Genomic DNA, 115,343 nt, shown 5'->3' on the forward strand with positions numbered 1-115,343 from the left:
TAAAGATTGCCGTAAAAATTTATGGCAAAATGCGGAAGCAGGCATAGTGGCGATCTTATTTTTTGTTGGCGCAATAATTAGATCATTTTTCCACTGTGCCTGCTTCGTTTTTGTGGGGATTCATCAGCCCGTAGGGTTGCCATTCATGGCGACCTGGTTATCGCATTAACCCTGCTGTTCCGACTTCAGCCACGCAATCTCATCCTTCCAGATATCCGGATTGATGGTTTCCAGAATCATCGGAATGCCGTCAAAACGTTTATCCTTCATCAGCCAGCTAAACGCCGTTTTACCGATGTTGCCTTCACCCAGGCTGTGATGGCGGTCAACGCGGCTGCCCAGCGTGCTTTTGGCATCATTCAGGTGCATGCCGCGCAGATACTGGAAGCCAACAATGCGCTCAAACTCGCTAAAGGTCTCCGCGCAGGCTTCCTCGGTGCGCAGATCGTAACCACCGGCAAACGCATGGCAGGTATCGATGCACACGCCAACGCGCGATTTATCTTCCACATGCTCAATAATGGTGGCGAGATGCTCAAAGCGGAAACCAAGGTTGCTGCCCTGGCCCGCAGTGTTTTCAATCACCGCCACCACGCTGCTGGTTTTATCCAGCGCCATGTTGATCGATTCGGCGATGCGCTTCAGGCAGGCCTCTTCTTCAATCTGCTTGAGATGGCTGCCCGGATGGAAATTCAGCAGCGTTAAACCCAGCTGTTCGGCACGCTGCATCTCATCAAGAAAAGCATCACGCGATTTTTCCAGCGCTTCCATCACCGGATGGCCGAGGTTAATCAGATAGCTATCGTGTGGCAGAATCTGCGCGGAGGTGAAGTTGTACTGGTCGCAGGCGGTCTTGAAGGCATCAATGACTTCACCTGAGAGCGGCGCCGCGCGCCATTGGCGCTGGTTTTTGGTGAACAGCGCAAAGGCTGTGGCTTCGAGTTCGTGGGCACGGATCACTGCCTGGTCCACGCCGCCTGATGCACTGACGTGTGCGCCGATATATTTCATGCCGCTCTCCTGATTGGGCGATTGCTGCTGCAAAGCTGTCCATCATAGCGGATGCGGTTACGCCATGAAATGTTGCACCAGCACATTGAGTGCTCCGCCGCCCAGAATCAACCAGCCAAACATCACTAATCCCAGTAGCAATGGTTTAAAGCCAGCCTGCTTTAAGGCGCTAAAGCGGGTGGTTAAACCCAATGCGGCCATCGCCATCGCCAGCAGCAGATTCGCGAGCTGATTCAGCGTGCTGACCACATTTCCCGGCAGCAGATGCAGCGAGTTAAACAGCGCAACGACAATAAACAGTAGCGCGAACCACGGGAAGCTGACGGATTGTTGTGATGCCGCGCGCTGACTACGCTGACGTTTTAGCCAGCTGCCGAGAAGCAGTAAAAACGGCGCCAGCATCATCACGCGCAGCATTTTAGCGATCACCGCAGTGTTTTCCGCCTCGGCGCCCATCGCGTGTCCGGCTGCAACCACCTGCGCCACTTCATGCAGCGTAGAACCGGTGAAGATGCCGAAGTGTTCCGCGCTGACGCTGGGCAGCAGCGTCCACAGCAGCGGATAAATCACGATGCCTACCGTGCCAAACAGCACCACCGTCGCCACGGCCACCGCCACTTTTGACGGCGCCGCTTTAACGATAGGCTCGCTCGCCAGCACCGCCGCTGCGCCGCAAATGCTGCTGCCCGCGCCAATCAGCCATACGGTTTCGCGATCCATCTTCAGCAGACGAATGCCGATAAAACAGGTCAGCAGGAACGTTGAGCTGAGAACCAGCGCATCAATCAGCACGCCGCTGATGCCAACATCGGCGATTTGCTGCACGGTGATGCGAAAGCCGTAAAGGATGATGCCGAGACGCAGCAAACGCTGTTTCGCCAGCAGCACGCCGCTGTCGCATGCCCCCGCCAGCTGCGGATACAGCGTGTTACCCAGCACAATCCCTAATATGATTGCTAAGGTCAGGGCACCCAATCCGGCACTCGCCAGCCACGGCTGATTGGCTAACCACGCCGCACCGCCGGCAATGGCCGCGGTGAGTAGCAGGCCCGGCAGCCAGTGATGCAGATGAAACGGGGTTTTATTAACGCTTAGCTCAGCCATACTTTTCTCCTCGTAGGGGCGGCATGCATGCCGACCTTCTAACGTTCAATCTCTGGCTAAAGGGTGCGCTGCACTGGTTTAAAAGTAAAATTGATAATATATTTATAATTAACCAGAATAAGTGATAGATGAGAGGTGCGCATGCACATCACGCTGCGTCAGATTGAGGTGTTTACCGAAGTATTGAAGAGTGGTTCAACCACCCAAGCCTCGCAGGTGCTGGCGCTGTCGCAGTCGGCGGTGAGCGCGGCGCTCGCCGACCTGGAAAACCAACTTGGCGTACAGCTGTTTGATCGCGTCGGCAAGCGTTTGGTGGTGAACGAGCATGGACGTTTACTCTATCCGCGCGCGGTAGGCCTGATGGAGCAGGCGGGCGAGATCGAACAGCTGTTTACAGAGGATAACGGGGCGATCCGCCTGTTTGCCAGCAGCACCATCGGCAATTACATGCTGCCAGGCATGATCGCCGCCTATCGCCGTGATTTTCCTGCGTTGCCGCTGGAGTTGAGCGTGGGTAACAGTCAGGATGCCATCACTGCGGTAACCGATTTTCGTGTCGATATCGGCCTGATTGAGGGGCCGTGTCATGAGCTGGATATTATTAGCGAGCCGTGGCTGGAAGATGAACTGGTGGTATTTGCCGCGCCGGATGCCGCGATTCTGCAGCAGCCGATTACTCTGGCAACTCTCGCTGCCGCACCCTGGATTCTGCGTGAGCGTGGTTCAGGTACGCGTGAAATTGTCGATTATCTGCTGCTGTCGCATTTGCCGCAGTTTCAGCTTGGTATGGAATTAGGTAATTCAGAGGCGATTAAACACGCGGTGCGCCACGGCATGGGGATCAGCTGTTTATCGCGTCGCGTGATAGAAGATTTGCTGGAAGCGGGCACGCTGGTGGAAGTGGCGATACCGCTGCCACGCCTGACGCGGACGCTGTATCGCATCCATCATCGCCAGAAACATGTGTCGAAAGCATTAAGCCGTTTCCTGTCGTATTGCCGCGAATAAATACGGCTTTGATTGTGCTGCGGCTAATAATTTCTGGCCGATCATGAAGGTAACTAATAACCCGACGTGAATGCTATACAGCTTGGGTCTGAGTGCTACAATCGCGCCCTATTTTTATCCAGCATAGCGTTTACACATGCATAATGACTCAAAAACAATACAACAACCTGGATTGCGCCGTGAATTAAAATCGCGTCATCTCACCATGATCGCCATTGGCGGTTCCATCGGTACCGGCCTGTTTGTCGCCTCGGGTGCTACCATTTCTCAGGCCGGACCTGGCGGCGCGCTGCTCTCCTATGCGCTGATTGGCCTGATGGTTTACTTCCTGATGACCAGTCTCGGGGAACTCGCGGCATTTATGCCGGTTTCCGGCTCCTTCTCGACTTACGGCTCTAAATATGTAGAAGAAGGCTTCGGCTTCGCGCTGGGCTGGAACTACTGGTACAACTGGGCGGTGACCATCGCCGTTGACCTCGTCGCCTCGCAGCTCGTCATGAACTACTGGTTCCCGGACACGCCCGGCTGGATCTGGAGCGCGCTGTTCCTGGGCCTGATGTTCCTGCTCAACTACATTTCGGTTAAAGGCTTCGGCGAAGCGGAATACTGGTTCTCGCTGATCAAAGTGACCACCGTCATCATCTTTATCGTGGTTGGCGTATTAATGATCACCGGCATCATGCGCGGTGCTGAAAACGCCGGCTGGCACAACTGGACCGTGGGCGAAGCGCCGTTTGCCGGTGGTTTTGCCGCGATGATTGGCGTAGCGATGATCGTCGGCTTCTCTTTCCAGGGCACCGAGCTGATTGGCATCGCGGCCGGTGAATCGCAAGATCCAGCGAAAAACATCCCGCGCGCGGTGCGTCAGGTGTTCTGGCGCATCCTGCTGTTCTATATCTTCGCGATTCTGATCATCAGCCTGATTCTGCCGTATACCGATCCGCAGCTGCTGCATAACGATGTGACGGATATCGCCGTGAGCCCGTTCACCCTGGTGTTCCAGAATGCCGGTCTGCTGTCTGCGGCGGCGGTGATGAACGCGGTGATTCTGACGGCAGTGTTGTCGGCGGGTAACTCAGGTATGTACGCCTCAACGCGTATGCTGTTCAACCTGGCACGTGAAGGCAAAGCGCCGCGCATTTTTGGCAAGCTGTCGAAGGGCGGCGTGCCGCGTAATGCGCTGATTGCCACCACCGTGGTCGCCGGATTGTGCTTCCTGAGTTCGAAATTTGGTAACCAGGAAGTCTATCTATGGCTGCTGAACACGTCTGGTATGACCGGCTTTATCGCCTGGTTGGGCATTGCCATCAGCCATTATCGTTTCCGTCGCGGTTATGTGGCGCAGGGGCACAGCCTGGCCGATTTGCCATACCGTTCCGGCTTCTTCCCGCTAGGACCGATTTTTGCCTTCATTCTGTGTCTGATCATTACGTTAGGGCAGAACTATCAGGCCTTCCTCGCCGATCGTATTGACTGGTATGGCGTCGCCGCCACCTATATCGGTATTCCGCTGTTCCTGATTATCTGGTTGGGCTACAAGCTGACGCGCGGCTCACGCTTCGTGAAGTACAGCGAAATGGAATTCCCAACGTTTAAAGAGTGAATCACCCGTGGTCGCCATGAATGGCGACCCCACGACACAGGGCGCGCATTATGCGCGCTTTTTTTTAACATTTGTTACCTGGATATAATTGATAATTATTATCACCTGCACTATTGTGGCTGCCGTTATGATTTCGACACGAAACAGGTAGAACAATGCGTACCACGGACGCCACGCTGGTGGCGGAAAACGGCCTCGAAACCGATACCATGACGCGTTATCGTCAGGTGCTGCGCCAGCGACTGCTGTTGATTGGCGTGCTGGTGCTGGCGATACTGGCATCGGTCATTCTTGATTTCACTCTCGGCCCGGCTGGCCTCTCTCTCGAAACCTTATGGCAAACGCTGACACATCCCGATGCGGTTGATGCCGGCACGCGCGTGATTGTCTGGGACATCCGCTTGCCCTATGCGTTGATGGCGGTGGTGGTGGGCTTCTCGCTTGGCCTGGCCGGTGCTGAGATGCAAACCATCCTCAATAACCCGCTCGCCAGCCCGTTTACGCTTGGCGTCTCGTCAGCCGCCGCCTTTGGCGCCGCATTGGCCATCATCCTCGGCATTGGTATTCCTGGCGTCCCCGATCAGTGGTTTATCTCAGCTAACGCCTTTGTGTTCGCGCTGTTTGCCGCGCTGATGCTGGATGGCGTGACGCGCTGGACCAAAGTTTCAACTTCTGGCGTGGTGCTGTTTGGTATTGCGCTGGTATTCACCTTCAACGCGCTGGTATCGATGATGCAGTTCATCGCCAGTGAAGACACCTTGCAAGGCTTAGTGTTCTGGACCATGGGCAGCCTGGCGCGTGCCTCGTGGGAAAAGCTTGGCGTATTGACCGCCGCCTTTGCCATCCTGATTCCGTTCTCGATGCTCAGCAGCTGGAAGCTGACCGCGCTGCGCCTCGGCGAAGATCGCGCGGTGAGCTTTGGCATTGATGTGAAACGTCTGCGTCTGGCGACGCTGCTGCGCATCAGTATTCTCTCCGCGCTGGCGGTGGCGTTCGTTGGGCCGATTGGCTTTATCGGTCTGGTCGCGCCGCATATTGCGCGCATGATGTTTGGTGAAGATCACCGCTATTATCTGCCAGCCAGTGCGCTGGTCGGCGCGCTGGTGCTGTCCCTGGCGTCCGTTGCATCGAAAAACCTGATTCCAGGCGTGATCATTCCGGTGGGGATCGTCACATCGCTGGTTGGCGTGCCGTTCTTCCTCAGTATTATTCTGCGTCATCGGGGGATGGTATAATGGAGCAGGGATTACGTCTTAGCCATTTCTATGCCGGTTACCCAAAGCGTAAGGTGATTGAAGATCTCAACGTGCCGGAACTGCCGCGCGGTAAAATTACGGTGCTGCTCGGACCCAACGGCTGCGGCAAATCAACGCTGCTGCGCGCGCTGGCCGGTTTGAGTAAAGGGCAGGGCGAGCTGTGGCTGAACGGTGAAGAGCTAATGAGCCAGCCGTTTGCCCGTCGGGCGCAGCGCGTGGTGTATCTGCCGCAAAGCTTGCCGGCTGGCGTGCATCTGCACGTGCTGGAGTCAATCATCGTGGCGCAGCGTGCGTCCGGGGGGTTGCATAGTGCCTCAAGCGAAGCGGAGATTATGCATCTGCTGGAGCAGCTCGGCATTGCTCATCTTGCCATGCGCTATCTTGATCAGCTATCGGGCGGGCAGAAGCAGTTAGTCGGCCTGGCGCAATCGTTGATTCGCCGTCCGGAGCTGCTGCTGTTGGATGAGCCGCTGAGTGCGCTCGATCTCAACTACCAATTCCACGTGATGGATTTGGTGCGCCGCGAAACCCGCTTACGCAATATTGTAACGGTGGTGGTGGTGCATGATATCAACATCGCACTGCGTCATGCTGACCATGCGCTGATGTTGAAAGATGGCAATCTGCTGGCTGACGGCGAACCGTCGCAGGTGATTACGCCGGAGACGCTGGCGCAGGTGTATGGCGTGCGGGGCCGTATTGAGCACTGTTCGCGCGGCATGCCGCAGGTGATGATTGATGGACTGGCGGAGACGCTGATTTAAGTAAGGTGCACGCTGTCCCCCTCACAAACTGCACGCTGTCCCCCTCCTCGGTCCTCCCCCATAAATGGGGAAGGAAGATGCTGCCATATGTGAGTTGTGAAGCTGCATGTGGCAGCGTCTCCTTCCCCCGCTTGCGGGGGAAGGCCGGGATGGGGGACAGCCAGCACAATCTAAAAACAGCCAGCACAATCACACCAACAAATGCTTCGCGTGAAAACGCAGATGATCCTCAACGAAGCTGGCGATAAAGAAGTAGCTGTGGTCATAACCCGGCTGAATACGTAACTCCAGCGGGAAACCTTGCTCATGCGCTACCGCTTCCAGCCGTTCCGGACGCAGCTGATCGGCGAGGAACTGATCGCTATCCCCTTGATCAATCAGAATCGGCAAGCGCTGCTCTGCCTCCCGCATCAACAGGCAGCTATCCCATTCACGCCACGTCTGACGGTCCTCGCCCAAATAAGCGCTAAAGGCTTTCTGTCCCCACGGCACTTCAGTGGGATTGACGATTGGCGCAAATGCCGAAGCCGAAGCAAAACGTCCGCCGAGACGCAGTGCCAGCACCAGCGCACCGTGTCCGCCCATCGAATGTCCCATCACCGATTGACGATCGCTCAGCTTAAAGTTATCCGCCATCAGCGCTGGCAACTCCGCGCTGAGGTAATCGAACATGCGGAAGTTCGCTGCCCAAGGCTGCTGCGTCGCATTGAGGTAAAAACCGGCACCCTGACCGAGATCGTAGCCGCTGTCGTTCGCTACATCGTCACCGCGCGGGCTGGTATCGGGCATGATCAGCACTAAACCCAACTCCGCGGCCACACGCTGCGCACCCGCTTTGGTAGTGAAGTTCTCATCACTGCAGGTCAGCCCGGCGAGGAACCACACCACCGGCGGCGGCGCGTCGCTCTGCGGCGGCGGCAGAAAAATGCTGAAAGTCATTGGGCAGTTCAACACATCCGACTGATGACGCCAGCGCTGCTGCCAGCCGCCAAAGATGCGATGCTCTTCTAACAGCTCCAAAGTGGAAGCCATAATGTCTCCTGATTACTTGCTAAAGTGCACTACCGTACGGATCGATTTCCCTTCATGCATCAGATCAAAGGCGTCGTTAATCTCTTCCAGCGGCAGGTTGTGGGTGATGAAATCGTTCAACGCAAACTTACCATCAAGGTAATCCTGCACGATACCCGGCAACTGCGAGCGGCCTTTTACGCCACCAAATGCGGAACCACGCCATACGCGACCGGTCACCAGCTGGAACGGACGGGTAGAGATCTCCTGGCCCGCGCCCGCTACGCCGATAATCACCGATTCGCCCCAACCTTTGTGGCAGCACTCCAGCGCCGAACGCATCACGTTGACGTTACCGATGCATTCGAAGGAGAAATCGACACCGCCGTCTGTCAGCTCAACGATCACATCCTGAATCGGCTTGTCGTGATCTTTCGGGTTGATCAGATCGGTTGCGCCCAGTTTGCGCGCCAGATCGAATTTGCTGGTGTTGAGATCGATACCGATGATGCGGCCCGCTTTTGCCATTTTCGCGCCAATGATGGCTGACAAACCGATGCCGCCGAGGCCGAAGATTGCTACGGTGTCGCCCTCTTTGACTTTAGCGGTGTTCATCACCGCGCCCATGCCGGTAGTGACGCCGCAGCCCAGCAGGCACACTTCTTCCAGCGGGGCTTCTTTGCTGATCACCGCCAGTGAGATTTCCGGAACGACGGTGTATTCAGAGAAGGTTGAGGTGCCCATGTAGTGGAAAATCGGCTTGCCATCTTTGAAGAAGCGGGTGGTACCGTCTGGCATTAAACCTTTGCCCTGAGTGGCGCGAATCGCCTGGCACAGGTTGGTTTTACCGGAGAGACAGAACTTACACTTGCCGCACTCTGGCGTGTAAAGCGGAATCACGTGATCGCCGACGGCCACGCTGGTGACGCCTTCGCCGACGGCTTCTACTACGCCGCCGCCTTCATGGCCGAGGATCGCCGGGAATACGCCTTCAGGATCTTGTCCAGACAAGGTGTAAGCATCGGTATGGCACACGCCGGTTGCCACAATGCGCACCAGCACTTCACCTTTCTGCGGCGGCATCAGATCCACTTCTTCGATTTTCAGCGGTTCGCCAGCTGCCCAGGCAACGGCGGCGCGAGTTTTAATCATGTTCATGCAATCCCTCTTCCTGTAGATACGGGGTAAGCGGCCCCGATGGTCGTGATGTCGATAATAAAGAAACTCACTCAGTAACGTGCAGCGGATGCCGCAGTTCGTCGTTAACCGGGCGGTCGTCAAATAACTCAATAATTAAATACTTCAGCGCTTCCACGTTGGGCGTAAACGCATCGCGTCGCCACATTAGCCAGGTGGCGGTGTCGCGGTAGGCGGGCGGTAACGCATGCTCCTGGACGCGCGCACGGGCTGGCATCTGCGCCAACACTGAGGCGGGAATCATCGCCACGCCGGCGCCACCCGCGACGCAGGCCACCATCGCGTGATAGGACTGAATCTCCATTACGCTGCTCGGCGCGGTTTGGCTCTCGCGATACCAGGCTTCCAGCTTGGTGCGGTAGGAGCAGCTGTTGCGGAACGCAAACAATGTATCGCCCTGCACATCGCGCGCGCTGGCAATCGGCGCATGTTCCGGACTGGTAATCAGCACCATCTGCTCATTAAAGGCAATGCAGCCGTTGAGATCGTCGTGCGCCACCGGGCCGTCCACCAATGCCGCAGCCAGCGTGCCTTCACGTACTTTATCGATGATCTCACCGGAGGTGTTGGTGATCAGCGAGAGCTCAACCGCCGGAAAGCGCTGGTGATACGCTGCCAGCAGCGCCGGCAAACGCGTCGCCGCGGTGCTCTCCATCGAACCGAGCGCGAAGTTGCCGCCGGGTTCTCCGGCGCGTGCCATATTCAGCGCTTCATCGCTCAGCGCCAGGATGCGCTGCGCATAGTTAAGAAAATTATGTCCCATCGGCGACAGGCGGATGCGTTGCTTCTCACGAATAAACAAATCCACGCCAATTTCATCTTCCAGCTGGCGTAGACGCGTGGTGAGATTGGAAGGTACGCGATGGAGCTGCTCGGCGGCACGGGCCAGCGAACCGGATTCGGCCACGGAGCAAAACATGCGGAGCTGTACTAAATCCATATTCTCTTCTCGTAAACAACTTGGTTAGTATTATTCACTTTCCGTGAGTTTAAACGTCATGCATGCTAGTGACAAGTGATAAAACATCCTGAGGTCGGTATGGCGTTTCGAGTTGCGCTCAGCGCGTTCTTAAGTTTAGTGGTTGCGATGGGGATTGGGCGATTTGCTTTCACGCCGCAGGTTCCATTGATGATTCATGACCATCAGCTGACGCTCACCAGCGCCAGCCTGGTAGCGGCACTCAACTATCTGGGTTATCTGTTTGGATCCTTTGATGCAATGCGTGCGCGTCATCGCGTGGAGTGGCGTTTGCAGGCGGGCGTGTGGGGCGCGGTGGTATTAACGCTGCTGTCGGCGTGCGTCAGCGGACCATGGCTGCATGGCCTGATTCGCTTCCTGATCGGCTGGGCCAGCGGCTGGGCAATGGTATTGCTGGCGGCCTGGGCCAGCGATCAACTGCACCATCACGGACGTCCGGGAATGCTGGCGGCGGTATTTGCCGGTCCGGGCACCGGGATTTTCATCAGCGGCATGCTGGCCGTGGTCCTGCACGCCAGCGGCGTCAGCGCGGCGTTTGCGTGGGCGGCTTATGGTGTGCTGGCGTTGTTATTAATTGCAGCCATTGCGCGCTTTCTGCCGCGCAGCGGTCAACTGCATCGGCCCGATCAAGCCGCTGCGCCGCTGGTGCTAAATGGCGATCTTAAGCGATTGGTGTTGAGCTACAGTCTGGCCGGCTTCGGTTACATTCTGCCCGCCACTTTTCTGTCGCAAATGGCGGCGGCGCGTTTCCCTGATAGCGCGTTTGCGCAATTTGTCTGGCCGGTGTTTGGCGGCGCGGCAGTCATCGGCATTGTGTTGGGCATCCTGACGCGCCATTGGGGCAGCAGTCATCGGCGTCTTGCCATCGTGTTATGGGCGCAGGCGCTGGGCGTTATCGCCGCGATTGTCCTGCCAGGCTTAAATGGCCTGATGCTTGGCGCTGCATTGATTGGTGGTGGCTTCCTGTGTGTGGTGCAGCTGGCGCTGCAATATGGCCGTGAACTGGCGCCGCAGCACGCGCGTTATTTAGCCGGATTGCTAACCACCGGTTATGCGGTAGGGCAGTTGGGTGGTCCGCTGCTGTCGTGGATCTCCAGCTTGCTGTGGCATCGACTGGAACCCGCGCTGTGGGTGGCTGGCGTCAGCTTGATCCTTGCCGGGATGCTGGTTTTACGTCGCCACGCGCGATGAAAAGCTTTCATCTTCTATCGGAATGATTGCTGGATTAAGGGCGCGGAGTATTTCACAATACGCGCTCAGAATTTCCCCCGTGGGCGAAGACCCGCGGGCGCATCACCTGCCGGAGAAGAGTTAAGATGAGTACCTTAAGTCAGGAAGCCGCCCTGGTTCACGAAGCGCTGTTGGCGCGTGGTCTGGAAACGCCATTACGCGCCCCGGTGCGTGAGATGGATGACGCCGCGCGTAAGCGTGAAATCGCCGGTCACATGACCCAAATTATGCAGCTGCTAAATCTGGACCTGGAAGATGACAGCCTGATGGAGACGCCGCATCGCATCGCCAAGATGTATGTCGATGAAATCTTCTCAGGTCTTGATTACGCCAACTTCCCAAAAATCACCGTCATCGAAAACAAGATGAAGGTTGATGAGATGGTAACCGTGCGCGATATCACGTTGACCAGCACCTGCGAACATCACTTTGTGATTATCGATGGCAAAGCGACCGTGGCTTATATCCCGAAAGAGAAAGTGATTGGCTTGTCGAAAATCAACCGCATCGTGCAGTTCTTTGCCCAACGCCCGCAGGTACAAGAGCGCCTGACGCAGCAAGTGCTGGTGGCGCTGCAAACGCTGCTCGGCACCAATAACGTCGCGGTATCAATTGATGCGGTGCATTACTGCGTGAAAGCGCGTGGCGTGAAAGATGCCACCAGCGCGACCACCACCACTTCGCTGGGTGGTTTGTTCAAATCCAGCCAGAACACGCGTCAGGAGTTCCTGCGCGCGGTTCGCCACAGCTAATCATTTTGGGCGACGGCTTGTCGCCCGCTCTCCTCACTGCTGCAGGGCACTCGATGCATCGCTATCTCGCGCTGGATTTCATTCGTGGTTGCGCCATTCTCGGCATCTTACTGCTGAACATTGTCGGCTTTGCGTTGCCGGCCGCGGCCTATCTTAATCCCGCGTGGCAAGGAGAGGTTTCGCTCGCCGATGCCTGGACATGGGCGATCATGGATGGCCTGGCGCAGCTCAAATTCCTCACGCTGTTTGCTTTATTGTTTGGTGCCGGGCTGTATATGCAAGTACCGCGCGGCAGCCGCTGGATGTCGGCGCGCCTCACGCTGCTGGTACTGCTCGGTTTCATTCACGGCCTATTTTTCTGGGAAGGCGACATCCTGCTGGATTATGGCCTGATTGGGCTAATTATCTGGCGCATGCTGCGCGATGTGCCGTCCGACCGCGCGTTGTTACAAACCGGCGCATTACTCTATTTGGTCGGCTGCGCGGTGCTGCTGGTATTTGGCGCGATTTCCAGCCCAAATCCGACGCGTTCCTGGCTGCCGGGCGCGGCGGATCTGCAATACGAAAGCTACTGGAAACTGCTTGGGGGCTGGGAAGCGGTGCAGAATCGGCTTGATCATTTGTCATCGGGCCTGATGGCGCTGGCGTCACAATATGGCTGGCAGCTGGCGGGCTTAATGCTGATTGGCGCGGCGTTGATGCGCAGCGGCTGGCTCAGCGGGCATTTTAGTGTGCAACACTATCGCCGCTCGGCGGCGCTGCTGCTGACCATTGGCTGGTTGATCGCCATTCCCGGCATTGCCGCGCAGTGGATGATTGGCTGGGAGTTCCGCTGGACCGGCTTCTTCCTGCAGGTGCCGCGCGATCTCGCCAGTCCATTTATCAGCCTGGGCTATGCCGCACTTTGTCTTGGTTTCTGGCCGCAAATTGCGGCAACGCGTATCAGCTACGCGATTCAATGCGTTGGGCGCATGGCATTGAGCAATTACCTGTTACAGACCCTGATTTGCACCACGCTTTTTTACCGCTTCAATCTGTTCCTCAAGTTTGACCGCCTGCAGCTGCTGGCCTTTGTTCCGGCTATCTGGCTGATCAATATCCTGTTTTCCGTGCTGTGGCTGCGCTACTTCCCGCAAGGCCCCATGGAGTGGGTGTGGCGCAAACTGACGCGTCTGGCTGCCGGCAAAGCAACCCCCTCATCTTCCATCAGATAATGATGTTCATCACAAAGGTTGCAGAATTGTATGTAACCGTTTTCATTGATGTGACGTGATTCACGCAGCCGTGCCACATGCCCTGACAAAATAGCGCCGTTACGCGCTCGTCGCGCATTTTCAGCCTCTGTGGAACAGCTGCATGATAACGATTCGTGATGTCGCCCGTCAGGCCGGTGTGTCAGTAGCCACCGTGTCGCGTGTGCTCAATAACAGCAGTGCAGTCACCGCCGATACCCGTGAAGCCGTGCTGGCAGCGGTTGACGCGTTAGGCTATCGCCCGAATGCCAATGCTCAGGCGCTGGCTACGCAAATCAGTGACACCATCGGTGTGGTGGTGATGGATGTCTCCGACCCCTTCTTTGGCGCGTTAGTAAAAGCGGTGGATACCGTGGCACAGCGCGTGCACAAACACGTGTTAATCAGCAACTCCTGGCACCAGGAAGAGAAAGAGCGTCACGCAATTGAGGTGCTGATACGTCAACGCTGCAATGCGTTGGTGGTGCACGCGAAAACGCTTTCAGACGCAGAGTTAATCCAATTTATGGATCACGTTCCTGGTATGGTCCTGATTAACCGCACAATTCCGGGTTATGAGCATCGTTGTGTCTGCCTTGATAACGTCACCGGCGCACAGGTAGCGACGCGCATGTTGTTACATCTTGGTCATCAGCGCATTGGTTTTCTCAGCTCTAGCCATCCGATTGAAGATGTCACGCAGCGACGTGAAGGTTGGCTACAAGCCTTGGCAGAGCAGGGGATTCGCCCGCAGGAGTCGTGGATTGCGCATGCGGAACCCGATATGCAAGGCGGCGAAGCAGCGATGGTGGAACTGCTTGGCCGTAACTTACATTTAACAGCGGTGTTTTCCTACAATGACGGCATGGCAGCGGGCGCATTGACGGCTTTAAAGGACAATGGCATTCAGGTACCACAGCATTTCTCGGTGATAGGTTTTGACGATATCCCTATCTCACGTTACACCGATCCTCAATTAACCACGGTTCGCTATCCTATTGTTTCTATGGCGAAATTAGCGACAGAATTGGCGCTAAAAGGTGCGGCCGGCGAGTTAGATGAGCTGGCGACGCACTGCTTTATGCCGACGCTGGTACGTCGTCATTCGGTGGCCCAGCGGCAAATTGTGGAGTCGGTCACTAATTCAGGCGATAGCCCTGTGTAACCGTTTCCAATCTGTGATTGCATTCACAGTTAATTAACATGCTGCTCACTATGATGGCAGCGTCTTACCGGACTGAAACATCATGTAACGCTGGTCAATCCTTCTGCCAGCAGGTTTCAGTAGCCGATTGAAATAGTTCACAACACTCTTCAGGAAGCGTTTACCTACAGGGAAGTCAGGATGGCGATGGTGGTCCGGCTTTGCGTTACGCGTCCGCCCCATGGATTCAAGTTAAAACCGACGGCGCTGGTTGCTACAGGCAATACGGCGCAATGAAATGCCCTACATAAAAAACCGGAGATACCATGAATAAGAAGGTTTTCACGCTCACAGCACTGGTTGCCAGCATGATGTTTGGTGCAACTGCGCACGCCGCCGATACCCGCATTGGCGTGACGATTTATAAATACGACGACAACTTCATGTCGATGGTGCGTAAGGACATTGAGAAAGAGGCGAAATCATTGGGCGGCATTCAGCTGCTGATGAATGACTCGCAGAACGACCAGTCTAAGCAGAACGACCAGATCGACGTGTTGATGGCGAAAGGCGTGAAAGCGCTGGCGATTAACCTGGTGGACCCGGCTGCTGCAGCCGTTGTCATTGATAAAGCGCGTGGCAATGACGTGCCAGTGGTGTTCTTCAACAAAGAGCCGAACGCGAAAGTGCTGGCAAGCTACCCGAAAGCCTATTACGTCGGTACCGATTCTAAAGAGTCGGGCATTATCCAGGGGCAGCTGATTGAGAAGCACTGGAAAGCGACGCCGGCCTGGGATCTGAACAAAGATGGCCAGATTCAGTTCGTGCTGCTGAAAGGTGAGCCGGGCCATCCGGATGCCGAAGCGCGTACTAAATACGTGATCGATACCCTGAACAAAGACGGTCTGAAAACACAGCAGCTGGCGATGGATACCGCAATGTGGGATACCGCTCAGGCTAAAGACAAAGTTGATGCCTGGCTCTCAGGCCCGAATGCCAACAAAATTGAAGTGATCATCGCCAACAACGATGCGATGGCGATGGGTGCGGTTGAAGCGCTGAAAGCGCACAACAAAACCAGCATTCCGGTGTTTGGCGTCGATGCACTGCCAGAAGCACTGGCGCTGGTGAAATCGGGCGCACTGGCGGGTACCGTGTTGAACGATGCGGAAAACCAGGCGAAAGCCACGCTGGATATCGCGAAAAACCTGGCGGATGGCAAAGAGCCAACTGCAGGTACTAACTTCAAGATGGACAACAAAATCGTACGTGTCCCTTACGTACCAGTAGATAAAGAAAATCTGTCGCAGTTCGTGAAGTAATTCATCCTGGGCGCGGCACTTCGCCGCGCCTTATTGCATCTGACCAACGCTTTATTTAGCCAGGTAAATTATGGCCAGTGAGAATCCGACCACACAGCGTGAATATCTGCTGGAGATGACGAATGTCTCGAAATCATTTCCAGGGGTTAAAGCCTTAGATAATGTGAATTTAAAAGTGCGGCCGCACTCCGTCCATGCATTAATGGGAGAAAACGGCGCCGGGAAATCTACATTATTAAAATGTCTGTTTGGGATTTATAAAAAGGATACGGGGAGCATCCTGTTTCAGGGTGAGGAAATTGATTATAAGAGCTCCAAAGAGGCGCTGGAAAATGGCGTGTCGATGGTGCATCAGGAATTAAACCTGGTTCTGCAGCGCAACGTAATGGATAACATGTGGCTTGGCCGTTATCCGCGTAAAGGCGTGTTTGTCGATCAGGATAAAATGTATCGCGATACTAAAGCGATCTTTGATGAATTAGATATTGATATCGATCCGCGCGATAAAGTGGCGACCTTGTCTGTTTCGCAAATGCAGATGATTGAAATTGCCAAGGCTTTCTCCTATGACGCGAAAATTGTCATTATGGATGAGCCAACCTCGTCGCTGACCGAAAAAGAAGTTAATCACCTGTTTACCATTATCCGTAAGCTGAAAGATCGTGGCTGCGGCATTGTGTATATCTCGCATAAGATGGAGGAGATTTTCCAGCTGTGCGATGAGATCACCATTTTGCGTGATGGACAGTGGATCGCCACCCAGCCGCTGGAAGGGTTGGATATGGACAAAATCATCTCGATGATGGTTGGTCGTTCATTGAACCAGCGTTTCCCGGATAAAACTAACGTGCCGGGTGAAGTGATTCTCGAGGTGCGTCACTTAACCTCACTGCGTCAGCCGTCGATTCGCGATATCTCTTTTGATCTGCATAAAGGGGAGATTCTGGGTATTGCCGGCCTGGTAGGCGCCAAGCGTACTGACATCGTCGAAACGCTGTTTGGTATTCGCGAGAAGTCAGGCGGCACCATTAAATTGCACGGCAAGAGCATTAATAACCACAGCGCCAACGAAGCGATAAACCATGGCTTTGCGCTGGTGACAGAAGAGCGTCGATCCACTGGTATTTATGCTTATCTGGATATTGGCTTTAACTCGCTTATCTCCAATATTAAAAAGTATAAATCCAGCATGGGCCTGCTCGATAATAAACGCATGAAGAGCGATACCCAGTGGGTGATTGATTCAATGCGAGTGAAAACGCCCGGTCATCATACGCAAATAGGTTCGCTTTCCGGTGGTAACCAACAGAAGGTAATTATTGGTCGTTGGTTATTAACGCAGCCGGAAATATTGATGCTTGATGAACCGACGCGCGGGATTGATGTGGGTGCGAAGTTCGAAATTTACCAACTTATTGCTGAGTTGGCGAAGAAAGAGAAGGGCATCATTATTATCTCTTCTGAAATGCCAGAGCTGTTGGGTATTACCGATCGTATTCTAGTGATGAGTAATGGCCAGGTAGCGGGCATTGTTGATACCAAAACGACCTCGCAGAATGAAATCCTGCGTTTAGCGTCATTACACCTTTAATGAAGCAAGGGCTTTAACATGAAAGCGACTACTAAAAAGAATGCGCTAACCTGGTTAAAAGAGGGCGGCATTTACGTTGTCCTGTTTGTACTGCTGGCAATTATTATTTTCCAGGATCCGACGTTTTTAAGTTTAATGAACCTGAGTAACATTCTGACCCAATCCTCGGTGCGTATTATTATCGCGCTGGGTGTGGCCGGATTAATTGTCACCCAGGGTACTGACCTGTCGGCCGGTCGTCAGGTGGGCTTGGCCGCGGTGGTTGCGGCGACGCTGCTGCAGGCGATGGATAACGCTAACAAGGTGTTCCCACATCTGGATACCGTACCCATTCCCGTAGTTATCCTGACCGTGTGCATCATTGGCGGTGTGATTGGTCTGGTGAACGGCGTGATTATTGCTTACCTCAAGGTAACGCCATTTATTACCACCTTGGGCACCATGATCATCGTTTACGGTATCAACTCACTCTATTACGACTTTGTGGGCGCATCGCCGATTGCTGGTTTCGATCCTGGCTTCTCCAAATTTGCCCAAGGCTTCCTGCGTTTCGGTGATTTCAAACTGTCGTTCATCACCTTCTACGCCGTGATTGCTATCGTATTTGTCTGGGTGCTGTGGAATAAAACCCGCTTCGGCAGAAACATCTTCGCTATCGGTGGTAACCCGGAAGCCGCGAAAGTGTCTGGTGTGAACGTACCGTTCAACCTGATTCTGGTGTATGCCTTGTCTGGCGTGTTCTATGCGTTTGGCGGCATGCTGGAAGCGGGCCGTATCGGCAGCGCCACCAATAACCTCGGCTTTATGTATGAGCTGGATGCAATTGCAGCCTGTGTGGTCGGCGGCGTGTCGTTTGCCGGTGGCGTGGGTTCTGTGGCGGGCGTGGTGACCGGTGTCATCATCTTCACCGTCATCAACTATGGCCTGACCTATATCGGCGTAAACCCTTATTGGCAGTACATCATCAAGGGCGGCATCATCATCTTCGCCGTGGCACTGGATTCGTTGAAATACGCGCGTAAGAAGTAACAAACGTCATCAAAAAAGGGTCGCCTTCATGCGACCCTTTTTTATTTCTGCAGTTTCTCTTCCAGTTCTAACAACTGCTCGGGCGTTACCGCCGGATAACTCTGCGCATCTTCCGGTATTTCATGCACTGCCGGAATCGGCACTAATGGGCCGAGGAAGCGTGGCTCGCGCTTCATCAAATACAAATCCGCCAGCGCACCTAAACGCGCACCCACTTCACGGAAGCGTACCGACAGCATGTTTTTCGGCGATGGCACCGCATAACACTGCGCCTGAATGCCCAGATGCTGCGCGATATACAACGCGCGCTCACAGTGGAAGCGCTGGGTAATGATGATGAAATCGTTGGTATCGAACACCTTACGCGTGCGCACAATGGAATCGAGCGTACGGAAGCCAGCGTAATCCAGCACGATGTCCGACGGCGCGACGCCCGCTTTAATCAAATCGCGGCGCATGGTCATCGGTTCGTTATAACTTTGCTGTGCATTGTCGCCGCTCAGCAGCAGATAATTCACCTTGCCACTGTTGTAGGCGTTCAACGCGCCCTGAATGCGATAGAGGTAATACTGGTTGATGACGCCGGTGCGATAGTACTTCGCCGTGCCCAAGACCACGCCGACCTGACGATGCGGCAGCGAGGTGACATCTTCGTAAATAAAGGGCGCCGTTTTCCAGCTGATCCAGCGATCCAGGCCGAGCGCGGTCGCCACCATCAGTAAGATGATGAAAAACAGACCAAAGAAAACGCGTTTAATCATGCGCGCGGGCACTCGGTTGGCAGAATTCAGAATGGATAAAGGCTACTTGAGGCGGGCGGGGGAAGCAAGTAAACGCCAGTTGGCCGGCGTTTTTTTAAACATGCTCGGACCTACAAGGTCCGAGCATGTTCCGTCTTAAATCGAGGTACGACGATAGTGACGATATTGCGGCAGCCAGAAGTTGTTGCTGACAGCTTTCGATAAGACATCTTCAGAGGTGACAACCGCCACGCCAGCCAGCTGTGCAGCTTTGCCCACTTCAATGGCAATCAGCTTGGAAACGCCCTGAATATCTTTGATTTCCGGCAGAACCGGGCCTTCGCCGTCGTTGGCCAGCGGTGAGCAGTCGGCCAGCGCGCGGCTCGCGGTCATCAGCATTGAATCGGTAACGCGGCTGGCGCCTGAAGCGATCACACCTAAACCGATGCCCGGGAAGATATAGGAGTTATTGCACTGAGCAATTGGATAGGTTTTGCCTTTCCAGCTCACCGGTGAGAACGGGCTGCCGGTGGCAACCAGCGCGGCACCGTCAGTCCAGGCGATGATGTCGGCTGGTGTCGCTTCCACGCGTGAGGTCGGGTTGGACAGCGGCATCACGATCGGACGTTTGGTGTGCTTATGCATCTCACGGATAATCTCTTCGGTGAACAGGCCAGGTTGACCTGACACGCCGATCAGAATATCGGGCTTGGCATTGCGTACCACATCCAACAGTGAGATCGAGTCGCTGCTGGTATCCCAATCTTTGAGGTTTTCGCTCTTCTGCACCAGCTTGCTTTGGAAATTGAGCAGATTAGGCAGTTTGTCCGTCAGCAGACCAAAACGATCCACCATCATTACGCGGCCACGCGCTTCATCATCGCTTAAACCTTCAGACTTCATCTGCGCAATGATCTGCTCAGCGATACCACAACCGGCGGAACCGGCACCGAGGAACACCACTTTCTGCTCGCACAGGCGGCTGCCAGCAGCGCGGCTGGCGGCAATCAACGTACCGACGGTAACGGCAGCGGTGCCCTGAATGTCATCGTTAAAGCAGCAGATCTCATCGCGATAGCGCTCCAGCAGCGGCATGGCGTTTTTCTGTGCGAAGTCTTCGAATTGCAACAGCACGTTCGGCCAGCGGCGGTTTACTGCCTGAATGAACTCGTTCACAAACTCTTCGTACTCTTCACCGGTGATGCGCGGATGGCGCCAGCCCATGTAGAGCGGATCGTTCAGCAGCTGCTGATTATTGGTGCCGACATCCAGTACCACCGGCAAGGTGTAAGCCGGGCTGATGCCGCCACAGGCGGTGTACAGAGACAGCTTACCGATTGGGATCCCCATGCCGCCGATGCCTAAATCGCCGAGGCCGAGAATACGCTCACCATCGGTAACCACGATCACTTTTACATTCTGCTTGGTGGCGTTCTGCAGCATGTCTTCAATGCGGTCACGGTTGTTATACGAGATGAATACGCCGCGCGCGCGACGGTAGATCTCTGAGAAGTGTTCACAGGCGGCGCCGACCGTTGGGGTGTAGATAATTGGCATCATCTCTTCCAGATGATTGTCGAGCAGGCGGTAGAACAGGGTTTCGTTGGTATCCTGGATGTTGCGCAGGTAAACATGCTTGTCGTTATTGTTTTTGAAATCCAGGAACTGGCGCCAGGCACGTTCTGCCTGCTCTTCGATGGTTTCTACCGCTTCAGGGAGCAGGCCGTTGAGGTTAAATTCGTTACGTTCTTCGAGGGTGAAGGCGCTGCCTTTATTCAACAGCGGAAATTCCAGCAGGATCGGACCCGCATAAGGAATATACAGCGGGCGTTTACTTTCGTAGTCGAGTTCCATGCAGTGCTTGCTCCGGTTGCAGTGTTTTCTGACGTATCGCCGGGAAAAGGTAACGCCAGTCCATCTTGAAGTGAAGAGGTTCTGGCGCCCGATCCTATGAAAATTCCTGCAGATGTACAGCTTTTGTTAACAGAAGGTCACAAAAGCGGTAAAAGGATCACTAAACTGATGTTTTCGAAACTAAAGTAAGTGAGAAATCCTCACATCCTAACGCCGCCAGCGTGGCACGCGTGGCATCCAACTGGCTGAGCGTGCTGTCCTGACATTCCGCCAGTACTGCTTGCTGAATGGTATCGAGCGCTTCGTTACTCATGTTCATCAGAATCAGCGCAGCCTGCAGTGGCGGCAAGCTTGGGTTAAAAGCCGCGTTTTCTGCATAGCGGCCGGTAAAGGTTTTGCCGCTGTGGCTCAGCAACGCTACGCCGCTGTAACTCAGGCTATAAGGGGCGTGACTGTGATTGGCGGCTTTAATCGCCGCCTGCTGCAGCGCCTCACCCTGCACAGCAAAACCGTGATTGACCGGCGTCAGCAGACGTTCAGTAATGTTCAAATCGGCGGGACCGAACGCATCCGGCAGATAGTCGCCCAGCGTGCTAACGGCGCGTCCCGGCAAGCTGATGCGAATCGCCGTGCCGCTGTTCAGCTCGTTCATAAACTGGCGGCAATGGCCGCACGGCGTGTAGTTGACGGTAATCGCCGCCAGTTTCTCTTCACCGCGCAGCCAGGCATGCGTAATGGCACTCTGCTCGGCGTGCACCGTCTGCTGCAGCGGCGCGTGCAGGAACTCCATGTTGGCGCCGAAGTACCAGTGGCCGCTGACGCCACGCGAAATCGCGCCGACATTAAAATGAGACACGGTTGCCACGGCGCAACTGGCCGCCAGCGGCAGCAGTTCCAGCGCCAACGCATCATCATCCAGACTGGTCAGCTGTTTCAGTTGCGCGATATCCTGCGGACGCAATACGCCATGAAAATCAGGCGCATCCAGCAGCGGTTGAATCGCAGCTTGCAGCGCAGCGGGCAGGGCAGAAAAAGCAGTAGTGAATCGTGAATGCATGATGTGTTGGCCTCAGTTACGCATGAACGGCGATGCGCCGCCTGACGTTTTATATGTGATCCAAGTCGCTCTGACAATGCAAGCTGATTGGGTTGTTTCAACTTTGCGAGATCTCTCGCAAGTTTTAGCCCCACCAATGCATTAATAGCGGGAAAAGGAACGGTGCCAGTAACGACGTAATGATGCCGCAAATCACCAGAGCCAATGAGCTGAACGCGCCTTCCTGATAATCGATCTCCGCTGCGCGCGCGGTGCCTAACGCGTGCGAAGCGTTGCCAATCGCCAGGCCGCGTGAGGATTTGTTTTTAACCTGCAGCAGGTTAAGCAGCATATGGCCAAACACCGCGCCCAGCACGCCGGCGATCAATACGCAGATAGCACTAATGGCCGGAATACCGTGTAGCGATCCTGACACCGCCATGGCAATGGGCGTAGTCACTGATTTCGGCATGATGGTGGCGGCGATTTCCGGCGTGGCACCCATCCACAGCGCAATCGCGGTACCGGAGACCATCGCGGTAATACTGCCAATGAAGCAGACACTGATAATGGTTTTCCAGCGGGCGCGAATTTGATGCATCTGCTCATACAGCGGTAGCGCCAACGCCACGACGGCCGGTTGCAGTAACTGGTTTAGCAGGCTGCTGCCAGCAAAATAGCGTGAATAGGGCATGTTAGTGATTAGCAAAAGCGGAATGACCATCGCCATCGCCACCAGTAAGGGATTGACAATGGATACATTGATTTTCGCCGCCAGCTTGCGTGCCAGCAGATAGGCGATAACGGTAAGCGGCAGCGACCACCAGGCATCAATCATGGTTTTTCTCCTGCGGGCGCTGCATCCGTTCTGCGCTTAGACCGACAATCAGCAACACCAGGAAGGTACTGACAATGCAGGACACCACGATCGGGCCAAACTGGGCGGTGAGAATATCTGTATAACCCATCACGCCCACGCTGATGGGGACAAAAAGCAGCGCCATATAGCGAATCAGCAAATGACAGCCGGGCTTCACCCAGTCAACCGGCAGGATTTGTAGCGCCAACAGCAGGAACAGCAGCAGCATGCCGATGATGCTGCCGGGAATGGTTATCGGGAGCAGGGCAGAAATCCCCATTCCGGCGTACAGCGCCGCATAAATGATGACGAAGGCGCGCAAATAGCGCCAGCAGGCAGAGAGAACGGCGGGCATGGCAGGCTCCTGTTTTCGTAGCGCTTTATCATACGCATTCACTGCTTAGCGTGCTAGCGATCACATTGGAATACAGATTCCAGCTTTTTTATCGCGTTCTTTCCACCCAGAACACATGCCGTAGGCTAAGCAAAATATCGCGCGAAGAGAGCGTGCGGATGAAATCGGTTATACGGCAACGTGAACTGCGTAAAAAAATGCCAGACGCTGAATACCGGCTATGGCATTTTTTACGAAATCGGAATGTGTGCGGAGTGAAGTTTCGGCGTCAGCATCCGATTGGGTGCTATATCGTAGATTTTGCCTGTATTGAGAGGCTGCTGATTGTTGAGCTGGACGGCGGACAGCATAACGATGATCAGGCGCGAATGTATGATGAACAACGAACGGCATTTTTACAGCGTTGTGGCTGGCGAGTGATTCGTTTCTGGAATCATCAGATTTTCGAAGAGTTTGATGCGGTGATGGATGAGGTATATCGGCAGTTGATGTTGCGGCCTGCACCCTCACCCTAGCCCTCTCCCGCGCGCGGGAGAGGGAATAGTTAGGTGGAGCATTGAATCAAATATTCGCTTAAAACGGTTCCCTCTCCCGCGCGCGGGAAAGGGAATGGTTAGGTGGAGCATTGAATCAAATATTCGCTTAAAACGGTTCCCTCTCCCGCAAGCGGGAGAGGGTTAGGGTGAGGGAAAAGAAGCGCCTTACTTCACCGGCATTCCAGGCACTGCGCCGCTATCGACCGACAGCACAAACAGATCTTTGCCGCCCGGGCCTGCAGACAGCACCATGCCTTCTGAAACACCGAAGCGCATCTTACGCGGCGCGAGGTTGGCGACGATGATGGTCATCTTGCCGACCAGCACGGAGGGATCCGGATAGGCCGCGCGAATGCCAGAGAAAATCTGACGCTTCTCGCCGCCCACATCCAGCTCCAGACGCAGCAGCTTGTCAGAACCTTCCACCAGCTCCGCTTTCTCAATCAACGCCACGCGCATATCGACCTTGGCGAAATCATCAATGGTGATGGTGTCACCAATTGGCGCATCGGCCAGCGGCCCGGTTGCTGCAGGCTTATTTGCCGCCGCCGCGTCCTCTTTCGAGGCCTCAATCAGCGCTTCAACTTTGCTCATCTCGATACGGCCATACAGCGCTTTAAACGGTGCCACGTCATGATCCAGCAGCGGCTGGGCAATTGCATCCCAGCTTAGCTCGCTCTGCAGGAAGGCTTCAGTACGTTCGCTCAACGATGGCAGCACCGGCTTCAGCCAGGTCATCAATACGCGGAACAGGTTGATGCCCATTGAGCAAATTGCTTGCAGATCGGCATCACGGCCTTCTTGCTTCGCCACCACCCACGGTGCTTGCTCATCAACATAGCGGTTAGCCAGATCGGCCAGCGCCATGATTTCACGGATTGCGCGATTAAATTCGCGACTGGCCCAGGCTTCGCCAATCCGCTCAGAGGCATCAACAAAGGTCTGATACAGCGCCGGATCGGCCAGTTCGCCAGACAATTTGCCGCCAAAGCGTTTGGTCAGGAAGCCCGCGTTACGCGATGCCAGGTTAACCACTTTGTTCACCACATCTGCATTCACACGCTGCACGAAATCCTCTAGATTCAGATCGATATCGTCGATGCGTGACGAGAGCTTGGCCGCGTAGTAATAGCGCAGGCTGTCGGCATCCAGATGCTGCAACCAGGTGCTGGCTTTAATAAAGGTGCCGCGCGACTTAGACATCTTCGCGCCGTTCACCGTTACATAACCGTGCACGAACAGGTTGGTTGGCTTGCGGAAGTTGCTGCCTTCCAGCATCGCTGGCCAGAACAGACTGTGGAAATAGACGATATCTTTACCGATAAAGTGATACAGCTCGGTAGTCGAATCTTTCTTCCAGAACTCGTCGAAATCGATATTGCCACGTTGGTCGCACAGGTTTTTAAATGAACCCATGTAACCAATTGGCGCATCCAGCCAGACATAGAAGTATTTGCCCGGCGCGCCAGGAATTTCAAAGCCGAAATAGGGCGCATCGCGGGAGATATCCCACTGTTGCAGACCCGATTCAAACCACTCCTGCATCTTGTTAGCAACCTGCTCTTGCAGCGCGCCTGAGCGCGTCCACGCCTGCAGCATGGCGCTGAAGGACGGCAGATCGAAGAAGAAGTGCTCGGAGTCACGCAGCACCGGCGTGGCGCCAGAAACCACCGATTTCGGGTCGATCAGCTCCGTTGGGCTGTAGGTCGCGCTGCACACTTCGCAGTTGTCGCCATACTGATCCGGTGATTTACATTTCGGGCAGGTACCTTTGACGAAACGGTCCGGCAGGAACATGCCTTTCTCAGGATCGTATAGCTGCGAAATGGTGCGGTTCTTAATGAAGCCATTCTCTTTCAGACGACCGTAAATCAGCTCGGACAGCTGACGGTTCTCATCGCTGTGCGTCGAGTGATAGTTGTCGTAGCCGATGTTGAAGCCGGCAAAATCGGTTTCGTGCTCTTGCTTCATCTCGGCAATCATCTGCTCTGGCGCCACGCCCAACTGCTGAGCTTTCAGCATGATTGGCGTGCCGTGGGCGTCGTCAGCACAGATGAAGTGAACCTGATTGCCACGCATTCGCTGGTAACGGACCCAAATGTCAGCCTGAATGTGTTCAAGCATGTGACCGAGATGGATAGAACCGTTTGCGTACGGCAGTGCGCACGTTACCAGAATTTTTTTAGCGACTTGAGTCATGATTGCGTAGCGTTCCGTGAGTAAAAAATCGGGGATTGATGTTAACCGAAGCACCCTCTGACGTAAACATGACAGGACATCCGCGTCACTTTTAGCGCCCATCTGATATTATTGAACAGACACCGCCGCAATCTGGCGTGATGAAAAAACAAGGAGTAGGGATGACTTCACAATCCCAGCAACATCATTCACCTGAAGCGCTGCGGGCCCTGGTCATCGGCGTGCTGAGTGACTTTGAACATCCGACGCTGCAACACAATCTGACCACGCTGAAAGCCTTGCGCCACGTGGCGCTGCTGGATGACAAGCTGCACATCGAGCTGATCATGCCGTTCGCCTGGGCTAGCGCCTTTGAAGAGTTGAAAGCGCAAACCAGCGCCGAACTGCTGCGTCTGACCGAAGCCAGCGCCATTGACTGGCGGCTACGCCACGATATTGCCACGCTGAAGCGGGTGAAAAATCATCCGGGCGCGACCGGTGTGAAAAACATCATCGCCGTCAGTTCAGGCAAAGGTGGCGTGGGTAAATCCAGCACCGCAGTCAATATGGCGCTGGCGCTGATCGCCGAAGGCGCGCGCGTAGGCATTCTTGATGCGGATATTTACGGTCCGTCAATTCCCAACATGCTCGGCACCGAAAATCAGCGGCCCACTTCGCCGGACGGCACGCACATGGCACCGATCATGGCGCACGGCCTGGCAACCAACTCGATTGGTTATTTGGTGACTGACGACAATGCCATGGTGTGGCGCGGCCCGATGGCCAGCAAAGCGCTGATGCAGCTGCTCAACGAAACCATGTGGCCGGATCTGGATTATTTAATCCTCGACATGCCGCCAGGCACCGGCGATATCCAGCTCACCCTGGCGCAAAACGTGCCGGTGACCGGCGCATTGGTGGTGACGACGCCGCAGGACATTGCGTTGATTGATGCACGTAAAGGCATGGTGATGTTCGAGAAAGTCAGCGTGCCGGTATTGGGCGTGGTGGAGAACATGAGCATGCACATCTGTAGCCAATGCGGCCACCACGAGCCGATTTTCGGCACCGGCGGCGCGCAGAAGCTGGTGGAAGATTATAACACCCGCTTGTTGGCGCAGCTGCCGCTGCACATGACGCTGCGTGAAGATCTGGATGATGGCGAACCGACCGTGGTGCGCCGTCCAGACAGTGATTTTACCGCGCTCTATCGCCAACTGGCGGGCCGCGTCGCGGCACAGCTCTACTGGCAGGGTGAAATTATCCCGGGCGATATCGCTTTCCGCGCCGTTTAACGTCGTCCCTTTCCGCTGGCGCGTGTCGCCAGCGGAAAATGCATCAGCACATATTTTCCCTGCTCGCCCTCGCCAACCGCTTCACGTCGCCAACCATGTTTGAGGTAAAAATCCAGCGCCGCCTGATTTTGTTGCAAGCATTTCAACGCGCCGGTGGAGGTGAAACGTGCTTGAACCTTTTCCAGCAGCGCGCTGCCAACGCCTTGCCCTTGCGCAGCCGGATCGACATACAGGCTATGCAGAAAGTTGTCGTTATCCAGCACGGCCGCAAACCCCACGCGATGCCCGTCCAGTTCGGCAACCAGCACGGTTTCACCCAAAATCACCGCATCGAAATCTTCTAATTGCCAATCATCGCCAGCCAGCCAGGTCCAGTTATGGCGACGCGCGGCAAGATACAGCGTGCGCAGAAAAGGCCGATCGGCTTCGTCAAAAAAACGTATTTGCACTCAACAACTCCATTCCCGGGAATTTGCAGGTGCGCAAAAATGCACCCCCTACGAAATCCCCACGGGTCAATTGTAGGGCCGCCATTCATGGCGACCAGCTAATGATTAAGCCATCAGTCAAAAGTAGCAGTTTCACGCCGAAAAGATAAAGCCTGTCAGAACAACGGCTTTTTTGTGTAGAATGCCCGCGCGAGCCGCATGAAATCTGGCGTCGGCGCTTTGATAGCTTTTGGTTATCTGATTGATAACGTCTGCATATTAGAAGTTGGCCCGAAAATTCTGTAACTTGCATCACATCTTTTAACGGAGGTCACCATGTCCATCATTAATACCAAGATCAAACCATTTAAAAACGCAGCGTTCAAAAACGGCGAATTCATCGAAGTCACCGAGAAAGACGTTGAAGGTAAATGGAGTGTTTTCTTCTTCTACCCGGCTGACTTCACCTTCGTATGCCCAACCGAATTGGGTGACGTTGCAGACCATCACGAAGAATTCCAGAAACTGGGTGTAGATATCTACTCTGTTTCTACCGACACGCACTTTACCCACAAAGCCTGGCACGGTTCTTCTGACACCATCGCAAAAATCAAATATGCGATGATCGGTGACCCAACTGGCGCGCTGACCCGCAACTTCGAAATCATGCGTGAAGACGAAGGCCTGGCAGACCGTGGTACCTTCATCGTTGATCCGGAAGGCATCATCCAGGCGATCGAAATCACTGCCGAAGGCATTGGCCGTGACGCATCTGACCTGATCCGTAAAGTGAAAGCAGCCCAGTACGTTGCTTCTCACCCAGGCGAAGTTTGCCCGGCTAAATGGAAAGAAGGCGAAGCAACGCTGGCTCCATCACTGGACCTGGTTGGCAAAATCTAAGTTAGCTGCCATTCGATCTTTCTCAATCGGGTGCTACGGCACCCGATTTTCATGACAGGAACTCACTATGCTCGACACCAATTTAAAAACCCAACTCAAGGCTTACCTTGAGAAACTAACGAAACCGGTTGAGTTGATTGCCACATTGGATGATGGCGCTAAATCGGCAGAGATCCGTACTCTGCTGGCCGATATCGCGAGCTTGTCAGATAAAGTCAGCTTCCGTGAAGAGAACGATCGTCCGGTACGTAAGCCCTCATTCCTGATCACCAACCCAGGCGCTAATAGCGGCCCGCGATTTGCCGGTTCGCCAATGGGCCACGAATTCACTTCACTGGTTTTAGCCTTGCTGCAAACCGGTGGACACCCTTCGAAAGAAGCGCAGAGCCTGCTGGATCAGGTGGTGGCGCTGGAAGGCGACTTCCATTTCGAAACCTATTATTCACTGTCGTGCCACAACTGTCCTGACGTGGTGCAGGCGCTGAACCTGATGGCGGTACTCAATCCGCGTATCAGCCACACCGCGATTGACGGCGGTATGTTCCAGAACGAAATCACCGAACGCAACGTGATGGGCGTGCCAGCGGTATTCCTTAACGGCAAAGAGTTTGGTCAGGGCCGTCTGAGCCTGGCGGAGATCGTCGGTAAAGTGGATACCAACGCGGATAAACGCGCGGCGGAAGAGCTGAACAAACGTGATGCCTATGAAGTGCTGATCGTTGGCAGCGGCCCGGCGGGCGCGGCAGCGGCAATCTACTCGGCGCGTAAAGGCATCCGCACTGGCCTGATGGGCGAACGCTTTGGTGGCCAGGTGCTGGACACCGTCGACATTGAAAACTACATCTCAGTACCGAAAACTGAAGGCGCTAAGCTGGCCGGTTCTCTGCGTGCCCACGTTGATGATTATGACGTGGATGTGATTGATACCCAGAGTGCCATTAAGCTGATTCCTGCGGCGAAAGAGGGCGGTCTGCATGCGATTGAAACCGCCTCCGGCGCAGTGCTGAAATCACGCAGCATCATCATTGCCACCGGTGCACGCTGGCGCAACATGGGTGTACCGGGCGAAGAGCAGTATCGCACCAAGGGCGTCACCTACTGCCCGCACTGCGACGGTCCGCTGTTTAAAGGCAAACGCACTGCGGTGATCGGCGGTGGTAACTCAGGCGTTGAAGCCGCTATCGATCTGGCCGGTCTGGTTGAGCACGTCACCTTGCTGGAATTTGCCAGCGAAATGCGCGCCGACAAAGTGCTGCAGGACAAACTGCGCAGCCTGAAAAACGTTGATGTGATTCTGAACGCGCAGACCACCGAAGTGAAAGGCGACGGCAGCAAAGTCACCAGTCTGACCTACATCGATCGCAATAACCAAACCAGCCACGAAATCGCGCTGAGCGGCATCTTCGTGCAGATCGGTTTGCTGCCGAATACCACCTGGCTGGAAGGTGCGGTTGAGCGCACTAAAATGGGCGAAATCATCATTGATGCCAAGTGCGAAACCAGCCTGAAAGGCGTGTTCGCTGCCGGCGACTGCACCACGGTGCCGTACAAGCAGATCATCATCGCCAGCGGTGAAGGCGCAAAAGCCTCACTCAGCGCCTTCGATTATCTGATTCGTACCAAACCGGCTGAATAAGTTTTTGCGATAGCCACGCAACTGCCCTGCAACCTGTGTTGCGGGGCTTTTTTTTATTTTTATACGGCCTTAGCCTAACCAGCGTTTGGCTTCGGCATCGCTTATATCGCGGTAATAGACTTTATGCAGCCGTTCACCACAGGTTTTACACTGTGCTGTAACGTGCGTGGAAAAATAGTGGCGGCCAGACGGTGACATCGCGCCTTTGCGGGATATTTGAATATCGTGCCATTTGTGTGCATGCGGAATAAAGCTGAAGAATTTTAATTTCATTATCGCTGCCGGAATGGAGTGGGCGGAGTTTCTCTTCAAATCCGGAGAGCCATTAAGCCGTTTCTGAACGATGTATATTTTGATATGCATCAATCTGCACGGTGCTAGCACTGACTTAGCGCTAACTTAATCGATGAGTTAATTAGAGAGCGGGAAATTTATTATTTCCCCGCCACAATAATTGATGTAAAACAGCTATAACATCAGTGCCATAAACAGCAGTTCGTCATTGAATCGCTTAACTTGCTGTTTCATCGAGGCGACAACCTCGAAGCCTTTTTTGCGGTAGATCATGGATGCCGGGTTGGATTGCCAGACGCATAAGGTAATGCGTCGCAATTTTTGCTGTTTAGCCTGTTCCGTCATCCGCGATAACACTTGATTGAAATAGCCTTTTCCCTGCTGCTCTGGTAATAGCGCCACGCTACAAACAAAGTAATCCTCCGGGCGACTGTGCTGATTCACGAACGTATCGTAAGCCTCATCGAGCGGCAGTACCTCCTGGCGATAGCCATACTCGACGTTGATGTGGTCGTATTCCCGCACCGACGCAGCATTGATAAAACCGAATATCTTTCCTTGCACATCGGTGATAACGGAAATCTGTTCAAGGAAAGGAAGGATATTTTGTCGCAGCTGTAGGCTAATAATGTCTGAAGAGTAAACGTTATCAACCGAACAGTACTCAAGATAACTGGTGCTAAAAATCAGCTTCGCCATCGTGCGCTGTTCACGCTCATCAGAAATCGCGCCAGGTTTAAAGCAAAGCGGTAATTTTTTACATTCACCGACGGGTTGCCAGAAATTACCGGCTTTAATTTCCCTATCACGACGGCAAATTAAATAGTCGCTAAATAGTGCGTTAACTCTATCCAGTGCCGCATCCTGTGAAAGTACGCCGTAATAGTGATAGTAAGGAATTTCGGCGCGCAACTGCGGTGCATAAGCAATTTGCAGAATATCCTGTTCAGCAAACAATGGCGCAAACTCATCAAGCTGCAGAGGATGGCTGAGCTGCCAATCGCGCAGCGTGAGTTGTGCCAGCGTGTGCTGATAGTGCTGCTGTTCCTCTACGCTGAGTGGGCGTCGCTCGCCACTCAGAATATCTTCCTGCAAACGCATGCCTTTGATACCACAAACGCGTTGTTGCGGCACATCAAAGCCAAGGACTGCGTAACAGCGGCTGAAATCCTGATGGCTAAGCTGCGTCACCTGCAGCTGCTCACACCATAACTGATAGAAAGGTTCGAAAATCGCGCGTTCAGTTGCGGGTGTTTTCTCCGGTATGGGTTGTGGCCAGCCGCGATAAACCGCACTGAGCTGCTGCTGCAGTTGCAACAGAGCCGCACTATTTTGATGGCTGATTATCATGCCGGTTTCATCGGTAAACAAATTCATCCAGTTGACGTGTTGCTGCGTTTCTGCTGGAAAATCGGGCAGCTCTGGATGACACAAAAACAGCGTTGCAGGCTGCGCGGGAAGGGTATCGGCATCCAGATATACGCCACCGCACTGATTCAAAATCGCCAACCGGAAGAAATCGGATAACGTGGCGTAATAGCGCTTGTCGTGCAATTGCTGCAAGACGTTGTTAAGTGCGATATCAAAGCTCTGCATTAACCTACTCAGGCTATTCACCCTGATCAGAGCATCGGGCAGAAACAGGATGCCTAGCTGCAGCTCATCGCTATCTTGCTGCAGCACAAAGCGTGCTTCCGCCGCTAGCTGCTGCTCATCCCAAACCCACAGCGTTTGCTGAAACTGACTATGGCTGGCTTCGATGGCGCTCTGCCATTGCGCGATGGTCAGATTCACATTTGCGGGTGTGGCTCCGCCAAGCCAAACGCGATGCAGCGTACACTCTTTGCCAGTCAGCCGACTGGTGGGCACTGCAAACATCGAAGAAAGATCGGAAACGCCAATCTCATGTGGCTGCTGCTGCCGCCACTGCTTAAAATGGTGAAGCGTTTCCAGCCAGTCCACAGTGGCAGGTGCGGTAAAGCACTGTTTTAACGCGCGCAGCTGGCGCTCATAGTGATATAAAAAATGTTCACTGGTCATGGTCATGCGATTACGCTCCCTGCATTCTGCGTGACGTAACCTTGAGGATTTTGCGTATGCCAGCGCCATGCATCCCGCAGCATGGCTTCAAGATCGCGCGTTGCCTGCCAGCCCAGCTCTTTTCTTGCCTGGCCAGGATCGGATAAACAGATGGCGACATCGCCGGGACGGCGCGCGCGCATATCGAGAGGTACTTGTCGACCGCTGACCTGCTCAAACATACGTACGATTTCCAGTACCGAGTAGCCTTGTCCGGTACCGAGGTTGTAGTGACGATAGCCCGGCTGTAACCGATTCAACGCCTGAATATGCCCTTCAGCTAAATCCATCACGTGGATGTAATCACGCACGCCGGTACCGTCTGGCGTGGCATAGTCGTCACCAAATACCGGTAAATGGCTGCGCAGGCCATTGGCCACCTGAAACAGATAGGGCAGCAAGTTATTGGGAATACCTTCGGGATGTTCGCCAATCTGGCCAGAGGGATGCGCGCCCGCCGGATTAAAATAACGTAGGGCGGTAATGGCTAATTCGGGTTGCGCATCAGCGACTTCAGCCATAATTTTCTCAACCATATATTTGGAGGCACCATAAGGATTGGTGGTGTTGCCGGTGTCGCAGCCTTCACATAAGGGAATTTTTACCGGAATGCCATATACGGTGGCAGAAGAGCTGAAAATGAGCTTTTTAACGCTATGCTGTTTCATCATCTCTAACAGCATTAATGTCCCGGCGATATTATTTTGGTAATACTTAACCGGCTTTTGCAGTGATTCATTAACCGATTTAAGTCCGGCCATATGGATTACTGCATCAATGGGTTGGCTACTGAAAACCAGGTTTAAATCAGAGCGGCGACGGATATCACCCTGAAGGAAGTTAAGCTTTTTTCCGCTTAATGCTTCCACGCGCTGCAAAGCGAGTGGCGAGCTATTACACAAATTATCCAGCACGATGACATGATGATTTTTCTGCAGCAGGCTAAGTGCAATGTGCGACCCAATATAGCCCGCGCCGCCGGTAATTAAGACATTCATTAATGTACACTCCATGTGTTTTGATGCGCGCAGCGATGCACGACGAATAATCAATTTCAGACATTTTCGACCTTTGTTATCAGTAGTAATGACATCACCAACAGCACGCAGGCCGCTGGCCAAATAGCCAGCGGCGATACTGCGGTGAGAGTTCCCTGTAAAACGCCAGCAATCAACACGCCGATGGACATCGAATTGGTATAGAGCGTAGCCGCCATACCTTGACGATTTTGCAGTAAGTCCTGAAACCAAAATAATCCAACGGTGGCGATAATGGCGATAAAAATGGCATTGAAAATTTGCAGTAATACCAGCGGGATAAATCCATTGCTGAAGAATATTCCTGCATAAAAGATAATGCCGCACAGCATGGCGGCCTGCATTTGCAACTTCTTATTCCAGCGCTTAAGCATTCTCGCACTGAGCAGCATGATCGGAATTTCCAGCGCCGCGGCGACGCCAAACATCAGGCCGGTCCAGTCGCTTGAAAGCGTGCTTTGTTGTGCCAGATACAATGGAAAAGCAATCAGATACAGTGAGCTGCAACTCCAGACCAGCAAGGTAGCGAGCATCAGAAAGGTGAGATTGTGGCCCAGCGGTTGTTGGTGCAACTGAGTCACAGGTGCAGGATTGGCCTGCTGCTTGCCGGGCGGTAAGGTGAGGGCCAGCAAGGTTACGCTCAACAACAGCAATGACATGATCACATAAAGCCAGGCAAAACCGGCCAGCTGAATAATCCAGAATGCCAGCGGCGGACCAAATACCCAGGCCAATGAAAATTGCGCACGCAGGATGGCGCTAAATCCATTATCACTACGGGACTGACGTGCTAAGGCAAAGAGCTGTGGTACCGCTGCGCTACCACAAGCACTCAGTAAGGAACCGAGCGTAATTAATAATAAATAATTACGGCAGAAGATAAACAGTAATGAATTAAGCGCCAGCGAGAGTAAGCAAAATAGCAACAGTGGCCGACGCTGCGCCAGACGATCGGAATAGCGTGCAATTAGCAGACTAATAACAATACTGCTCAGCGCATTGACGCTGTAGAAGGCACCAATCTGCCAGGTTGCCACCTTGAGTTCTGTGGCGAGAAATAAACTAAGTGTGGGAATGAACAGGGCACCGCTTAAGCCAGCGCCCAGTGCAACCAAATAAAAAGCAATAGATGAGTTTTTCATCGACATCCTTGTCAGTCATTGCGCCTGCATTCCCGCAGGAGCATCGTTTTTACAGCTGTTCGGCGCGGCTGAAACGTTTACCATCCGGGCTTACACTGCGCACCCAAACTTTATCTGCCGCAGTAATCGCCGGTTTGGCATGAGATTGATAACGCTGCCAGCGGTTACCGTTATCCAGACTGTACTCCAGCGGCAGACCCGGCAGGGCAATGTTCATGGTCAGAACGCCATTTTCTACTCGTGCACCGGGCACCGGTAAACGATAGTGGATGCCAGTTTTGTCCATTTTGGCTAACTCACGCTGGCCTAACAGATTGGCGAAACGCTGCCAATCCTGATTACGTTGTTGTTGGTTAACGAAGTGGGTTTCGCCACCTTTAAAAGTACGTCCCTGCTGGTAATCCAGCTCCCATTCAGCACGATGCCAGCCGCGTTCGGCAACCGACAGCAGGCGTGGGAACACCATGTAATCCATTTGCTGATCGGTACGCGTTGTTTCGCTCCACAGATGTACTGAAATACCATATGCGCCCGACCAGGGTTTCGTTGAGGTGGCATCGAAGGTGTTACCATCGCGGTCGACAGAGGTTTCAGCATTTTGCGGCAGATTATCTGGCGCGAAGCCAAACATCTTGCGCTCATCGCTAAATCGCGTCCCCCAGTAGTAGCCGCGCTCCTGCGGATTCACTTCATACGGGAAATCCATGTAGACGTAATCCGGATTGGAGATCACCACTTCGTAATCTTTCATCGTCCAGTCATTAGCGGTGTCGAAACCACCCCAGTAAAGCGTGTCCCAGAAGTTCACCCGTACGCGTGAAGTTGCAAAGGCGTGGGCATTGGCAGCATCTTTTAATCCATCCTGCCAGGCCTGCATGACCGGAATGCCGTGTGCCTTAACCATCTTGCTGACTTCCAGTGCAAAATGGCTGGGTAAGTGTTCCAGATCTTCCACCTTGCCGGATTTCACCACCGCCTGGCAGACCTGAGATTTTGCCCAGGGCTTGTCCTCTTTGCTTTGGTCCAAAATCCCCGTTCCCGCTTTCGGGGATTTTATGTCGCTGTAACCCGCACCCAGGCGGATATTTTTCGCTTCATCACCGCCAAAATGCCAGGTGCTCAACGGCTGGCCGGCTTCGCGATGCATTGCCTGTACTTCACTAATCACTTTATTGACAAAGCGTTTTGAGGAGTCGAGGCAAGGGTTGAGGTAGCTGGTACGATCGTAAAGCTGCACCGAGCGGGTATTAGAGGTGTCAGTTGGATCCACTAAACGATATTCGTTGGCCTGTTGCGGTTTACCCGCTTTCATTAATTGTTGGTAGCGTGCTTCCATTGAAATCACGGCGGCGCGAGCATGCGCTGGCATATCGATCTCAGGAATGACTTCGATGTTGCGCGCCTGAGCGTATTTGACGATCTCAATATAATCCGCACGGCTAAAGTGTCCGCTGCCGTTGTTATCACTGAATGGCCCCGAGCCTAACTGCGGCAGCAGGCATTGCTGCTCGGTAAGATCGTGGCAGCGCTTGCTACCGACATCGGTCAGCTGCGGTAACCCTGGAATTTCAATGCGCCAGGCTTCGTCATCGGTCAGGTGGAAGTGGAATTTGTTCATCTTCCAGGCGGCCATCTGATCGAGCATGCGCAACACCGCTTGTTTGCTGTGGAAATTACGGGCCACATCAAGGAAAGCGCCGCGATAGGCAAAGCGTGGCGCATCCTGCGCATCCAGCGTAGCGATGATCGGTTTACCTTCGGCAGGAACCAGTGACAGTAAAGACATTAAACCGTAATACACGCCCGCCTGGTCATAACCCACGATATCCGTGCCGCGCGGAGTGATGCGTAATTCATAGGCGCCGGAAACGGCATCTGCATCATGAAAATGGTTGGTTGCCACGCGCGTATGGACGGCATAGCCGCTCGAGTGTTGTTTGATATTCAATAAATCAAAGCGCTGTCTAACCGCATCGGCTTGGTTGCCCGACAAAGCCTCTAAATGCAGTGCAACGCCACGACTTAGATCAACATCGGCCGCATGAACTTTTACCGTACGCGGTGTTGGCGTGATTTGTCCGCGCAGTGCACTCGCGGGAAGTTGCTGTACATCAGCATTCTTCGCGAAGCGGCTTTGCGGCAGCATGAGCACGTTTTTGTCGTCGGCGATGCGCTTCCACTGGTTGCCGAACGGTTTGACGAAATCGTTCAGATTCTCAGTGTCGGTGCTGGAGATAATTTTCGGGGTAGCATCAGCTGCGGTGACGTACCAACGCGGCATGACGTCAGTGATAAACAGCTGCCAATACTCATTGACGATTGGGATCTCAATTGACTCACCGGCCGCAATGCCTTTGAATTTCTCCGTCGGCTCCAGTCGGGTCAGATCACCAACAATGTGCGTCATTTTGAATTGATCGTTATCGACCCGCAGCGTTTCGTGCACGTTGCTCATGTAGATCGCCCAGTTTTTACTGGTGAGCGCCGGGCCGTTATTAGTAAGGGTAATGGTCGCGGTATTACAGGATGCCCAATCGGCACCGAGCTTCGCGCAATTGATGCCGTGATCGGCCGCCTGATTATCAGTTACCTGATATTGCACGCCGAACTGGCTGATCTGGTCAACAATCTGTTGATTACTGTGTGGGGACGAGCTGCAGGCCGCAACGCTGGTCACGGCCAACGCAAGCAAACTCATTTTTAGTTTTTTCATATTGATATCCTTCTCCTCGAATGAATGTCTCTGGCTCCTGCCAGGTAGGGGTCAAAACAGGGTAAATGGCGCAATAACCATAAATTTGATGTCTTTCTCATCCTGGAAGATGTTGCCGTAACCACCGCTATAGCTGGGGAGATCGCTGTGATTGTCGTAGCGGGTGTAGTGCAGTTTGAATTGGGTGTCTTTGGCGCGCCCTTGCTGGATGGTGTAAACCAGATCGAGATTCCACGCTGACTCTTTCAGGCGCTGACTTTGATCGTAAACCGGATTGGTGGACGGTTTTGCATCCCAACCGTATGCGTAAGAAGTGCCGACCTGCCAGCCCGGCAATTGCCAGTGCCCCAGATCTACCATTACGCCAGCAAACAGCGCTTTCTCGCCGTTGGCGTTCCAGTCGGAGCGGGAATCCCACCATACATCGAGGCGACCATTGGAGCTGGCATAAGAAGGCGTCATACGTTGCAGGAAGAATCCCTGGTTGCCCTCGGCTTTTACCCAGGTGCCTTCGAGGCGGAAATCAAATGCGCCTAGCGTGTAGCCGAAAGTCAGCGCCTGCAGCCAGGCGAGGCCATCATAAACATCGTTTACAGCCCCCGCGCCGCTGTTGTCGCGGTCCTTCGCGCCATAAAACTGATAGCTGGTGCGCAGCGGCCCATTGGCGAGCGGCAGCTGATAAGACGCTTTGGCAAAATACTGATCCATGTAATCTGCCGCTTGACCGTAAGCGCCTTCCAGTACCAGATGGTTCTTAAAATCATATTTGGCACCGAAGGATTGCAGCCAGGGGATTTCCGTCACGCCATCGGCTTTGCGGAAGTTATACATGTCGCGATACCACGGCGCTTTGTACTCGTCGGTCCACATCCATGCGAGGGAAAGGGCGCCCGCATCGCTAAAATCAAAGGTGGTGCCGGCTTCAACACCGCGATAGGTTCCGGGCAGGAAGCTCCAGTGTGGTGCCAGTAAGGTCTGTCCGCTGGGTTGCAGATAACCTGCGCGTAGCCAGTTTTCCTGCCATTTCGCTTTGAGCGCGGCCTTATAAAGACTTAAGCCACTCTTATCTCCGCTCCAGTCCTCATCCCAGCGCGTGCGGGCGTTGCTAAAGCCAATTTCGTTCGGTGCAGCGGGCCCGCCATGACTCAGTTCCAGCGCACCAAAAGCCGCCAGATCGAGTCCAATTACATCACCCGCATAACCGGATGAGAAACCGAGATTGGCGTTGGCAGAAGCGTGATGCAGGTTGGCATCATATTGACCGTAATTACCTTTTTGCGCGTCCATCTCTTTACGATCGCGCTGACGTTGCCAGTAGAAGATGTTTCCAGTGAGAGATGAATCGTCAATGAAACCGCTGGCTTGAGTGGGGAAAGTGGGAACAAAAACACCGGCAAACAGAGCCGTAATCACTGCTGCAGTGAGCGGCGCGCGTAAAATCCTGCGCATAGCAAATCCTCCTTGATGCTTCCATTAATAATAAATATTTCCGTACTGTTTCATCATGAAACGAGTTGCGAGGATGCTATTTTTCGCGACGCGAATTATCAATGTAATTTATTACAAAGTATGACGTGGCGCGCAAAAAGAGCCCGTTTTAAGGGCTTTAATCAATACGTTACACGAAGGTGTAATTTGTCACTTCGCGAGCGGGATTCAGGAATGAAGGCGTTTGCTTGCTTTCACCTACTGACTTCCCTATGCTCGAATCGTTGTTTTGACTCGGGGTGCCCCTCTAATACAGGGCTGAGATACACCCGCTGACCTGATCTGGATAATGCCAGCGTAGGGAAGTCAGATGCCTGACCGCATTCGCCTTCTTGATCGCCGGTTGGGAGCTTTATGAAACAGCCTGACCCTCTTTCCTCCGCGCAACTCGCGCAATCTTTACAATTGCTACGTCAACAAGCGCCGCTGGTGCACTGCATGACCAACGACGTAGTGCAAACCTTTACTGCCAACGTGCTGCTGGCGCTGCATGCCTCACCCGCGATGGTGATTGATACGCAAGAAGCGGCGCAATTCGCTGGCTTTGCCGATGCGTTATTGATTAACGTCGGTACGTTAACGCGCGATCGTCGTGATGCGATGTTAGCGGCGGTGCAGGCAGCGCAAAAAGCGGGCACGCCATGGACGCTGGATCCGGTCGCGGTAGGCGCCTTATCGCTGCGCACCGAATTTTGTCAGCAGCTACTTGGCCTGCATCCGGCGGCGATTCGAGGTAACGCTTCAGAAATTCTCACCCTGGCTAATCAGGCAACGGGCGGACGCGGCGTAGATAGCCTGCATCAGGCTGATGCCGCGCTGAATGCTGCCCAACAGCTGGCGCAGAATTATGACACTGTGGTTGCGGTAACCGGCGAAGTCGATTACGTCACCGATGGCAGACAAACGCTGGCGATCCCCGGCGGCAGCCCGCTGATGACGCGGGTGGTCGGTACCGGTTGCGCGCTGTCGGCAGTGGTGGCGGCCTTTAGCTGCTTGCCGGGCGATCGCCTGCAGCATGTCGCTTCCGCCTGTCGTGTGATGTCGCTAGCCGGTGAAATGACGGCGCGCAATGTCGAAGGACCGGGCAGTTTTGTCGCTGCTTTCCTTGATGCGCTCTGGACGCTGGAGGTGGCAGTATGAAACGCATCAATGCTTTGACCATTGCCGGCACCGATCCAAGCGGTGGAGCAGGCATTCAGGCCGACCTCAAAGCCTTCTCCGCACTGGGCGCCTATGGCACCAGCGTTATTACTGCGCTGGTGGCGCAGAACACCTGCGGTGTGCAGTCGGTGTATCGCATCGAACCCGATTTCGTCGGCGCCCAACTTGATTCGGTGTTGGATGACGTGCGCATCGATGCGGCTAAGATCGGCATGCTGTCAGAAACGGCGATTGTAGAAGTGGTAGCCGCAAGGCTGAAACGCGCCAGCCTGCCGTTTGTGGTGCTGGATACGGTGATGATTGCGAAGAGCGGCGATGCGCTGCTGTCGCCGGATGCGGTGGCTAGCGTACGCGAACTGCTGCTGCCGCAGGTGTCGCTGATCACCCCGAATCTGCCGGAAGCCGCAGCGCTGCTGGGACGCACCATGGCGCAGGATGAAAAAACCATGTTGCAGCAGGGTGATGCGTTGCTCGATCTTGGCTGCGAAGCGGTGCTGATGAAGGGCGGACATCTCAGCGATGCCGAGAGTCCGGATTGGCTAATCACCCGCGATGGCCGGCAGCGCTTTAGTGCGCCACGCGTGAATACACGGCACACACACGGCACCGGTTGCTCGCTGTCAGCGGCGCTAGCGGCGCTGCGTCCGCGTCATGATGATTGGGCGACAACGGTGGCCGAAGCTAAAGCCTGGCTGCAGCAGGCGCTGCTGCACGCCGATTCGCTGGAAGTGGGTAAAGGCATTGGGCCGGTGCACCATTTTCATCAATGGTGGTAGGGCGTAACGCCAGATTGCCGCTTTTCCACTGCGCATCCGTCTGAAAAATGGAGTCAGCAATTTGCCAGCCTGGTGTATTGCGGTCCAGGCTGTTGGGGGCGAATCGGCATTTGCCGGTTCCAATCCAGCCATTTATCAGGAGCGAACATGACGGACATCGTACAGTTATTGGGCAAAGAGGCGGACAGCCTTCTTCAACATCGCTGCATGACCATTCCAGCGGATAGCCTCTATTTACCAGGCGCGGATTATGTTGATCGCGTAATGATCGACAACAATCGTTCTCCCACCGTATTACGCAACATGCAAACGCTATACAACACCGGACGTTTAGCCGGCACCGGCTATTTGTCGATTTTACCGGTCGATCAGGGCGTTGAGCACTCGGCGGGCGCATCCTTTGCTGCTAATCCCGCGTATTTCGATCCAAAAAACATCGTAGAGTTGGCGATTGAAGCTGGCTGCAACTGCGTGGCATCGACTTACGGCGTATTGGCCTCGGTGTCACGGCGTTATGCGCACCGCATTCCCTTTATGGTGAAGTTGAACCATAACGAAACCCTGAGCTATCCCACCCAATACGATCAGACACTGTATGCCAGCGTTGAACAGGCCTTCAATCTGGGCGCAGTAGCAGTTGGCGCGACCATCTACTTTGGCTCTGAGCAATCGCGTCGTCAGATTGAAGAGATCTCTGCGGCGTTTGAGCGCGCACACGAGCTGGGTATGGTGACGGTGCTGTGGGCTTATCTGCGTAACGATGCCTTCAAAAAAGAGGGCGTTGATTATCATGCCAGCGCCGATTTAACTGGCCAGGCCAATCATCTGGCGGCAACGATTGGTGCGGATATCGTGAAGCAGAAGATGGCTGAGAACAACGGCGGTTACAACGCGGTGAAGTTTGGTCATACCGATGAACGTGTTTATAGCAAGCTGACCAGCGAAAACCCGATTGATTTGGTGCGTTACCAGCTGGCGAACTGCTATATGGGACGTGCAGGGTTGATTAACTCCGGCGGTGCTTCGGCGGGTGAGACGGATATCGCGGAGTCTGTACGAACCGCAGTGATCAATAAACGTGCGGGCGGCATGGGGCTGATTCTGGGGCGCAAAGCGTTTAAGAAGTCGCTGAAAGAGGGCGTGCAGCTGATTAATGCGGTGCAGGATGTGTATTTGTCGAAGGATGTCACCATAGCTTGATGGTGTTGGCTGTCCCCCTCCTCGGTCCTCCCCCCTAAATGGAGGAGGAAGACGCTGCCATATGTTAGTTGGGGTGTTGCATGTAGCAGCGTCTCCTTCCCCCGCTTGCGGGGGAAGGCCGGGATGGGGGACAGCGATAACCCTACTTAAGGCGCCTCAAACCACTCACTATTGCGCTCGGCAATGGGCGTAATGGTTAAAATCATCTCCTGCAGATGGCGGCGCATCGCGCTTTCAGCGCCGTCAACGTCATGCGCTTTCAACGCATTAAAGATATCTTCATGTTGCTGAATCAATCTTTCTGGCGGCGACACTTCGCTCAACGTCAGGAAGCGCACGCGGTCCATGGTGGCTTTGATGTTCTCCACCGTTTCCCACGCCAGCAGGCAATTAATCCCCTCGGCTATCAGGCGATGAAACTCATCATCCAGCGTTAAAAATGCCTGGCTGTCATGACGTTCAGCCGCTAAACGCTGCAGCTGCAAGTTATGCTCCAGCGCCATCAATCCTGTCGCCCCCATTTCCTGCGCGGCGCGGCGTACCACGGCAATCTCGACCGCTTCACGAATAAAGCGACCATCGGCCACACGCTGGGCGGAGATCTTGCGTACGAAGGTGCCGCGCTGCGGCAAAACCTGCACCAATCCGGCCTCAGCCAGCTTAATAAAGGCCTCGCGCACCGGCTGACGCGACACGTTAAAGCGCGCCGACACTTCCTTCTCCGACAGCAGCGAGCCCGGATGAATAACGCAGGTCACAATATCTTTACGCAGATAGCGATAGATCTGCTGATTTACCGGTTCGCTGGTGGTTATGGTATAGGCAGTCGACATGCAGCAATATCCGTATTACGGCTGGCGTGCGCCAGCCCGTTGAGAAAGGGTAAGTCTAATCAGCACACTGCGTCTGCGCTACACATTTGTTCAGCCACTTAGCCTTGTGTAACGAGGCTGTGAACCGTGGCACGCGCGCCCAGTTGCACCAGTTGTTGATACAGTTCGGTCAGGCGGGTGACAAACGCCGTTTGCTGCAGCAGATCGTCGCCGAACACCGCTTTCAGGCCGAGTAACGCCTTTACGCGGGCTGCGCCTTCTTCACTGTTAGCGACGATATCCGCCAGCTGATCTTTTAACGGATCGCGAATCTCAATCGCTTCTCCTTGCTCATTCACGCCGCCGACGTACCGCATCCAACCGGCCACGCCCAGCAACACGAAATCGCAGGAAGTGCCGTTGCGCAGATGCCAGCGCACGCTATCCAGCAAGCGCTGCGGCAGCTTTTGCGTGCCGTCAGTCGCAATTTGATAGGTGCGATGTTTGATGGCGCGATTCTCGTAGCGCGCAATCAGTGAATCGGCATATGCCGCGAGATCGACGCCTTGAGTACGCAGCGTCGGCGCCTGATCCTGCAGCATCAATGCGCGTGCCGCCTGGCGATAGCTGGCATCGGCCATGCAATCACTGATGTGCTCATAGCCGGCGAGGAAGCCGAGATAGGCGAGGAACGAATGGCTGCCATTCAGCATGCGCAGCTTCATCTCTTCGAACGGCAGCACGTCGCTTACCAACTCCGCGCCGGCGTTTTCCCATGCCGGGCGTCCGTTGACGAAGTTATCTTCAATCACCCACTGGAAGAACGGCTCTGCTTCTACCGCCACCGGATCGCGGCTGCTCAGGCGTTCAGCCAGCGAGTCAAACGCCGCATCGGTCATCGCCGGCACGATGCGATCGACCATGGTCGAAGGGAAGGTAATGTGCGTCTGGATGTAGTCTGCCAGCGCAGGGCTGTGGCACTCAGCCAGTTGGGTAATCACGTTGCGCGTGACGTGGCCGTTTTCCGGCATGTTGTCGCACGACATCACGCTAAACGGCGGCAGATGACGTTCACGACGGCGGATAATCGCCGCCAGAATCAGCCCCGGTAGCGAACGTGGTGCTGCTGGATTGGCGAGGTCATGCAAAATATCCGGATGATCGGGATTAAGCTTGCCGCTCGACGGCATGTAGCAGTAGCCTTTCTCGGTGACCGTCATTGAGACTATCGCCACATCCGGCTGACCCATCGCTTCAATGACCGCCTCAATGCCGTCGCCTTTGCCGTGCAGGGCTTGCGTCACCACGCCAATCACGCGCGTGTGTAAACTCTCATCGGCCATTTCGGTCAGCGTGTAGAGCAGATCCTGTTGACGCAGCGCCTGAATCAGCGTGCCGCTGTTGAGATTCACCTCGCAGTAGCCCCAGTCGCTGCCCTGCGCGGCCAGCTTATCGGTCGCTAGCGCCTGATGCGCGCGATGAAAAGCACCAAAGCCAATGTGCACCATGCGGGTTTTGAGTTGCGTGCGATCGTAAGCCGGACGTTGAACATCAGCGGGGAGGCGATCAAGCTCTAACATAGTCATTCCTTTTAGCAAATGGGGCGCTTAGCGCCCCATGAGAATTACACAGAAACCGGTTTGTTGTTGGCCTTAGGTTCACGAATCACCAGCAGTACCAGCAGCGCGCCGACGCCAGCAACTGCACCGGCAAGGATGAACGCACTGTCAAACTTACCGGAGTGCTGCACGATGAAACCGGTGACGACGGGGCCGATAACGCCAGACAGGCTACCAATCAGATGGATAAAGCCGCTGATGCTACCCACACGGCTTTTATGCACTACGTCCTGCACTATCGCCCAGTAAATCGCGCCGGTGATGTAAAGGAAGAAGATGGAGATCGACATCATGATCACCGCCGAGTTGACCTCTTTTATCGTACCTGCCAGCGCCACGCAAATCGCCGCTGCCGTCAGTGAAACCACCAGCACAATTTTGCGCGAAAGCAGCAGCTTACCGGTGATATTGAAAATTTTATCGGAGATCCAACCACCCAGCGCCAGGCCAACGAAGCCGACAATCCACGGGATCATGGTGGTGATGCTCATCGCTTTGATATCGAGGCCATGCGCCTGCACCAGATACGCCGGGAACCAGCTGAGGAAGAAGAACAGGATGTAGTTGTAGCAGAAGAAGGCGAAGGCGGTGACCAGAATGATCGGCTGGCGCAGATAGAAGCCCAGACCGTGCGCGTTGCCGCTCGGATCGATCACGTCGGCCGGTTCTTCGGCTTTCAGTTTTTCCACTAACGCGCGCTCTTCGGCGGAGACGCGTTTGCTTTTCGCTGGGTTATCTGACGCAAAGAAGAACCACAGCGCCAGCCAGACGAAGCCAATTGCGGCGATCACCACAAACGCTGGACGCCAGCCGAATGAGAGCGCCAGATAGCCGACAATCGGCCCGGCGACAGCACCGCCCAGCGGCGAACCTGAGCTCAGTAAGCCCATCGCCGTGGCGGCCTGTTTTTTCGGGAACCAGCCGTTGATGGCTTTGTTCGCCGAGGCGGAAATCGGGCCTTCTGCCATGCCAAACAGCACGCGCAGAATCATCATTGACCAGAAGCCGGTCGCCATGGCGGTCAGGCCACAGAACAGCGACCACATGCCGACAGCGGTACCGAGCACGATAGTCGGGCCAAATTTATCGGTCGCTAAACCGCCAATAAAGTTAAACAGGGCGTAACCGAAGAAGAAGCTGCCGAAAATCATGCCGAACTGTTCGGCGTTGATCATCAGGTCTTTTTCCACCAAAGGGACAGTCAAAGAGAGGGCGATACGATCAAGATAGTTGATCATAAACACCAGGAACAACAGCAGTACGAGGGTCCAGCGCAGGTTCTTAAACATAGAAACTCCGTCATCGTCTTTTTTATAGTAATAATGCCGGCGGGTAAGTGACCGGCATGGGGACACCTGGTGTGTGGGTTAACTTAACCCATTTGTAGGATCACTTTGCAGCAGGTGCGGGGATCTTTTTCGAACAGCGTCATCGCTTGCTCCACCTCCGCCAGCGGGAAATAGTGCGTCACCAGTTTCTCTGGCTGGATCTGCCCCTGTTCCATCCACTCAATCACCTGCGGGAAGCGATTGCTGTTGAGACGTGAGGTGAACAGCGACAGCTCTTTGCTGGTGAGACTCTGCTGGGTGATGCTGCACGGTTCGCCGGAGAAACCCAGCAGGCCAATGCGCGCCGCTGGCGAGGCGAGGGCGGCGGCTTCAGCCAGAATGGCAGGATGGCAGGCGGCATCAATAATCAGCGTGGGTTGTACGCCTTCCAGCTGCGCGGCTAAGGGAATCTCGCTGTTATTGAATACGCGATCGGCTCCGTTCTCCTGCGCCAGCACCAAACGTTCTGGCAGGCGATCCACCACTAACACCTGCTCGACGCCGTACACGCCTTTCAGCACCTGAATGGCGGTAAGACCCATCGGGCCGGCACCGTAAATCAGCGCCACATCGTTTGGCTGTGGTTTGAGAAAGGCGGTGATGTTGGCCGCGATGGTGAAGGGTTCAACCATGCTGGCAAGCTTGTCAGGAATACTATTTGGCAGGCGGAAGGCATTTTTCGCCGGCGCCACGGCATATTCGCTAAAGCCGCCGTCGCGGTGCACGCCGATCACCTGCAACTCTTTGCAGACGTTGGGGCGACCAATTGAGCAGGGATAGCAGTGACCGCAGCTGACTACCGGATCAACCGCCACGCGCTCACCGATGCGGCTGGCGGCGACGTCATCGCCGACCGCATCAATCAGGCCGAAAAATTCATGACCAATAACGCGCGGATATTTAGCGAAAGGATTGTGGCCGTGCCAGATATGCACATCGGAACCGCAGATGCTGGCAAACTGCACCTTCACGCGGACTTCACCTGCAGCGGGCTGCGGCAGCGGACGCTCTGCCAACACCAATTCACCCGGTTGTTCAATCACCACACTTTTCATCATCTACTCCTTGCCTGCTGCCTTCTTGATAAGCTGAGCAGGCTTTAGCGGGAATGCAATGATGAAAAAATACGCGTACTAATACTACCATACAAGTCGGCGTTACAGAGTTGTGAAGAGAATCACAGAGCGTGAATGATACGGAAAGGTTTCGTAGGGTCGCCATTTATGGCGACCTTGCATAGCGGTCACCATAAATGGCGACCCTACAAAAGACAAAACCCGCTCAGGTTTCCCTGAGCGGGTTTTTAAATTTGGCTCCTCTGACTGGACTCGAACCAGTGACATACGGATTAACAGTCCGCCGTTCTACCGACTGAACTACAGAGGAATCGTTTGAACGGGGCGCATATTAACGAGCGGGCTTCTGCTTGTCAAAACTCTTTTTCACAATTCTTACTGACTGCTGAATAAAGCGTCAATTGCCTGCTGTGCATGAGTTTCAAGTCGCTAAACCAGCGGCTCTACAGCTAATTTCGTGATGAAGATCACCAACTCTATGCAAAATTACATTCTGATTTGTCGTTTTTGTCAGATACCTCGCATGTATGATCACAGATATTTCATTTCGCCGTTGTCGCGCTGAAAAGCGAAACATATATTCCAGATCACTCGTTACCCGAATGCAGGAATAGTCATGAACAAAGTCAGAATCGGTATGATCGGCAGTGGATATATTGGTCGTTGTCACGCAATTGCTTACGCTCAGGCACCCACGGTTTTTGCCCTGAAAGGTGAAATCGTGCGTGAAATGCTGGCGGAAGTGAATCCTGAGCTGGCGGCAAAACAGGCAGCCACCTTTGGCTTTGCGCGATCCACCGGCGACTGGCGTGAGCTGGTGCGCGATCCTAACATCGACGTGGTCGATATCTGCGCGCCCAACTTCCTGCACAAAGAGATGGCGTTAGAAGCGATTCGCAACGGCAAGCATGTCTACTCTGAGAAGCCGCTGTCGCTGTCGGTAGCGGATGCCGAAGAGATGGTGCAAGCCGCGCAGCTGGCCGGCGTGAAAACGTTGGTCGGCTTCAACTACATGAAAAACCCCACCAGCCAGCTGGCGCGTGAGATCATCGCTCGGGGCGAAATCGGCGACGTGGTGCATTTTTATGGCACGCACAACGAAGATTATCTGGCGCGTCCGGAAACCCCGCTCGACTGGCACTGCCAGAAAGCGCTGGCGGGATTAGGCGCGCTGGGCGACCTGGCCGCGCACATTGTGAATATGGCGCATTATCTGGTCGGCGATATTGAAGAAGTCAGCGGCGATATGATGACGGTGATTAAGGAGCGTCCGGATCCGAAGGAGACTTCGCGCCTGCTGCCGGTAGAAAACGAAGATCAGGCTAGCGCCTTGCTGCGTTTTAAAAATGGCGCGCACGGCGTGTTTGAAACCTCGCGCATCGCCTGCGGCAGCAAAATGGGTCTGACTTATGTGGTGACCGGCACCAAAGGCACGCTGCGCTATACCCAGGAACGCATGGCCGAGCTGGAGCTGTATATCCATGATGAACCGGCAGGGCGCCAGGGTTTCAAAACCATTTTGACCGGTCCGGCGCATCCGGATTACGCCAATTTCTGCGTATCAGCCGGGCACGGCATCGGCTTCAACGATCAGAAAACCGTTGAGATCCGCGATTTGATTAACGGCATCGCTGCTGGAGATCGTATGTGGCCGGACTTCGCCGAAGGTTTGCAGGTGCAGAAAGTATTGGAAGCGGTGGCGGTTTCCGCATTGGAACGTCGCTGGATGAAGGTGTAGAAAACCAGCCGGTGCACATCGTTCAATGTGCACCCTACAGGCGTGACAGCGATGGTGATTCAGGAATAGGCATTGCTGCTGCAGCGCGGGTGTTGAGGCGACATCCCAGCCCGCTGAGCGAGTGAGGGATTCCAGGGCGAGCCGCAGGGATGCGGCGAGAGGCGGCGCTGAGCAGGAGCGAATCGCCGCCGGTCCGTCAGGAATCGCGAGGGAGCGAAGGCACCGCGAAGCGGCGGGATGGGCTGGCGCAGGGCCCGGGAGTGCAGAGGGCGCGGCCAGGCGTCCTCTGCTCGGTCGCCGCACGGCGTAGATGAAACTGCCTCAGCCGATGGCGAACGAAAGTCGCTTAGCGCTTAACTGATCGGCATTACGCCCTTTATGGCGACCTGAAAGCCAATCAGGCCAGCAATGGGCACTGCGGCGGCAAACGACAGCTCAGCGCGCCAGGCATCACTTCAATTTCGAATGCACTTCCCGTCAGCGGTTCACCATCCAGATTAAACGTCATCTCATGTGGCGAGCGAATAGTCAGCGACTGCAGCTGCGCCGTGACGATGTTGGGGTTTTCATCATCGCGCGTTAGCGAATGGAATAGGGTTGGCAGTAGCTCTTGCGCGGTGACAATGCTGAGATTGAGCTGGCCGTCATTGATCAGCGCATCCGGGCAGAGCTTTTGCCCGCCGCCGGCCTGACGTCCGTTACCAATGCCAATCACTAACGCATCACCTTGCCAGTTAAAACCGGGTCCGCTGATTTCGCAGCTGTCAGGCTTCAGGGCATCAACCCGCATCAGACCATGAATAAAGTACGAAACGCCGCCCAGCGCAGATTTCAACTTTTCGGGCGTTTCGGTGGTGATGCGCGTACCAAAACCGCCGGTCGCCATGTTGATAAAGTAGCGATCGCCGTTCACGCAGGCTAAATCAATTGGGCTGGCTTTGCCCACCAGCGCCAAACGCAGCGCCGGTTCCATACCTTCTGGAATGCCCACGCTGGTGGCGAAATCATTGGCGGTGCCAAGCGGTAAAATGCCCAGCGCTGGACGCTGCTGTCCTGGCAGTCCCGCGAGCGCGGTGGCGATCTCATTAATGGTGCCATCGCCGCCGCCGGCCACCACGGTTTCTGCCTGCAAAGCCACCGCTTCCTGCACGTAGCGATCGCCGTCGCCCTTTTCCCAGGTGACGCGCACCGCCAGATTAAAGCCTTCATCGCGCAGCGTATTCACCGCAGCACGCAAATCTTCATTTCCTGCGCCTTTCCCGTTGAGGATCAGCAGCGTCAGCGGTTTGTTTTGCATTATCAGTTCCTTGATGCGAGATACACAGCACAGGTTATAGCATAGCTGGGGAGTGAAATTTATCGGCGGGCGCTGAAAAAAAGAAAACCCGCACGGGGGAGCCGGGCGGGTGAATGAGGTGGTTCCTGGTACTACCTGCTTTTATTGTTACTCGTTAGCAGCAGGCGCGATTTTAAAGCGAGGCGAAGCGATGGTCTGTGATCTTAATCTAACTTCGCCATTTTCTTTTCTTTATGTGCGATTTTTCCCGTGCGGATCGTAAGTGCTGTTGCCATCAGTAAAGTTACGCAGCAGCAGCGCAAAGGCCAGATTGACCGCTTGCGGTACCGGGATCCACACGCGATGCCCATCGCCTGGCGCACCCTCTACCGCCGATCCTTTATCATTCTGCATGGTTTCAAGCGTACAGTTGAGGTTGCCTTCCGGCGTCATGATCTCCACCGCATCACCCAGCATAAACTTGTTCTTCACCGCAATTTGCGCCCAGTCGCCGCGGCGTTTACCGGTGAATTCTCCAACAAACTGCTGGCGCTCGGAGATGGAGAAACCTTGCTCATAGTTTTGATAGCTGTCGTGCGTATGACGGCGCAGGAAACCTTCGGTGTAACCGCGGTGCGCCAGTCCTTCCAGCGTCTCCAGCAGTGCCGGATCAAACGGTTTACCCGCAGCAGCATCATCAATGGCGCGGCGATAAACCTGGGCGGTGCGCGCGCAGTAGTAGAAAGATTTAGTACGGCCTTCAATTTTCAGCGAGTGCACACCCATTTGGCTCAGACGCTCAACGTGTGCCACCGCGCGCAGATCTTTAGAGTTCATGATGTAGGTGCCGTGTTCGTCTTCGAACGCACTCATCACTTCACCCGGTTTCATCTTCTCTTCCAGCAGGAACACGCGGTCGGTGGTAGCGCCCACGCCCAGCGTCGGCTCCTGCACCTTAACCGGTTCATGGAAACCAACGATGTTGCCAATCTCATCCTGTTTGCCTTCTGCCACTTTATATTCCCAGCGGCAAGCATTGGTGCAGGTGCCTTGGTTGGGATCGCGTTTGTTAAGGTAGCCCGAGAGCAGGCAGCGGCCGGAATAGGCCATGCACAGCGCACCGTGAACGAAGATCTCAATCTCCATTTCCGGCACCTGCTGGCGAATTTCAGCGATCTCATCCAGCGACAGCTCGCGCGACAGAATCACCCGCGTCAGCCCCATTTGCTGCCAAAATTTTACCGTCGCCCAGTTAACCGCGTTGGCCTGAACCGACAAGTGAATGGGCATATCCGGGAAGGCTTCGCGCACCAGCATGATCAGGCCAGGATCGGACATAATCAGCGCGTCCGGCTGCATGGCGACGACTGGCGTCAGGTCGCGAATAAAGGTTTTTAGTTTGGCGTTGTGTGGGGCGATATTGACTACCACGTAGAATTTCTTTCCGAGCTGATGGGCTTCATTGATGCCTTTCGCCAGAATCTCGTGGGTGAATTCGTTATTGCGTACGCGCAGGCTGTAGCGCGGTTGTCCGGCATATACCGCATCGGCGCCGTAGGCAAAGGCATAACGCATATTCTTCAGCGAGCCCGCTGGAGAAAGCAGTTCAGGTTTTAACATGGATTTTCTCACTGATGTCAGGTCAGCATGCCATGCTGGATGGCAGGTGCAGCGGCCGCGTTACACGGCCCTGCAAAAGGTGGGGAATTGTAGGCAGGCCCGCACCCGATGTAAATTGACCTGGATCAATGTAAGCCGCTGCTCGCTAGAGCAAACGGCAGACGTCCGCTTCCCAGCGATAACCCATACCGTATACCGCGCGAATAAACGGTTGCTCGGCATCGAGGCTTTCCAGCTTGCGGCGCAAATTTTTGATGTGGCTATCGATGGTGCGGTCGGTCACCACACGGTAATCGTCGTAGAGATGGTTCAGCAGCTGCTCGCGCGAGAAGACTTTGCCCGGCTCCAGCGCCAGGGTTTTTAGCAGACGAAACTCAGCGGGCGTCAACTCCAGCTGCTGTTCGCGCCAGCTGGCCTGGAAACGGCTTTCATCAATCTGCAGATGCGATTCCTGCTGGGCTTCTTCCGGCGAACGTTTAACGCGACGCAAAATGGTTTTGACGCGCGCCACCACTTCGCGCGGGCTGAACGGCTTACAGATATAGTCATCAGCACCGATTTCCAGCCCCAGCAAGCGATCGATCTCTTCGGTGCGTGCGGTGACCATAATTATCGGCAGCTCGGAGAAGCGGCGGATTTCGCGGCACAGCGTCAAGCCGTCGCGGCCGGGCAGCATCAAATCCAGCAGCATCAGGTCCGGCGGCGTTTGCTGCACGTAGTTCAGTACTGCGTTACCGTCGGCAATGTGGTGCGTGCGATAGTTGGACGCCTGCAGATAATCAATCATCAGCTGCGCCAGTTTCGGTTCATCTTCTACAACAAGAATCAGTGGATCGCTATTTTCCGGGCTCATAAGTGACGTCTAGTGAGGAACATACGGCAAGTTTAGCGTGATTTGCAGCCCACCTAAATCAGAGTGATCCGCACTGATGCTGCCGTTATGCGCTTCGGCAATGTTTTTACAAATCGCCAGCCCAAGCCCAGAGCCGCCGCTGGCACGATTACGTGAACTTTCGGCGCGGAAAAAACGTTCGAATAATTGTGCCTGATGCAGCGGATCGACACCCGGCGCGCTATCGGCAAATTTGAGCTGCCAGTTTTCGCCGGCCTGTTGCAAGGTCAGCTGCACTTCGCCACCCGCATCGGTATAGCGCAGGCTGTTCTCCAGCAGGTTAGTAAACAGCTGCATCAGGCGATCGGGGTCGCCAAAGCTCTGCGCCTGCGCAGGTAGCGCCAGCTTGAGAGCCAGATTGCGGCTGCGATAACGTTCACCAAAACTGCCCGCCACCACTTCCAGCAAACTGACCAGGTCGACCGGCTGTTTGCGATAGGCGAGGGCGCCCGCGTCGGAAAGCGATAGCTGATGCAGATCGTCCACCAGCTTGGTCAGCAGCGACACTTCGCTTTGCAGGGAGCTGATGGCTTCCGGCGTCAGTTTGCGCACGCCATCCTGCATCGCTTCCAGCTCACCGCGCAGGATCGCCAGCGGCGTGCGCAATTCGTGGGAGATGTCGGCCATAAAGGCGCGGCGGTTACTCTCGTTTTTCTCCAGCGAACTGGCGAGCAGGTTGAAGTCGCGTCCCAGCTGGCCGAGTTCATCACTGCTGCCCACTTCCACGCGGGTCGCGAAATTACCCGCCGCCAGATGGTGCGTGCCATCTACCAGGCGTTTTACCGGCGCCAGCAGGCCGCGCGCCAGCAGCCAGGTGACCAGCGCCGCGAGTAAACCGGTGAGCGCGACAATCATCCAGCTGGTGCGCCGCTGCTGCTGGTCGAAGTTGATATCGGTGCTGCGCGTCAGGCGTTCCGCCGGTGAGGCAATCACCCAGCCGACAATTTTGCCATTGCTGGTGGTGATATTGCGGCGGGTACCTTCTGGTGGCACCGGCTGGCGCGGACCGGACAGTACTTTATATTGCTGGTCGATAATCCAGAACTGCGTGCGCCAGCCGTGCGGAGGCAGTTGGTTAACGCTGCCAGGATTCTGTTCCAGCGAGCGCAGAATGGAAAAAATCAGGCGGTCGTTGTTGCGCAGAAAATCCCAGTTGCCGTGCTGCTCATACTGATCGGCCAGCGCGTCGCTTAATAGCGTAAGGCGCTGCTCGTTGCCTTTTTTTATGTAATCGACGAAGCCATGCTCAAAGCTAAGCCGCACGCCCCAGTGCATGGTGATGATGACCAGCATGCAGGTAGAGAAAATCGCCGCAAACAGCTTGGCACCAATGCCCCATTTTATCGGCCGCTTCATCCTTTGCTCCTGCCTCTAAGATCAACGTTTTTACTCACATCTTTAGGTACTCGCCAAAACACCAGCGCCGGCAGCACAATCACCAGCGCCATGCACAGATAGGTGTAAATGAAGGTTTGATGCGCGGCTGCGCTGTCGGTGATCACGCCGTGGCCGAAGGCGCCTAACAGCAAGCCGGCCACGGTGACGCCGATACTCATCGACAGCTGCATAATCATGGAGAGCAAACTGTTGCCGCTCGAGGCCAGATCGTCCGGCAGCTCTTTTAACGTCAGGGTATTCATGGATGAGAAACGGATGGCGTTCACCATGCCTTGCAGCAGTAGCACCACCGGCAGCAGCCAGATCCAGCCAAGCAGCGCCACCAGCGGGAACAGCAGCACCACCAGCGCCAACGCAATGGTTGCCCCGACCAGCGCATGGCGATAGCCGAAAATATTAACCAGACGTACCACCACGCGTTTGGTGCCCATGTTGCCGAGCACCATCGGAATCATCATTAAACCGGCGTGGAACGGGCTGTAGCCGAGGCCGACCTGCAGGAAAATCGGTGTCATAAAGGGCAGCATGCCGCTGCCGATACGCCCGGTAAAACTGCCGAGCAGACCAATCGAATAGATGCGGTTGTCGAACAATTTGAGGCTGAACAGCGCATTTTCGTTGTTGCGGCCGTGCATCAGATAGAACAGCAGCGAAAACACCCCAACCAAAATCAGTAAGCCGAGCAACAGCGGCGAACCGCCAGAGCTGCGTTGGCCATCAAGCGCCAGCGTCAGCGTCGCCATCCCTACCGCCAGCAGCGCGAAGCCCAGGAAGTCGAAGCGGCGCGTCTGCATGGTGTAATTGGGCATCAGCGTCAGCGTAGCGATCGCGCCGATAATACCGACCGGAATGTTAATCAGGAAGATCCAGTGCCAGCTGGCGTACTGCACTAAAATCCCGCCGAGCGCCGGGCCGAGCAGCGGACCAATTTGCCCTGGCGTGGTGACGAAGGTCATCGCCGACATATATTGCTCGCGCGGCACGATTTTCATCACCGTTAAACGGCCAACGGGCACCATCATCGCGCCACCAATGCCTTGTACCACACGCGCCATGATCAGCTCATCAAGTGTTGAGGAGAAGGCGCACAGCAGCGAACCGATGCTGAACAGTACGATGGCGCAGAAGAAGATATTGCGCACGCCAAAACGATCTGCCAGCCAGCCGCTGATCGGTAGCGTTATCGCCACGGTAAGCACATACGAGACGATTACCGAATGCATATTCAGCGGGCTGACGTTGAGATCGCGCGCCATCGACGGAATCGCGGTGTTAACGATGGTGGTGTCCAGCGCCTGCATAAAGAAGCCAAACGCGACGATCCACAGCTGCCAGCGCACAGTGGCGTTTTTGGTGTCCACTTAATCTCCTCTGTTATACGGTCACCCTAAATGGCGACCCTACAAATGTGGGGTGCGTAGGGGCGCCATTCATGGCGACTTCCCTTAACCCCTCACCAACACCTTGTTTTTCCTGCGCCGCAGCTTATCCATCATCAAATACACCACCGGCGTGGTGTAGAGCGTCAGCAGTTGGCTCATCACCAGGCCGCCAGCGATGGTGATACCGAGCGGCTGTCGCAGCTCTGCGCCGTCACCGCTGGTGAGCACCAGCGGCAATGCACCAAACAGGGCGGCGAGAGTGGTCATCAAAATCGGGCGGAAACGTAGCTGGCACGCCTGGAAAATTGCGTCACGCGCCGATAGATTGCCGTTGCGCTCAGCATCAAGCGCAAAGTCGACCATCATGATGGCGTTTTTCTTCACGATGCCGATCAGCAGCAAAATCCCGATCAGCGCAATCAGGCTGAACGGCGTGTTGAACAGCTCCAGCGCCAGCAGCGCGCCAACGCCTGCGGAGGGCAGGGTGGAGAGAATGGTCAGCGGATGGACGTAGCTCTCATACAGAATGCCCAGCACGATATACACCGCCGCAATCGCCGCCAGCATCAGATAGAGCTGATTGGATTGCGATTGCTGGAACACCTGCGCGGTACCGGCAAAACTGCCGCGCACGCTGGCTGGCACGCCAAGCGCCGTGATCGTACGATCAATCGCTTCCGAGGCCTGCGACAGCGACACACCTTCCGGCAGGTTGAACGAAATGGTGGACGCTGCCGACAAGCCTTCGTGATTCACCGACAGCGGCGCATTGGCCGGTTGCCACTGAGCAAACCAGCTGAGCGGAATCGCTTTGCCGTCACTGTTAATCACAAACATCTGATCGAGCGAGCTGATGTCCTGGGTGTAGCGCGGATCCACTTCCATCACCACTTTGTACTGGTTAAGCGGTTGGTAGATGGTAGAAATCTGGCGCTGTCCAAAGGCATTATTCAGCAGGGCATTAGCGGCAGAAACATCAATGCCGAGTCGCGCCATGCTTTCACGATCGTAGGTCAGATTCATTTCGCTGCCGTTGTCCTGCTGATCGGAGTTAACGTCCGCCAGTTCCGGCAGGGCGGCAAACGCCTGACGAATCTTCGGCTCCCATTCACGTAAATCATTCAGGTTATCCGACAGCAAACTGTACTGGTAGCTGGCGTTGGATTCACGTCCGCCAATACGAATGTCCTGCACCGCGTTGAGATAGAGATTGGCGCCCGGCTCTTTCGCCAGCTTAACGCGCAGCCGGGCAATCACTTCCTGCGCGCTTTCGCTGCGTTCGGACAGTGGCTTAAGCGAGACGAACATTGAGCCGCTGTTGGTGCGCGAACCGCCGGTAAAGCCGGTGACGTTATCCACCGCCGGATCGGCCTTAATAATGTTCATGAAATCCTGCAGCTTGCCGCGCATCGCCTGGAACGAAATGCTCTGGTCCGCCGAAATAAATCCTTGTAAGCGGCCGGTATCTTGCTCAGGCATAAAGGTTTTCGGGATCGAAATAAACAGCCAGACGGTGAGCGCCACGGTGCCGAGCAGTAGCATCAACACCCAAATGGCGTGATTCAGCACCCAGCCGAGCGAGCGCGCGTAACCGTTTTGCACTTTCATCAACAGTTTGCCGAAACCCCGCGTGCGCGGCTGGCTACGCTTGACCTGCGGTTTAAGCAGGTAGGCGCACATCATCGGTGTCAGCGTGACCGAGATAAACAGCGAGATGAGAATCGCCACCGACAGCGTAATGGCAAACTCCGAGAAGAAGCGGCCAATAATGCCGCCAATCATCAGCAGCGGCAGGAACACCGCAATCAGCGACAGGCTCATCGACAGCACGGTAAAACCCACTTCACGCACGCCGGTTAGCGCCGCCTGTAACGGCTTCATGCCCGCTTCAACGTGGCGCGCAATATTCTCCAATACCACAATCGCATCATCGACGACAAAACCGGTGGCGATGGTTAACGCCATCAGCGACAGGTTATTCAGGCTGAACCCGCACAGATACATGGCGGCGAAGGTGCCAATCAGCGACACCGGCACGGCAGCGGCGGGGATCAGCGTGGCGCGCCAGTCGCGCAGGAAGGCAAACACCACCAGTATCACCAGCGCCACGGCGATAATCAGCGACTGCTCCACTTCATGCAGCGAAGCGCGAATGGTGGGCGAGCGATCCTGAGCAATTTGCAGGTCGATAGCGGCAGGAATCACGTCATGCAGTTCCGGCAATTCGCCACGAATGCGATCGACGGTATCAATGATGTTGGCTTCCGGCGCTTTGCGCACCACCAGCAGCACCGCCGCTTTACCGTTGGTCATACCGGCGTTGCGCACGTCCTGCACCGAATCCTGCACGTTAGCGACATCGCTGAGCCGCACCGCCGCACCGTTGTTGTAGTGCACCACCAGCGGCTGATACTCGCTGGCAGTTTGTAATTCACCGTTGGTGCGCAACTGCCAGCGCTGCTGCACATCGTCAATCGCGCCCTGCGGCCGGCGCTGGTTGGCGTTGCTGATGGCGGTGCGCACCGCATCCAGCGAGACGCCCTGATTAAACAGCGCCTGCGGATTGAGTTCCACGCGCACCGCGGGCAGCGAACTGCCGCCGACCGTTACATCGCCCACGCCTTCAATCTGCGACAGCTTCTGCGCCAGCTGCGTTGAGGCGTAATCATACAGCTGACCGGGATTATAGATGTCTGATGTTAGCGTCAGAATCATGATCGGCGCATCGGACGGGTTGGCTTTGCGATAGCTGGGGCGGCTGGGCATGCCGGTCGGCAACAGGCTTTGTGCCGCGTTAATCGCCGCCTGTACATCGCGTGCCGCGCCGTTGATATCACGATCGAAATCGAACACCAGAATGATGCGCGTGCTGCCCAGCGAGCTGGTGGAGGTCATTTCGCTGACGCCGGCAATGCGCCCGAGTGAACGCTCCAGCGGCGTCGCCACCGAGGCCGCCATGGTTTCCGGGGATGCGCCAGGCAACGATGCAGAGATCAAAATCACCGGGAAATCCAGCTGCGGCAGCGGCGCCACCGGCAGCAGGCGGAAGCCAAGAATACCGGCCAGCGCAATCGCCAGCGTCAGCAACGTCGTGGCGACCGGGCGATGGATAAACAGCGCGAAAAACTTCACGGCTGCGCCTCCGAGCGTTTAAAGCGACGGCGCGTGGCGTGGGCGAGACGATCGAACAGCAGATAGATCACCGGCGTGGTGAATAGCGTCAAAACCTGACTCACCACCAAACCGCCGACCATCGCAATACCTAATGGACGGCGCAGTTCCGCGCCGACGCCGGTACTCAGCATCAGCGGCAGCGCACCGAGCAGCGCCGCCAATGTGGTCATCAGGATGGGACGGAAACGCAGCAAGCACGCCTGATAAATCGCCTCGCGCGGCGGCATGCCTTGCTCACGTTCCGCCGCCAGCGCGAAGTCGATCATCATGATGGCGTTTTTCTTCACGATACCGATCAGCAAGATAATGCCAATGATGGCGATGATATCCAGCTCGTTGCCGCTCAGCATTAGCGCCAGCAGCGCGCCGACGCCAGCGGTGGGCAGCGTGGATAGAATGGTGATGGGATGAATAAAGCTTTCGTACAGCACGCCGAGCACGATATACATCGCCACCACGGCGGCCACGATCAGCCATACGGTGCTGGACAACGCGGCTTCGAAAGCCAGCGTGCTGCCCTGGAACTGCGTCATCATTTCCGCGGGCATACCGACCTGATCTTCCGCCGCGCTCACCGCTTTCACCGCGTCGCCCAGCGAATAACCTTCTGCGACGTCAAACGAGAAAGTCGCCGACGGGAACTGATCGAGGTGATTGATGCTCAAGGCGGCGTGACGTTCCTCAATCTGGGCGATGGCGCTCAGCGGCACGCTGCCGCCGTCGCTGCTGGTCAGGCGAATGCCGTCGAGGCTCGCCAGTCCTGGCATAGCATCGTTGTTCTGCTCCAGCACCACGCGATACTGGTTGGCCTGGGTGTAAATGGTGGAGATCAATCGCTGGCCAAAGGCGTTATACAGCGCGTTATCGACGTCGGCCATGCTGATACCCAACCGGCTGGCGCTGTCGCGATCGACGCGCACAAAGGCTTCCAGCCCTTGATCCTGCCAGTCACTGCTGACGTCGCGCAGTTGCGGCAGCGTGTTGAGCTGTTCCAGCAGTTTCGGCACCCACAAACTCAGCGACTCCAGCGAGCCCGATTGCAGCGTGAATTGGTACGGTGTGCGGCTCGCCTGGGTATCAATGGTTAGATCCTGCACCGGTTGCAGCCACAGCGAGATGCCCGGCACTTTGGCCAACGCCTGTTGCAGACGCTGTTGCACCGCCGGGATACGATCGTCGCGCTCATTTAACGGCTTGAGGTTGATCTGCAGGCGGGCGCTGTTGAGTGCGGCGTTGGTGCCATCGACGCCAACAAACGACGTCATGCTTTGTACCGCCGGATCTTTCATGATGATCGAGGCGACATCGCGCGTGCGCTCAGACATGTTGGCGTAAGAAACTGACTGCGGTGCCTGCAGGGTGCCCTGAATAATGCTGTTATCCTGCTGCGGGAAGAAGCCTTTCGGAATGACAATCCACAGCAGCACGGTGATCAGCAAGGTGCCGAGCGCCACCGACAGCGTGATCCATGGATGCAGCAGCACGCGCGTTAAACCGCGACCATAATGGGCAATAATGCGATCAAACATCGCTTCGCTGGCGCGTGAGAAGCGGTTCTGCTTGCGCAGCGATTCAGCGCTCAACATGCGCGCGCACATCATTGGCGTCAGCGTCAGCGACACCACGGCGGAGATCAAAATCGCCACCGCCAGCGTCACGGCGAATTCGCGGAACAGGCGACCAATCACATCGCCCATAAACAGCAGCGGGATCAGCACGGCAATCAGCGAGAAGGTGAGGGAGATAATGGTGAAACCAATCTCGCCTGCGCCTTTCAGCGCCGCCGTTAGCGGCTTTTCGCCTTTTTCGATATAGCGTGAGATGTTCTCAATTACCACGATGGCGGCATCGACGACAAAACCGGTGGCGATGGTCAGCGCCATTAGCGTCAGATTGTTAATCGAGAAGCCGAGAAAATACATCGCGGCAAAGGTGCCGACCAGCGACAGCGGTACGGCGACCGCAGGAATAATGGTCGCCGGCACGTTACGCAGGAACAGATAGATGATCATCACCACCAAACCCATCGCCAGCATCAGTTCGTGCTGCGTATCACTGACGGAGGCGCGGATGTTGGTGGTGCGGTCGGTAAGCAGTTTCACATCCACCGATTTCGGCAGCGTGGCGGTAAGTCCAGGCAACATGGCGCGGATATTATCGGCGGTGGCGATAATGTTGGCGCCGGGCTGGCGCTGCACGTTCAGTACAATCGCCGGCTGGCGGTTAGCCCAGGCGCCGAGCCAGCTGTTCTCGGCTCCTTGCTCAATGGTGGCGACATCGCCCAGCCGCACCGGCGCGCCGTTGTTATAGCTGATGATCAGCTGGCGATACTCTTCCGCTGAGGTCATCTGGTCGTTGGCCGACAGCGTAATCGAGCGCGTTGGGCCGTCGAGACTGCCTTTCGCCGAGTTGACGTTGCCATTGGTGATGGCGGTACGCACCGATTCGCTGGTCAAGCCGAGTGCTGCCAGCGCTTGCGTGTTCATCTTCACGCGCACCGCCGGACGTTGTCCACCCGACAGCGTGACTAAACCGACGCCAGAGACCTGCGAAATTTTCTGCGCCACGCGGGTTTCTACCATGTCCTGCACTTGCGTGAGCGGCATGCTGGTGGTGGTGACGGCCAGCGTCATGATCGGCGGATCGGCTGGGTTTACTTTGCTATAAACCGGCGGATTAGGCAGATCGCTGGGCAGCAGATTGGTGGCAGAGTTGATTGCCGCCTGCACTTCCTGTTCGGCGACGTCCAATGGCAGCGTCAGCTGGAACTGCAATGTGACTACCGACGCGCCGCCCGAACTCTGCGACGCCATCTGTTTCAGGCCGGACATCTGGCCAAACTGGCGTTCCAGCGGCGCAGTGATTGACGACGTGACGACATCCGGACTGGCGCCGGGATAGAGCGTCACCACTTGAATCGTCGGGTAATCCACTTCCGGCAGCGCGGAGACCGGCAGAAAACGGTAGCCGAGCACGCCCGCCAACAGAATGGCGATCATTAATAGCGTGGTGGCGACCGGGCGCAGAATAAACTGGCGTGATGGGCCGCCGCTTGAGTCTGGAGGCATCACCTGCATTATTGACGCTCTCCACGAGCTGGCTGTGCAGCGCGGGTGCTGTGTGTGGCGGCACTTTGCGGGGCGACAATCTCGACCGTTGCGCCTTCGGTCAGGCGATCCAGGCCGTCGGTGACCACACGATCGCCGGCTTCAAGACCCGCGCTGATCACCACTTTCTGGCTATCCTGCAATCCGGCGGTGACGCGTTTTTTGCTCACTTTGTTGTCGCTGTTCACCACCCAAACGAAATGACCATCGTTGCTCATCTGCAGCGCGGCGGTCGGAATCACCACCGCATCCTGCAGGGTATCCACTTTCAAACGCGCATTAACAAATTGGTTCGGGAACAGCGTGTCATCTTGATTGTTAAAGCGTGCTTTGAGCTTGATGGTGCCGGTGGTGGCATCAATCTGGTTATCCAGACTCAATAATGCACCGGTGGTCAGTAAGGTTTTATTGCTGCGATCCCAGGCTTCGACAATCAGCGGCTGACCGCTTTTCTGCGCCTTGAGGATTTGGCTGATGTTATTTTCCGCCACGCTGAACACCACATCGATCGGATGCGTTTCGGTGATGACCACTAAACCGGTGGTATCGCCGGAAGTGATGTAGTTGCCCACATCAACCTGCTTCAAGCCAACGCGGCCACCAATCGGCGCAGTGATGCGGCTGTAGGTAAGATTGAGTTGGGCACTGGCAACGTTACCTTCATCGGCTTTAAGCGTACCCAGCGTCTCGCTCACCAGCGAGCGTTGCGTATCCAGTTCCTGCTGCGATACCAGCGAGGTTTTCGCCAGTTTTTCATAGCGGCTAAGATCGCGGCGCGCATTGGCGAGCGTGGCCTGGTCTTTTGCCAGCTGGCCCTGCGCCTGGGTTAACGCGACCTGATAAGGACGCGGATCGATCTCCGCCAGCAGCGCGCCGGCGGCCACCTGCTGTCCCTCCTGGAAGTGCAGCGCCATCAGTTGCCCATCCACGCGACTGCGCACCGTAACGGTGTTGGCGGCGGTCACGGTACCGAGGCCGCTGAGATAATAGGGCACGCTTTGCGTGCTGGCTGTCGCAGCCTGCACTGGCGCTAATGGACGACGCGCCGCGCCACCGCCTGCGCCGCGTCCACGCTGCTGCTGACCTTCGGCCTGCGGCTGTTTAGTCGGTTCCGCTGGATGCTGCCACCAGTAATATCCCCCTGCCAGCACGGCAATGACGGCTACGGCCAGCAAGCTTGTTTTTAGTCGACGGTTAATCAAGGTGTATGCTCTCCAGCGTGTCGTTTTCCCAAAATGCGAAATCAAATACCCTGACGGGGAACGCCTATTTCGCAAACGAATGATTGTAGTCGCCCGGACCGGACAAAAATTGAAGGAAATAAGAATATCGCCCCCGTACGGCTAAGTATTCATATTCTGTAAATATTCTGGCAGGAATACGCATAAGCGCCGCGTTTTTCCTTTGCTAAGCTCAATGCAGACCTGTCTCGTTTAAATAAGGAGAACATAATGAGTCAACAGAAACTCCGCCAGCTTGGCGACAGCGGTATAGAAGTTCCCCGTCTCACCTTTGGCGGCAACGTATTTGGCTGGACGGTGGATGAGAAAACCTCGTTTTCACTGCTGGATGCACTGGTGGAGAAAGGATTGTTCTTCATCGATACCGCTGATGTGTACTCGCGCTGGGCGCCAGGTAATGAAGGGGGCGAATCGGAAACCATTATCGGTAAATGGCTGAAGAAAAGCGGCAAGCGCGATCGTATCGTACTGGCGACCAAAGTGGGCATGGAGCTGTCGCCGGAAAAAACCGGCCTGAAGCCCGCTTATATTCGTCAGGCGGTGGAAGATTCGCTGCGTCGCCTGCAAACCGACGTCATCGATCTGTATCAGGCGCACCGCGATGATGACACGACGCCGCTGCTGGACACGCTTAAAGCCTTCGATTCGCTGATCAAAGAGGGCAAAGTGCGCGCCATTGGTGCCTCGAATTATAACGCTGAACGTCTGCAGGAAGCGTTGGACGTGAGCAAGCAACATAGTCTGGCGCGCTATGAAACCCTGCAGCCGGAATACAATCTGTACGATCGTCAGGAGTATGAAGGCGGCCTGGAGCAGGTGGCGGTGAAAAATGGCCTTGGCGTGATTAACTACTATTCGCTGGCCAGCGGTTTCCTTAGCGGTAAATACAAAAAGCCAGAAGATGCCAGCAAGAGTAAGCGCGGGCAGGGCATCGTGGATAAATATCTCAACGAACGCGGCAAGCGCATCATTGAAGCGCTAGAAGATGTTGCGGCTTCACATGATGTATCAGCTACCCAGGTTGCACTGGCGTGGCAGATTGCGCGTCCGAGCATCACTGCGCCGATTGTCAGTGCCACTTCACTGGAGCAGCTGGATGAACTGGTGAAAGCCACCGAGCTGGAACTCAGCAAGCAGGAAATTGAAGAGCTGGCGAGTGCCAGTAAATTGTAATGTTTTCAGGGACGCTGCGGCGTCCCGCTAATTTTCTGTTCTGCCTCACAAAAAATGCCATTTTCAGCAAAAGATTTTCAATCATCGACCAGCGTCACAATTGCGCTAACGCACTATCAACTTCAGGTAAACTGCGCACATATTTGCAAAAACTGACAAATCCTCAGCACTATCCTCTGTTCGATCCATCCCAGTAACTTCATATAAGAAAAACCATCATGAACAGAAAAAAAGCAGTGCAGCACATCCCTCGCGTGGCAGCGGGAACCCTGATGTTGGCGATGCTGAGCACATCTGCGCTAGCCGCTGATGCGTTCAGTTATGACTCTCCCTATATGTTTGGCGATTGGGGCGGCAATCGAACGCAGCTGGAAAATGACGGCATTAAATTCGACGTTAACTACACCATGGAAAGCGCCTCCAATCTGGCGGGCGGCGCTGACACCAACACGTCTATGCGTTACAGCGATCAGTGGGCGTTTGGCGCCAACTTCGATTTGGAAAAACTGCTTAACTGGCAGGATGCGCAGTTCCAGATGACGATTACCGATCGTAATGGTCAGAACATCTCCGATCAGGTTGCCGATCGCCGTACCGGCATGTTGTCATCCACCCAGGAAGTTTACGGTCGTGGCCAAACCTGGCGTTTAACCCAGTTCTGGTTGAGCAAAGGTCTGTTCGATAACACCGTCAACCTGAAGGGGGGGCGCGTTACCGTTGGTGAAGACTTCGATAACTTCGACAGTAAGTTCCAGAACCTGGCGTTTGGTAGCGGTCAGGCAGGTAACTGGCGTGGCGATCGTTGGTTCAACTGGCCGGTTTCCCAGTGGGGCGGTCGCGTGAAAGTAAACTTCACGCCTGAAGTGTTCTTCCAGGTCGGTTTCTACAACCAAAACCGTGCTAACTACGATCGCGGCGACGGCTTCCGTCTGGATACCAGCAACTCAGAAGGGAATCTGGTGCCGGTGGAATTGGGCTGGAAACCCACCCTGGGCACGGACAAACTGCCGGGTAACTACCGCATTGGTTATTACTACTCGTCAGCCAATGGCGATAACTACGGTAGCTGGCGCGATGGCGCTTATCAAAGCAAGGATCACGCCTACGGTGGCTACGTCCTGTTGCAGCAACAGCTGACAGCGCAAGGCGGCGACGCCAGCCGTGGTTTGGGTGTCACCGTGCAGGCGGTGATGAACGACCACAAGACCTCGAAAACCGACAACTATCAATCGGTCAGCTTCACCTGGAAAGGACCGTTCGATGCGCGTCCGCAGGATGAGATTGGTGTCGGTGCGGCGCGTATTCACGTCAATAGCGCTTATACGCGCTCGCAGCGTGAGCAGAATAATGCCAACGGCGAAACCAACTTCGATAGCCCGACCTATCTGCCGATTCAGGATGGTTCAGAGTACAACTATGAGATTTACTACAACGCTCAGCTGACCAAATGGCTGCAGCTGCGTCCAAATCTGCAGTATGTGGTGGCGCCGGGTGCGGTGAGCGAAGTGAAAGATGCGTTTGTGGGTGGGATTAGCGCGAACGTGAATTTCTGATGGTTTAAGTAAGATAAAATCGTCACAAGATTACGGACTTTACCCTCTCCCGCAAGCGGGAGAGGGTACCGTTCGCAACTGGATTAGCATTAACCGAACATTACTTCAGCCCAGCGCGCAAGTCCGGCGGTGACCGAGCCGAAATCATCGCCGCTGGCGATAGGCGTATCGGGCAATGCCTGCTGCAGGGCGGCGCGCAGTATCGGTGAACGCGCGCTACCGCCTGTCAGATAGATCACTTCTGGTTTGGTTTCGCAGGTGGCGAGCGCCAGATGGACCTGCTCAAGAATCCGCTCCAGCGGCTGATTAATCGCCTCTTCCAGCTGTGTCGCGCTGATCTGCGCCTGTAGCTGAGCGGCGATAAATGCCAGCGATGCATCCGTTTCTGCTATTTCCGATAGCGCGATTTTGCTCTCTTCAGCGGCGCGAACTAAGCGATAGCTCAACTTCTGCTGCCACACTTTCAACAGGTGCGCCACTTTGTCGCTGTGCTCGGCGTCGCGAATCAAATCGCGCAGCAGTTTGCCGCTGGCCGCAGAGTAAAAATCGCTTTGCGCCGGGACATCGTTGATCGCCACTGCATTCCACCACGGCAACGCGGGCAGCGCGGTGCCTTTCTGGGTATTGCCGCCGAGACCAAGCAGCGGCATCAGGGTTTTAAATGCCAGCATGATGTCGAGATCGTTACCGCCCACGCGGCAACCGCTGTGACCGAGCAGACTTTCACGACGATCGGTTTTGTTGCGCCATTCCGGGCCCATCAGCAGCATCGAGCAGTCGGTAGTTCCGCCGCCGATATCCACCACCAGCACGCGTGTCTCTTTCTGCAGCGTGGCTTCGAAATCCAGCCCCGCCGCCACCGGCTCAAACTGGAACTCCACGTCACGGAAACCGGCACGCTGCGCCGCGCGCAGCAAAATACCTTGCGCCTGTTGGTTGGCGTCTTCACCGCCTAATCCCTGGAAGTTAATCGGGCGACCAATCACCGCCTGCTCAATCGGGCGATCGAGTTGAGTCTCACCCTGCTGGCGAATGTGCAGCATCATGGCGCACACCAGATCTTCGAAGAAAGCGATTTGCTGCGGTTTCAGGCCGTTGGCACCGAGGAAGGATTTCGGCGATTTCACAAACCACACTTCCTCGGGATCGACCATATACTGCTGCAGTGCAGTTAAGCCGAACTGCACGCTGCCTGGCGTGACGTCGATATCTTCTTCGCGGTTATAACGCAGCGCGCGCTGCAATAATGCCGTACCTTCGCTGTCTGGCGTGGGCACCTGATGATGGCGATGCAGCCATTCGCTGATCGCTTCGCGCGTGGGTGCACAAATCATGGAGGGAAGCAGGCGCTGACCATTCTCCAGTGTCAGCAGGCGCGGCGTGCCATTCTCGCTGACTGCAATTGAACAGTTAGCCGTGCCGTAATCGAATCCGATAAACATATTTATCCCCCATGCCGGAAAAAAGGGGGCGACTTTAGCGCAGCCAGCGCGGGCTGGCAATGGGTAGACGTGGCAGATTACATCTGTACTTCCTGATAAACGTGATACTGACCACGACCTGCATGTTTTGCGCTGTAACAGGCGACGTCAGCCTGTGACATCACCACATTACTGATGCAGTTGTGTTCATCGATTTGCGTGATGCCGGCACTTGCGCCGACGTGATAAGGCTGATCCTGCCATATAAAGCGATAGTCGCTCACCGCAGCAACAATGCGCTGCACCACATCCCGCACCTGATCGACTTCGCAATTTGGCAGCAACAAGCCGAATTCATCGCCGCCGAGCCGCGCTAACAGATCGCTGCTGCGCAGATGATGTGGCATCAGTTCAGCCAGTTCGCGCAGCAGCGCATCGCCAGCGGCGTGCCCGGCGGTGTCGTTAACGGCTTTGAATTTATCAAGATCGATAAACACCAACACATGCTGCGTTTTATGGGTCGCCGCATCATGCACCAACTGCTTCAGACGCTGCTCAAAGCTGTGGCGGTTGGGCAGGCGCGTCAGCATATCGTGTGAGGCGCTGTAGCTCAGACGCTTCATGACCTTACGCGATTCACTCACATCCTGAATAACCATCACCGCACCAATGCTGGCGCCGGTTAAGGTTTTTAGCGGCGTGATGCTGTAATGGATCTCCACATGCGCGCCATCTGGCGTATGCAGCACCAGCTCCTCATCGAGGTCGGGCGAGATTTTCTCCCCCGGCAGCTGGCATAACAGCAGGTTATCGACGCGCGGACCTGCAGCACCACGCGTGATATTCAGTAATTCGGTGATCGGCACGCCCGCGGCCTTTTCCTGTGACCAGCCGCTCAAGGTTTCTGCCACTGGATTCATAAAGGTGACGCGCATTTCATCGTCAGTGCTGATTACCGCTTCGCCGATGGAATCAAGGGTGATCGCCATGCGCTCCTTCTCCTGGAACAAGGCTTCGTTCAGCGCGCGTAGCGGCGTGATGTCCTGGCAGATGCCAAGCATGCGCTCAATATGCCCATCCTGGCTGAGAATGCGGTTGGCCTCGGAGCGTACATAGCGCGGCCCCTCCGGCAAATTGATGCGATACTCCAGTTGGAAAGCGCTACGGCGCTCAATGGCCTGCTGCACCGCCAGCGCGGCGCTTTCCCGCTCGGCCGGATCGAGCAGATGCACCCAAAGATCATAGGTTGGGGTTTGCTGCGGACTTAAACCAAAGAGCTCATACATGCGCTTATCCCACAGCATTTCGCCGGTCAGCAGATTCCACTCCCACACGCCAATACCGCCGGCTTCGTTCGCCAGCGTGATGCGCTCCATCAGGCGGCGATTCACCTGCTCGCTCTGCTTCAGCTCTGAGATATCGATAATCTGCGCGATGAAATAGTGCGGCTGCAGCGCGGCGTCGCGCACCATCGAAACCGTCAGACGCGCCCAGACGATCTCGCCATCTTTACGGAAATAGCGCTTTTCCAGGGTGTAAGTCATGATGTCGCCGGCTATCAGGCGTTCCAGCTGCTGCAAATCGCTGTTGAGATCGTCTGGATGGGTGATTTGCTGGAAGGTGAGCTTTTTCAGTTCATCTGCCGGGAAGCCAAGCGTCTGGCACAGCGACTGGTTTACCTGCTGCCAACCTCCGTTTGGGGAGACCAACGCCATGCCGATGGCTGAATACTCCATGGCGTTACGAAAGCGGGTTTCGCTCTCGCTGATGTGATGTTTTTCGCGCTGGAAGGCATCCATCACCAGCGCCATGATGTGGCTCGGCAGCAGCACCAGCAGGAACGGCAGCCAGGTATTGGCCTGGCCGAGCAACAGGCCATTTTGCGCCAGGTTGACCCAATTAAAGGCAAGCAGAATCGAAATGAAACTCGCATTGAGGAAAATAAGCAGAAACGCTTCGAACTTGGGCAGGCGCACCGCGCACCAAAACAGGATCACCACAATAAAGGTGAAAGGCCACGGCAGAAAACGCAGCGATAAATAACTGGCGAGCAGCGTGCCCAGCAATGTCAGACAGGTTTCCAGCTGGCGGCCCGGGGTAATCAGCTGACGCAGCGGCTTATTTGGCCACAGCAGCAGCACCGGGCCAAACGCCAGCACGCCAATCACTTCGGAAATCACCCAGGTGGAGAAAAAGGGCAGTGACGCGTTGTTGCCGACATGCAGCATCCACAGCGCAACCATACCGCCCAACAGCGGAGCGATCAGGCCCGCGCACAAGGCAAAACGCACCCAATCGAGCAGCGAGTTAAGCGGGGCGCGGCGATCAAGCAGCGCGCGCAACATCAGGCCGCCCAGAATGGCTTGCACCATATTGAGGATAGCGAATTTGATATTGCTCAGCGCCGGGCCAATGATGATGAGGTTAGCCAGCGCGGTACCCATCACACAGGCGAGCAGTAACAGCGGTACGTGTTTTGAGGGCGCACGAAATACCAGCACCGTCATCAGCGCGGTAGAGTACCAAAGCGGGGAGATGCGTCCACTGACGACAATCAGTTCCAGACAATACAGCGTCAGGAGAAAGGCCAGCCCACCCATGATCAGGGCATTAAGCCAAATTCGCTGGGGGGCGTGCTGTGAGGTTAATATTTCGAGGGTCATGCAAGAATCCAGCTGCGCCGCAGGGAAAATGCGCTAATCAATCTCTATTTTGCATGCTAGCACATCTGTTTAGGATGTCTGCGGAGAAATCTATTTTGGTGTTTATTCACTGAATTGATTGGCCCTTTGCAGGCAAAGGGCTGATTCGTGTTAGCGGAAAAGATCGGCGCGAGTGAAAGGTTTTTCTAAACCGGCAAGATTTGCGGAGAAGCGCTCAAGGAACTGTTGTGTGGTCGCTACCCGGCCATGACCTAATAGCAACAGCGGCACCAACAGCGCTATGCCGATCTGCGGCAGGCTAAAGCCTTTGAGCGCGGTACGGCGCTGGGTAAGCAGAAATGCCGTGCTCAGCGTGAAGCCAAGCATCAGTCCAGCCAACACTTCGCTTTTGGAGTGCGCGTGAATCACCAGTCGCGAGAAGCCCACCATTAACGGAATCAAATAGCCGATGCCGATGGTAAACAGGCGCCAGCGCGGTGACCAGCGGCCAGAAATCAACCACATCATCACGGGCCACAGCGTGGCTGACATCGCACTGTGTCCGCTGAAGCCGGTAAAATTAAATCTGGCGCTACCAATGCCAAAACCAAGAAACAGAATTTTCGAAATGCTCACCACCAGGCCAGCGAGACCAAACGCCAGCACCCAATACCAAACGGTTTGGCGGTTGTCGCTTTTCCATGGCAATACCAGCGCGATAATCACCGCGGTGGGGATCAGCAACATGCTGTCGCCAAAATAGGTCAGGGTTTTCCAGCTCATACTTTTCCTTGCGGCTTCATTCGGAGTGCCAACGCCAGCTACAGTGTTGGCAGATGAACAGTGTATCGATTAAGCGTCTGGCTGCAAAAGGGGATATTCTGAAAAGCCGTTGGCCCATTTCTCTGGCATCAAACCGGTGAAATACCTATAATTGCCGCCAACTAACCCTCTCATTCGGCCCGTTGCAGCTTCGGCTTAGGCAGGCTCCAGTTATCAGGTCTTAAAAAAGTATGACTGACAAGTCTCATCAGTGCGTGATCGTTGGCATCGCAGGTGCATCTGCATCCGGAAAAAGTCTTATCGCCAGCACGCTCTATCGTGAAATCCGTGACCAGGTCGGTGACGAGCATATCGGTGTGATCCCCGAAGATGCCTACTATAAAGATCAGAGCCACCTCACCATGGAAGAGAGGGTGAAAACCAACTATGACCATCCGAGTGCGATGGATCATGATTTGTTGTTGCAGCATCTGCGCGCTATTAAAGCGGGACAGGATATTGAACTGCCGGTGTATAGCTATGTTGAGCACACGCGCACCAGCGATTGCATTCATCTCAAGCCGAAGAAAGTCATCATTCTTGAAGGCATTCTGCTGTTAACCGATGCGCGTCTGCGTCAGGAGATGAACTTCTCCATCTTCGTCGATACCCCGCTGGATATTTGCCTGATGCGTCGCATGAAGCGCGACGTTAACGAGCGCGGTCGCTCGATGGACTCGGTGATGAGCCAGTATCAAAAGACTGTGCGTCCGATGTTCCTGCAATTTATCGAACCTTCCAAGCAATATGCTGACATCATTGTGCCGCGCGGCGGGAAAAACCGTATCGCGATTGATATCCTTAAGGCCAAGATTAATCAGTATCTTTAACGACACGGCGTCCGAATTAGCGTGACGCGCTGTCGTCGCCTTTCGCTACACTTAATTCATGGAGTACCTGCGATGAGATTATGCGATCGCGATATTGAAGCCTGGCTGGACAACGGAAAGTTGGCGATTGAGCCACGCCCGCCGGTGGAACGCATTAATGGCGCCACGGTAGACGTGCGTCTTGGCAACCAGTTCCGCACCTTTAGCGGTCATACTGCAGCATTTATCGATTTGAGTGGTCCAAAGCACGAAGTCAGTGCCGCGCTGGACCGCGTCATGAGCGATGAGATTGTGTTGCCGGAAGGCGAAGCGTTTTTCCTGCATCCGGGCGAGCTGGCGCTGGCGGTAACGCTGGAATCCGTGACCATTCCCGACGATCTGGTGGGCTGGCTGGATGGCCGTTCTTCGCTGGCGCGTCTTGGTCTGATGGTGCACGTGACGGCGCACCGTATCGATCCTGGCTGGCAAGGCCGTATCGTGTTGGAGTTCTACAACTCGGGCAAACTGCCGCTGGCGCTGCGTCCCGGCATGTTAATTGGCGCCTTGAGTTTTGAGCCGTTGTCGGGCCCGGCAGCACGTCCATATAACCGCCGCGAAGATGCCAAATATCGTGGTCAGCAGGGCGCGGATGCCAGCCGCATCGACAAAGACTAATGCCAACGCTGCTGCAACTTGAAGTATGAAGGCAATGAGGATTTGATGAGAAGAGTGATAACAACACTGGCCATCCTGTTAGTGGTGGTCGTAGCGGGCATGACGGCACTGGTGTTGCTGGTCAATCCCAACGACTTTCGTACCTATATGGTAAAGCAGGTAGAACAGCGCAGTGGTTATCAGCTTCAGGTCAGCGGCGATCTGCGCTGGCACGTCTGGCCGCAGCTTAGCATCCTTGCCGGACGCATGAGTTTGACTGCGCCCGGCGCCACCCAGCCGATGGTGACTGCCGACAACATGCGGCTGGATGTTAATCTGTTGCCCTTGTTATCACATCAGCTCAGCGTCAGTCAGGTGATGCTGAAAAACGCCATCATCCGCGTGACGCCTGAGAGTGCGATGCAGAAACCGGCGGGCGCCCCCGTCGGTCCTGGCGATGCGGAACCGGATAGCGGCACCAATAACGGCTGGTCATTCAATATTGGCAAACTGCGGCTTGCTGATAGCTTGTTGATCTGGCAGCAGCCGGGCGGTGATGAGTACAACTTCCGTGACCTCAATCTCAATCTCGATCAGGATGCCAGCAAGCAGGCCAGCATCGAGCTCGCTACCCGCGTTTCGCGCAATCAACGTAATGTCAGCGTGAATCTCAAAGGCCAAATGAATGTGGCGCAGTATCCGCATCGTTTGGTGGGGCAACTGGATGAGGTTAATTACACGCTGGACGGTGCCAACCTGCCGACGCAGGGGATCAAAGGCACCTTACGCGGTCAGGGTGAATGGAATGGCGACCATCAGCGCTTCTCGTTGCAGAAGCTGCAGCTAACCGCTAATGACAGCATGCTGGATGGTAGCGCCGAGGGGCGTCTGGCCCTGCCACAGCAGCTTAATCTGGCGCTGCATGCCACGTCGTTAAATCTGGATAATCTGATGGCGAGCGCACCCGCTACAGATAGCAACGCGCCTCAGCAGGCCAACGTGATACGCACCCCGGTGATTGCCGAGCCGCGTATGCGCGATAACAGCGATTCACCGCTCAACCAAATGGATTTGACGCTCAACCTCGCCGCAGACAGCAGCGTATGGCGCGGTTTGACGCTGACCAATCTGCAGATCGACGCCAGCAATCAGCAAGGCCTGATGACCTTGAGTAAGCTGCAGGGCAAGTTCGGCGACGGCCATTTCTCCGTGCCGGGTGCGGTCGACATTCGCAAACCGGTGACGCAGGCGGCTTTCCAGCCTGAGCTGGATAACATCGCCATTGCGCCGCTGCTGAAAGCGCTCGAACTGCCTGAAACGCTGCAAGGCACCGTCTCACTGAAAGGCGATCTCAGTGGAGCAGGCTTGAGCATCGAAGAGGCAAAACGTTACTGGCAGGGCAGTGCCGATCTCGAAGCGGCCAACCTGCAGCTGTCACAGCTGAATCTGCAACAAATGGTGCGTCGTGCTGTGGCGCGCGTCAGCAGTCGTGTCACCAACGATCAGCCTGATGAGCAGGGAATTCAGCAGCTGAGCGGTCGGGTTAGCCTTAAGCAGGGCATTATCACGTTACCGGATTTGCAGGGCGGCAACAGTCGCATGGCGGTGCAAACCAAAGGCAATGTGGATATGGTTAAACAGCAGCTCGACATCACCATTAATATGATGCTGCGCGGCTGGCAAGGCGACGACAAGTTAGCCAATCTGTTGAATCAGCAAACCATTCCACTGCGCATGTACGGCGGCTGGGATAATTTGCAGTACTCATTGCCGGTGGACGACGTGGTGCGCCAGCAGCTGCAAAGCGAAGCCAAGTCGCGCTTGAATCAGTGGCTGGATCGCCAGCAGCCCGCGAAGCAGCCTTGAGGATTTCAGGTGCGCAGCTATGCGCACCTGATGTTTATGGGGTAAGCGGAACAATCTCTACTTTCTGTACGCGATGATTTTCTACCTGCAAGGTGCGCAGCAGATAATCGCCAATTTTTAACTCTTCCCCTTCCTGCGGCACATGTTGCAGGCTATCCATCAGTAAACCCGCCAGCGTATGATAATTGCGTTTGTCGTCGAGGGGCAGCTGCACGTAGACCGCTAAATCCTCCAGCGGCATGTGGCCATTTGCCACCCAGCCGCCGTCGGGAAGCGGTTGGATGTCATAGCGCGCGTCAATTTTCTCCCCTTCGTTGGGCAGGTTACCGGCGATGGTTTCCATCAAGTCACTCAGCGTGACGACACCTTCTATCGAACCGAACTCATCCACCACAAAAGCAAAATGCGTCCGTGCATTACGGAACTGCTCCAGCGCCTGCAGCAACGTGACGCGTTCCGGAAAGATCAGCGGCTGGCGAATCAGCGAGCGTAAGTCGAGTGATTTGCTGTGCAAAGATTGATGCAGCAAATCGATCACGTGCACCACGCCGAGCGGATCGCGGCCGTGTTCGGTTATGAGAATGCGCGTGTGCTGATTGCGATCCAGCTTGGCCATAATCTCCGCGGGATCTTCAGCGAGGTCGATATGCTCGACGTCATGACGCGAAGTCATAATGCTATTGATCTGCCGCTGACCCAGCCCTAACACGCGCGCAATCATGCGGCGCTCCTGGCGATTGAATAGCGCGCCTTCTTCGCTGTCGCTCACCAGTGAAGCGGTATCCGCATCAAGTTCAGCGCGCTGCGCCTCGCCACGTAGAATACGCAGTACCGCTTCGGAGGTGCGCTGGCGCAAGGGGCGCCCGGCAGTGAGAAAGCGGCGGCGGTTAAACATCGCCAGCTGGTTGAGTATCTCAATGACAATTGAGAAACCAATTGCCGCGTAGAGATAGCCTTTGGGAATAATAAAGCCCAATCCCTCGGCAACCAGACTAAAGCCGATCATCAGTAAGAAACTCAGGCAAAGAATGACAATGGTGGGATGGCCGTTGACGAAGCGCGTTAACGGCTTACTCGCGAGCAGCATCAGAAGAATCGCCACGGTCACCGCAGCCATCATCACGGGTAACTGATTAACCATGCCAACCGCAGTAATCACCGCATCCAGCGAGAAGATGGCGTCCAGCACCACTATTTGCGCCACCACCGGCCAGAATTTAGCACCGTTCTTATTTTGACCAGTTTCCTCGTCAGCGCCTTCAAGCCGACTGTTTAATTCCGTAGTGGCTTTATAAAGAAGAAAGAAGCCGCCGGATAGCAGCAGCAGATCGCGGGCGCTGAAAGGGTGATGCCACAGCGTAAACAGCGGTTGCGTTAGCGTCACCAGCCAGGAAAGAGATGCCAGCAGCGCTAAACGCGACAGCAGCGCGAGCAGGAGTCCGATGACGCGGGCGCGGTCACGATCGGTTGGCGGCAACTTTTCGACGAGGATGGCAATGAAAACCAGGTTATCAATGCCCAATACCAGCTCCAGAACGATTAGCGTTACTAATCCTGCCCAGAGCGACGGATCAACGATCCACTCCAACATGCGTTAATCACCTTAATGTCTATGAATTGAGCTTAATCTGATGATAGTGAATCGTAGAAAAGGGTACAAATACGTCCCAGCTCAGTAAATCCGCGTATCAGCTTAAACATAGCGAATATTCTTGATTGCTGATGGGTAAGGATAAGACGAAAGTATGGATAAACAACTTAGCTAAGTAACGATCGCTATTAATTGTTCCAGGCAGGCAAGTGCGTGCAATTTTGATGCAAAGTAATTAGAGGCTGAGTATCGAATTATTCTGATTTTTGCTGAGGAATGGGCTGAAAGCGCTGGCATCAATACTTATGGCTGGTAGTCTTTTTCCTAAAATAGTACATGCAAGACGGGGCCTACTTGTAAACAAGCCAGTAATAACTAGTATAGCAACGTGCTAGTAAATGTCTGCGCCAAAGCTGTTAATAGCGCGCTCCTTAGCCTTCTAATGTTGTGAATTGTGATCGTGCGCGGGCCACGACCGGTAATTAGCGCATAAATACCGCATAAAAACAGGCTGTAAATAGGATGATTTAAGCGGTATTGGCAGCGACAGCCAAGGGCGGTAGCGTGCCAAAAGTGCTTTCTGTACGGTAATAAAGTCTGTCATTGTGGCAAGGGAAGTCAGACTAATCTGTTGGTATTCATCATAATTCTCTTGCTTACTAAAGCGAGAATGAGTTTGGCCTCAGAGAATTTGCCGCAGATTGCCTCAACAAATGCAGCGAATATATCGCTCATTTATTACACAGGCTTGAGGCGTTAGGGATTAGGGAAATAATATAAAAGAGTTAAATATGCGCGATAACGAAATTACATATAAAAGTCTTCTGACCAAAATTTTACTGGCGTGCTCGGATTTAATTTGTTTCAACGCGGCGTTGTTTATTGCCATGGCGTTGATTAATTCGTTCACAGATTCTCCGCTGGCAGATATATCTGAAAAATACCTGCATTTAAAAATCGCTACACACATTGCGCTTTCGGTTATTTGCGTAGGCTGGTTCTGGGTTCGACTGCGTCATTATACGTATCGCAAACCATTCTGGTTCGAGCTCAAAGAGATATTTCGTACCATTCTTATTTTCTCTGTCATTGATTTGTCAATTTCAGCGCTTTCACAGTGGCAAATGTCGCGTTTCGTCTGGGTCATGACCTGGATTCTGGCACTGATTCTGCTTCCTTTAGCGCGTGCTATCTCTAAACGTGTACTGAATCATTTCGGCATGTGGAAGAAGCAAACCATCATTATCGGTAGCAGCCGCAACGCACAGGAAGCCTGGCAGGCGCTGCAGAGCGAAGAGGTGATGGGTTTTGATGTCATTGCCTTTTTCGACGTCGATAAAAGTTGCCCACAAGCCAGCATCGCCGGCGTACCCGTTCTGCATAATGAGCAGGAGCTGTGGCATCTGACCAACAGCGAAACCCAGTTCATCGTGGCGGTGGAGTTCGAACAGAGCCAGCATCGCGATCACTGGCTGAAAAACCTGGCGAAGCATAACTGCCGTTCGGTTTCAGTGATTCCAACGCTGCGCGGTGTACCGCTCTACGGCACCGACATGGCCTACATCTTTAGTCATGAAGTGATGATTCTGCGTGTTAACAATAACCTGGCGAAACGCACTTCGCGCTTCCTGAAGCGTGCATTCGATATCGTCGGCGCGTTGGGCATTATTCTGGCGCTGTCACCTGCATTGCTGGTTCTGGGCTTTATGGTCGGCCGTGATGGTGGGCCGCCGATTTACGGTCACGAACGTGTGGGTATGAATGGTCGCAAATTCAAATGCCTGAAATTCCGCTCAATGGTGATCAACTCGAAAGAGGTGCTGGAAGAGGTACTGCGTACCGATCCGGTGGCACGCGCCGAGTGGGATAAAGACTTCAAACTGAAGAACGATCCGCGCATTACCAAAGTCGGTCACTTCATCCGTAAAACCAGTCTGGATGAGCTGCCGCAGCTGTGGAACGTGGTTCGTGGTGATATGAGCCTGGTCGGTCCCCGCCCGGTGATTGAAGATGAACTGTGCCGTTATGCGGGTGACGTCGATTATTACCTGATGGCAAAACCAGGCATGACGGGATTGTGGCAGGTTAGCGGTCGTAACGACGTTGACTATGAAACGCGCGTCTATTTCGACTCGTGGTATGTGAAGAACTGGTCGCTGTGGAATGACATCGCGATTCTGTTTAAAACGGTTGGCGTAGTGCTTAAACGCGATGGCGCCTATTGATAGACAGCGAGACCGGGGAAGGGCAGCAACATCCCCGGTTGAAAACTGCCGGTGCTGGGTGTGTCGTGATATAAACAACAGCCGTTAATGCACCCGATTAAACGGGTTATTTGCCGGTTGATGAAATACCCACTTTAATTGATGTCGTCTTTAGACACGGTGACAACATAAAACCAAGGGAGCGAATAATAATGACCCACAGTTTCAGTGTTTAACCCGTCACATTAATTTTTTGTAAGACGCTTACACAGCGGGCGATTTCGCCTCTATCAATCATTAACTGATAGCGAAGAATCAGATGATAATGAAAATTAAATTGATACCTTTACTGGTATCCGCGACTTTTCTCTCCGGATGTACCATTGAACCGGGTTCTCACCTTTCCACCAGTGGAAAAGATGTCATTGAGCAACAGGATAGCAACTATGACATCGACAAATATGTAAACGTCTTCCCGCTCACGCCGCGTCTGGTTGAACAGATGCGTCCGAAGCCGTTAGTCGCGCAGGCTAACCCCTTGCTGCAAAATGAGATCCAGAGCTACGAATACCGCATCGGCGTGGGTGACGTGCTTAACGTTACCGTCTGGGATCACCCAGAGTTAACGACGCCAGCGGGCCAGTACCGTAGCGCCAGCGACACCGGTAACTGGGTGCAGGCTGATGGCACGATCTTCTACCCATACATTGGTAAAGTCCGCGTCGCGGGCCGTACCGTGACCGAGATCCGCACCGAAGTGGCGCGTCGTCTGGCTCAGTTCATTGAAAGCCCACAGGTTGACGTTAACGTTGCCTCGTTCCGTTCGCAGAAAGCCTACATCACCGGTTCTGTGACCACCTCGGGACAGCAGCCAATCACCAACGTGCCGCTCACCGTGCTTGATGCGGTTAACGCCGCCGGCGGCCTGGCCGCTGACGCTGACTGGCGCAACGTGGTGCTGACGCACAACGGTAAAGAACAACGTATTTCGCTGCAGGCGCTGATGCAAAATGGCGACCTGAGCCAAAACCATCTGCTCTATCCGGGCGACATTCTGTACGTTCCGCGTAATGATGATCTGAAAGTCTTTGTGATGGGCGAAGTGAAGCAGCAGTCAACGCTGAAGATGGACCGCAGCGGCATGACTCTGGCTGAAGCGCTGGGCAACTCGCAAGGTATGGATCAGACCACCTCTGATGCCACCGGTGTGTTCGTTATTCGTCCAATTCGTGGCACCAACCGCACCAAGATTGCCAACATCTATCAGTTGAATACCAAAGATGCGGCTTCGATGGTGATGGGCACCGAATTCCAGCTTGAGCCGTACGACATCGTCTACGTCACCGCCACGCCAATTACCCGTTGGAACCGTGTGATTTCAGGCCTGCTGCCGAACATCGTGGGTGTTGATGATGCCAGCTCCGCGGCACTTCGTTTCCGTAACTGGTCGGACTAAGGGTCCGCCATGATTAAGTCCGTGTTAGTCGTCTGCGTCGGCAACATTTGCCGCTCCCCCACCGGGGAGCGTCTGTTCAAGCGCGCGCTACCTAATCTCCGGATCGCTTCTGCAGGGCTGGGTGCTCTGCAAGGCTATCCGGCGGACCAGAAGGCCATTGATGTCGCCGCCGAACACGGCGTGTCGCTCGAAGGCCATCAGGCGCAGCAGTTAACGGCCAGTATGTGCCGTGACTACGACCTGATTCTGGTAATGGAAAAGCGACACGTTGAGCAGGTGAATCGCATCGATCCAGCCGCACGCGGAAAAACCATGCTGCTTGGGCACTGGCTCAACCAACAGGAAATTACGGATCCGTACAAAAAAAGTCGCGAGGCCTTTGAAGAGGTCTACGGGTTACTGGAAAACGCTACCCAGAAATGGGTCAACGTATTAAGCCGATAGTTGGGATTATCCATGAATATCAAAAACAAGGTTATGACCGCGCCAAAGGAAGATTCGAATGGATGGGATCTGGCGCATCTTGTGGGACAGCTGATTGATCATCGCTGGATCATTGTTGCCGTTACCGCATTCTTCATGCTGGTGGCGACCCTCTACACACTGTTTGCCACGCCAATCTACAGCGCCGATGCCATGGTGCAGGTTGAGCAGAAGAACACCGCATCGGTTCTGAACGAACTGCAGGATGTGCTGCCCGCTACGCCGGCTTCCGATACCGAGATTCAGATTGTTGAGTCGCGTATGGTGCTGGGTAAAACGGTAAACGACCTCGGTCTGGATACTGTGGTACAGCAGAACTACTTCCCGGTGATTGGTAAAGGTTTGTCACGCCTGATGGGCAACAAGCCAGCCAATATCGCTATTTCGCGCCTGGAAATTCCACGCACAATCGAAAAGCGTACCGTGCAGCTGGAAGTCACCGGCCCGGATACCTATACCGTCACCAACGATGGTGATGAGCTGTTTAAAGGTCGTGTTGGTCAGCTGGAGCAGCATGGCGATGTGACTATGCTGGTGAGTGATATTCAGGCGGATGAAGGCACCAGCTTCAATGTCACCAAACTCACTGATTTGCAGGCGATTAAAAACGTTCTGGGCGCGCTGACGGTAGCCGATAAAGGCAAAGCCACCGGTGTGTTGGGTCTTGAGTTCCAACACGAAGATCCAGAGCAGGCCAGCCGCATCCTGAACCAGATTGTCAATAATTACCTGCTGCAGAACGTAGAGCGCAAATCCGAACAAGCAGAGAAAAGCCTTGAGTTCCTGCGCGGACAGCTGCCGAACGTACGCGCTAAGCTGGATGATGCTGAAGATAAGCTGAATACCTTCCGTCGTCAGAACGAGTCGGTAGATATGTCGCTGGAAGCGAAATCTGCGCTGGATTCCTCTGTCAGCGTGCAGACTCAGCTGAACGAGCTGACGTTCCGTGAAGCGGAAGTATCGCAGCTGTTCACGAAGGATCACCCGACCTACCGCGCCCTGCTGGAAAAACGCAAAACGCTGGAAGGCGAGCAGGCACAGCTGAACAAGAAAATTGCCGGCATGCCGCAAACGCAACAAGAGATTCTGCGTCTGACGCGTGATGTGCAGTCAGGTCAGGAAATCTACATGCAGCTGCTGAATCGTCAGCAAGAGCTGGGTATCAGCAAAGCCAGTACCGTGGGTGATGTACGTATCATTGATGGTGCTGAAACAGCCGCAAGTCCTGTTGCACCGAAGAAGGCGCTGATCATTGCTGCCGGTCTGATTCTGGGCCTGATGCTGTCGGTAGGTCTGGTGCTGCTGAAAGCGCTGTTCCATCACGGTATCGACAACCCAGAGCAGCTGGAAGAGCTGGGCATGAACGTCTATGCCAGCGTACCGCTCTCTGAATGGCAGCGTAAGAAAGATACCGAAGCGCTGGCGCGTCGCGGTCACAAAGAGAAGAGTGACCCGCACAACACGCTGCTGGCGTTGGGTAATCCAACTGACCTGTCCATCGAAGCGATTCGTAGCCTGCGTACCAGCCTGCACTTCGCGATGATGGAAGCGAAAAACAATATCCTGATGATCACCGGCGCTAGCCCAGGCATTGGTAAAACCTTTATCTGTGCCAACCTGGCAACGCTGGTATCAAAAGCGGGTCAGCGTGTGCTGTTCATCGATGGTGATATGCGTCGCGGCTATACCCATGAATTGCTGGGTGCGGATAACAAATCTGGCCTGTCTAACGTGCTGTCAGGTAAGAGCGAGTTCTCACCGGCGATGATTCAGAAGGGCGTTTACGGCTTCGACTTCCTGCCGCGTGGCCAGGTGCCACCAAACCCGTCTGAGTTGCTGATGCACCGTCGTATGAGCGAGCTGCTTGATTGGGCCAGCAAGAACTACGATTTGGTACTGATCGATACGCCGCCGATTCTGGCCGTCACCGATGCTTCAATCATCGGTAAGCTGGCAGGCACGTCGCTGATGGTGGCGCGTTTCGAAACCAACACCAGCAAAGAACTGGATGTCAGTTACAAGCGCTTCGCGCAGAACGGCATCGAAATTAAAGGCGTGATCCTCAACGCCGTAGTACGTAAAGCGTCGAATGCCTACGGTTATGGCTACGATTATTACAACTACGAATACGGCAAAGAGACCAAGAGCTAAGCAGTAACCATGTGGGGCGGTTTACCGCCCCTTTTTTATGGTGAATAGGGGTTAAGCCAGGTGCGCAACAATGCGCACCCTACGCCTTGTAGGGGCGCCATCAATGGCGACCGGTGAGCAATTTAAGGGGTGCGTTTTGCATCCTTACACATACACACAGCACAGTCTTAGGTATTCCCGTGATGGTACGTACAGTCTTAATGAGAAAAGAAACTAACGGCATGATTTTTCAGAGCAAAGCCGATTCCTTTCTCAGGGCTGAACGCGTTACCGTTGAATCTGGAACAGCTGTTTAAGAGGTGCTGGCAATGCAGGACATCCGCTTCTCAATTGTAATTCCCGCGTATAACGCGTCGAAATCGATTGTAACGACGCTAGATTGCGTCAGAGCGCAAACTTACCGCAATTTTGAAGTGATTATTGTGGATGACAAATCGGCCGATGCGGCCGAACTGGCGCAGGTGGTACGCGGTGAGCGTTATCAGGATCTGGACATCAAACTGGAGCTATCTGAGGTCAAACTCAACGGCGCCGGCGCCCGTAATAAAGGTATCGAATTGGCCACGGGCGATTTTATCAGCTTCCTTGATGCTGATGATGAGTGGCACCCGGACAAGCTGCTGACGGTCAGTGAAACCATCGCCAAACTGGAGGCGCAGGGCAAATCACGCTACGTCATCTTTAGCCAGGTGAACATCCATCAGGATGGCAGCTTCCTGAAGGTGATGCCGATGCAGCCGCCCGGTAAAAATGAAACCGTGGCGGAATATCTGTTTGGCTGTTACGGCTTTATTCAGACCAGCACCATTGTGCTGAAGCGTGAAGATGCCGCGCAGATTCAGTTTGATGCGCGTTATATCCGCCATCAGGATTACGATTTCTGTATCCGTGCCGATCGCATGGGCTACGCCTTCGTGATGATCGACCAGCCGCTGGCGACTTACCATCTGGTGACCAAGTTTGGTTCCAAGCACAAAGGCGAGTCGGTGAAATACTCCTTCTTCTGGCTGGATACCATGAAGCCGCATCTGACGACGCGCGATATCCATACCTACAAAGCGTTCAAGCTGCCGCTGCGCTACAAGATGGATGGTAAATCGCTGCAAGCCAGTCTCAGCTTTGCGCGCTACTTCTTCCTCACCAATCGTGATAACCGCGCCTACTTCATGAATCGCTTGCTCGATAAGGTGAAGTCGCGCTTTTCCGGTAGAAGAGCCGTTTCCTGATTCACATTTTTTAGACTTTCACTTGCTCCCATCACGGGGGCAATTTTTTGGTTCCTGAAACTCCGGGTAGACAAATGACAAATCATGTTGGCACCATCGGTATTGTGATGCCGATGTATAACGCGCGAAATACGGTACTGCGTGCAGTGGATTCGATCCGCAATCAGACCTACAGCGACTGGCATCTTTACCTGATTAACGATAAATCGACCGATGACTCTCTCGCCGTGGTGCGTGAGCAGTGTCAGGATGCGCGCATTACCATCCTCGATAATGAGAAGAATCTCGGTGCGGCGGAAACCCGTAACGTCGGTCTGCGCGCGGCGCAAGAAGAGATTATCGCGTTCCTCGATAGCGATGATGAGTGGCATGGGGAAAAGCTGGCGGAACAGGCCGCTGCGATTGCCGCGGGTGACGATTTTGTTATCACGCATTATCACTACAAAACCAAAACTGCCGACCACGACATTAACTACAACAAACCCTATCTGCAGCAGGAAAACTTCGTGAAGAAGCAGTATCGCGTGTGCTTCTCTTCAGTGTGTTTCCGCCGTCCTCCGCAGGGCATCTTCTTCCAGCGCAAAGGCCACGAAGATTTCCTGTTCCTCTATGAGCTGTTCCTCCGCTACAAACAAGCCCGCGTGATCCAGAAAACCTTGGTCAACTATTACGAGTTGGGCGATTCACTGTCGCGCAACAAAAATAAAGCGGCGAAGTGGCACCTCGAATTATTAAGAATTATCTATAAAAACAATCCGTTAAAAGTATATTACTATTACACGTGGTACATGGTTAATGGCGTCCTCTTCGCTCTGAAGCATCGTTAGACCCGGCATCCTTCGCGCCGCAGCCGCGTTGGCCGCGCACGTCCACCCCGGTCACTTACTGAAGTAAGCTCCCGGGGATGAACGCACTTGCCGCCTTGCTGCGCCACGAATGATTTGGGTCTCTTTATTCGGTATTTTTGAGGTGGAAAGGATTTTATGAAAAAGATCGTCCTGGTGATTAAAGATGCCTACTCGTATGCGGGCACGGAAAACATCTGCAACTTTATGTCTGAGTGCCTTGGCGAGCAGCATGAAGTCACCATTTATTCGCTGGAAGGCAATGGCAAAACCTTTTATCCGTTCGATCGGGTAAAGAAAATTGTCAGCTTTGAAGGCCACAGCAACCCGATTAAAAGCGCCGTCGCTAGCATTCATCAGGAAGGCTTCGACAGCGTATTTCTGATCAGCATGGGCCGCCTGAGCGTGATGTTTGCGTTCTGGAACCTGATGGCACTAAAGAAAAAGCGTTTCAAAGCCTATGCCTGCGAACACATTGCAATTAACTCATTTAGTAAACCGATCAAGCTGCTGAAGTGGCTGATGCTGCGCTACTACGACCAGGTGATTGTTTTAACCGACAAAGATCATCAGGTGTTTAATCGCTGGAACATCGCCAGTCAGCAAATCCCCAATCCCGTGGTGTATAAGGCGTTTCAACGCCAGACGCGTAGCCGCCAGGCGTTAGCGGTGGGGCGTCTCGATAACCAAAAAGGTTTCGATCTGCTGCTGGATATCTGGGCTGATTTCAGTAAGAAACACCCGGAGTGGAAACTGGTGATTGCCGGTGACGGCGAACTGCGCCAGCAGTTGCACGATCAGGCGGCTGCATTGGGTATCACTAACAGCGTCAACTTCGTCGGCAAAGTCAGCAACATCAACGATTACTACCGCGAAAGTGACATGGCGCTGATGACCTCGCGCTATGAAGGTTTGCCGCTGGTGCTGCTGGAAGCCAAATCCTGGTCGCTGCCGGTGGTGGCTTACGACTGCCCAACCGGGCCGCAGGAGATTATCAACCACGGTGAAGATGGCTTCCTGGTACCGATGAATGATAAAGCCATGTTTATCAAGCGCATGGAGCAGCTCGCCAGTGATGATGGCCTGTTCTACGCCATGAGTGAAAAAACCAAAGAAACCGCGCTCAAGTTTGACGGTAACCAGATCAAACAGAGCTGGCTCGCGCTTGTTTAGTGCCAATTATCGTGCCTCGGGAATCCTTTTTGGCCGCATAACCACGGGAATTGAAGCATGAAAAGAAGAGAAGTCTTGCAGACCGCAGCCTCCTCCATTGTTGCCGCGCTCTCAGTCAGCGCGTTTTCCAGCTACGCCGCAAAAAGTGGTCAGCCAACGTTAAAAGCCGTCGATCCTTCCAGCGTTCCGCAGGGCGATGTGCCGATTCTGACGCCAGAAAACGTCTATACCATGCCGCCGCAGTTCTGGCAGAACTTCGAAGGCAAACTGTGGATTGGTAAGGCGGGCAGCGATGCCAGCCAAACCGGCAATCAAATCCCGGTATTCCTGCGCGATGCCAATGGCAAAGTGTCACAAATCAGTCAACCGATTGCGTTGAACAAGGGTAACTTCGCGCAGTTTATTCATGATAATGCCGCGTTGATTGCCAATCCTGCGCACTCAATGGTCGTCGAGGACGATCAGGGCAACACGCTGTTCTCGATCAGCGATGTATCGCGTCCTAACCAAAGCAACTTCAGCCAGCGACTGGCGCAGCCGAACGGTTATCAGCTGATCGGTGAAATTCCGTCGGTGGAGGAGTTGCGTAAAACCCGTCCGCTGTTTGCCGGTGCCAAAATTAAGCTGAAAAGCTGGCATGAAGGGCTGGAAGTGGGCGGTGGTGAATTTGTCGGCACCTTTGGCGATGCCAAAGATGATGGCGGTGTGAACTTCAGCGGCAACGGTTTCGCCTGGCGTCGCGTGGTAGAAGACTTCAATCGTCTGACGCTGTTTGATTTCGGCGCCATCGCCGATGGCAAAACCGATACTGCACCGGCGATCAAAGCCATGTATCAGTGGTCGATTGATGCCAGCCAGCAAATCTGCGTGCAGTTCCCGGCGGGCACATTCTTCGTGTCCGAGTGTGATTTCGGTGATACGCAACGTCGCTTCTTCCGTATTTCCGGTGCCATGGTCAACTTTGGCTATTTCCCGGCGACCACGCTGGTTTCCGATGGCCGCTCCGAATTCCTGTTCCAGGTAAATGCGCGCTGGACTGAAATCTCCAACCTGAACTTCAACGGCAACACCGACAAGCGTCCGAATAAACAGGGGTTGTTCCGCAATACCTGTCCGGGCGGCCAGTTCTTCCGTGGCGCGTGCTTGCGCTTCAATCAGGTGGGCGGCGTCTCGCTCAGCCTGCTGGATACGCTGGATTGTAAAATCGACCAGTGGTACGCCAACGCCTGTACCGGTGATGTGATTAAAGCCAGCTGGTCTGGTCAAAAGGCCGGTGCGTGGGATCACAGCACCGCGATTGAACTCTCCAACTTTAATGCGCAGCACTGTAAAGGCGGCATGGTGTTGAACCTGCCGCGCTGTAGCCAATCGATCATTCACAACGGCTGGATTGAGCACAGCGATTTTCCTGGCGATATCTCAAACGGGCAATGGATTGTTGATGCGTTAAGCATTGAGGATTGTAAGAACCCGCTGAATGCGCGCAACTCGCGCCTGAATATGCGTCAGACCAACTTACAGGCAGGCAGCTGGATTGATAACTCGCTGGAAGGTGAGCGCTGGCTGAATATCTGGGAGATGGGTTCCACGCGCGTTGAATCTTATGGCGTCGCTATCGACGGCAGCCTGAAATACAACTACATCACTTCACGTTTCCGCCTCACCAATAACACCAATCAGGAGACCTGGTTTGAGCTGGGCAACTTCTATTCGCCGGCGGTGGGTGATAGCTGGGAAATCGAAGTGTTTGGTCAGTCGCAGTTCAGTAACGGTACCGCCAATCAACCGCTGATGGATCTTATCGACGGCAAAGGCACTGGCGGACGTACGGTGATCCATCTGCAGCGCAAGAAGAGTAAAGCGGAAGCCAGTTGGTCAGCCGAAGGCAGTTCGCCGGTGGTGGATGTACGTTTCGAACCGCGCACAGAAACGGATACCAAGGTGTACGTCAAGCTGGCGGGCTGGACGCCGACCACCGCGGTGTTGATCAAAAGCACCGCCAAGGATCGCTTCCTGACCGGTCGCTGTGCGCGCGTTGATGCTGTGATGGATAAAGGTGCGCCGGGCAGCGGTGCGCAACAGGCGCCGCAGCGCTTCAGCCTGCACAACGGCAAAGCCGGCGTCGGCGGTAACGAGCAGGGTGATTTGCTGTTGGCGTCGCGCGCGCTGAAGCCGGAACAGGTGGATGCGCGTGAGCCGAAAGGGTTTATTTCCGTCGTCATTAATGGCGAGCAGGTTGCGATGCCGTATTTCGCCATTAAGTCGTAACACGTAGGAACCCAACGTAGCGGCGCAATTTATTGCGCCGCTACGGAATATGCATAATTTGTAAGCAGTAATGAATAGAAATGCATTTAGCAGCGCTTTTTTGGGGTTTATTCCCATTGCAGTCATTTAACACAGAGTTCATTTTGCCAGTGCGGTTATTGGCGGCTTGTAAAATTACAAAAATTTTTCCGGAGTTTTTTTATGAAAATCTTATTGGTAGGAAACCATACCTGTGGAAATCGCGGGGATGGCGCGATTTTACGAGGGCTGATTGATTCGCTCAAATCTGCGCGCGCGGATTTGGATATCGATGTCATCAGCCGTTATCCAACAAGCTCTGGCTATTTACTGCAGCAGCACATCCAGCAGGATTCCCTGTTCCTGCACAACAGCAAATCGGGCAAGGGTTTGGTGGGCAGCCTCAAGCGCAAAGTGGCGAACCGTCTGATGCCGGACATCATGATGGCGCACCTGGGCAAAGGCGGTTTATACAAATCGTTCTCGGTGCCACCGCACCTGGCGGCCTTCACCCAAAGCCTCGCGCAATATGATGCAATCATCCAGGTTGGCGGATCGTTCTTCGTCGACCTGTATGGTGTAACGCAGTTCGACCACGCGCTTTGTGCGCTGATGGCGAAAAAGCCGCTGCATATGGTTGGCCACTCGGTAGGACCGTTTGAAAACCCGCGCGTTAATGCGCTGGCAAACTTTGTGTTCGATCGCGTCGACAGCCTGGTGCTGCGCGAAGAGGTGAGCCACGATCGTCTGAAACAAGATGGCGTGACCACCAGCAAAGTGAAGAAGGGCGTTGATACCGCGTTCCTGGTGCAGGCGCGTGAAGTGGCGAATCCTAGCCATAACCTGCTGCACTGGCAGGCGATTATCAGCGCGCGTAAAACCATTGCGATTACCGTGCGTGAACTGGCGCCGTTCGATAAACGTCTCGGCGTGACGCAGAAAGAGTATGAAGCTGCCTTTGGCCGCGTGATCAACGCGATGATTGCCGAAGGTTATCAGGTGGTTGCGTTTTCTACCTGTACCGGTATCGACAGCTACGCGAAAGACGACCGCATGGTGGCGCTGACGCTGCGCGATCATGTCGAGCATCCCGAGCATTACCATGTCATCATGGACGAGTTCAACGATCTCGAACTCGGCATCCTGCTCAGCCATTGTCATCTGACCATTGGTACCCGCCTGCACTCCGCCATCATCTCCATGAACTTTGGTACGCCAGCCGTGGCCATCAACTACGAGCACAAATCGCTCGGCGTGATGAAACAGCTCGGCCTGCCGCAGATGGCCACCGATGTGCAGAGCCTGATGGACGGTTCACTCATCGACAAAGTGCAGACAGTGCTGGCCGACTACGACAACGTGAAACACAAAGTTGATACCGCGGTGGCGCAGGAGCGTGAGATTGGTAACCGCATTACAGCAGAAATTCTCAACGTCCTGGGGTGAAGTGATGAAGCTGACCTTTTTCACCATGCGTTTTCCTGTTGCCTCTGAGACGTTTGTGCTCAATCAGGTGACGCATTTCATCGACGCAGGCTACGACGTGGAGATTATCTCCGTGTTCCCGGGCGATATGATCAATCGCCACGCTGCGTTCGATGACTACAATTTGGCAGCGAAAACCCACTATTTACTGCCGGAAGAGAAAGTATCCAACCTCGATAAGCTAACGCAGCGTATCGGCTTGATACTGCCGAAAATCACCAAAGGCGCGCTACTTAAGTCGCTGAATGTGCGTCGCTATGGCGCACAGGCCAGCAAACTGCTGCTGCCGGCCATTGTCGCCAACACCAAGCAGCCTTATACCGCTGATGTGTTTCTGGTGCACTTCGGCTATGCCGGCGCGTTGGCCAACAAGCTGCGCGAACTCGGCGTGTTGAAAGGCAAGCAGGCGACGGTGTTCCACGGCGCGGATATTTCGCGTCGCCACATCCTCGAAGAGCACAAGCTCGACTACATCAACCTGTTCAAACAGAGCGAGTTGATGCTGCCTATCAGCCACTTGTGGGAGAACAAGCTGATTGAGATGGGTTGTCCGCGTGAGAAGGTACGCGTGACGCGCATGGGCATCGAGCCGGAGAAGTTTAACTTCCGTCCGCGTGAAGCGTTCCATCAACCGCTGCGCATCGTTTCCGTCGCGCGTCTGACCGAGAAAAAAGGACTGGATGTGGCAGTGAAAGCCAGCGAAATCCTGCGCAATAACGGCGGCCAGTTCCAGTTCACCATCATCGGTAACGGCGAGCAGGATGGCATGATGCGCGAGCATATTGCGCGCGCCGGATTGCAGGAGTTCGTCACCATGCCGGGCTTTAAGCCGCAGGATGAGATTCGTCAGGCGTTGAACGAGGCGGATATCTTCCTGCTGCCGTCCAAAACCGCTGCGGATGGCGATATGGAAGGCATTCCGGTGGCGCTGATGGAAGCGATGGCGGTGGGTTTACCGGTGGTGTCTACCTATCACAGCGGCATTCCTGAGCTGATTGACAATGACGTCAGCGGCTGGCTGGTGGCGGAAAACGATCCGGACGAGCTGGCGGCCACGCTGCTGCGTCTGTCGCGCGGGGATGTCGATGTGGCACCGGTAGTCGCGGCAGCGCGACAGAAAGTCGAAACCGAGTTCAATCAGCACATCGCCTACGGTGAGCTGGCGAAAATTCTGGAGCGCATGGTGTGAGCGGATTAAAAAAACAGGCCGTTTGGCTGTTTGGTAGTACCTGTTTTGCCGCATTGCTTCAGGTGTTACAGCTCGCCGTACTGGCGCGCAAACTCGAAACGCACGAGCTGGGTTTACTGGCGATCATCAATGCGATTCTGGCGGTGGCGACCGTGCTGCAGGATATGGGCATGAGCAGCTACATCGTGCATCGCCAGGATATTAATCGCCGCGAGCAGAGCACCATTTACTGGGTGAACGTCTCGCTCAGTTTCTGCACCGGCTTGATTATGTTGGCGATCGCTTATCCGGTGGCGTGGTTCTATCACCTGCCGGAGCTGGTGGGTTTGATCATGCTCACCAGCCTCAACTTCCTCGTGCTGGGACATCTGTCGCAGTATCAGGCGCACTATGTGAAAACCAAACGCATGGTGACGCTGGCGAAGATTGAGATGGCCACCAAGCTGTTTGCCTTCCTGTGCACCGTCGCGATGCTGTATTACACCTCGCTAACCGTGGCGGCGGCGATTCTTGGCCTGTTCATCAACGCCTTCACGCGCATTCTCTGTATGATCTACTTCGGGGAGAAGTCGTGGCGTCCAACCTGGGAATTCGACGGCAAAACCTTTGTTAGCGCAGTGCGTTACGGCGTGTATCAGCTCGGTTCGCAAACCATTAACCAGCTACGCACCCAGGCGGATGCGCTGATCGTCGGCAAAGTGATGGGCGCCGAGATGCTGGGGATCTACTCGCTGGCAAAAGAGCTGATCCTGCAACCGCTGAAACTGGTTTCGCCGGTGATTAACCGCCTGGCGCTGCCGCGTTTTGCTGAGAAGCAACACGATCCTGAGCAACTGAAAAAGCTGTTCCTGAAGGGCACCTTCGTCATCATGCTGTTCAGCAGCGTGATGTATCTGGCGATTGGCATTCTGTCACCGGTGATTGTGCGCGTGCTGTACGGTCCTGCACATGAGCAGGTTTACCATCTCATTCCGCTGATGCTGTTGTTTGGCATGCTGCGTCCGATGGGCGGCTTAACCGGTGCGATCTCACAGGCTAACGGGCGCACCAACGTTGAGTTCTACTGGAACATTGTTGCCAGCCTGGTGGTGGTGGCCGTGCTGGCGACCACCTACATCTGGCCGAACGTGCTGTATGTAGCTCTGACGCTGTCGATCTCGCAAGTGCTGATCTCGGCCTTTGCGCATCCATTCTTCATCAAACCGGTGATTGGCATCCGCTTTATGCCGTATGCGCGTCAGTGGGTTTCGGTGTCGGTGGTGTTTGTTGGTCTGATGATGCTGGTAAATCATTTCAATCTGTTCGTCATGCCGGAATGGTTTGAAGGCATGCTGTAATTGTGTCGTGGTCACCCAGGCGGGTGACCACGACATGTTCCCAGGGTTCGCATGAGTGCGAACCCTGTTCATTTCCGCAGGACTATTTTCTCACCTCACTATTCTGAAAATCTCTGGTCTCACTCGCCGCAATGTTGACCCAATCCTTCCACTGTTTTTCAGCGGTTTAGCGTAGCCGATTGCCTGGTAAATCAAGCTGCAGTTGAAGGGCAAATTGGCGTTTTTTGATGGCGCGACAGAGAGTTAGTGCCGGTTTTTCAGATTAAGATTATACTTGCTCGACCGGCCGATCCTGCATAATCGACCTCACGCATTCACTTCATGAAATGGAATAAATATGACCAAGCTTAAAGCAGTAATCCCCGTTGCAGGTCTCGGTATGCATATGCTTCCTGCGACCAAAGCCATTCCGAAAGAGATGCTGCCAATCGTCGATAAACCAATGATTCAATACATTGTTGACGAATGCGTCGCGGCGGGCATCAAGGAGATTGTGCTGGTCACCCATGCTTCCAAAAATGCAGTGGAAAACCACTTCGATACCACTTACGAGCTGGAAGCGCTGCTCGAAGCGCGCGTTAAGCGTCAGCTGCTGAGCGAAGTACAGTCAATCTGTCCGCCAGGCGTGACCATTATGAACGTGCGTCAGGCCAACCCGCTGGGTCTGGGCCACTCTGTTTTGTGCGCGCGTCCGATGATCGGCGATAACCCGTTTGTCGTGGTGCTGCCAGACGTGCTGCTGGATGATTCAACCGCTGACCACCTGCGTTATAACCTCGCATCGATGGTTGCTCGCTTCGAAGATACCGGCCACAGCCAGGTGCTGGCGAAACACATGCCGGGTGCAGACCTGACCGAATACGGCGTGCTGACCACTGAAGAGCCAATTGATAACCCAGGCGACATCAGCACCATCACCAGCTTTGTTGAGAAGCCAGAAGCCGGTTCAACCGATTCTGACCTGACTGCCGTTGGCCGTTACGTGCTCTCTGCGGATATCTGGGAAGAGCTGGAGCGCACTGAGCCGGGCGCATGGGGTCGTATCCAGCTGACGGATGCCATCGCATCGCTCAGCAAGAAGAAGCCGGTAGATGTGCAACTGCTGACCGGTACCAGCTATGACTGTGGCCGTAAACTGGGTTACATGCAGGCGTTCGTCTCTTATGGCTTACGTAACAACGCACAGGGCCGTGATTTCCGCGAATCTATTCAGAAAATCCTGGCGAAATAAGCTTCCTCATTCTCTACCGCGCCATTCGCGCGGTTTAAAGGAGTACACATGGCTATTTTGGTAACGGGCGGGGCAGGTTACATCGGCTCCCATACGGTGCTGGCGCTGTTAGAGCGCGGCGACGACGTTGTGGTCCTGGATAACCTTTGCAATGCTTCCCGCGAAGCCATTAACCGCGTGGAAAAGTTGTCGGGCAAGAAAGCGGTGTTCGTTGAAGGCGATATTCGCGATCGTGCGTGTCTGCGTGACTTGTTTGCCAGCAACGATATCAGTGCCGTGATTCACTTCGCCGCGCTGAAAGCCGTGGGCGAATCCACGCGCATGCCGCTGGAATACTACGAAAACAACGTAGCGGGCACCGTGGTGCTGCTGGAGGAGATGCGCGCTGCTGGCGTGTGGAACTTCATCTTCAGCTCTTCTGCTACCGTGTATGGTGCAGATGCGCCGGTTCCTTACGTGGAAACCACGCCAATCGGCGGCACCACCAGCCCGTACGGCACCTCAAAGCTGATGATCGAATTCGTGATGCGCGATTTCGCTAAAGCGGATCCGAACTTCAAAGCTATCGCGCTGCGCTACTTCAACCCGGTTGGCGCGCATGAATCTGGCGAAATCGGTGAAGACCCAACCGGCATCCCGAACAACCTGCTGCCGTACATCGCGCAAGTGGCGATTGGCCGTCTGGAAAAGCTGGGCGTGTTTGGCGACGATTACGACACGCCGGATGGCACCGCTCAGCGCGATTACATCCACGTTGTCGACCTGGCAGAAGGGCACCTGAAGGCGCTCGATCACCTGGCTAAAATTGAAGGCTACAAAGCTTACAACCTTGGCGGCGGCGTTGGTTTCTCGGTGCTGGAGATGATCAAGGCGTTTGAGAAAGCCTCTGGTAAGCCGATTCCGTTTGAGTTCAAACCGCGCCGTGATGGCGACTTGCCTGCATTCTGGGCCGATGCGACTCTGGCGAACAATGAGCTGGATTGGCGGGTTACACGTGGGATCGACGCGATGATGCGTGATACGTGGAACTGGCAGTCGAAGAATCCGAACGGGTTTGAGTAACACTATTGCGGGCCCTGGCGCCCGCATTTTCCCTACATCTCGTCTGAAACACTACATCTCAGCTTTCGTCAAAATCTGATTGAGTTGAATTATTGACTCAGCAAACATCATCTCCGACCCAAAGCGGTCAATACTTAAACTAACACCCCCGGAAAATCTGTAATTTGTTCGTCATTAAAGTTGACGAGTGGTAGAATTCTTGAGTGCGGCTCCAAACAATACACATGTTGAAGGCTGTAATAAAATACAGTTATAGATCACGATAGCAGTGTGTGGAGGTATAGTTCATCACTAAATTTTGCTTTGTATTTCAGCTATGTGGGAGCTGTGACCCAGGGGCGGTAGCGTGTTATTTTAAGTTAAATGAAACTAAGAATATTTAGCTTAAATAATAAGAACAAAAAGATCGGGTAGGTATTTTCTGGAGTTAATGTGTGTCAATTTTAGGCATTAGTTGAAGAAAGCTTAAAGTTCATATGAATTGTGAGTTTTTATCACTCTAAAATTAAAAGTATAATAAGTTAGATTTGATTTTTTTGGATTATAATTTTCGGATTGCAAGTGATTTAAAATGATAAGTCAAAACTAACAGTAAAGAATATGAAAAAAGAATTTTATGTGATGTCAATATTAATCTAGGTCGGATTAATTATGTTTTATATGATGTTTCTCATTAATAAGATTCTGAATATATGTAACCATTACTATAAATGAGGTTGAAATGACGAGAGTAATAACATTTGGAACATTTGATGTTTTCCATATCGGACATGTCAATATTTTAGAAAGAGCAGCGCAATATGGCGAAGAGTTAATAGTCGGAGTTTCATCAGACAAGTTGAACTTTAGTAAGAAAAATAAGTTGCCAATTTATTCAGAAGCAGATCGAGTTAAAATAATTGAGTGCATTAAGTTTGTAAGCGAAGTTTTTATTGAAGAGTCGCTAGAAGAAAAATTAGATTATATTAGAAAGTATAAAGCAGATGTTTTAGTTATGGGTGATGATTGGGAGGGCCGGTTTGATTGGGTAAAGGATGAATGCAGAGTAGTATACTTGCCTAGAACGCCATCAATTTCAACAACTGAAATCATAGAAGTCGTTAGGTCAGGAAGAAAATGATTCTAAAAAAAAGAATGGTCAGGTTAGTCAAACGGGTCCTGTCTTTAATTAATTATTTAATTCCCAAAAACAATACTAAAGTTGTATTTAAAAGCAGACCTGATTTTAGCGGGAATGCACGTGCGCTCTATGAATATATTAATATTAATCATAAGGATAAATATAAACTCGTATGGATTACTGACGATAGTACGAAATTACCTATTGATGCCACGGTAGTAAATAGTGGTTCATTATCTGCATTAAAAGAATATGTTACGGCTAAGTATATTGTCACAACTCATAATGAAATGATTGGTATTAAGAGTGCTAATCAAAGTTATATAAGTTTATGGCATGGTATGCCTTTGAAGAAAATATGCTACTTAGGTGAATATGATCATGAAGGAATGGAGGATTACTCTTCTTATCGTATCGCTTCATCTGAATTAATGAGATCAATTATATCAGCATGCTTTAGGGAAAAAGCTAATAATGTATTCATTACGGGACAACCCAGGAATGATTATCTTTTTGATTTGATTAAATCAAATGGTATATTTGAAAGTATAAACAAAAACAAAAAAATCATACTTTATATGCCAACATTTCGTGAGAATCAAGAGGCGTTAAATTACTCTGATGGAAAGGGAATTAATTGTGATAATTTTTTGAGAGTCGATGATTTTGAATTAGAAATTATTAATCGATTTTTAATGGAAAACAATGCTCATCTTGTTATTAAATTACACCCATACGAGGAAAAAGCTTTAGTCAACATTGATTTTGGTACAAACATCACCTTAATGACGACCTCAATATTAAGAAAACATGATATGGACGTAAATCATTTAATGGCACGAGCTAATATACTTATTAGCGATTACTCGTCTGCCTATTTTGATTTCATGATGTTAAATAGACCAATGGTATTCTTAATACCAGACGTAGAGGCATATAGTTCAAGCCGCGGCGGTTTTACATTGGAACCGGTTAGTTTTTGGATGCCTGGAGCTCATGTGGATACCTTGCATGCACTATTAGATGAACTAGATAAATTATTATCTGGAAATGACAGGTTTGAATATAAAAGAAAAGAAATATGCGAAATAATAAATCTTCATAAGGATAAGAATAATAGTGAAAGAGTATTTAGGCAATTCTTCAAGTAGTATGGAACTCCACTTCCTTCTTGGTGATGTATCATCCAAAGGTGGTATAGAAAGAGTAACAATAACTCTGGCAAATGCTCTGTCATCCATATACCCAGTGAAGATTATAAGCCTTTATCAATCAAATGAGAGTCTGCCGTTTAAAGTTTCAGATAAAGTTACTTTAGAAGTAATCAGTAATAATTATGAAGTAAGTATGTTTAATAGGAATTTTAATCTTTTTAAAGGTTTGTGCTTCGATTTAATTTATATTAAAAATAAAAGTAAAAAAATAAAGGAAATAAAAAAATCAAATCAAGTGATAGCAATATCTTCTGACGTAAAAATGTCTGTTCTCGCAAATAAAAGCGGCTATAAAAATATAATAGCAATAGAGCATTTTGAGTATGATGTAATTAGTCCAGTTCTTCGCTTAGTAAGAAAATTTCTTTATAAAAAGATTCAGGCTGTGGTTAGTTTGACGAGTGAAGATGAAAGGAAGTATAAATGGTTACCAACAGGCAAACACTTTGTCATTGCAAATATTGTTGAACAACCAATAAGTGTTTGTGAATTTGATAGTCGAAGTAAAACTGTTTTAGCGGTAGGTCGGTTAACGTATCAGAAAGGATTTGACTTACTGATAGAAGCCTGGAGATATATTAATTTACCTGGGTGGACGTTAAAAATAGTCGGTGATGGTGAAGAATATGAAAAGTTATCGTTGTATATAAAAGAACATAATTTGCAAAATATACAAATATTACCTTTCACAAACAACATAAGTAAATATTATAATGACTCAAGGGTTTTTGTATTAAGTTCTAGATATGAGGGGCTGGGAATGGTGCTAGTTGAGGCGCTTTCGTATGGTCTGGCATGTATCAGTTTTAACTGTCCTGCGGGACCGAAAACAATACTTAATCAAGGTAATGGTATTTTGGTTGAGCCAGAAAATGTTAAAATTCTTGCAAATGAAATGACCCGGCTCATGTTGGATAAAGAACTGCAGAAAAAAATGAGTGAATTGGGTCCATCAAGTATAAATAGATTTAAATCTGATGTCATTATTGCACAATGGATGCAGTTAATTAAGGGGGCACGGAATGAATGAGTATGATTTAATAATAATTACAAATGTACCAGCATTTTATAAAGTTAATCTATTTGAAGAAATATCAAAAAAAATAAAAATAAAAGTTTTTTTTATCTCAAAATCATCAAAAATAAGGAATGATGATTTTTACAATTACAATATGAAATTTGATCATGAATTCTTAAGCGAAGCTTGTTATGAAGAACGAAATGCACTTAAGGTTTTTTTTAAAGTTTGGCGTGAGATTAGAAAAATTCGCTATAAAAGAATACTTTTCCCTGGATGGGAAATAAAAGAGCTTTTTTTTATATCGCTACTTACTGAATTAAAAAAAAATGCTGTTGCTATCGAAAGTAGTATCAATGAAAGTAATGTTAAAGGTAGTGTTGGTTTATTAAAACGAATTTATTTAAATAGAATGAGTTATGCTTACCCTTCAGGTTTTTTACAAAATGAAATTTTAAAAAGCATGAGCTTTCGTGGCCAGGTTTTTTATACACATGGGGTAGGGATAGCTAATAAGGTATTTCCCCGAATAGGAATATGTAAAGATAACCTTGTTCATAAATTGAATTATGTGTATGTAGGTCGACTTTCGGAGGAAAAAAATTTACATTTACTTGTTGAGGTTTTCAACGAGCTAAATTTGCCATTAACTATTGTAGGTGATGGACCTCAAGAAAAAGAGTTAAAAAAAATTGCTAAGGGAAATATAAATTTCAAAGGTTATATTCACAATAATAAGTTGCGTACTTTACTTAATGAATGTGATGTTTTTGTTTTGCCCTCAATATCAGAACCGTGGGGGTTAGTGGTTGAAGAAGCTTTGTCTGCAGGATTACCTGTAATTGTGAGCGATCGGGTAGGATGCCATAAAGATTTGATAAATAATAAAAATGGGATTGTATTTAAATCTCACGATGCTAAAGATTTAAAGTTTGCGATATCTAAAATGGAAGAAGATTATCCAAAGCTTAGAAATGGGGTCTTTGAGTATAACGTAGAAAATAATAGTGCTATTCAAATTAACTCTTATGTGGATTCACTTAAGAATATATGAAAAATAAAACAATTCGTGACTTTGCTAACTATGCGCTGGGTGATTTATTTGTAAAAGGATTTTTATTTATTTCACTACCATTGCTTTCGAGAGTTCTTAGCCCAGAAGAATATGGCAAGTTATCAATAATAAACACAGCAATAATGATAGTTTATGTTTTTGTCAGCCTTAACCTTCAAAATGCAATTACAAATAGATATATGCTTGTTTCAGAAGGGTTTAGTGACTATTTTAAGACTATCATTTTGTTCCTATTTCCTTTTCAAATAATAATTTTATTGCTTAGCCCATTGTTATCCAATCCCATTTCATTAATTTTGGGCATTGATCCAAAAGATTTTATCTGGGTAATAGTTATTTGCATGATGCTTAGTTATTTATACATATATACATGTTATTTGCAGGCATCAAGGCAAAGCAGTGCGTATGTTAAAATAAATATGATATCGAAAATATCAGAGATTTTTTTGATTTTTATTTTTGCATATGTTATGACACAACAGCAATATATGTCAAAAATATATGCTCAACTAGTTGTGACCAGTTTTATTTTGATTTGTCTGTTTAGGCGGCTTAGGGATTTAAGTATTGGTGTTTTTAAAATAAATTATCTAAAAGAAGCATTAGTATTCTCAATACCGTTGATTATACACGTTCTTTCTAACTCATTGCTTTCACAGGCTGACAGAATCATTATTAATAATATTCTTGGGGCATCGGCAGCTGGTATATATTCATTTGCATACAATCTTGGGGCCGGTATTCTGGTTTTAATCATGGCATGGAATTCTTCATGGCAACCAAGATTATATAAGTGTATAGAAAAAAAAGACACATCGACTATATTACAAATTACTAAGGCAAGCACAATAATTATTTTTGTCATTAGTACTATTGTAATATTGTTTTCAAAAGAAATGATATTAATATTTGCAGATAAGACGTATTATTCGGGGGCTGATGTTCTGCCTATAATTATTATAGGTAATTCTTTGATTCATCTATACTTGATATTTGTTAATTTCATATTTTATAAGAAAAGAACGATAATAATTTCGATAGCAACGTTGATTGCCGTTATGATAAATATAGGCTTTAATTATTTACTTATACCTATGTTTGGGATCATTGGTTCAGCATGGGCCACGGTATTTTCATATTTGATATTAACATTATTACATTATGTATCATCTAAATATATAACAGCGAATAACTTAATAAGTTTTAAGTTTGTTGTTTATTATTTTTTAGGTTTAATTATGGTGTATTATCTTACAAAATATATTGAATTAAATATGTCAGTTTTACAATCGGTCTTGGTTAAAATTTGTATTGCATTAGTAACTATCGCTCTTTTATTCAAAATTAAGCTGCATCATAAATTAAGTGATTAATAATGGTTGAATACTATCTGTTTTTAATTTTGATAATATGTTTAATTCTATTAGATGTTCTTTGTCGTTCTCATAAAAAAAATTTACTATTTATTTCAGCTATAATCATCTTTGTGTTTTTGGGATTGCGATACAAAATTGGTGTCGATTGGCTGTTTTATTATGATGATTATCGGGGTGTAAGAAACACCCTAGCTATTGAGCCTGGTTATAAGATGATTTCGTGGTTAAGTAGTTTATTGCTTAACTTTTGGGTTTTTGTTTCAATGATTACATTGGCTATTGTGATATCAATTGCACGTTTTGCTCATCGATTTTCACCATATCCTGTTTTAGTTTTTTGCAGTTATTTTATTATTTCTTTCGGTTTTAATGTTGAAGCGTTACGCCAAATATTAGCAGTTGCATTGTTTTATATAGCAATTTATGATTATTTGAAGGGGCGAAGGTACTTATTTTATCTATGGTGTGTTATCGGTTCTGTACTTCACATCTCTCTTCTGCCATTGATTGTACTTCCATTGTTTATTTCAAACTATTTTTTGAAAGTTGGAAGGGGATTGTTTTTATTAGGAGTCTTACTTACTTTCATCAATATCTACCCAGTGAAAGAACTTATTAATATTGGTAATGTGTTAATAGGAGGTCCATATTTCTCTAAGATCGCATGGTATGCCCTCAATAATAATGAAAATAGTGGCATCACTTTTAACTTGCTTTTTAAAATAATAATTTACATTTATTTTATTTATAACAGAAATAAAATATTAACTTATTGTCAGGCCAAGGAAATTAGTTTTTCCATTATTAAAACTTTAGATGTTATGTTTTTAACCATGTTATTAGTGGATATCTATTTCTTACCATTTGGTACAATATCATCACGCTATGATGAGTATTTCGTACCCGCAATGCTTATATGCTTTAGCTATTCGTTAAAAGTTAATAATATTTATGCTAATAGGATAATCATCGGTTCAACTTTTATTGCAATATTAAGCGTCAGTTTCATACGTTTCACTATGAATGAATATTTCCGGGAGCAATATATCCCATACGCAAATTCTATAATACAAATATTCTCCAATAGCACTGATGACGCGGCACGTGCCAAAGCCGTTTACTTACATTGGAAGTTGAGTAATCAATAATGCTTATGATCAACGCAAGTAACTTATATGTCGGAGGGGGCATGCAGGTTGGCATGTCAGTAATTGAAGAGTTCACTTTAATGGATTTGGATTTTATCGCTGCCGTTTCCCCACCAATATATTCTCAACTTACTGAATCGGCAAAAAAGAAGTGCCTGATTATTAAAAAAACGCCTTCAGGTTTATTTAATTTCTCGTCGCGTAAATTGCTAAATAAAATGGTTCAAGAGTATAATATCGATGCTGTTTTTACAGTATTTGGCCCAAGTTACTGGACACCTAAAGTTAAAAACCATACGGTAGGTTTTGCATTACCTTGGCTAATATATAATTCCTCGCAAGTTTTCAAAAAATTAACTTTAATCCAAAAAGTAAAAAAAATAATTCTTAAATATTTGCAACCCTATTATTATAGACTGAATGCAACAAAAATAGTGGTTGAAACTAATGATGTGAAAGAACATTTGTATAGCAAGTTAGGTTTTGAAATGAACAAGGTGTTTGTTGTATCCAACTCTGTAAGTTCTTATTTCACCCGCGATTACGTTCTTGATGAGAAAATCATTGAACGGTTGCCAAAGAAAATTGCAGGAGATATTTGGCTTTTAACGGTTTCATACAATTATCCACATAAAAACCTTAGTGTTATATTTGATTTATTAGAGCTTTTACCAAATCATTATAAGTTCGTATTAACGTTGGAAAAATCTTTTATTGAAGGTCTAAGCGAAGAAAAAAAATCCAGGTTTATATTGGTCGGCAATGTAGAAAACAAACAATGCCCAGCATTATATTCTTACTCAGATGCTGTTTTATTACCTACCTTATTAGAATGTTTTAGTGCTTCTTATATTGAGGCAGGAATCATGAGAAAACCGATTTTTACTTCCAATCGCGGTTTTTCAAAAACGATTTGTGGAGAGGGGGCGTTTTATTTTAATCCGCTAGATCCAAAAGATATGGCTACTACGATCACTGCCGCTTTTGAAAAACCAGACCAAATTATAAGTAAATGCAATCTCATGTTTGATGTCCACAAAAAACTACCTGATGCTAAACAACGAGCGGAGATGTATCTCAAAATCATTTCAGAAAAATAGCGTCATAACACGGTTGGTTAGCTGATCGCGAATACGATGATTTAAATTGAAATAAGCATACATTTTAAAATTTTAGTAATAGGTGAGAGTCTATATGTTTAAGTCGAAAGTGTTATTGATTACTGGTGGGACGGGTTCGTTTGGTAATGCGGTATTAAAGCGATTTTTGGATACAGATATTGGTGAAATTCGTATATTTAGTCGTGATGAGAAAAAACAAGATGATATGCGGAAAAAATATAACAGCAGTAAGCTTAAGTTTTATCTGGGTGATGTTCGTGACGAAAAAAGTATAGCAGCAGCTATAAGAGGAGTTGATTATGTTTTTCATGCTGCTGCCCTTAAGCAAGTCCCTTCCTGTGAATTTCACCCAATGCAAGCTGTGCGCACTAATGTTTTAGGTACAGAAAATGTTCTAAATTGTGCTATTTCAGCTGGTGTTAAACGTGTAGTTTGTTTAAGCACAGATAAGGCCGTATATCCTATTAATGCTATGGGCATTAGTAAGGCTATGATGGAAAAAGTTATGGTTGCGGCTAGTCGTAATCTTGAAGGAACAGATACCGTCATTTGCGGTACGCGTTATGGGAATGTGATGGCCTCAAGAGGGTCTGTAATTCCACTATTTGTACAACAAGTACAGCAGGGGAAGACAATAACCATTACTGAACCGAGCATGACTCGCTTCATGATGACTTTAGCCGATGCTGTTGATTTAGTGCTTTATGCATTCGAACATGGTAATAACGGGGACATTTTTGTACAGAAAGCGCCTGCTGCAACAGTTGAAACACTCACCAAAGCAATTTTGAATTTAATGCATAAGCCGGAACATCAGGTAAGTATTATTGGATCGCGCCATGGAGAAAAGTTATTTGAGTCGTTACTAGGCAAGGAAGAGCGAGCTTGTGCGGAAGATATGGGGGATTATTTCCGAGTTCCTGCCGATACACGAGATTTGAACTATGCAAAATTCGTTGAAGAAGGCGAGCAAAAAATGACGGATGCACTTTGTGGTGAAGAGTACAACTCTCATAATACGCAGCGTTTGGATGTTGAAGGTATGACCAAACTACTATTGAAACTTGAATTCATGCGTAAAATTACACTCGGCGAACACGCGGACCCGGAGGAATAATCAGTGAAAGTTCTGATTACAGGTTCTGAAGGTTTTATCGGTAAAAACCTGTCTGTTCGTCTTGCTGAAACAAAGCAAGTTACCGTTGTCACTTTCAGTCGTGAACAAAATGATCAAGAATTATTATCATTATTGCAGGACGTAGACTTTGTTTTTCACCTCGCAGGAATTAATCGACCGCAAAATCCTGACGAATTTATTGTTGGTAATGTTGGCCTTGCAAAAAGCTTGCATTCATATTTAGCAACTATTGCTGAAACAACAGGACGTAAAATCCCATTGTTATTCGCTTCTTCAATACATGCAGAGGTGGATACTCCTTACGGCCGTTCGAAACGAGAAGCAGAAAATATATTGTTACAGCTAAGAGAAGAATTTGAAATTCCTATCTATATCTGTCGTCTTCCTGGTGTTTTTGGTAAATGGGCTAAGCCTAATTATAATTCAGTTGTTGCAACATTCTGTCATAACATTGTAAACGATCTGCCTTTAAAAATTGACAACAGTGCGCATACCTTTAATTTAGTTTATATAGATGATGTGATATCAGTTTTTCTTAAAACTATGAATGGCGAAAATGAAGTTAGTGATAATTTGTTTTTAGATATACATCCCATCTACTCTACAACAGTAGGGAAACTTGCGGATACTCTTAATAAATTTAAGCACAGTCGCGAAACACTTATTACTGAACAAGTTGGAACTGGATTTCTAAGAGCCCTATATTCTACTTATGTCAGTTACCTTCCTGCAGAAAAATTTTCTTATTCTATTAAGGAGCACGAGGATGATCGGGGGCGCTTTGTTGAAGTCTTAAAAACAGATATTTCAGGGCAGATATCATATTTTACTGCACATCCTGGTGTGACTCGCGGCGGTCACTACCATCATAGTAAAACTGAAAAATTCCTAGTTGTTCAAGGTACGGCTAAATTTAGATTTCGTCATTTAATTACAAATGAATATTACGAATTAACCACTAGTAAAGCTCACTCAATGATAGTGGAGACTATACCTGGTTGGTCTCATGATGTGACAAATATCGGTGATGATGAATTAATTGCAATCGTATGGGCTAATGAAAATTTTGATCCTCAAAATCCGGATACAATAGCTTCTTCGTTATAAGAGACCCTTATGAAAAAATTAAAAATAGTCTCAGTGGTAGGCACTCGCCCGGAAATTATTAGACTTTCCCGCGTTCTTGCTAAACTGGATTTATATTGTGATCATATCTTAGTCCATACTGGACAAAATTATGATTACGAGTTAAACGAAGTTTTTTTCAATGATTTAAATGTCAGAAAACCCGATTATTTTCTAAATGCTGCGGGTAAAAATGCAGCTGAAACTATTGGGCAGGTTATTATTAAAGTCGATGAGGTTTTTGCTGAAGTTGAACCTGAAGCCATGCTGGTTTTAGGCGATACAAACTCATGTATTTCAGCTATCGCTGCGAAACGTCGTAAAATTCCTATTTTTCACATGGAAGCGGGTAATAGATGTTTCGATCAGCGCGTCCCCGAAGAGACTAATCGTCGAATAGTTGATCACACGGCAGATGTGAATTTAACGTATAGTGACATTGCCAGAGAATACCTCCTCGCAGAGGGATTACCTGCCGATCGTATCATTAAGACTGGCAGCCCGATGTTTGAAGTGTTGAATCATTACATGCCACAAATAGATGGTTCTGATGTACTTAATCGTCTTGGTTTAAAGAAAAACGATTTTTTTGTCGTTAGTGCTCATCGTGAAGAAAATGTTGATGCCCCTGAACAATTGGTTAAACTAGCAGACATTCTTAATACCATTGCGGAGAAATATCAATTACCGGTAATCGTTTCCACGCACCCTCGAACCCGGAATCGTATTGAGCAAAATGGTATTTTATTCCATGAAAACATCCAATTGTTAAAACCATTAGGTTTTCATGATTACAATCATTTGCAAAAAAATTCTCGAGCAGTACTTTCAGATAGTGGAACAATTACGGAAGAGTCATCTATTATGAACTTCCCTGCACTCAATATTCGCGAAGCTCATGAGCGTCCAGAAGGTTTTGAGGAAGCATCAGTAATGATGGTTGGACTCGAAACTGATCGTGTTTTACAAGCTCTCGCGGTATTAGAAACTCAGCCCCGTGGTGAGGAGAGGCTGCTTCGGCAGGTTAATGATTACAGTATGCCAAATGTGTCAGATAAGATTGTGCGAATTGTTCACTCCTATACGGATTACATAAAGCGAGTTGTCTGGAAAAAATATTAATGAATTTGGCTTTAATCATCGATGATTATCTACCTGAAAGTACTCGTGTCGGCGCAAAGATGTTCCATGAGCTCGCTCTGGAATTTATTAAACGCGGACACCATGTCACTGTTATAACCCCTAAAGCCGAGCAGCATGAAGATCTCGTTATTGATTCTTTAGATGGCGTGGCAGTCTGGAGTTTCAAAAATGGGCCGATTAAAGATGTTAGCTATTTGACTCGTGGTGTAAACGAAACGCTACTATCCCTTCGAGCTTGGAAAGCTGTTCGTCATCTGATTAAAGCCAATACTTTCGACGGAATTGTTTATTATTCTCCATCTGTGTTTTGGGGTGGCTTGGTCAAAAAAATCAAACAACGTTGTCAATGCAGGTCTTATTTGGTATTGCGCGACATGTTTCCTCAGTGGGCAATCGACGCGGGCATGATAAAAAGTGGCTCTCTGATTGAAAAATACTTCCGTCACTTTGAAATGAAGTCATACACTAATGCTGATAGCATTGGTGTAATGTCAGAAAACAATCTTACGCTTTTTAATAAAATCAACCCAAATCTCAGGTGTGAAATACTCAGGAATTGGGCTGAAGTCGCACCTTTTAAAACTCGATCTAAAGATTATGTCTCAATTCGACAGTCATTAGAACTAACTGATAAAGTCATTTTTTTCTATGGCGGTAATATTGGTCATGCTCAAGATATGGCTAATCTAATGCGCTTAACTCTTAACATGGAGAAATATCAGCAGGCACATTTTTTATATCTTGGTCAGGGTGATGAAGTTTCTTTAATTAATGACCTCGCAAAGGAATGGTCACTTAAAAATTTCACTTATTTGCCTTCGGTAAATCAATCTGTTTTCAAATCTATTCTTTCTGAAGTGGATGTAGGATTGTTTTCCCTTGCTGCTAATCATACTGCTTTCAATTTCCCGGGTAAATTACTAGGTTATATGGTCGAAAGTTTGCCTATTCTCGGGAGTATTAATGCAGGAAATGATTTGGAAGGTGTTGTAAATGATGCTCAAGCAGGTTTCATTCACCTAAATGGTGAAGATGAATTGCTTTTTCAGTCGGCAGTTAAACTATTAGAAGATGTTGAATTACGCAAGTGCAAAGGAATTGCGGCATTCAATCTTTTAAATGAACAGTTTTCGGTTTCTTCTGCTGCAGATATAATTGAACATAGTTTAGAGAAGAACAATGAAAATCTTTGATGATGCCACAATTAGTACTATATTCGATAATGCATTGAAGTCTGAAAGAAAACGTTCCCATCTTCTTCTCCATCATTCTCATAAGGACAAGGTGCAAAAATTACTCATTGCTCTTGTTAAAGGAAGCTATGTCGAGCCCCACTATCACGAATTACCCCATCAATGGGAGTTATTCAGTGTATTAGAAGGAGAGCTGGAGATAACTTTATACGATTCGAATGGCGGAATATTAAAGTCGTTTAATGCCGGTCCCAAAACGGGTATTAGTTTAGTTGAATTCCATCCAGGGGATATTCATAGCGTCGAGTGTATCTCGGATCGCGCGTTAATGCTTGAGGTTAAGGAAGGGCCTTTTGACCCTGATTATGCCAAATCATTTCCACAATGGTATTGTGGATAAGTTATTTGGCTATGTTTCCTTTCTCTTCTGGTGCTTGACATTTATCCAAACAAATCGTGCTTAGCATCTTAGGCTATCCAGTGTCATCTTTAGTGGGTTAACATCGAAGTACTTTTGTGCTGCTAATAAAAATGCGCAGCTAACACATCTGACAGGAGTATGTAATGTCTAAGCAACAAATCGGCGTTGTAGGAATGGCTGTAATGGGCCGTAACTTGGCTCTTAACATCGAAAGCCGTGGCTATACCGTTTCAATCTTCAACCGCTCGCGTGAGAAGACCGATGAAGTCATTGCTGAGAATTCAGGCAAAAAACTCGCGCCTTTTTACACTGTTGAAGAGTTCGTTGAATCGCTTGAAAAACCACGTCGCATCTTGTTGATGGTGCAGGCGGGTGAAGCTACAGATAAGACTATTGCTTCTCTGACCCCCCATCTCGATAAAGGTGACATTTTAATCGACGGCGGTAATACCTTCTATAAAGACACTATTCGCCGTAATAAAGAGTTGTCAGATCAAGGGTTCAACTTCATTGGCACCGGCGTTTCCGGTGGTGAAGAAGGAGCTTTAAAAGGTCCATCAATCATGCCAGGCGGTCAGAAAGAGGCTTATGAGCTGGTTGCTCCAATCCTGGATAAAATTGCTGCCCGTGCAGAAGACGGTGAAGCTTGTGTTGCTTATATCGGTCCAAATGGTGCTGGCCACTACGTGAAGATGGTGCATAACGGCATCGAATATGGCGATATGCAGCTCATTGCTGAAGCCTATGCTCTGTTAAAAGGTGCATTGGGTCTTACCAACGAAGAGTTGGCTGAAACCTTTACTGACTGGAACAACGGCGAGCTGAGCAGCTATCTAATCGATATCACTAAAGATATCTTCACCAAGAAAGATGAAGATGGAAAATATTTGGTTGATGTCATTCTTGATGAAGCCGCAAATAAAGGTACGGGCAAGTGGACCAGCCAAAGTTCACTGGATTTAGGTGAGCCGCTGTCTCTGATCACCGAATCGGTGTTTGCACGCTACCTCTCTTCATTGAAGTCTCAGCGTGTTGCTGCTTCTAAAGTACTGAGCGGTCCACAAGCTAAAGCATTCACTGGTGATAAAGCAGAGTTCGTAGAGAAAGTACGTCGTGCTCTTTACTTAGGCAAAATCGTTTCTTACGCTCAGGGCTTCTCTCAGTTACGTGCTGCATCAGAAGAGAACGAGTGGAATCTGCACTATGGCGAAATCGCCAAAATCTTCCGGGCGGGTTGCATTATCCGTGCTCAGTTCTTGCAGAAAATTACTGATGCTTATGCTACAGATGCTGATATCGCAAACTTGTTGCTGGATCCTTATTTCAAGAACATCGCTGATGAATACCAGCAAGCGCTGCGTGATGTCGTGTCTTATGCAATTCAAAATGGGATTCCAACGCCTACCTTCTCAGCTGCGATTGCTTATTACGACAGCTATCGCTCGGAAGTTCTGCCAGCCAATCTGATTCAGGCTCAGCGTGACTACTTCGGTGCCCATACATACAAGCGCATTGATAAAGATGGTGTATTCCACACCGAGTGGTTAGATTAATTATATTAAGCATCTCTCAGTGATGAGAGATGCTTTTTTATGAGTCTCTTGATTTTTGTGAGTGTTTTTATATATGAAAGAAAGTGAAAGTCTCAATTCTGATAGCTCTATCTCACAGCAAACACTATATAATAATGATAACGAATTCGATTTAATTGAAATTATAGTGCAACTATGGAAAGGTAAGCTAATTATTCTGGCTACCATGGTTCTTACTTTCGCATTGTGTCTTGTCTATCTAAGCGTAGTAAAAGAAAAGTGGACGTCAAAAGCGATAGTGACTCTCCCTTCTGCAGGACAAGTTGCTAATTATAATGCCACACTAAGTACACTTTACGCTCAGAATCCACAGGATAAGCCTTCAATTACTGACTTGCAAAATCAGATGTTTACGAGATTTAATTCGTCGATGAGTGCATTATCAGGTTCTCTGGCTAATCTTGAAAAACCCTTAACATTGCGTATTGATCAGGTTAACAAAGGAAGCAATGATTCTCTAGTAATCTCATTTGTTTCGGAAACAGCACGCCAGTCACAAGAACAGTTGACGAAATATATTTCGGCTATTAATGAAGATGTTGTGGATGATTATGGATTAGATCTTAAAAAAAACCTTAGTGTTAAAGCAAAAGAACTTACAAACATTCTCGATGCGCATAAACAGATTGCTATTAACAAGAAACAACATCGTATTGATGTTATTAATCAGGCATTGAGAATTGCAAGGCAATCTGGAATAAATAAATCGCAACTCAATCAGGCTGAATATTTATCAGATGATACTCTTTACCTTTTAGGTAGTGATGCATTGAATGCAATGATCGTTAATGAAGCGACTAAGCCCTTAGATTTTGACGGCGATTATTATAATGCTGAACGTGCATTGCTGGCAGTAACTCATGTAAAGATTCAAACTGATAATTTGCAATCTTTCCGTTACATTGCTAAGGCTGATCTCCCATTAAGACGCGATAGTCCTAAAAAAACGTTAACAGTATTATTCGCGCTTATTCTTGGTGGAGTGTTAGGCTCATCAATTGTTCTTGGTCGAATTATAGTTAAAGGCTATCGTAATCGGCACTAATTATAATCAAACCGGCCTATTAAGGCCGGTTCTTTCACCCCACCAACAACTCCCCACGCCTCCCCGCATTCTCACCAGCCAGCCTAACTACCAACATCCCAGCCGTCACAAACTTGGTTAAATTTCTCGCATATAGTACGCCACCATACTCTGCTACCAGCGGCATCACCTGATCAGTAATTGGATCAACAATCTCTGCCACCACTTCACCGGCCTTGATCCATTCACCCAACTTACGGCGATACAACACCAATCCCGATTGTGCCGCATGGATGTACTCACAACCTGCCAATGCAGTCGCTGGATTGATCAGGGCAGGGGATTCGCCCACTTCACCTGCAATATAGCCGCTCTCAATTAGCGCACTGATAATTGCATCTGCATCCTTCTCCGCCATCTCAGGCGATACATCCGCAACACCACGTAGTTCCAACGTCACCGGCAGTAATCCCCGCGGCATAGGAAACTTATCGCCAAATCGTTTAGCCAGAGTCAACCACGGCTCACAACATGCTTCATCAAATGGCTCACCGCCCGAAATCTGTGCCAGCAATTGCACTTCGCTACCCAGCCAACGCGCCAGCGGTTCAATATCTGGCCATGCGTGCGGCGTGGTATAAAGGTGTGGCAACGCATCCCAGTCGCAGTGCAAATCAATCATCAGATCTGCCTGGCTCGCCATGCGCATCAGCGTAAAACGCTGAGCATCCAATTCGGTACGCGCTATGCGGTCACGGTAATGACGGTCAATAGCATCCCTGACCAACCGTTTATTTTCATATTCGCTTTGGGTAAGTGAATCAGCTAACTCCTCAACCAATGCTTCACCTAACGCTGGAAAGCGGCGGTTAAAGTCTTGTCCAGACAAGGTATGAAAACGGCCCAAATGGCTGCCATGCCAGTGTTGGCCCATCGCCAAAGGATTGGCGACCGGTACTAGCGTGATCTTGGATTTCAGCTGTCCAGCAGACTCAAGCGCCAGCAGCTTCTGCTTCAAATACCACGCCACCGCCATGCCCGGCAGCTCGTCGCCATGCAACGCTGCCTGGATGTAGACGCGTTGCTGCGAATCCGTGCCGAAGTGAAAGCTAACAATTTCGCGTTGCGTGCCCAGTGAGGCGCTGAGTAGAGGATGATGTTGTTGTTGCATAACGCTTTCGATGTCCTTGCTCACGGCACGTTTCAATCGCGCCTATTTAATCAGATGATTGGAATTATAGTGCCGACTGGAAAAGGGCGGCACAAAAGCCGCCCAAAAGGTTACTGCTGAATGGAGATGTCAGTGGCGAAGTACTGTTTCTGGATTTTGTCGAAGGTGCCGTTCTTTTTGATCTCGGCAAAAGCATTGTCCAGCGCGGTTTTCAGTTCGGCATCGCCTTTACGCAACCCAATCGCAGTACCCGGACCGATGATCGGATCCTGCACAATCGGGCCCGCCAGTTCAAAGTCTTTACCCTGCGGATGTTTCAGGAAGCCGATAGCAGCCTGCGCAGCGTCAGTAAACACTGCATCAAGCCGGCCAGAGATTAAATCGCTCTCCACCTGCGCCTGATCGCCATAAGGCACAACCTGCACGCCATGCGGCTGCCATTTGGCGAGCGCGTAACGTTCCTGAACAGTGCCTTGCTCCACGCCCACGGTTTTGCCTTTTAGCGATTCAGCGGTTGGCAGTAGGCCAGAACCCTTACGCGCAATCAGTTGGGTATGGGTGTCATAGAGCGGCACGGTGAAATCGATTTGCTTAAGACGTTCTTCAGTGATGCCCATATCAGACAAAATGGCATCGAACTTACGCGCCTTCAAGGCCGGAATCATGCCGTCGAACTGGCTCTCCACCCACACGCACTTGGCTTGCATCTGCGCGCACAGCGCATTGCCGAGATCGATATCAAAACCGACCAGTTTGCCTTGCGGCGTTTTGGATTCGAAAGGAGGGTAGGTGGGATCAACCGCGAAACGCACCTGATCAATCTTTGCCTGCGCGCCAAATACGCAACCGGCCAGCACAGCCAGCGCCAGCGTCTGACGCAGGCGGGCACTAAAACGAAAGTTTGCCATAGTATCTGTCTTCTATTGTTGTAATGTTGAGATTGGCAGAGTAACCCGCGGTATCAGTCAAATCAAATTAGGCAATACTTTCAGATTGTTGCAATTGTGTACTATGCGTCATCCCTTGCTAATCTGTGCTATATTCTACATCTAGGTTGGTTTAATTACGGTGAGTTGCTTAAGCAGGGCAATCATGGTAGAAAAGCCACCGTTCCAATAAGTTCTGCCTTAATTCTGCTTATAAAGACCAGCGATATACTGCAATGAGATCCAAAGCATGACGCTAACACCAAGTAAAATTCTCTTTGTAGCTGAAACGCTGAGCGGTCACGGTGGCATGGAAAACGTGACCAGACAGGTTATTGATCAACTTAACCGTGGCAGTCACTTCAATGCTGGACTGTTTCTCTTCGAATCATCCTACCAGATTACGTCCGATAGCTGGGCGAATGAGCTGGTATGGGGAAAAAGCCGTCGCTTGACTGGCAATTCTAAAATATACAATTTTGTCCACGTCCAGCGGTTGGCAAAATTCATCCGTCAGCATCGGCCCGATCACATCATTGCGCTCAATACTGTCCCCTGCATGCTAGCCCGCAAAGCGCTTAACTACAGCGGCCATAAGGCGACACTCTATTCCTGGATGCACCTTCCACCGAAGCAACGCTATCGCCCACACTATTTGATGTTGGCAGATCAGCATCTTGCAATCAGTGAGGCGATTAAGTCACAGCTGATTGAGCTTGGTGCCCATCCTGAGCACGTACATGTGATATTTAACCCGGTACAAATGGTTAATATCGTGATTCCGCAGCCGCAGACTGCACGTTTCTTGTTTGTGGGGCGGGTGCACTTTGAAGAACAGAAACAGCTGAAAGATCTGTTTGATGCATTACGGCACGTTCGCGGTGACTGGCTATTGGATATTGTGGGTGATGGGGACGATCGCGCGAGATGTGAAGCCTATGCGCAGCAGTTAGGTATCGCAGACAACATACACTGGCATGGCTGGCAGCAAAATGCATGGGATTATATTGCGTCTCATATCAAACAGGTGACAGCCTTAGTATTGACCTCGAACCATGAAGGATTTCCGCTGATCTTGCTGGAAGCGATGGCGCGCGGAATTTTTTGTATTTCTTCTGATTGCGTCAGCGGTCCGTCCGAAATCATTTCATCGGGCGTAAATGGATATCTCTATCCCGTCAATGATGTGGTCCGATTGACCACAATTTTACAATCCATTGTTGAGGGTGAAGTACTGCCAGATGCGCAGAGCATCAAAGACAGTGTGATAGCATTCAACGAGCAAAATTACATGGAAAAACTAACAAGTATCATCGATCAGGACGCTCCGATTGAACATAGTTAAACCCAACTTACCTATGATAGGAAAGGCAGCAACGGTAAATACGATTGTGATCTTAATTTGCTGCACGCTTGCCACTAATTTGTTTACCTACGGTTTCGCGCAAAAAGTATTCTACATTGCTGCTTATCTTTCAGGATTTCTATTTATTTATACGCTTGCCTCGCCATCTAACCGCATGCGGATGAATAGATATATACTTCTGTTATTCTCAGCGCTGTTCATTATGGGGGCGCTACGTTTTGGTTGGGCGGTTTATATCAATGACAATTATGCTAATTTTACTACGCCAACCAATAACATCCTGAATAATTACAGGCTGGGTGGTAAACGACTGATGTTAGCTGCCTTTGTTGTTGCTGTGATTGCTATGTATAACGATGATATTTCAGAAAATACCATTTATATCAGTAAAGCAATGATTTGGCTTGGAGTATCAGTTGCGTTGTTGTTTGGTATACATGAATACTTACAAACTGGAAAACGAATTAAACTCACTGCAGATGGCGCCTCAAGTTCATCTTATATGGTCATGTTTCTTTACTGCACTTATCTGTGGTTATCAATTAAAGACGCAAATCGTAAATGGATTTTTGCTGATGCCTCATTTGCAGTTATCATATTAAGTTTGATTATCTTAAGCGGAACGCGTGTTTCACTATTGGCTTTTATGTTCATTACACTTTGCCAGATTAGCCGCTTTTACGGTCTGCTGGAAATTTTAAGGCCTAAGCGCAATCGGCTGTATGCACTTATTCTCTTTGTTATATTAGCCGGATTGACTAGCGAACGTTGGAAGCAAGGCATCAGTGACATTGAAGATTACAGTAGCAATAGTTCAACATCGGTAGGCGCGCGCGTCGCCATTTGGGACAGCGGAATTCACTTTTTGCCACAACATCTTGGTTTTTCTTCACCAGATGTACGTACGGTAACCGCCAGGGAATATATTGCGCGTGTTCACCCAGGCAATGCCGAGGGTTATGCCAACGTAAAATATAATATGCATAACGAATTTTTGGAGATCGCTACTCTACAAGGTATTTTAGGCGTAGCGATATTTATATTGTTTTATGCTGCTGCGCTATTCATTTGGTTTAAACGTCATGCATTAATGGGTATTTCCATGCCGGTAGCCGCATTGTTCATTATGGGAATGACCGATTCTGTGTTGATCTATTCACCGACATCAATGCTGTTTACTATCGCCGTGGCGTTGTGCACTATTCAACCCAAGCAGCATAAAGCATAATCTCAAAGGCGCGTGTTATTGCTCCGCAATAATGCGCGCCACGCTTGAACTTCCCGCGCAGATCAATTGGTAATCCGCAATATTCAGCACCACCGATTTCTCCAGCACGCCAGCATTAAAGGCGATTTCGTCATAGCGCTCGAACAGCAGCGGATCGACCACTAGCTGCAAATCCGCATGAAAACTAAACGGCGGAATTGCACCAAACACGCAGCCGGTGAGCGCATCGACTTCCGCAGGCGAGGCCAGTGAAGCGCGTCGGCCGCCAACCGCAGCTGCCACTTTGCTGAGATCGGCCTGCTGATCGGCCGGCAGCACCGCCAGCACATGCTGTTTAACGCCATTGCCTTTCACATGACACACCAGCGCCTTCGCGCCTTGCCCCACTTCGGTGCCACGAATCGCTGCCACCGCTTCACACTTGCCAGTCGCTTCATGCTCCATCACGCGATAGCGCGCCTGATGTTGCTCGAGCAGCGCGAGCAGTTTTTCATGCGTGGTCATGGCTTTCTCCGTGTTGAGTGAGTTGAGTAAGAAGTGCCTGCATCATATGTGTTTGGCGTGGCAGTAAACCGAGTTTTAAACCTAGCGGCTTAAATGCCCGATTCAACGTACTTAACGTAATACTCTCTTTGTCCTGCTCAATATCCGATAACGTGCGGCGGCTAATCCCTGCGAGTGCGGCATAGCGATCCTGGGAAAACCCCAACACTTTTTTGCGCAGGTGCATGAGTAACACGCCTTGGGTGAATTTCTCTTCTATAAACTGCTGCAGCAAATCTAATAACATGGCTTCCCGCTCAAACGGCGACAGGTTTTTGTTCATAATTTCCATCCTGCAATGCGCTCATCCAGGTGGTTAAAGCCGATGCCGGGCATCTCCAATATCGAAGCCGGTACGCCGCGAGCCTTCAGCCGGGCTTTCAATCCTTTCAACTTATTTGCTAGTACGCTTAGCTCTTGCAGGAGGACACTTTCAGATACCAAGTCATTAAGTTGCTGCGCAATAAAATGCCATTGATAATTGCCGCCTTCCTCATACGGCGATCCCCATTGCGTGGTGCGTACCACGCCTTCCGGATCGGCTTTCATCGGTGCGAAATCATAAACAGGCGCCAGCCACATACAGCCTATTTTCTTCAGAATGGCGCTATTGCGGCCGTGATTATCAGAATTACCAAAGGCGATATTCAGCATGTCGCGTTTCACCCACTCAATAACCATTTCTGCTGTTTGCTTGTTATTCAATTTCAGCACACGCACCAGACAACGTATAACCTCAAAATGGTTGAGAAAGCTACCCGGCGCTTTTTGCATAATTGAGTAAACGGATTCCAGCCCGTATAGGTTTTTTTTACCGGCGATAAAATCAATATCGAAACGCGGCAGCCAAAGGGAAGGGTAGCGCTCGCCTTCGCACAGCAACATGTGTTGCGTATCGATGGTTGCAACCCCAAGCGCGGTGAGTTCGTGATAGAAATGGTATTCCGCTCGCAGGATGTCGCAATCAATTGGCGTGCGTGCGCCGCGAGGATATTTGACCAGATAAGGTGTGTCTTGATTCAGCTGATCATCTTGCCAGGTATCGATCCACACTTCGCTGTTGCTATTACGACGCAACAGTAATTTTGGTGCTTCACCGCCTGCGCCCGTTGCACCACCGCTTGCCGCGCCCATTTGCT

92 protein-coding genes, 1 tRNA gene and 1 riboswitch (1 of these 94 running past the window's edge) are annotated in these 115,343 nt (G+C 51.8%); of the genes, 53 read left to right on the forward strand and 40 right to left on the reverse strand.

All coding sequences use genetic code 11. The annotated features are described in order from the left end of the window. Positions 1–165 precede the first annotated feature (165 nt). Together nfo and AC790_RS16135 are read right to left on the reverse strand one after the other, a co-directional pair. Complete coding sequence (gene nfo / locus AC790_RS16130) at positions 166–1,011, reverse strand: deoxyribonuclease IV (RefSeq protein WP_007889474.1); 846 nt, start codon at positions 1,009–1,011, stop codon at positions 166–168. A 57-nt stretch (positions 1,012–1,068) separates the two neighbouring features. Further along, entirely contained in the window at positions 1,069–2,115 is a 1,047-nt protein-coding gene (locus AC790_RS16135; protein WP_049852425.1) for a YeiH family putative sulfate export transporter, read from the reverse strand. Positions 2,116–2,256: 141 nt separating this feature from the next. On the opposite strand from AC790_RS16135, the gene yieE reads away from it, so the two are divergent. The 4 genes from yieE (at position 2,257) to AC790_RS16155 (ending at position 6,746) form a co-directional block, all read left to right on the forward strand. Next, entirely contained in the window at positions 2,257–3,123 is an 867-nt protein-coding gene (yieE, locus tag AC790_RS16140; RefSeq protein ID WP_049852426.1) for a DNA-binding transcriptional regulator YeiE, read from the forward strand. A 136-nt stretch (positions 3,124–3,259) separates the two neighbouring features. After that, positions 3,260–4,726: an amino acid permease gene (locus AC790_RS16145; RefSeq protein ID WP_007889477.1), complete on the forward strand. Its 1,467-nt coding sequence runs from the start codon at positions 3,260–3,262 to the stop codon at positions 4,724–4,726. A gap of 155 nt (positions 4,727–4,881) precedes the next feature. Continuing rightward, positions 4,882–5,961, forward strand: a complete 1,080-nt coding sequence (locus AC790_RS16150; protein WP_049852427.1) for an iron ABC transporter permease — start codon at positions 4,882–4,884, stop codon at positions 5,959–5,961. Next, the gene (locus AC790_RS16155) at positions 5,961–6,746 is read left to right on the forward strand and encodes an ABC transporter ATP-binding protein (RefSeq protein WP_049852428.1); all 786 of its coding nucleotides are present in this window, start codon (positions 5,961–5,963) and stop codon (positions 6,744–6,746) included. Before AC790_RS16150 ends, AC790_RS16155 begins: the two co-directional genes overlap by 1 nt. A 189-nt stretch (positions 6,747–6,935) precedes the next feature. On the opposite strand, the gene fghA is transcribed toward AC790_RS16155, so the two are convergent. The 3 genes from fghA to AC790_RS16170 all read right to left on the reverse strand — a co-directional run bounded on the left by fghA (position 6,936) and on the right by AC790_RS16170 (position 9,894). Beyond that, positions 6,936–7,778, reverse strand: a complete 843-nt coding sequence (gene fghA, locus AC790_RS16160; protein ID WP_007889486.1) for an S-formylglutathione hydrolase — start codon at positions 7,776–7,778, stop codon at positions 6,936–6,938. Positions 7,779–7,790: 12 nt separating this feature from the next. Continuing rightward, positions 7,791–8,915, reverse strand: a complete 1,125-nt coding sequence (locus AC790_RS16165) for an S-(hydroxymethyl)glutathione dehydrogenase/class III alcohol dehydrogenase (protein ID WP_007889488.1) — start codon at positions 8,913–8,915, stop codon at positions 7,791–7,793. A gap of 67 nt (positions 8,916–8,982) precedes the next feature. Beyond that, a complete protein-coding gene (locus AC790_RS16170) occupies positions 8,983–9,894 on the reverse strand; it encodes a LysR family transcriptional regulator (protein WP_007889490.1) in 912 nt (303 codons plus the stop codon). Positions 9,895–9,993: 99 nt separating this feature from the next. On the opposite strand from AC790_RS16170, the gene AC790_RS16175 reads away from it, so the two are divergent. The 7 genes from AC790_RS16175 (at position 9,994) to mglC (ending at position 18,233) form a co-directional block, all read left to right on the forward strand. Then, positions 9,994–11,124 carry a YbfB/YjiJ family MFS transporter gene (locus tag AC790_RS16175; protein WP_049852429.1) on the forward strand — a complete coding sequence of 377 codons (1,131 nt, stop codon included), beginning with the start codon at positions 9,994–9,996 and terminating at the stop codon, positions 11,122–11,124. Between the two features lie 125 nt (positions 11,125–11,249). After that, positions 11,250–11,915, forward strand: a complete 666-nt coding sequence (folE, locus tag AC790_RS16180) for a GTP cyclohydrolase I FolE (RefSeq protein WP_049852430.1) — start codon at positions 11,250–11,252, stop codon at positions 11,913–11,915. A 53-nt stretch (positions 11,916–11,968) separates the two neighbouring features. Next, complete coding sequence (gene yeiB, locus AC790_RS16185; RefSeq protein WP_049852431.1) at positions 11,969–13,129, forward strand: DUF418 domain-containing protein YeiB; 1,161 nt, start codon at positions 11,969–11,971, stop codon at positions 13,127–13,129. A 142-nt stretch (positions 13,130–13,271) separates the two neighbouring features. Beyond that, entirely contained in the window at positions 13,272–14,312 is a 1,041-nt protein-coding gene (gene galS, locus AC790_RS16190; protein WP_007889499.1) for an HTH-type transcriptional regulator GalS, read from the forward strand. Positions 14,313–14,617: 305 nt separating this feature from the next. Beyond that, positions 14,618–15,613, forward strand: coding sequence for a galactose/glucose ABC transporter substrate-binding protein MglB (gene mglB / locus AC790_RS16195; protein WP_007889500.1), 996 nt, complete (start codon positions 14,618–14,620; stop codon positions 15,611–15,613). A 70-nt stretch (positions 15,614–15,683) separates the two neighbouring features. After that, on the forward strand, positions 15,684–17,204 hold the full coding sequence (gene mglA / locus AC790_RS16200) for a galactose/methyl galactoside ABC transporter ATP-binding protein MglA (RefSeq protein WP_007889501.1): 1,521 nt from the start codon (positions 15,684–15,686) through the stop codon (positions 17,202–17,204). A gap of 18 nt (positions 17,205–17,222) precedes the next feature. After that, the gene (gene mglC / locus AC790_RS16205; RefSeq protein ID WP_007889502.1) at positions 17,223–18,233 is read left to right on the forward strand and encodes a galactose/methyl galactoside ABC transporter permease MglC; all 1,011 of its coding nucleotides are present in this window, start codon (positions 17,223–17,225) and stop codon (positions 18,231–18,233) included. A gap of 41 nt (positions 18,234–18,274) precedes the next feature. Here the strand turns inward: mglC and sanA are convergent, their stop codons facing one another. The 5 genes from sanA to AC790_RS16230 form a co-directional block, all read right to left on the reverse strand. Then, positions 18,275–18,994, reverse strand: a complete 720-nt coding sequence (gene sanA / locus AC790_RS16210; protein WP_007889503.1) for an outer membrane permeability protein SanA — start codon at positions 18,992–18,994, stop codon at positions 18,275–18,277. A gap of 135 nt (positions 18,995–19,129) precedes the next feature. Beyond that, on the reverse strand, positions 19,130–20,827 hold the full coding sequence (locus tag AC790_RS16215) for an NAD-dependent malic enzyme (RefSeq protein ID WP_007889504.1): 1,698 nt from the start codon (positions 20,825–20,827) through the stop codon (positions 19,130–19,132). 160 nt (positions 20,828–20,987) lie between these two features. Next, entirely contained in the window at positions 20,988–21,884 is an 897-nt protein-coding gene (gene cdd, locus AC790_RS16220) for a cytidine deaminase (RefSeq protein WP_049852432.1), read from the reverse strand. A 124-nt stretch (positions 21,885–22,008) separates the two neighbouring features. Further along, positions 22,009–22,701 (reverse strand): CidB/LrgB family autolysis modulator, encoded by a 693-nt coding sequence (locus tag AC790_RS16225; protein WP_049852433.1) that lies wholly within the window; start codon positions 22,699–22,701, stop codon positions 22,009–22,011. After that, complete coding sequence (locus tag AC790_RS16230) at positions 22,694–23,077, reverse strand: CidA/LrgA family protein (protein ID WP_007889510.1); 384 nt, start codon at positions 23,075–23,077, stop codon at positions 22,694–22,696. The genes AC790_RS16225 and AC790_RS16230 overlap by 8 nt, the downstream gene beginning before the upstream one ends. 158 nt (positions 23,078–23,235) lie before the next feature. Here AC790_RS16230 and AC790_RS16235 point away from each other — a divergent pair, with 158 nt between their 5' ends. Continuing rightward, positions 23,236–23,592 (forward strand): endonuclease domain-containing protein, encoded by a 357-nt coding sequence (locus AC790_RS16235; RefSeq protein WP_049852434.1) that lies wholly within the window; start codon positions 23,236–23,238, stop codon positions 23,590–23,592. Between the two features lie 186 nt (positions 23,593–23,778). Here the strand turns inward: AC790_RS16235 and metG are convergent, their stop codons facing one another. Further along, the gene (gene metG, locus AC790_RS16240; protein WP_007889511.1) at positions 23,779–25,812 is read right to left on the reverse strand and encodes a methionine--tRNA ligase; all 2,034 of its coding nucleotides are present in this window, start codon (positions 25,810–25,812) and stop codon (positions 23,779–23,781) included. Positions 25,813–25,973: 161 nt separating this feature from the next. Between metG and apbC the strand changes: the two genes are divergently transcribed. Continuing rightward, positions 25,974–27,086, forward strand: a complete 1,113-nt coding sequence (gene apbC / locus AC790_RS16245) for an iron-sulfur cluster carrier protein ApbC (protein ID WP_007889512.1) — start codon at positions 25,974–25,976, stop codon at positions 27,084–27,086. Here the strand turns inward: apbC and AC790_RS16250 are convergent. Beyond that, positions 27,083–27,535, reverse strand: coding sequence for a GNAT family N-acetyltransferase (locus AC790_RS16250; RefSeq protein WP_007889513.1), 453 nt, complete (start codon positions 27,533–27,535; stop codon positions 27,083–27,085). The genes apbC and AC790_RS16250 overlap by 4 nt on opposite strands. A gap of 315 nt (positions 27,536–27,850) precedes the next feature. On the opposite strand from AC790_RS16250, the gene ahpC reads away from it, so the two are divergent. Both ahpC and ahpF read left to right on the forward strand, forming a co-directional pair. Beyond that, on the forward strand, positions 27,851–28,414 hold the full coding sequence (ahpC, locus tag AC790_RS16255) for an alkyl hydroperoxide reductase subunit C (protein ID WP_007889514.1): 564 nt from the start codon (positions 27,851–27,853) through the stop codon (positions 28,412–28,414). A 67-nt stretch (positions 28,415–28,481) separates the two neighbouring features. Then, positions 28,482–30,050, forward strand: a complete 1,569-nt coding sequence (ahpF, locus tag AC790_RS16260; protein WP_049852435.1) for an alkyl hydroperoxide reductase subunit F — start codon at positions 28,482–28,484, stop codon at positions 30,048–30,050. Positions 30,051–30,119: 69 nt separating this feature from the next. On the opposite strand, the gene AC790_RS16265 is transcribed toward ahpF, so the two are convergent. The 6 genes from AC790_RS16265 to AC790_RS16290 all read right to left on the reverse strand — a co-directional run bounded on the left by AC790_RS16265 (position 30,120) and on the right by AC790_RS16290 (position 38,764). Continuing rightward, positions 30,120–30,323 (reverse strand): hypothetical protein, encoded by a 204-nt coding sequence (locus AC790_RS16265; protein ID WP_049852436.1) that lies wholly within the window; start codon positions 30,321–30,323, stop codon positions 30,120–30,122. A 195-nt stretch (positions 30,324–30,518) separates the two neighbouring features. Next, entirely contained in the window at positions 30,519–32,390 is a 1,872-nt protein-coding gene (locus AC790_RS16270) for a GNAT family N-acetyltransferase (RefSeq protein ID WP_049852437.1), read from the reverse strand. Then, positions 32,387–33,421 carry a UDP-glucose 4-epimerase GalE gene (gene galE / locus AC790_RS16275; protein ID WP_049852438.1) on the reverse strand — a complete coding sequence of 345 codons (1,035 nt, stop codon included), beginning with the start codon at positions 33,419–33,421 and terminating at the stop codon, positions 32,387–32,389. Before galE (AC790_RS16275) ends, AC790_RS16270 begins: the two co-directional genes overlap by 4 nt. Positions 33,422–33,477: 56 nt before the next feature. After that, complete coding sequence (locus AC790_RS16280; RefSeq protein ID WP_049852439.1) at positions 33,478–34,602, reverse strand: MFS transporter; 1,125 nt, start codon at positions 34,600–34,602, stop codon at positions 33,478–33,480. A gap of 49 nt (positions 34,603–34,651) precedes the next feature. Beyond that, entirely contained in the window at positions 34,652–37,315 is a 2,664-nt protein-coding gene (locus AC790_RS16285; RefSeq protein WP_049852440.1) for a beta-N-acetylhexosaminidase, read from the reverse strand. A 51-nt stretch (positions 37,316–37,366) separates the two neighbouring features. After that, the gene (locus AC790_RS16290; protein WP_049852441.1) at positions 37,367–38,764 is read right to left on the reverse strand and encodes an OprD family outer membrane porin; all 1,398 of its coding nucleotides are present in this window, start codon (positions 38,762–38,764) and stop codon (positions 37,367–37,369) included. A gap of 264 nt (positions 38,765–39,028) precedes the next feature. Beyond that, a riboswitch (TPP riboswitch) is annotated at positions 39,029–39,124 on the forward strand. A 33-nt stretch (positions 39,125–39,157) separates the two neighbouring features. Here AC790_RS16290 and thiM point away from each other — a divergent pair. The 3 genes from thiM to fbaB all read left to right on the forward strand — a co-directional run bounded on the left by thiM (position 39,158) and on the right by fbaB (position 41,940). Next, entirely contained in the window at positions 39,158–39,943 is a 786-nt protein-coding gene (gene thiM, locus AC790_RS16295) for a hydroxyethylthiazole kinase (protein ID WP_049852442.1), read from the forward strand. Then, positions 39,940–40,740 (forward strand): bifunctional hydroxymethylpyrimidine kinase/phosphomethylpyrimidine kinase, encoded by an 801-nt coding sequence (thiD, locus tag AC790_RS16300; protein WP_049852443.1) that lies wholly within the window; start codon positions 39,940–39,942, stop codon positions 40,738–40,740. Before thiM ends, thiD begins: the two co-directional genes overlap by 4 nt. A gap of 147 nt (positions 40,741–40,887) precedes the next feature. After that, the gene (fbaB, locus tag AC790_RS16305) at positions 40,888–41,940 is read left to right on the forward strand and encodes a class I fructose-bisphosphate aldolase (RefSeq protein ID WP_007889531.1); all 1,053 of its coding nucleotides are present in this window, start codon (positions 40,888–40,890) and stop codon (positions 41,938–41,940) included. Between the two features lie 146 nt (positions 41,941–42,086). Here fbaB and AC790_RS16310 read toward each other — a convergent pair whose 3' ends face one another. From AC790_RS16310 to AC790_RS16330, 5 genes are all read right to left on the reverse strand, one after another. Further along, a complete protein-coding gene (locus tag AC790_RS16310) occupies positions 42,087–42,773 on the reverse strand; it encodes a GntR family transcriptional regulator (protein ID WP_049852444.1) in 687 nt (228 codons plus the stop codon). A gap of 98 nt (positions 42,774–42,871) precedes the next feature. Continuing rightward, complete coding sequence (locus AC790_RS16315; protein WP_049852445.1) at positions 42,872–44,332, reverse strand: mannitol dehydrogenase family protein; 1,461 nt, start codon at positions 44,330–44,332, stop codon at positions 42,872–42,874. Positions 44,333–44,376: 44 nt separating this feature from the next. Continuing rightward, positions 44,377–45,660: an MFS transporter gene (locus AC790_RS16320; RefSeq protein WP_007889540.1), complete on the reverse strand. Its 1,284-nt coding sequence runs from the start codon at positions 45,658–45,660 to the stop codon at positions 44,377–44,379. A gap of 83 nt (positions 45,661–45,743) precedes the next feature. Continuing rightward, positions 45,744–46,754 carry a Zn-dependent oxidoreductase gene (locus AC790_RS16325; RefSeq protein WP_049852446.1) on the reverse strand — a complete coding sequence of 337 codons (1,011 nt, stop codon included), beginning with the start codon at positions 46,752–46,754 and terminating at the stop codon, positions 45,744–45,746. A 255-nt stretch (positions 46,755–47,009) separates the two neighbouring features. Next, positions 47,010–47,085: transfer RNA gene (locus AC790_RS16330), tRNA-Asn, on the reverse strand. Positions 47,086–47,391: 306 nt separating this feature from the next. Between AC790_RS16330 and AC790_RS16335 the strand changes: the two genes are divergently transcribed. Continuing rightward, positions 47,392–48,513 carry a Gfo/Idh/MocA family protein gene (locus AC790_RS16335; RefSeq protein ID WP_007889542.1) on the forward strand — a complete coding sequence of 374 codons (1,122 nt, stop codon included), beginning with the start codon at positions 47,392–47,394 and terminating at the stop codon, positions 48,511–48,513. Between the two features lie 397 nt (positions 48,514–48,910). Here the strand turns inward: AC790_RS16335 and yegS are convergent, their stop codons facing one another. The 8 genes from yegS to AC790_RS16375 form a co-directional block, all read right to left on the reverse strand. Next, the gene (gene yegS, locus AC790_RS16340; RefSeq protein WP_049852447.1) at positions 48,911–49,810 is read right to left on the reverse strand and encodes a lipid kinase YegS; all 900 of its coding nucleotides are present in this window, start codon (positions 49,808–49,810) and stop codon (positions 48,911–48,913) included. A 231-nt stretch (positions 49,811–50,041) separates the two neighbouring features. After that, positions 50,042–51,409: a tRNA 5-hydroxyuridine modification protein YegQ gene (gene yegQ / locus AC790_RS16345; RefSeq protein ID WP_049852448.1), complete on the reverse strand. Its 1,368-nt coding sequence runs from the start codon at positions 51,407–51,409 to the stop codon at positions 50,042–50,044. 145 nt (positions 51,410–51,554) lie between these two features. Then, complete coding sequence (baeR, locus tag AC790_RS16350; RefSeq protein ID WP_007888978.1) at positions 51,555–52,262, reverse strand: two-component system response regulator BaeR; 708 nt, start codon at positions 52,260–52,262, stop codon at positions 51,555–51,557. Between the two features lie 9 nt (positions 52,263–52,271). Next, positions 52,272–53,657 carry a two-component system sensor histidine kinase BaeS gene (gene baeS / locus AC790_RS16355; RefSeq protein WP_007888977.1) on the reverse strand — a complete coding sequence of 462 codons (1,386 nt, stop codon included), beginning with the start codon at positions 53,655–53,657 and terminating at the stop codon, positions 52,272–52,274. Next, positions 53,654–55,060, reverse strand: a complete 1,407-nt coding sequence (gene mdtD / locus AC790_RS16360; protein WP_049852449.1) for a multidrug transporter subunit MdtD — start codon at positions 55,058–55,060, stop codon at positions 53,654–53,656. The genes baeS and mdtD overlap by 4 nt, the downstream gene beginning before the upstream one ends. Before the next feature lie 84 nt (positions 55,061–55,144). Further along, complete coding sequence (gene mdtC / locus AC790_RS16365) at positions 55,145–58,213, reverse strand: multidrug efflux RND transporter permease subunit MdtC (protein WP_049852450.1); 3,069 nt, start codon at positions 58,211–58,213, stop codon at positions 55,145–55,147. Next, positions 58,210–61,332, reverse strand: coding sequence for an MdtB/MuxB family multidrug efflux RND transporter permease subunit (locus AC790_RS16370; RefSeq protein WP_049852451.1), 3,123 nt, complete (start codon positions 61,330–61,332; stop codon positions 58,210–58,212). Before AC790_RS16370 ends, mdtC begins: the two co-directional genes overlap by 4 nt. Beyond that, positions 61,332–62,561, reverse strand: a complete 1,230-nt coding sequence (locus AC790_RS16375; protein ID WP_049852584.1) for an MdtA/MuxA family multidrug efflux RND transporter periplasmic adaptor subunit — start codon at positions 62,559–62,561, stop codon at positions 61,332–61,334. Before AC790_RS16375 ends, AC790_RS16370 begins: the two co-directional genes overlap by 1 nt. Before the next feature lie 252 nt (positions 62,562–62,813). Between AC790_RS16375 and AC790_RS16380 the strand changes: the two genes are divergently transcribed. Next, on the forward strand, positions 62,814–63,776 hold the full coding sequence (locus AC790_RS16380) for an aldo/keto reductase (protein WP_049852452.1): 963 nt from the start codon (positions 62,814–62,816) through the stop codon (positions 63,774–63,776). Between the two features lie 218 nt (positions 63,777–63,994). Continuing rightward, positions 63,995–65,329 carry a carbohydrate porin gene (locus AC790_RS16385; protein ID WP_049852453.1) on the forward strand — a complete coding sequence of 445 codons (1,335 nt, stop codon included), beginning with the start codon at positions 63,995–63,997 and terminating at the stop codon, positions 65,327–65,329. A gap of 89 nt (positions 65,330–65,418) precedes the next feature. Here the strand turns inward: AC790_RS16385 and yegD are convergent, their stop codons facing one another. The 3 genes from yegD to AC790_RS16400 form a co-directional block, all read right to left on the reverse strand. Beyond that, entirely contained in the window at positions 65,419–66,771 is a 1,353-nt protein-coding gene (gene yegD / locus AC790_RS16390; RefSeq protein WP_049852454.1) for a molecular chaperone, read from the reverse strand. 77 nt (positions 66,772–66,848) lie between these two features. Then, on the reverse strand, positions 66,849–69,413 hold the full coding sequence (locus AC790_RS16395; protein WP_049852455.1) for a diguanylate cyclase: 2,565 nt from the start codon (positions 69,411–69,413) through the stop codon (positions 66,849–66,851). A 150-nt stretch (positions 69,414–69,563) separates the two neighbouring features. Continuing rightward, positions 69,564–70,175: a phosphatase PAP2 family protein gene (locus AC790_RS16400; RefSeq protein WP_007888956.1), complete on the reverse strand. Its 612-nt coding sequence runs from the start codon at positions 70,173–70,175 to the stop codon at positions 69,564–69,566. 230 nt (positions 70,176–70,405) lie between these two features. Here AC790_RS16400 and udk point away from each other — a divergent pair, with 230 nt between their 5' ends. The 3 genes from udk to asmA all read left to right on the forward strand — a co-directional run bounded on the left by udk (position 70,406) and on the right by asmA (position 73,543). Next, positions 70,406–71,044, forward strand: a complete 639-nt coding sequence (gene udk / locus AC790_RS16405) for a uridine kinase (RefSeq protein ID WP_007888949.1) — start codon at positions 70,406–70,408, stop codon at positions 71,042–71,044. 72 nt (positions 71,045–71,116) lie between these two features. Next, the gene (dcd, locus tag AC790_RS16410; RefSeq protein WP_007888946.1) at positions 71,117–71,698 is read left to right on the forward strand and encodes a dCTP deaminase; all 582 of its coding nucleotides are present in this window, start codon (positions 71,117–71,119) and stop codon (positions 71,696–71,698) included. Between the two features lie 45 nt (positions 71,699–71,743). Continuing rightward, a complete protein-coding gene (gene asmA, locus AC790_RS16415; RefSeq protein WP_049852456.1) occupies positions 71,744–73,543 on the forward strand; it encodes an outer membrane assembly protein AsmA in 1,800 nt (599 codons plus the stop codon). Positions 73,544–73,577: 34 nt separating this feature from the next. On the opposite strand, the gene AC790_RS16420 is transcribed toward asmA, so the two are convergent. After that, positions 73,578–75,134 carry a TerC family protein gene (locus AC790_RS16420; protein ID WP_007888942.1) on the reverse strand — a complete coding sequence of 519 codons (1,557 nt, stop codon included), beginning with the start codon at positions 75,132–75,134 and terminating at the stop codon, positions 73,578–73,580. Positions 75,135–75,925: 791 nt separating this feature from the next. On the opposite strand from AC790_RS16420, the gene wbaP reads away from it, so the two are divergent. The 27 genes from wbaP to wzzB all read left to right on the forward strand — a co-directional run bounded on the left by wbaP (position 75,926) and on the right by wzzB (position 108,991). After that, on the forward strand, positions 75,926–77,359 hold the full coding sequence (gene wbaP, locus AC790_RS16425; RefSeq protein WP_049852457.1) for an undecaprenyl-phosphate galactose phosphotransferase WbaP: 1,434 nt from the start codon (positions 75,926–75,928) through the stop codon (positions 77,357–77,359). 304 nt (positions 77,360–77,663) lie between these two features. Beyond that, positions 77,664–78,794: a polysaccharide export protein gene (locus AC790_RS16430; protein WP_152929138.1), complete on the forward strand. Its 1,131-nt coding sequence runs from the start codon at positions 77,664–77,666 to the stop codon at positions 78,792–78,794. Between the two features lie 9 nt (positions 78,795–78,803). Beyond that, positions 78,804–79,238 (forward strand): protein-tyrosine-phosphatase, encoded by a 435-nt coding sequence (locus AC790_RS16435; protein WP_007888932.1) that lies wholly within the window; start codon positions 78,804–78,806, stop codon positions 79,236–79,238. 12 nt (positions 79,239–79,250) lie between these two features. Then, positions 79,251–81,428 carry a tyrosine-protein kinase Wzc gene (wzc, locus tag AC790_RS16440; RefSeq protein WP_007888931.1) on the forward strand — a complete coding sequence of 726 codons (2,178 nt, stop codon included), beginning with the start codon at positions 79,251–79,253 and terminating at the stop codon, positions 81,426–81,428. A 308-nt stretch (positions 81,429–81,736) separates the two neighbouring features. Continuing rightward, positions 81,737–82,654 (forward strand): glycosyltransferase family 2 protein, encoded by a 918-nt coding sequence (locus AC790_RS16445; RefSeq protein WP_007888930.1) that lies wholly within the window; start codon positions 81,737–81,739, stop codon positions 82,652–82,654. 74 nt (positions 82,655–82,728) lie between these two features. Further along, positions 82,729–83,481: a glycosyltransferase family 2 protein gene (locus AC790_RS16450; RefSeq protein WP_007888929.1), complete on the forward strand. Its 753-nt coding sequence runs from the start codon at positions 82,729–82,731 to the stop codon at positions 83,479–83,481. Between the two features lie 156 nt (positions 83,482–83,637). After that, the gene (locus tag AC790_RS16455) at positions 83,638–84,672 is read left to right on the forward strand and encodes a glycosyltransferase family 4 protein (protein ID WP_007888928.1); all 1,035 of its coding nucleotides are present in this window, start codon (positions 83,638–83,640) and stop codon (positions 84,670–84,672) included. 57 nt (positions 84,673–84,729) lie between these two features. Beyond that, complete coding sequence (locus tag AC790_RS16460; RefSeq protein WP_007888927.1) at positions 84,730–86,940, forward strand: phage tailspike protein; 2,211 nt, start codon at positions 84,730–84,732, stop codon at positions 86,938–86,940. Positions 86,941–87,141: 201 nt separating this feature from the next. After that, positions 87,142–88,404: a colanic acid biosynthesis pyruvyl transferase WcaK gene (gene wcaK, locus AC790_RS16465; RefSeq protein ID WP_007888926.1), complete on the forward strand. Its 1,263-nt coding sequence runs from the start codon at positions 87,142–87,144 to the stop codon at positions 88,402–88,404. A gap of 4 nt (positions 88,405–88,408) precedes the next feature. Beyond that, the gene (locus tag AC790_RS16470; RefSeq protein WP_049852585.1) at positions 88,409–89,632 is read left to right on the forward strand and encodes a glycosyltransferase; all 1,224 of its coding nucleotides are present in this window, start codon (positions 88,409–88,411) and stop codon (positions 89,630–89,632) included. Beyond that, positions 89,629–90,969 (forward strand): MOP flippase family protein, encoded by a 1,341-nt coding sequence (locus AC790_RS16475; protein WP_007888923.1) that lies wholly within the window; start codon positions 89,629–89,631, stop codon positions 90,967–90,969. The genes AC790_RS16470 and AC790_RS16475 overlap by 4 nt, the downstream gene beginning before the upstream one ends. Positions 90,970–91,306: 337 nt before the next feature. Next, positions 91,307–92,200 (forward strand): UTP--glucose-1-phosphate uridylyltransferase GalF, encoded by an 894-nt coding sequence (gene galF, locus AC790_RS16480; RefSeq protein ID WP_007888920.1) that lies wholly within the window; start codon positions 91,307–91,309, stop codon positions 92,198–92,200. A 48-nt stretch (positions 92,201–92,248) separates the two neighbouring features. Then, the gene (galE, locus tag AC790_RS16485; RefSeq protein WP_049852459.1) at positions 92,249–93,262 is read left to right on the forward strand and encodes a UDP-glucose 4-epimerase GalE; all 1,014 of its coding nucleotides are present in this window, start codon (positions 92,249–92,251) and stop codon (positions 93,260–93,262) included. A gap of 721 nt (positions 93,263–93,983) precedes the next feature. Beyond that, entirely contained in the window at positions 93,984–94,382 is a 399-nt protein-coding gene (locus tag AC790_RS16490) for an adenylyltransferase/cytidyltransferase family protein (protein ID WP_049852460.1), read from the forward strand. Continuing rightward, on the forward strand, positions 94,379–95,533 hold the full coding sequence (locus AC790_RS16495; protein ID WP_049852461.1) for a CDP-glycerol glycerophosphotransferase family protein: 1,155 nt from the start codon (positions 94,379–94,381) through the stop codon (positions 95,531–95,533). Before AC790_RS16490 ends, AC790_RS16495 begins: the two co-directional genes overlap by 4 nt. Beyond that, positions 95,502–96,626, forward strand: a complete 1,125-nt coding sequence (locus AC790_RS16500) for a glycosyltransferase family 4 protein (RefSeq protein WP_235440745.1) — start codon at positions 95,502–95,504, stop codon at positions 96,624–96,626. Before AC790_RS16495 ends, AC790_RS16500 begins: the two co-directional genes overlap by 32 nt. After that, on the forward strand, positions 96,619–97,668 hold the full coding sequence (locus tag AC790_RS16505; protein ID WP_049852463.1) for a glycosyltransferase: 1,050 nt from the start codon (positions 96,619–96,621) through the stop codon (positions 97,666–97,668). Before AC790_RS16500 ends, AC790_RS16505 begins: the two co-directional genes overlap by 8 nt. Beyond that, positions 97,665–99,062, forward strand: coding sequence for a lipopolysaccharide biosynthesis protein (locus AC790_RS16510; RefSeq protein ID WP_049852464.1), 1,398 nt, complete (start codon positions 97,665–97,667; stop codon positions 99,060–99,062). Before AC790_RS16505 ends, AC790_RS16510 begins: the two co-directional genes overlap by 4 nt. Positions 99,063–99,064: 2 nt before the next feature. Continuing rightward, positions 99,065–100,213, forward strand: coding sequence for an EpsG family protein (locus tag AC790_RS16515; protein ID WP_049852465.1), 1,149 nt, complete (start codon positions 99,065–99,067; stop codon positions 100,211–100,213). Positions 100,214–100,254: 41 nt separating this feature from the next. Beyond that, a complete protein-coding gene (locus AC790_RS16520) occupies positions 100,255–101,313 on the forward strand; it encodes a glycosyltransferase (protein WP_161804882.1) in 1,059 nt (352 codons plus the stop codon). 94 nt (positions 101,314–101,407) lie between these two features. Beyond that, positions 101,408–102,451, forward strand: a complete 1,044-nt coding sequence (locus tag AC790_RS16525; protein ID WP_049852467.1) for a polysaccharide biosynthesis protein — start codon at positions 101,408–101,410, stop codon at positions 102,449–102,451. A 3-nt stretch (positions 102,452–102,454) separates the two neighbouring features. Then, positions 102,455–103,579 (forward strand): NAD-dependent epimerase/dehydratase family protein, encoded by a 1,125-nt coding sequence (locus tag AC790_RS16530; protein WP_049852468.1) that lies wholly within the window; start codon positions 102,455–102,457, stop codon positions 103,577–103,579. Positions 103,580–103,588: 9 nt separating this feature from the next. Beyond that, complete coding sequence (gene wecB / locus AC790_RS16535) at positions 103,589–104,719, forward strand: non-hydrolyzing UDP-N-acetylglucosamine 2-epimerase (RefSeq protein ID WP_049852469.1); 1,131 nt, start codon at positions 103,589–103,591, stop codon at positions 104,717–104,719. Continuing rightward, the gene (locus AC790_RS16540) at positions 104,719–105,933 is read left to right on the forward strand and encodes a glycosyltransferase family 4 protein (protein ID WP_049852470.1); all 1,215 of its coding nucleotides are present in this window, start codon (positions 104,719–104,721) and stop codon (positions 105,931–105,933) included. The genes wecB and AC790_RS16540 overlap by 1 nt, the downstream gene beginning before the upstream one ends. Then, on the forward strand, positions 105,920–106,333 hold the full coding sequence (locus tag AC790_RS16545) for a WbuC family cupin fold metalloprotein (protein WP_049852471.1): 414 nt from the start codon (positions 105,920–105,922) through the stop codon (positions 106,331–106,333). Before AC790_RS16540 ends, AC790_RS16545 begins: the two co-directional genes overlap by 14 nt. 164 nt (positions 106,334–106,497) lie before the next feature. Beyond that, positions 106,498–107,907, forward strand: coding sequence for an NADP-dependent phosphogluconate dehydrogenase (gene gndA, locus AC790_RS16550; RefSeq protein WP_049852472.1), 1,410 nt, complete (start codon positions 106,498–106,500; stop codon positions 107,905–107,907). Positions 107,908–107,980: 73 nt separating this feature from the next. Next, a complete protein-coding gene (wzzB, locus tag AC790_RS16555; RefSeq protein WP_049852473.1) occupies positions 107,981–108,991 on the forward strand; it encodes an LPS O-antigen chain length determinant protein WzzB in 1,011 nt (336 codons plus the stop codon). A gap of 34 nt (positions 108,992–109,025) precedes the next feature. On the opposite strand, the gene AC790_RS16560 is transcribed toward wzzB, so the two are convergent. Continuing rightward, a complete protein-coding gene (locus AC790_RS16560; RefSeq protein WP_049852474.1) occupies positions 109,026–110,141 on the reverse strand; it encodes a succinylglutamate desuccinylase/aspartoacylase family protein in 1,116 nt (371 codons plus the stop codon). Positions 110,142–110,251: 110 nt separating this feature from the next. Next, entirely contained in the window at positions 110,252–111,049 is a 798-nt protein-coding gene (locus AC790_RS16565) for an ABC transporter substrate-binding protein (RefSeq protein ID WP_049852475.1), read from the reverse strand. A 268-nt stretch (positions 111,050–111,317) separates the two neighbouring features. Here AC790_RS16565 and AC790_RS16570 point away from each other — a divergent pair, with 268 nt between their 5' ends. Together AC790_RS16570 and AC790_RS16575 are read left to right on the forward strand one after the other, a co-directional pair. Then, positions 111,318–112,412 carry a glycosyltransferase gene (locus tag AC790_RS16570; RefSeq protein WP_049852476.1) on the forward strand — a complete coding sequence of 365 codons (1,095 nt, stop codon included), beginning with the start codon at positions 111,318–111,320 and terminating at the stop codon, positions 112,410–112,412. Then, positions 112,399–113,661: an O-antigen ligase gene (locus tag AC790_RS16575; RefSeq protein WP_049852477.1), complete on the forward strand. Its 1,263-nt coding sequence runs from the start codon at positions 112,399–112,401 to the stop codon at positions 113,659–113,661. The genes AC790_RS16570 and AC790_RS16575 overlap by 14 nt, the downstream gene beginning before the upstream one ends. 15 nt (positions 113,662–113,676) lie before the next feature. Here the strand turns inward: AC790_RS16575 and AC790_RS16580 are convergent, their stop codons facing one another. The 3 genes in view from AC790_RS16580 to AC790_RS16590 are tightly spaced (each overlapping or abutting the next) and all read right to left on the reverse strand, a layout consistent with a single transcriptional unit that may run on beyond the window. Then, positions 113,677–114,165: a YbaK/prolyl-tRNA synthetase associated domain-containing protein gene (locus AC790_RS16580; protein WP_049852478.1), complete on the reverse strand. Its 489-nt coding sequence runs from the start codon at positions 114,163–114,165 to the stop codon at positions 113,677–113,679. Next, positions 114,152–114,487: a helix-turn-helix domain-containing protein gene (locus AC790_RS16585; protein WP_049852479.1), complete on the reverse strand. Its 336-nt coding sequence runs from the start codon at positions 114,485–114,487 to the stop codon at positions 114,152–114,154. Before AC790_RS16585 ends, AC790_RS16580 begins: the two co-directional genes overlap by 14 nt. Continuing rightward, positions 114,484–115,343, reverse strand: partial view of a type II toxin-antitoxin system HipA family toxin gene (locus AC790_RS16590; protein WP_049852480.1) — the 3' portion only. The gene runs 457 nt beyond the window's last position; only the last 860 of its 1,317 coding nucleotides appear in the window; its start codon lies off the right edge, out of view — the gene reads right to left on this strand; its stop codon occupies positions 114,484–114,486. The genes AC790_RS16585 and AC790_RS16590 overlap by 4 nt, the downstream gene beginning before the upstream one ends.

This window comes from Pantoea sp. RIT-PI-b, assembly GCF_001187905.1.
Taxonomy (GTDB): domain Bacteria; phylum Pseudomonadota; class Gammaproteobacteria; order Enterobacterales; family Enterobacteriaceae; genus Pantoea; species Pantoea nemavictus.

What these genes read in the sequence shown, in the direction of transcription:
- AC790_RS16540 (WP_049852470.1), top strand. Translation starts at nt 104,719, where the DNA reads ATGAATTTGGCTTTAATCATCGATGATTATCTACCTGAAAGTACTCGT.
- AC790_RS16290 (WP_049852441.1), bottom strand. Translation starts at nt 38,764, where the DNA reads ATGCGCAGGATTTTACGCGCGCCGCTCACTGCAGCAGTGATTACGGCT.
- sanA (WP_007889503.1), bottom strand. Translation starts at nt 18,994, where the DNA reads ATGATTAAACGCGTTTTCTTTGGTCTGTTTTTCATCATCTTACTGATG.
- AC790_RS16560 (WP_049852474.1), bottom strand. Translation starts at nt 110,141, where the DNA reads ATGCAACAACAACATCATCCTCTACTCAGCGCCTCACTGGGCACGCAA.
- galE (WP_049852459.1), top strand. Translation starts at nt 92,249, where the DNA reads ATGGCTATTTTGGTAACGGGCGGGGCAGGTTACATCGGCTCCCATACG.
- galE (WP_049852438.1), bottom strand. Translation starts at nt 33,421, where the DNA reads ATGAATGTCTTAATTACCGGCGGCGCGGGCTATATTGGGTCGCACATT.
- wzc (WP_007888931.1), top strand. Translation starts at nt 79,251, where the DNA reads ATGAATATCAAAAACAAGGTTATGACCGCGCCAAAGGAAGATTCGAAT.
- mglB (WP_007889500.1), top strand. Translation starts at nt 14,618, where the DNA reads ATGAATAAGAAGGTTTTCACGCTCACAGCACTGGTTGCCAGCATGATG.
- AC790_RS16325 (WP_049852446.1), bottom strand. Translation starts at nt 46,754, where the DNA reads ATGAAAAGTGTGGTGATTGAACAACCGGGTGAATTGGTGTTGGCAGAG.
- AC790_RS16450 (WP_007888929.1), top strand. Translation starts at nt 82,729, where the DNA reads ATGACAAATCATGTTGGCACCATCGGTATTGTGATGCCGATGTATAAC.
- AC790_RS16565 (WP_049852475.1), bottom strand. Translation starts at nt 111,049, where the DNA reads ATGGCAAACTTTCGTTTTAGTGCCCGCCTGCGTCAGACGCTGGCGCTG.
- AC790_RS16400 (WP_007888956.1), bottom strand. Translation starts at nt 70,175, where the DNA reads ATGAGCTGGAAAACCCTGACCTATTTTGGCGACAGCATGTTGCTGATC.
- nfo (WP_007889474.1), bottom strand. Translation starts at nt 1,011, where the DNA reads ATGAAATATATCGGCGCACACGTCAGTGCATCAGGCGGCGTGGACCAG.
- asmA (WP_049852456.1), top strand. Translation starts at nt 71,744, where the DNA reads ATGAGAAGAGTGATAACAACACTGGCCATCCTGTTAGTGGTGGTCGTA.
- yieE (WP_049852426.1), top strand. Translation starts at nt 2,257, where the DNA reads ATGCACATCACGCTGCGTCAGATTGAGGTGTTTACCGAAGTATTGAAG.
- AC790_RS16170 (WP_007889490.1), bottom strand. Translation starts at nt 9,894, where the DNA reads ATGGATTTAGTACAGCTCCGCATGTTTTGCTCCGTGGCCGAATCCGGT.
- AC790_RS16150 (WP_049852427.1), top strand. Translation starts at nt 4,882, where the DNA reads ATGCGTACCACGGACGCCACGCTGGTGGCGGAAAACGGCCTCGAAACC.
- wbaP (WP_049852457.1), top strand. Translation starts at nt 75,926, where the DNA reads ATGCGCGATAACGAAATTACATATAAAAGTCTTCTGACCAAAATTTTA.
- AC790_RS16335 (WP_007889542.1), top strand. Translation starts at nt 47,392, where the DNA reads ATGAACAAAGTCAGAATCGGTATGATCGGCAGTGGATATATTGGTCGT.
- cdd (WP_049852432.1), bottom strand. Translation starts at nt 21,884, where the DNA reads ATGCATTCACGATTCACTACTGCTTTTTCTGCCCTGCCCGCTGCGCTG.
- wzzB (WP_049852473.1), top strand. Translation starts at nt 107,981, where the DNA reads ATGAAAGAAAGTGAAAGTCTCAATTCTGATAGCTCTATCTCACAGCAA.
- AC790_RS16135 (WP_049852425.1), bottom strand. Translation starts at nt 2,115, where the DNA reads ATGGCTGAGCTAAGCGTTAATAAAACCCCGTTTCATCTGCATCACTGG.
- AC790_RS16165 (WP_007889488.1), bottom strand. Translation starts at nt 8,915, where the DNA reads ATGAACATGATTAAAACTCGCGCCGCCGTTGCCTGGGCAGCTGGCGAA.
- AC790_RS16470 (WP_049852585.1), top strand. Translation starts at nt 88,409, where the DNA reads ATGAAGCTGACCTTTTTCACCATGCGTTTTCCTGTTGCCTCTGAGACG.
- AC790_RS16445 (WP_007888930.1), top strand. Translation starts at nt 81,737, where the DNA reads ATGCAGGACATCCGCTTCTCAATTGTAATTCCCGCGTATAACGCGTCG.
- AC790_RS16455 (WP_007888928.1), top strand. Translation starts at nt 83,638, where the DNA reads ATGAAAAAGATCGTCCTGGTGATTAAAGATGCCTACTCGTATGCGGGC.
- AC790_RS16495 (WP_049852461.1), top strand. Translation starts at nt 94,379, where the DNA reads ATGATTCTAAAAAAAAGAATGGTCAGGTTAGTCAAACGGGTCCTGTCT.
- mglC (WP_007889502.1), top strand. Translation starts at nt 17,223, where the DNA reads ATGAAAGCGACTACTAAAAAGAATGCGCTAACCTGGTTAAAAGAGGGC.
- baeR (WP_007888978.1), bottom strand. Translation starts at nt 52,262, where the DNA reads ATGAGCCCGGAAAATAGCGATCCACTGATTCTTGTTGTAGAAGATGAA.
- galS (WP_007889499.1), top strand. Translation starts at nt 13,272, where the DNA reads ATGATAACGATTCGTGATGTCGCCCGTCAGGCCGGTGTGTCAGTAGCC.
- AC790_RS16285 (WP_049852440.1), bottom strand. Translation starts at nt 37,315, where the DNA reads ATGAAAAAACTAAAAATGAGTTTGCTTGCGTTGGCCGTGACCAGCGTT.
- mglA (WP_007889501.1), top strand. Translation starts at nt 15,684, where the DNA reads ATGGCCAGTGAGAATCCGACCACACAGCGTGAATATCTGCTGGAGATG.
- AC790_RS16320 (WP_007889540.1), bottom strand. Translation starts at nt 45,660, where the DNA reads ATGTTTAAGAACCTGCGCTGGACCCTCGTACTGCTGTTGTTCCTGGTG.
- AC790_RS16435 (WP_007888932.1), top strand. Translation starts at nt 78,804, where the DNA reads ATGATTAAGTCCGTGTTAGTCGTCTGCGTCGGCAACATTTGCCGCTCC.
- AC790_RS16570 (WP_049852476.1), top strand. Translation starts at nt 111,318, where the DNA reads ATGACGCTAACACCAAGTAAAATTCTCTTTGTAGCTGAAACGCTGAGC.
- AC790_RS16315 (WP_049852445.1), bottom strand. Translation starts at nt 44,332, where the DNA reads ATGTTAGAGCTTGATCGCCTCCCCGCTGATGTTCAACGTCCGGCTTAC.
- thiD (WP_049852443.1), top strand. Translation starts at nt 39,940, where the DNA reads ATGAAACGCATCAATGCTTTGACCATTGCCGGCACCGATCCAAGCGGT.
- AC790_RS16505 (WP_049852463.1), top strand. Translation starts at nt 96,619, where the DNA reads ATGAATGAGTATGATTTAATAATAATTACAAATGTACCAGCATTTTAT.
- metG (WP_007889511.1), bottom strand. Translation starts at nt 25,812, where the DNA reads ATGACTCAAGTCGCTAAAAAAATTCTGGTAACGTGCGCACTGCCGTAC.
- AC790_RS16520 (WP_161804882.1), top strand. Translation starts at nt 100,255, where the DNA reads ATGCAGGTTGGCATGTCAGTAATTGAAGAGTTCACTTTAATGGATTTG.
- thiM (WP_049852442.1), top strand. Translation starts at nt 39,158, where the DNA reads ATGAAACAGCCTGACCCTCTTTCCTCCGCGCAACTCGCGCAATCTTTA.
- yegQ (WP_049852448.1), bottom strand. Translation starts at nt 51,409, where the DNA reads ATGTTAAAACCTGAACTGCTTTCTCCAGCGGGCTCGCTGAAGAATATG.
- AC790_RS16235 (WP_049852434.1), top strand. Translation starts at nt 23,236, where the DNA reads ATGAAATCGGTTATACGGCAACGTGAACTGCGTAAAAAAATGCCAGAC.
- yegS (WP_049852447.1), bottom strand. Translation starts at nt 49,810, where the DNA reads ATGCAAAACAAACCGCTGACGCTGCTGATCCTCAACGGGAAAGGCGCA.
- baeS (WP_007888977.1), bottom strand. Translation starts at nt 53,657, where the DNA reads ATGAAGCGGCCGATAAAATGGGGCATTGGTGCCAAGCTGTTTGCGGCG.
- AC790_RS16385 (WP_049852453.1), top strand. Translation starts at nt 63,995, where the DNA reads ATGAACAGAAAAAAAGCAGTGCAGCACATCCCTCGCGTGGCAGCGGGA.
- AC790_RS16230 (WP_007889510.1), bottom strand. Translation starts at nt 23,077, where the DNA reads ATGCCCGCCGTTCTCTCTGCCTGCTGGCGCTATTTGCGCGCCTTCGTC.
- AC790_RS16430 (WP_152929138.1), top strand. Translation starts at nt 77,664, where the DNA reads ATGAAAATTAAATTGATACCTTTACTGGTATCCGCGACTTTTCTCTCC.
- AC790_RS16525 (WP_049852467.1), top strand. Translation starts at nt 101,408, where the DNA reads ATGTTTAAGTCGAAAGTGTTATTGATTACTGGTGGGACGGGTTCGTTT.
- apbC (WP_007889512.1), top strand. Translation starts at nt 25,974, where the DNA reads ATGACTTCACAATCCCAGCAACATCATTCACCTGAAGCGCTGCGGGCC.
- AC790_RS16280 (WP_049852439.1), bottom strand. Translation starts at nt 34,602, where the DNA reads ATGAAAAACTCATCTATTGCTTTTTATTTGGTTGCACTGGGCGCTGGC.
- AC790_RS16380 (WP_049852452.1), top strand. Translation starts at nt 62,814, where the DNA reads ATGAGTCAACAGAAACTCCGCCAGCTTGGCGACAGCGGTATAGAAGTT.
- AC790_RS16215 (WP_007889504.1), bottom strand. Translation starts at nt 20,827, where the DNA reads ATGGAACTCGACTACGAAAGTAAACGCCCGCTGTATATTCCTTATGCG.
- dcd (WP_007888946.1), top strand. Translation starts at nt 71,117, where the DNA reads ATGAGATTATGCGATCGCGATATTGAAGCCTGGCTGGACAACGGAAAG.
- ahpC (WP_007889514.1), top strand. Translation starts at nt 27,851, where the DNA reads ATGTCCATCATTAATACCAAGATCAAACCATTTAAAAACGCAGCGTTC.
- AC790_RS16580 (WP_049852478.1), bottom strand. Translation starts at nt 114,165, where the DNA reads ATGACCACGCATGAAAAACTGCTCGCGCTGCTCGAGCAACATCAGGCG.
- AC790_RS16490 (WP_049852460.1), top strand. Translation starts at nt 93,984, where the DNA reads ATGACGAGAGTAATAACATTTGGAACATTTGATGTTTTCCATATCGGA.
- fghA (WP_007889486.1), bottom strand. Translation starts at nt 7,778, where the DNA reads ATGGCTTCCACTTTGGAGCTGTTAGAAGAGCATCGCATCTTTGGCGGC.
- galF (WP_007888920.1), top strand. Translation starts at nt 91,307, where the DNA reads ATGACCAAGCTTAAAGCAGTAATCCCCGTTGCAGGTCTCGGTATGCAT.
- yegD (WP_049852454.1), bottom strand. Translation starts at nt 66,771, where the DNA reads ATGTTTATCGGATTCGATTACGGCACGGCTAACTGTTCAATTGCAGTC.
- AC790_RS16175 (WP_049852429.1), top strand. Translation starts at nt 9,994, where the DNA reads ATGGCGTTTCGAGTTGCGCTCAGCGCGTTCTTAAGTTTAGTGGTTGCG.
- AC790_RS16510 (WP_049852464.1), top strand. Translation starts at nt 97,665, where the DNA reads ATGAAAAATAAAACAATTCGTGACTTTGCTAACTATGCGCTGGGTGAT.
- yeiB (WP_049852431.1), top strand. Translation starts at nt 11,969, where the DNA reads ATGCATCGCTATCTCGCGCTGGATTTCATTCGTGGTTGCGCCATTCTC.
- udk (WP_007888949.1), top strand. Translation starts at nt 70,406, where the DNA reads ATGACTGACAAGTCTCATCAGTGCGTGATCGTTGGCATCGCAGGTGCA.
- folE (WP_049852430.1), top strand. Translation starts at nt 11,250, where the DNA reads ATGAGTACCTTAAGTCAGGAAGCCGCCCTGGTTCACGAAGCGCTGTTG.
- AC790_RS16270 (WP_049852437.1), bottom strand. Translation starts at nt 32,390, where the DNA reads ATGACCATGACCAGTGAACATTTTTTATATCACTATGAGCGCCAGCTG.
- AC790_RS16420 (WP_007888942.1), bottom strand. Translation starts at nt 75,134, where the DNA reads ATGTTGGAGTGGATCGTTGATCCGTCGCTCTGGGCAGGATTAGTAACG.
- AC790_RS16515 (WP_049852465.1), top strand. Translation starts at nt 99,065, where the DNA reads ATGGTTGAATACTATCTGTTTTTAATTTTGATAATATGTTTAATTCTA.
- AC790_RS16370 (WP_049852451.1), bottom strand. Translation starts at nt 61,332, where the DNA reads ATGCAGGTGATGCCTCCAGACTCAAGCGGCGGCCCATCACGCCAGTTT.
- AC790_RS16265 (WP_049852436.1), bottom strand. Translation starts at nt 30,323, where the DNA reads ATGAAATTAAAATTCTTCAGCTTTATTCCGCATGCACACAAATGGCAC.
- gndA (WP_049852472.1), top strand. Translation starts at nt 106,498, where the DNA reads ATGTCTAAGCAACAAATCGGCGTTGTAGGAATGGCTGTAATGGGCCGT.
- AC790_RS16585 (WP_049852479.1), bottom strand. Translation starts at nt 114,487, where the DNA reads ATGAACAAAAACCTGTCGCCGTTTGAGCGGGAAGCCATGTTATTAGAT.
- fbaB (WP_007889531.1), top strand. Translation starts at nt 40,888, where the DNA reads ATGACGGACATCGTACAGTTATTGGGCAAAGAGGCGGACAGCCTTCTT.
- AC790_RS16225 (WP_049852433.1), bottom strand. Translation starts at nt 22,701, where the DNA reads ATGATTGATGCCTGGTGGTCGCTGCCGCTTACCGTTATCGCCTATCTG.
- wcaK (WP_007888926.1), top strand. Translation starts at nt 87,142, where the DNA reads ATGAAAATCTTATTGGTAGGAAACCATACCTGTGGAAATCGCGGGGAT.
- ahpF (WP_049852435.1), top strand. Translation starts at nt 28,482, where the DNA reads ATGCTCGACACCAATTTAAAAACCCAACTCAAGGCTTACCTTGAGAAA.
- AC790_RS16310 (WP_049852444.1), bottom strand. Translation starts at nt 42,773, where the DNA reads ATGTCGACTGCCTATACCATAACCACCAGCGAACCGGTAAATCAGCAG.
- wecB (WP_049852469.1), top strand. Translation starts at nt 103,589, where the DNA reads ATGAAAAAATTAAAAATAGTCTCAGTGGTAGGCACTCGCCCGGAAATT.
- AC790_RS16460 (WP_007888927.1), top strand. Translation starts at nt 84,730, where the DNA reads ATGAAAAGAAGAGAAGTCTTGCAGACCGCAGCCTCCTCCATTGTTGCC.
- AC790_RS16155 (WP_049852428.1), top strand. Translation starts at nt 5,961, where the DNA reads ATGGAGCAGGGATTACGTCTTAGCCATTTCTATGCCGGTTACCCAAAG.
- AC790_RS16545 (WP_049852471.1), top strand. Translation starts at nt 105,920, where the DNA reads ATGAAAATCTTTGATGATGCCACAATTAGTACTATATTCGATAATGCA.
- AC790_RS16395 (WP_049852455.1), bottom strand. Translation starts at nt 69,413, where the DNA reads ATGACCCTCGAAATATTAACCTCACAGCACGCCCCCCAGCGAATTTGG.
- AC790_RS16145 (WP_007889477.1), top strand. Translation starts at nt 3,260, where the DNA reads ATGCATAATGACTCAAAAACAATACAACAACCTGGATTGCGCCGTGAA.